The sequence below is a fragment of the Providencia alcalifaciens genome (genome assembly GCF_020271745.1).
Lineage (GTDB): Bacteria > Pseudomonadota > Gammaproteobacteria > Enterobacterales > Enterobacteriaceae > Providencia > Providencia alcalifaciens_B.
Map to the genome: position 1 here is coordinate 2,766,691 of NZ_CP084296.1, position 115,343 is coordinate 2,882,033.

At 41.7% G+C, this 115,343-nt stretch carries 82 protein-coding genes (2 of these 82 only partly in view); 49 read left to right on the top strand and 33 right to left on the bottom strand.

Annotated elements, in window-relative coordinates:
- The 4 genes from artJ to LDO51_RS12745 all read right to left on the bottom strand — a co-directional run.
- A protein-coding gene (gene artJ / locus LDO51_RS12730) for an arginine ABC transporter substrate-binding protein (RefSeq protein ID WP_036951873.1) crosses the window boundary here: on the bottom strand, positions 1 to 638 show its 5' portion. The gene continues 106 nt to the left of window position 1, outside the view; 638 of the gene's 744 nt are visible here — the first part of the coding sequence; it begins with the start codon at positions 636 to 638; its stop codon lies beyond the left edge, outside the window.
- 36 nt (positions 639 to 674) lie between these two features.
- Entirely contained in the window at positions 675 to 1,403 is a 729-nt protein-coding gene (artP, locus tag LDO51_RS12735) for an arginine ABC transporter ATP-binding protein ArtP (RefSeq protein WP_225574851.1), read from the bottom strand.
- Positions 1,404 to 1,502: 99 nt separating this feature from the next.
- Positions 1,503 to 2,984, bottom strand: coding sequence for a DUF2867 domain-containing protein (locus LDO51_RS12740; RefSeq protein ID WP_225574852.1), 1,482 nt, complete (start codon positions 2,982 to 2,984; stop codon positions 1,503 to 1,505).
- Between the two features lie 51 nt (positions 2,985 to 3,035).
- On the bottom strand, positions 3,036 to 3,935 hold the full coding sequence (locus tag LDO51_RS12745) for a lysine exporter LysO family protein (protein WP_225574853.1): 900 nt from the start codon (positions 3,933 to 3,935) through the stop codon (positions 3,036 to 3,038).
- Between the two features lie 412 nt (positions 3,936 to 4,347).
- Here LDO51_RS12745 and LDO51_RS12750 point away from each other — a divergent pair, with 412 nt between their 5' ends.
- From LDO51_RS12750 to LDO51_RS12780, 7 genes are all read left to right on the top strand, one after another.
- Entirely contained in the window at positions 4,348 to 6,012 is a 1,665-nt protein-coding gene (locus LDO51_RS12750) for an ATP-dependent nuclease (RefSeq protein WP_225574854.1), read from the top strand.
- Positions 6,013 to 6,119: 107 nt separating this feature from the next.
- Complete coding sequence (macA, locus tag LDO51_RS12755) at positions 6,120 to 7,229, top strand: macrolide transporter subunit MacA (protein ID WP_225574855.1); 1,110 nt, start codon at positions 6,120 to 6,122, stop codon at positions 7,227 to 7,229.
- Between the two features lie 2 nt (positions 7,230 to 7,231).
- On the top strand, positions 7,232 to 9,175 hold the full coding sequence (gene macB, locus LDO51_RS12760; RefSeq protein ID WP_225577272.1) for a macrolide ABC transporter ATP-binding protein/permease MacB: 1,944 nt from the start codon (positions 7,232 to 7,234) through the stop codon (positions 9,173 to 9,175).
- Between the two features lie 469 nt (positions 9,176 to 9,644).
- A complete protein-coding gene (locus LDO51_RS12765) occupies positions 9,645 to 10,991 on the top strand; it encodes a purine-cytosine permease family protein (RefSeq protein WP_225574856.1) in 1,347 nt (448 codons plus the stop codon).
- A gap of 10 nt (positions 10,992 to 11,001) precedes the next feature.
- The gene (locus LDO51_RS12770; protein ID WP_225574857.1) at positions 11,002 to 11,835 is read left to right on the top strand and encodes a nitrilase-related carbon-nitrogen hydrolase; all 834 of its coding nucleotides are present in this window, start codon (positions 11,002 to 11,004) and stop codon (positions 11,833 to 11,835) included.
- A complete protein-coding gene (locus LDO51_RS12775; protein ID WP_225574858.1) occupies positions 11,832 to 12,578 on the top strand; it encodes an IclR family transcriptional regulator in 747 nt (248 codons plus the stop codon). Before LDO51_RS12770 ends, LDO51_RS12775 begins: the two co-directional genes overlap by 4 nt.
- Before the next feature lie 219 nt (positions 12,579 to 12,797).
- Entirely contained in the window at positions 12,798 to 13,733 is a 936-nt protein-coding gene (locus LDO51_RS12780) for a DUF1177 domain-containing protein (protein WP_225574859.1), read from the top strand.
- 118 nt (positions 13,734 to 13,851) lie between these two features.
- On the opposite strand, the gene cspD is transcribed toward LDO51_RS12780, so the two are convergent.
- Positions 13,852 to 14,085 (bottom strand): cold shock domain-containing protein CspD, encoded by a 234-nt coding sequence (gene cspD, locus LDO51_RS12785; protein WP_225574860.1) that lies wholly within the window; start codon positions 14,083 to 14,085, stop codon positions 13,852 to 13,854.
- A 409-nt stretch (positions 14,086 to 14,494) separates the two neighbouring features.
- Between cspD and clpS the strand changes: the two genes are divergently transcribed.
- Entirely contained in the window at positions 14,495 to 14,815 is a 321-nt protein-coding gene (gene clpS / locus LDO51_RS12790; protein ID WP_036951847.1) for an ATP-dependent Clp protease adapter ClpS, read from the top strand.
- A 31-nt stretch (positions 14,816 to 14,846) separates the two neighbouring features.
- Positions 14,847 to 17,132, top strand: coding sequence for an ATP-dependent Clp protease ATP-binding subunit ClpA (clpA, locus tag LDO51_RS12795; RefSeq protein WP_225574861.1), 2,286 nt, complete (start codon positions 14,847 to 14,849; stop codon positions 17,130 to 17,132).
- 67 nt (positions 17,133 to 17,199) lie between these two features.
- On the opposite strand, the gene infA is transcribed toward clpA, so the two are convergent.
- The 6 genes from infA to trxB form a co-directional block, all read right to left on the bottom strand.
- Entirely contained in the window at positions 17,200 to 17,418 is a 219-nt protein-coding gene (gene infA / locus LDO51_RS12800) for a translation initiation factor IF-1 (protein ID WP_004244560.1), read from the bottom strand.
- 139 nt (positions 17,419 to 17,557) lie between these two features.
- Positions 17,558 to 18,280, bottom strand: coding sequence for a leucyl/phenylalanyl-tRNA--protein transferase (gene aat, locus LDO51_RS12805; RefSeq protein ID WP_225574862.1), 723 nt, complete (start codon positions 18,278 to 18,280; stop codon positions 17,558 to 17,560).
- 8 nt (positions 18,281 to 18,288) lie between these two features.
- Positions 18,289 to 20,031, bottom strand: coding sequence for a heme ABC transporter ATP-binding protein/permease CydC (cydC, locus tag LDO51_RS12810; RefSeq protein ID WP_225574863.1), 1,743 nt, complete (start codon positions 20,029 to 20,031; stop codon positions 18,289 to 18,291).
- A gap of 2 nt (positions 20,032 to 20,033) precedes the next feature.
- Positions 20,034 to 21,800: a heme ABC transporter permease/ATP-binding protein CydD gene (gene cydD, locus LDO51_RS12815; RefSeq protein ID WP_225574864.1), complete on the bottom strand. Its 1,767-nt coding sequence runs from the start codon at positions 21,798 to 21,800 to the stop codon at positions 20,034 to 20,036.
- A gap of 321 nt (positions 21,801 to 22,121) precedes the next feature.
- Positions 22,122 to 23,810, bottom strand: coding sequence for a DUF7057 domain-containing protein (locus tag LDO51_RS12820; protein ID WP_225574865.1), 1,689 nt, complete (start codon positions 23,808 to 23,810; stop codon positions 22,122 to 22,124).
- 207 nt (positions 23,811 to 24,017) lie between these two features.
- Positions 24,018 to 24,980: a thioredoxin-disulfide reductase gene (gene trxB / locus LDO51_RS12825; RefSeq protein ID WP_225574866.1), complete on the bottom strand. Its 963-nt coding sequence runs from the start codon at positions 24,978 to 24,980 to the stop codon at positions 24,018 to 24,020.
- Between the two features lie 552 nt (positions 24,981 to 25,532).
- Here trxB and lrp point away from each other — a divergent pair.
- The 5 genes from lrp (at position 25,533) to serS (ending at position 33,593) form a co-directional block, all read left to right on the top strand.
- Complete coding sequence (gene lrp / locus LDO51_RS12830; RefSeq protein ID WP_004918089.1) at positions 25,533 to 26,027, top strand: leucine-responsive transcriptional regulator Lrp; 495 nt, start codon at positions 25,533 to 25,535, stop codon at positions 26,025 to 26,027.
- 412 nt (positions 26,028 to 26,439) lie between these two features.
- Complete coding sequence (locus LDO51_RS12835; RefSeq protein ID WP_225574867.1) at positions 26,440 to 30,120, top strand: DNA translocase FtsK 4TM domain-containing protein; 3,681 nt, start codon at positions 26,440 to 26,442, stop codon at positions 30,118 to 30,120.
- Positions 30,121 to 30,206: 86 nt separating this feature from the next.
- Positions 30,207 to 30,827 carry an outer membrane lipoprotein chaperone LolA gene (gene lolA, locus LDO51_RS12840; protein WP_225574868.1) on the top strand — a complete coding sequence of 207 codons (621 nt, stop codon included), beginning with the start codon at positions 30,207 to 30,209 and terminating at the stop codon, positions 30,825 to 30,827.
- Positions 30,828 to 30,851: 24 nt separating this feature from the next.
- Positions 30,852 to 32,195, top strand: a complete 1,344-nt coding sequence (locus tag LDO51_RS12845; RefSeq protein WP_225574869.1) for a replication-associated recombination protein A — start codon at positions 30,852 to 30,854, stop codon at positions 32,193 to 32,195.
- Between the two features lie 105 nt (positions 32,196 to 32,300).
- Positions 32,301 to 33,593 (top strand): serine--tRNA ligase, encoded by a 1,293-nt coding sequence (gene serS, locus LDO51_RS12850; RefSeq protein ID WP_225574870.1) that lies wholly within the window; start codon positions 32,301 to 32,303, stop codon positions 33,591 to 33,593.
- 137 nt (positions 33,594 to 33,730) lie between these two features.
- On the opposite strand, the gene LDO51_RS12855 is transcribed toward serS, so the two are convergent.
- From LDO51_RS12855 to ycaO, 5 genes are all read right to left on the bottom strand, one after another.
- Positions 33,731 to 34,567, bottom strand: a complete 837-nt coding sequence (locus LDO51_RS12855; RefSeq protein WP_225574871.1) for a BPSS1780 family membrane protein — start codon at positions 34,565 to 34,567, stop codon at positions 33,731 to 33,733.
- A 224-nt stretch (positions 34,568 to 34,791) separates the two neighbouring features.
- A complete protein-coding gene (pflA, locus tag LDO51_RS12860) occupies positions 34,792 to 35,559 on the bottom strand; it encodes a pyruvate formate lyase 1-activating protein (protein WP_224061141.1) in 768 nt (255 codons plus the stop codon).
- A gap of 139 nt (positions 35,560 to 35,698) precedes the next feature.
- Positions 35,699 to 37,981 (bottom strand): formate C-acetyltransferase, encoded by a 2,283-nt coding sequence (pflB, locus tag LDO51_RS12865; protein ID WP_225574872.1) that lies wholly within the window; start codon positions 37,979 to 37,981, stop codon positions 35,699 to 35,701.
- A gap of 88 nt (positions 37,982 to 38,069) precedes the next feature.
- Complete coding sequence (gene focA / locus LDO51_RS12870) at positions 38,070 to 38,927, bottom strand: formate transporter FocA (protein WP_225574873.1); 858 nt, start codon at positions 38,925 to 38,927, stop codon at positions 38,070 to 38,072.
- A gap of 364 nt (positions 38,928 to 39,291) precedes the next feature.
- Entirely contained in the window at positions 39,292 to 41,046 is a 1,755-nt protein-coding gene (ycaO, locus tag LDO51_RS12875) for a 30S ribosomal protein S12 methylthiotransferase accessory factor YcaO (RefSeq protein WP_225574874.1), read from the bottom strand.
- Between the two features lie 235 nt (positions 41,047 to 41,281).
- On the opposite strand from ycaO, the gene ansB reads away from it, so the two are divergent.
- Positions 41,282 to 42,325 carry an L-asparaginase 2 gene (ansB, locus tag LDO51_RS12880; protein WP_108478916.1) on the top strand — a complete coding sequence of 348 codons (1,044 nt, stop codon included), beginning with the start codon at positions 41,282 to 41,284 and terminating at the stop codon, positions 42,323 to 42,325.
- Positions 42,326 to 42,499: 174 nt separating this feature from the next.
- Here the strand turns inward: ansB and LDO51_RS12885 are convergent, their stop codons facing one another.
- The 8 genes from LDO51_RS12885 to LDO51_RS12920 all read right to left on the bottom strand — a co-directional run bounded on the left by LDO51_RS12885 (position 42,500) and on the right by LDO51_RS12920 (position 51,816).
- Complete coding sequence (locus tag LDO51_RS12885) at positions 42,500 to 43,021, bottom strand: bactofilin family protein (protein ID WP_225574875.1); 522 nt, start codon at positions 43,019 to 43,021, stop codon at positions 42,500 to 42,502.
- A gap of 444 nt (positions 43,022 to 43,465) precedes the next feature.
- A complete protein-coding gene (gene fur / locus LDO51_RS12890; RefSeq protein WP_036951797.1) occupies positions 43,466 to 43,912 on the bottom strand; it encodes a ferric iron uptake transcriptional regulator in 447 nt (148 codons plus the stop codon).
- A 229-nt stretch (positions 43,913 to 44,141) separates the two neighbouring features.
- Positions 44,142 to 44,669, bottom strand: a complete 528-nt coding sequence (gene fldA / locus LDO51_RS12895; RefSeq protein ID WP_036951795.1) for a flavodoxin FldA — start codon at positions 44,667 to 44,669, stop codon at positions 44,142 to 44,144.
- A gap of 154 nt (positions 44,670 to 44,823) precedes the next feature.
- The gene (ybfE, locus tag LDO51_RS12900; RefSeq protein WP_036951793.1) at positions 44,824 to 45,117 is read right to left on the bottom strand and encodes a LexA regulated protein; all 294 of its coding nucleotides are present in this window, start codon (positions 45,115 to 45,117) and stop codon (positions 44,824 to 44,826) included.
- A 173-nt stretch (positions 45,118 to 45,290) separates the two neighbouring features.
- Positions 45,291 to 47,381, bottom strand: a complete 2,091-nt coding sequence (locus tag LDO51_RS12905) for a type I secretion system permease/ATPase (protein ID WP_225574876.1) — start codon at positions 47,379 to 47,381, stop codon at positions 45,291 to 45,293.
- A gap of 3 nt (positions 47,382 to 47,384) precedes the next feature.
- The gene (locus LDO51_RS12910; RefSeq protein WP_225574877.1) at positions 47,385 to 48,713 is read right to left on the bottom strand and encodes an HlyD family type I secretion periplasmic adaptor subunit; all 1,329 of its coding nucleotides are present in this window, start codon (positions 48,711 to 48,713) and stop codon (positions 47,385 to 47,387) included.
- A 17-nt stretch (positions 48,714 to 48,730) separates the two neighbouring features.
- Positions 48,731 to 50,818 (bottom strand): peptidase domain-containing ABC transporter, encoded by a 2,088-nt coding sequence (locus tag LDO51_RS12915; RefSeq protein ID WP_225574878.1) that lies wholly within the window; start codon positions 50,816 to 50,818, stop codon positions 48,731 to 48,733.
- A 221-nt stretch (positions 50,819 to 51,039) separates the two neighbouring features.
- Entirely contained in the window at positions 51,040 to 51,816 is a 777-nt protein-coding gene (locus LDO51_RS12920) for an alpha/beta fold hydrolase (protein ID WP_225574879.1), read from the bottom strand.
- 241 nt (positions 51,817 to 52,057) lie between these two features.
- Here LDO51_RS12920 and seqA point away from each other — a divergent pair, with 241 nt between their 5' ends.
- The 13 genes from seqA to kdsB all read left to right on the top strand — a co-directional run bounded on the left by seqA (position 52,058) and on the right by kdsB (position 67,268).
- A complete protein-coding gene (gene seqA, locus LDO51_RS12925) occupies positions 52,058 to 52,606 on the top strand; it encodes a replication initiation negative regulator SeqA (RefSeq protein WP_225574880.1) in 549 nt (182 codons plus the stop codon).
- A 93-nt stretch (positions 52,607 to 52,699) separates the two neighbouring features.
- Positions 52,700 to 54,334 (top strand): phosphoglucomutase (alpha-D-glucose-1,6-bisphosphate-dependent), encoded by a 1,635-nt coding sequence (pgm, locus tag LDO51_RS12930; RefSeq protein ID WP_225574881.1) that lies wholly within the window; start codon positions 52,700 to 52,702, stop codon positions 54,332 to 54,334.
- Between the two features lie 293 nt (positions 54,335 to 54,627).
- A complete protein-coding gene (gene serC / locus LDO51_RS12935) occupies positions 54,628 to 55,716 on the top strand; it encodes a 3-phosphoserine/phosphohydroxythreonine transaminase (protein WP_225574882.1) in 1,089 nt (362 codons plus the stop codon).
- A 108-nt stretch (positions 55,717 to 55,824) separates the two neighbouring features.
- Positions 55,825 to 57,102 carry a 3-phosphoshikimate 1-carboxyvinyltransferase gene (gene aroA, locus LDO51_RS12940; RefSeq protein ID WP_225574883.1) on the top strand — a complete coding sequence of 426 codons (1,278 nt, stop codon included), beginning with the start codon at positions 55,825 to 55,827 and terminating at the stop codon, positions 57,100 to 57,102.
- A 190-nt stretch (positions 57,103 to 57,292) separates the two neighbouring features.
- Entirely contained in the window at positions 57,293 to 57,976 is a 684-nt protein-coding gene (gene cmk, locus LDO51_RS12945) for a (d)CMP kinase (RefSeq protein WP_225574884.1), read from the top strand.
- A gap of 173 nt (positions 57,977 to 58,149) precedes the next feature.
- Positions 58,150 to 59,823 carry a 30S ribosomal protein S1 gene (gene rpsA, locus LDO51_RS12950; RefSeq protein ID WP_006662163.1) on the top strand — a complete coding sequence of 558 codons (1,674 nt, stop codon included), beginning with the start codon at positions 58,150 to 58,152 and terminating at the stop codon, positions 59,821 to 59,823.
- A gap of 54 nt (positions 59,824 to 59,877) precedes the next feature.
- Entirely contained in the window at positions 59,878 to 60,165 is a 288-nt protein-coding gene (gene ihfB / locus LDO51_RS12955; protein ID WP_006657810.1) for an integration host factor subunit beta, read from the top strand.
- A 294-nt stretch (positions 60,166 to 60,459) separates the two neighbouring features.
- Entirely contained in the window at positions 60,460 to 62,772 is a 2,313-nt protein-coding gene (locus tag LDO51_RS12960; RefSeq protein ID WP_225574885.1) for a DNA internalization-related competence protein ComEC/Rec2, read from the top strand.
- Positions 62,773 to 62,807: 35 nt separating this feature from the next.
- Positions 62,808 to 64,556 (top strand): lipid A ABC transporter ATP-binding protein/permease MsbA, encoded by a 1,749-nt coding sequence (msbA, locus tag LDO51_RS12965; RefSeq protein WP_225574886.1) that lies wholly within the window; start codon positions 62,808 to 62,810, stop codon positions 64,554 to 64,556.
- Positions 64,549 to 65,523 carry a tetraacyldisaccharide 4'-kinase gene (gene lpxK / locus LDO51_RS12970; protein WP_225574887.1) on the top strand — a complete coding sequence of 325 codons (975 nt, stop codon included), beginning with the start codon at positions 64,549 to 64,551 and terminating at the stop codon, positions 65,521 to 65,523. Before msbA ends, lpxK begins: the two co-directional genes overlap by 8 nt.
- A gap of 456 nt (positions 65,524 to 65,979) precedes the next feature.
- Positions 65,980 to 66,195, top strand: coding sequence for a cold-shock protein (locus tag LDO51_RS12975; protein WP_036951758.1), 216 nt, complete (start codon positions 65,980 to 65,982; stop codon positions 66,193 to 66,195).
- 142 nt (positions 66,196 to 66,337) lie between these two features.
- On the top strand, positions 66,338 to 66,517 hold the full coding sequence (locus LDO51_RS12980; protein ID WP_036951756.1) for a Trm112 family protein: 180 nt from the start codon (positions 66,338 to 66,340) through the stop codon (positions 66,515 to 66,517).
- Positions 66,518 to 66,521: 4 nt separating this feature from the next.
- Positions 66,522 to 67,268 carry a 3-deoxy-manno-octulosonate cytidylyltransferase gene (kdsB, locus tag LDO51_RS12985; RefSeq protein ID WP_225574888.1) on the top strand — a complete coding sequence of 249 codons (747 nt, stop codon included), beginning with the start codon at positions 66,522 to 66,524 and terminating at the stop codon, positions 67,266 to 67,268.
- Between the two features lie 62 nt (positions 67,269 to 67,330).
- On the opposite strand, the gene elyC is transcribed toward kdsB, so the two are convergent.
- Positions 67,331 to 68,137, bottom strand: a complete 807-nt coding sequence (elyC, locus tag LDO51_RS12990; RefSeq protein ID WP_225574889.1) for an envelope biogenesis factor ElyC — start codon at positions 68,135 to 68,137, stop codon at positions 67,331 to 67,333.
- Positions 68,138 to 68,320: 183 nt separating this feature from the next.
- On the opposite strand from elyC, the gene cmoM reads away from it, so the two are divergent.
- The 12 genes from cmoM to LDO51_RS13050 all read left to right on the top strand — a co-directional run bounded on the left by cmoM (position 68,321) and on the right by LDO51_RS13050 (position 91,774).
- Positions 68,321 to 69,109: a tRNA uridine 5-oxyacetic acid(34) methyltransferase CmoM gene (cmoM, locus tag LDO51_RS12995; protein WP_225574890.1), complete on the top strand. Its 789-nt coding sequence runs from the start codon at positions 68,321 to 68,323 to the stop codon at positions 69,107 to 69,109.
- Entirely contained in the window at positions 69,106 to 70,431 is a 1,326-nt protein-coding gene (gene mukF / locus LDO51_RS13000; protein WP_225574891.1) for a chromosome partition protein MukF, read from the top strand. The genes cmoM and mukF overlap by 4 nt, the downstream gene beginning before the upstream one ends.
- Positions 70,412 to 71,140, top strand: coding sequence for a chromosome partition protein MukE (mukE, locus tag LDO51_RS13005; protein WP_225574892.1), 729 nt, complete (start codon positions 70,412 to 70,414; stop codon positions 71,138 to 71,140). The genes mukF and mukE overlap by 20 nt, the downstream gene beginning before the upstream one ends.
- Entirely contained in the window at positions 71,137 to 75,576 is a 4,440-nt protein-coding gene (gene mukB, locus LDO51_RS13010; RefSeq protein ID WP_225574893.1) for a chromosome partition protein MukB, read from the top strand. The genes mukE and mukB overlap by 4 nt, the downstream gene beginning before the upstream one ends.
- A gap of 198 nt (positions 75,577 to 75,774) precedes the next feature.
- Positions 75,775 to 75,918, top strand: coding sequence for a hypothetical protein (locus tag LDO51_RS13015; protein ID WP_225574894.1), 144 nt, complete (start codon positions 75,775 to 75,777; stop codon positions 75,916 to 75,918).
- A 103-nt stretch (positions 75,919 to 76,021) separates the two neighbouring features.
- Positions 76,022 to 76,381, top strand: a complete 360-nt coding sequence (locus tag LDO51_RS13020) for an immunity 8 family protein (protein ID WP_225574895.1) — start codon at positions 76,022 to 76,024, stop codon at positions 76,379 to 76,381.
- Positions 76,382 to 76,458: 77 nt separating this feature from the next.
- Positions 76,459 to 76,740, top strand: a complete 282-nt coding sequence (locus LDO51_RS13025) for a hypothetical protein (protein WP_225574896.1) — start codon at positions 76,459 to 76,461, stop codon at positions 76,738 to 76,740.
- A gap of 267 nt (positions 76,741 to 77,007) precedes the next feature.
- Complete coding sequence (gene aphA, locus LDO51_RS13030; RefSeq protein WP_154604241.1) at positions 77,008 to 77,721, top strand: acid phosphatase AphA; 714 nt, start codon at positions 77,008 to 77,010, stop codon at positions 77,719 to 77,721.
- Between the two features lie 366 nt (positions 77,722 to 78,087).
- Positions 78,088 to 79,815 carry a L,D-transpeptidase gene (gene ldtD, locus LDO51_RS13035; RefSeq protein ID WP_225574897.1) on the top strand — a complete coding sequence of 576 codons (1,728 nt, stop codon included), beginning with the start codon at positions 78,088 to 78,090 and terminating at the stop codon, positions 79,813 to 79,815.
- Positions 79,816 to 80,137: 322 nt separating this feature from the next.
- Positions 80,138 to 80,686: a YcbK family protein gene (locus tag LDO51_RS13040; RefSeq protein WP_225574898.1), complete on the top strand. Its 549-nt coding sequence runs from the start codon at positions 80,138 to 80,140 to the stop codon at positions 80,684 to 80,686.
- 39 nt (positions 80,687 to 80,725) lie between these two features.
- Entirely contained in the window at positions 80,726 to 81,373 is a 648-nt protein-coding gene (locus tag LDO51_RS13045) for an MBL fold metallo-hydrolase (RefSeq protein WP_225574899.1), read from the top strand.
- A 189-nt stretch (positions 81,374 to 81,562) separates the two neighbouring features.
- Positions 81,563 to 91,774 carry a C80 family cysteine peptidase gene (locus LDO51_RS13050; protein WP_225574900.1) on the top strand — a complete coding sequence of 3,404 codons (10,212 nt, stop codon included), beginning with the start codon at positions 81,563 to 81,565 and terminating at the stop codon, positions 91,772 to 91,774.
- A 73-nt stretch (positions 91,775 to 91,847) separates the two neighbouring features.
- On the opposite strand, the gene LDO51_RS13055 is transcribed toward LDO51_RS13050, so the two are convergent.
- The 4 genes from LDO51_RS13055 to pncB form a co-directional block, all read right to left on the bottom strand.
- Positions 91,848 to 93,038, bottom strand: a complete 1,191-nt coding sequence (locus LDO51_RS13055) for an amino acid aminotransferase (RefSeq protein ID WP_225574901.1) — start codon at positions 93,036 to 93,038, stop codon at positions 91,848 to 91,850.
- A 393-nt stretch (positions 93,039 to 93,431) separates the two neighbouring features.
- Positions 93,432 to 94,523 (bottom strand): porin, encoded by a 1,092-nt coding sequence (locus LDO51_RS13060; protein WP_282560244.1) that lies wholly within the window; start codon positions 94,521 to 94,523, stop codon positions 93,432 to 93,434.
- Positions 94,524 to 95,139: 616 nt separating this feature from the next.
- On the bottom strand, positions 95,140 to 96,540 hold the full coding sequence (asnS, locus tag LDO51_RS13065; protein WP_225574902.1) for an asparagine--tRNA ligase: 1,401 nt from the start codon (positions 96,538 to 96,540) through the stop codon (positions 95,140 to 95,142).
- Between the two features lie 234 nt (positions 96,541 to 96,774).
- Complete coding sequence (gene pncB / locus LDO51_RS13070; protein WP_225574903.1) at positions 96,775 to 97,989, bottom strand: nicotinate phosphoribosyltransferase; 1,215 nt, start codon at positions 97,987 to 97,989, stop codon at positions 96,775 to 96,777.
- Positions 97,990 to 98,445: 456 nt separating this feature from the next.
- Between pncB and pepN the strand changes: the two genes are divergently transcribed.
- The 3 genes from pepN (at position 98,446) to LDO51_RS13085 (ending at position 103,210) form a co-directional block, all read left to right on the top strand.
- A complete protein-coding gene (pepN, locus tag LDO51_RS13075) occupies positions 98,446 to 101,064 on the top strand; it encodes an aminopeptidase N (protein WP_225574904.1) in 2,619 nt (872 codons plus the stop codon).
- 305 nt (positions 101,065 to 101,369) lie between these two features.
- Positions 101,370 to 102,380: a quinone-dependent dihydroorotate dehydrogenase gene (gene pyrD, locus LDO51_RS13080; RefSeq protein ID WP_225574905.1), complete on the top strand. Its 1,011-nt coding sequence runs from the start codon at positions 101,370 to 101,372 to the stop codon at positions 102,378 to 102,380.
- Positions 102,381 to 102,664: 284 nt separating this feature from the next.
- Positions 102,665 to 103,210 carry a cell division protein ZapC gene (locus LDO51_RS13085; RefSeq protein WP_225574906.1) on the top strand — a complete coding sequence of 182 codons (546 nt, stop codon included), beginning with the start codon at positions 102,665 to 102,667 and terminating at the stop codon, positions 103,208 to 103,210.
- Positions 103,211 to 103,406: 196 nt separating this feature from the next.
- Here the strand turns inward: LDO51_RS13085 and LDO51_RS13090 are convergent, their stop codons facing one another.
- Positions 103,407 to 104,528, bottom strand: coding sequence for a YcbX family protein (locus LDO51_RS13090; RefSeq protein ID WP_225574907.1), 1,122 nt, complete (start codon positions 104,526 to 104,528; stop codon positions 103,407 to 103,409).
- A 98-nt stretch (positions 104,529 to 104,626) separates the two neighbouring features.
- On the opposite strand from LDO51_RS13090, the gene rlmKL reads away from it, so the two are divergent.
- From rlmKL to rmf, 6 genes are all read left to right on the top strand, one after another.
- The gene (gene rlmKL / locus LDO51_RS13095) at positions 104,627 to 106,735 is read left to right on the top strand and encodes a bifunctional 23S rRNA (guanine(2069)-N(7))-methyltransferase RlmK/23S rRNA (guanine(2445)-N(2))-methyltransferase RlmL (protein ID WP_225574908.1); all 2,109 of its coding nucleotides are present in this window, start codon (positions 104,627 to 104,629) and stop codon (positions 106,733 to 106,735) included.
- A gap of 12 nt (positions 106,736 to 106,747) precedes the next feature.
- Entirely contained in the window at positions 106,748 to 108,655 is a 1,908-nt protein-coding gene (locus LDO51_RS13100) for an ABC transporter ATP-binding protein (protein WP_225574909.1), read from the top strand.
- Between the two features lie 34 nt (positions 108,656 to 108,689).
- On the top strand, positions 108,690 to 109,964 hold the full coding sequence (gene pqiA, locus LDO51_RS13105) for a membrane integrity-associated transporter subunit PqiA (protein WP_225574910.1): 1,275 nt from the start codon (positions 108,690 to 108,692) through the stop codon (positions 109,962 to 109,964).
- The gene (pqiB, locus tag LDO51_RS13110; RefSeq protein WP_225574911.1) at positions 109,961 to 111,610 is read left to right on the top strand and encodes an intermembrane transport protein PqiB; all 1,650 of its coding nucleotides are present in this window, start codon (positions 109,961 to 109,963) and stop codon (positions 111,608 to 111,610) included. The genes pqiA and pqiB overlap by 4 nt, the downstream gene beginning before the upstream one ends.
- Complete coding sequence (gene pqiC, locus LDO51_RS13115; protein WP_225574912.1) at positions 111,610 to 112,164, top strand: membrane integrity-associated transporter subunit PqiC; 555 nt, start codon at positions 111,610 to 111,612, stop codon at positions 112,162 to 112,164. The genes pqiB and pqiC overlap by 1 nt, the downstream gene beginning before the upstream one ends.
- 311 nt (positions 112,165 to 112,475) lie before the next feature.
- The gene (gene rmf / locus LDO51_RS13120; RefSeq protein ID WP_036951696.1) at positions 112,476 to 112,646 is read left to right on the top strand and encodes a ribosome modulation factor; all 171 of its coding nucleotides are present in this window, start codon (positions 112,476 to 112,478) and stop codon (positions 112,644 to 112,646) included.
- Positions 112,647 to 112,772: 126 nt separating this feature from the next.
- On the opposite strand, the gene fabA is transcribed toward rmf, so the two are convergent.
- The 3 genes from fabA to LDO51_RS13135 all read right to left on the bottom strand — a co-directional run.
- Positions 112,773 to 113,291 (bottom strand): bifunctional 3-hydroxydecanoyl-ACP dehydratase/trans-2-decenoyl-ACP isomerase, encoded by a 519-nt coding sequence (gene fabA, locus LDO51_RS13125; RefSeq protein ID WP_036951692.1) that lies wholly within the window; start codon positions 113,289 to 113,291, stop codon positions 112,773 to 112,775.
- Positions 113,292 to 113,387: 96 nt separating this feature from the next.
- Positions 113,388 to 115,124, bottom strand: coding sequence for an AAA family ATPase (locus tag LDO51_RS13130; protein ID WP_225574913.1), 1,737 nt, complete (start codon positions 115,122 to 115,124; stop codon positions 113,388 to 113,390).
- A 197-nt stretch (positions 115,125 to 115,321) separates the two neighbouring features.
- Positions 115,322 to 115,343, bottom strand: the 3' portion of a protein-coding gene (locus LDO51_RS13135; RefSeq protein ID WP_071992149.1) for a GhoT/OrtT family toxin. It continues 155 nt past the right edge of the window; the window shows 22 of its 177 coding nt (coding positions 156-177); its start codon lies beyond the right edge, outside the window — the gene reads right to left on this strand; the stop codon is at positions 115,322 to 115,324.

Below are 115,343 nucleotides of genomic sequence, written 5' to 3' on the forward strand. Positions count from 1 at the left end.
ACAGCGATACCTAAACCAATTCCAAAGTATTGTGGGTCGGTCACTTTGTCGCCTACAGCAGCTAAGTTTTCATTACCTTTTGCTTTTAGCCACTCATCAGCAACTGCAGTGTCACCGAAGACCGCATTAATACGACCATTTTGCAGATCCAAAATTGCAGATTGGTAGTTATCATAAGGGACAACAGTCATATCTTTATGTTGTTCCAGGATGTATTTCTGGTGTGTAGTACCGTTTTGTACTCCGATTTTTTTACCTTTTAACTGGTCAACGGCAGTAATCTTATCTTTTACTGCAATAAACTCAGCGGAGTTAGGATAATAAGTTTCGGTGAAATCTACTTGTTGTTGACGCTCAGGGGTAATATCAATACCCGCCATTAACGCTTCAAAGCGACGGAATTTCAGGCTTGGGATTAAGCTATCAAAAGATTGGTGTGTGAATGTGCAGGTTGCATTCATTTTTTCACACATTGCATTTGCCAGATCCACGTCAAAACCTACGATTTGGTTGTTTTTATCAAACATTTCAAACGGGGCGTAAGTTGCTTCAGTTGCAAAACGGATTGTCTCTTTTTCAGCCGCCGCCGCAGATAGGGTTACAGCGCCTAATAATGTAGCTAATAATAATTTTTTCATTGCTTAATCCTATATCTATTAGTGGGACAGAATCTATTAATGGGATAGATAATTTGCAAATGCTTCGGTTTGAGGTGCAGCGAAGTGGCTAGCATCTCCTTGCTCTACAATATGACCGTTTTCCATATAGACCACACGGCTTGCGGTTTTACGAGCAATTTCAACTTCATGGGTCACGATAACTTGGGTGATCCCTGTTGCTGAAAGTTCACGAATAATGTCCACCACTTGTGCTGTAATTTCAGGGTCAAGTGCGGCTGTTGGTTCATCAAATAACAGAACTTGAGGTTCCATCATCAAGGCGCGAGCAATTGCGACACGTTGTTGCTGTCCACCGGATAAATGCAGGGGATAACGCTCAGCAAACTGAGATAAACGTAAGCGCTCTAACAGCTTAGCGGCTTTTTCTTGAGCTTGCTGTTTGGATAGCTTCAAAACGCGACATGGCGCTTCAATCAGGTTATCCATCACACTTAAGTGAGGCCAAAGATTATATTGTTGGAAAACCATGCCTACGTTTTGGCGCAGATCGCGAATGGCTTTTGCATCTGGTGCTTTAGCAAAATCAAAAGTATGGTTGGCAACATTGAGTTGACCTGAACGTGGCATTTCTAGCAGGTTCAGTACACGCAGTAAGGAGCTTTTACCTGCGCCGCTTGGCCCGAGTAATACCATGGTTTCACCAGCAGAGCACTCTAAGTTGATATCAAAGAGTGCTTGATGGTTACCGTAGAAACAGTTTATGTTTTTTAATTGAATGCTCATGCTTACCAATAATATCTAAATTAACTACCCGCGATATTAATCCTGTAAGCATATTTATGCAATGTTTTCTGCATAAAAATTTGGCTTTTTACGCTAAATTTATTCTGGTTTATTGGAGCTATCCTCCGCTATCGGCGCAGCTACAAGCTTTTTGTCCCGTTGAATAGCCAATTCACTAATACGCTTAGCCATGCCTTTAAAAATAAACAGATGCGCTGGCATCATTGCAAACCAATAGAGTAATCCGCTGAAACCAGCAGGGTGCCACCATGCACGAACATCAATTGAGCGTAGATTTCCACTATCATGAATGGTGAAAGTTAATCGGCCTAAACCTGGCGCTTTCATGCCAAAAAGCAAGCTAAGTTGCTTATTTGGCTCCATATTAATGACTCGCCAACCATCAACTTCATCACCAACCTGTAAGGTGTCACGATCCGGTCTGCCATATTTGACTTTATTCAACATCATATCGTCCATAATGGCGCGTGTTTTCCAAAGGATATTGGCGTAAAAATAACCTTCTTTTCCACCGATTTGCTGTACGGTATGCCAGAGCGATTCCGTGGATGCGGTGGTGCTAAAGGTAAAACCTGCTTGTTTAGGGTAGTAGCCGTAACCCGGTCGCCAGCGTTTTCTTACCTCAGGATCGTAACCCCAATCAGAGTTATCAATGGCACTGGCTTCTTCCGCTAATGTGGTTCTGACTGCATCATCAAATGAAATCAGTGTTTGCGGGATAAGCTCACGAATGAGTTTATCGTCCGCAGGTAGATCGTGTTGTAAGCCTTGGATCAACTCTTTGGCAATAGTGGGCGGCACCGAGGTTATTAAACTAATAAAGTGCACGGAGATCATGCTGATAGGGATCGGAATTGGAATTAACACGCGGCGCTTTCCAGAGACTTTAATAAAGCGCTTGAAGAGCTCTTGGTAGCTTATATATTCAGGGCCACCTGCATCTAATTCTCGACTTTCCGTAACAGGAAGTTGGGCTAATTGCGTGAGGTAATACAGGATATTTTCAAGGGCAATCGGGGATGATTTTGAGCGTACCCAACGAGGCGGTGTCAAAATGGCGAGGTTATACACCATATCACGCATAATTTCGAAGGCCGCAGAGCCTGAACCAACGATAATGGATGCCCGGATTTCAGTAACCGGAATACCACTTTCGCGTAGAATTTCCCCTGTTAAGCGTCTGGCAATTAAATGCGGAGAATAAGTATGCCCATGTTGCAGTGCGCTGAGGTAAATTACCTGCTTGACATTGGAGCCTTGCAGCGCATTTTGTACATTGCGTGCCGCTTCACGTTCACGTTCAATAAGATTGGCTTGATCCGCCATGCTATGAACGAGAAAGTAAACAATATCCACCTCGTCCATAATATTTTTCAAGGTCTCAGGCTGGTGTAAATCCACATAGATACAGCGAGTATCCGACCAACCTTGGGATAGCATCCAGTCTACACGTCGGGCGGCAGCAGTGACTTTATGACCTTCTTCTAATAACTTAGGAATTAAATTTTGCCCAATATAGCCACTGGCGCCTAGCACTAAAACTCGTTGTTTACCCGTCATGTTAATTTCCTGTGATGCTTAAATTAACGGCTATTGTGACTGAAATTCTACTTATGTAAAGAAGGCCATAAGAATTGGCGTAATGAGACTTAAAACGAAGCCGTGAACGATAGCGGCGGGAACAATCGATACACCACCACTGCGCTGCAATACAGGTAAAGTAAAGTCCATAGACGTAGAGCCACAAATTCCCAATGCAGTAGAACGATAGCGATTAATAATTAACGGGATCAACATGATAGCGGTTAATTCGCGCAATAGGTCATTAAAAAATGCGGCGCTGCCCATTACGGGGCCATAGGCATCGGTAATTAAGATACCGGTAAGTGAATACCAACCAAATCCAGAGGCGATAGCTAACCCCATCTTGATAGGAAGCCCAAGGAAAAAGGCCGCTGCTGCACCACCAATAAGGGCGCTAACCCCCATAACTAAGGCAATAGTCGTTCCTCGGCGGTTAATTAAAATCTGTCGAATATGCATTCCACTATTACGCAGTTGCACTCCAACTAGTAACAACAGCAACATTAGCGCTACTTGGCTGCCTTTATCCGCATAATGTAAGAATTTAAACCCGGTTAATCCGACCAAAAAGCCAAGGAGTAAAACACCACACAGTTGTAAGGACTCAAATACCATTTTGATACGAGAAGGGGGTTTTTCTTGCTTGTGCTGTGGGACTTTCCATGGATCGAGTTTATCCAGAAGAATTAAAGAAAGCGCATTGAAACCAAAAATGCACGCAAAGAAGGTCAGGGCATAAATTAAGATGGATACTAAATGTGCGCTGAGGTTTTCAAGCAAAGCAAGGGTAATACCCATTAAAAATAAAATGACGTACACCATCGAATTTAAAGACTGATGAACTCGATGAAGAACATTTTTATTTTTTATAGGTATCAAGTAACCAAGAAACAGAGGTAGAAGAATAATCAGCAAGCCAGAATACATGTTAGTGCCCTTTTATTTCATTTTGTTTTACTTCATTAACTACACTAATTTATGCCAATATAAACAACAAATTATATTTAAACTTTCATGAATATTGCTATCGAAACATGAATAAATTTAGCCTGTGATGCTAAATATCACGTAGGTGATAAATATTTTTCAATGGCTGATTAACTAAAAATAGGAGAAAAATGCTGGAAAATAAAGCATAAACATCCTATATCACCAATTAAATAAGCTCAATACAGGAACATGTATCGTAACGTGTTTTTTTTGTACTATGTTGACTCGTATAGCAATTAATCGGCTTAATGAGTAAGCTTTTATTTGCGATAGTTCAGGTTATTTCACGGATCCTTGAGTGGTCAAGATGTTACAATTAAACTCAGTTTTCGATAGCAAGGAGAGAGATATGTATCTGGAACGTGTGGAAATATACGGGTTTAGAGGGATCAACCGACTTTCTTTAGAACTCAATAATAATACCGTTCTCATCGGAGAAAACTCATGGGGTAAATCAAGTTTACTCGATGCCTTAGATATTTTGCTCTCTCCTGAACATCGCGAATACCAATTCACTGCTAATGATTTTCACCATCCTACCGGGGATGATGAAACGCGTTTTCGTACTTTGCAGATTGTCTTAAAGTTCTGCGAGAGTCGTCCTGGTCGTCATCAATCTTATCGTTTCCAGAATCTTGCTTCTGTTTGGATCGATAATGGGGATGATCTAAAACATATTCTATTCCGAGTAAGTGCGGAGCTAAAAGACGATAACAGCGTTGCGGTAGATAAATGCTTCTTAAATTCTGGGGGAAATAAATTATCCCTAGATAATGTCGGTAAGTATATTAAAGAGATTATCCGTTTATATCCCGTGATCCGCTTACGAGATGCGCGTTTTTTGAGTAGAATTAATTCCGAAACGATTGTCAGTGGAAGCAACCATTTCCGTGAAAACTTTAATCATCAGATTAAAGAATTGACGATGGCACTGGTAAATAATCCTGAACGCTTAAGTGATAATGATCTTGAAGATGGGGTGGATGCGATGCAGCAATTGCTGAGCCACTATTTTTCAGGGAAAAGCGGTCATATGGTGAGAACGGATAATTCAATGATCAGCATAGAGCCTCGTAAGCGAGGTTGGCAGGCGTTGGATAATATTAACCGATTCATTGCGAAACCGAATCAACGTAATATTCGCCTAATTATCCTAGGGATGTTTTCGTCATTACTACAATCTAAAGGGAATATTGAGCTGGATAAACATGCTCGCCCAATTATTATTGTGGAAGACCCAGAAACACGGTTACATCCTATTATGTTGTCTATTGCGTGGGGGCTGTTTAGTTTGTTCTCCTTGCAGCGGATCACCACAACTAATTCTGGCGATTTACTTTCCCAAGCGCCAATTGACAGCTTATGCCGCCTCGTTCGCGATACGAATAAAGTGTCTGCATATCGTTTAAATCCACAGGATTTAAGTGCCGAAGAGTTACGTAAAATCTCTTTCCATATTCGTTTTAATCGACCTTCCGCATTATTTGCTCGTTGTTGGTTACTGGTTGAAGGTGAAACGGAAATTTGGCTAATGAGTGAATTTGCGAGGCAGTGTAATTATTTCTTCGAAACAGAAGGAATTAAAGTGATTGCCTTTGCACAAAGTGGCTTAAAACCGTTATTAAAATTTGCCAATAAAATGGGTATTGAATGGCATGTATTAACCGATGGGGATGAAGCAGGGCGAAAATATGCTGCAACGGCGACGCATTACGCCAACAAAATTAATTCAGCAGATAGAGACCGGTTAACGATGTTACCTGCACCGGATATGGAACATTTTCTGTATCGCGAAGGGTTTCAAGGTTTGTACCATGAAATTGCAGAAATTCCTGAAAATGCCCGAGTATCAACTCGCCGTGTGATTTTAAAAGCAATTGCACGGACGTCAAAGCCAGACTTAGCACTGGCGACAGTAAATCGTGCCGCTGAATTAGGCCCTGAAGCAGTACCATTGGCCCTGAGAAATATGTTCTCAAGAGTTGCATGGTTGGCGCGTGGTAAGGCGTATTAATATAAATTGCAGTTAATCTTAAATCTGTTTAGTGAAGAGTGATAATTATTCAGCTATCTTATTTTTAAGAGCGGGGCCCCCTCAGATTAGAAATAGGAGCAGGTTTAATGAAGGCAGCATCAAGAAAAAAATGGATTTATGGCATATTTGTCCTACTCGCAGCACTGGTAAGCGCATGGTTTTTTCTTGGTAACCAGCAGCCAGAGAGCTACCAAACTGTTGATGTGACTCGTGGTGACCTCGATAAGCGGGTTATGGCGACGGGTAAGTTAGACGCTGTTCGTAAAGTGGATGTGGGGGCGCAGGTTAGTGGTCAACTGCAAACACTGTATGTCAAAGAAGGTGATACCGTTAAAAAAGGCGATCTACTCGCTGTTATTGATCCGCAAAAAGCGCAAAACGAAGTCACTGAATCTCAAGAAACTATCCATGAGTTAGAATCCAATTTGGCATTGGCTCAGGCTGAATTAAAGCTTGCGCAAGTGACTTATCAGCGTCATTTAAGCCTATCAAAAGTACAAGCGGTGGCTCAGCAAGAGCTAGATAAAGCCAGAACCGATGTGGAAGTAAATAAAGCGAAAGTGGCTACGTATCAGTCGCAGATTAAACGTAATCGCGCCTCTTTAGATACCGCGAAAACTAATCTGAAATACACCCAAATTACTGCGCCAATGGATGGTATTGTTACGTTTATCAAAACATTACAAGGGCAAACAGTGATTGCCGCCCAAGAGGCGCCAACGATTTTGACGTTAGCTGATTTGGATACGATGTTGGTCAAAGCTGAAGTTTCCGAAGCAGATGTTATCTACCTTGAACCAGGGCAAAGTGCGTCTTTTACAGTATTAGGCGCTCCGGATAAAAAATTCGCAGGAAAACTGAAAGATATCCTACCGACCCCTGAAAAAATTAACGATGCAATTTTCTACTATGCCCGTTTTGAAGTGCCAAACCCTCAACATCTTTTAAAGCTACAAATGACCGCACAAGTGGTGATTGAGCTTGAATCCCATAAAAATGTGCTGCTCCTTCCGTTACTCGCTTTAGGAAACGAAGTCACTCCACAAGTCTATGAAGTGGAGGTTTTGAATGATGGGATCCCACAAAAGAGAAACATTGAAATTGGCAGCCGTAACGATGTTTCAGTGGAAGTGATTAAAGGGTTGCAAGAAGGGGATAAGGTCATCGTCGGTCGCAGCAGCGATACGGAATTGTAATGATGACGACTTTATTGGAGCTGCATAATATTACGCGGCGCTACCCTGCGGGTGAGCAGGAGATCACCGTACTCAAAGATGTTTCGTTGAAAATAAATGCCGGTGAAATGGTGGCGATTATCGGGGCATCGGGGTCGGGAAAATCGACGTTGATGAATATTTTGGGATGCTTGGATAAACCCTCATCAGGGGAGTATTTCGTTGCAGGTCAAAATATTGCGACATTGGATAATGACCAATTAGCACAATTACGACGTGAACATTTTGGGTTTATCTTCCAGCGTTACCACTTACTGACCCATTTGAGTGCGGAGCAAAATGTTGAGATCCCCGCTATTTATGCTGGAGCAGGCAAGTCTCAGCGACAGGAACGGGCGGAGCAATTACTTCAACGTTTAGGCTTAGGTGAACGAGTCCATTATCGCCCAAGCCAATTATCAGGTGGACAGCAACAAAGGGTCAGTATTGCTCGTGCTCTGATGAATGGCGGACAGGTTATTTTGGCGGATGAGCCGACAGGCGCTCTGGATAGCCATTCGGGGAAAGAGGTCATGAAGATCTTAAAAGATCTTTGTGCCCAAGGGCATACGGTGATCATCGTTACCCATGACCCGAAAGTCGCGCAACAAGCGGAGCGGATCGTTGAAATCAAAGATGGCGAAATCATCAATGATTCAGGTGTGTTAGCAACAAAGAAAGTTGAGTTTCCGGCAAAAGTAGCAATGAAGAAAAGCCCATTAGGGCAATGGGTTAGCCGATTTAGTGAAGCCTTATTAATGGCGTGGCGCGCGATGGTAGTGAATAAAATGCGCACCTTGCTGACGATGCTGGGAATTGTGATTGGGATTGCCTCTGTGGTATCCATCATGGTGATTGGTGATGCGGCCAAAGGGATGGTATTGAATGATATTAAATCGATTGGTACCAATACAATTTCGGTGTATCCCGGAAAAGATTTTGGCAGCGATGACCCAGAAAATCGCCAAGCATTGAAAGCCTCTGATATTTCTGCAATTGCTCAGCAGCCTTATGTTCAGTCGGTAACTGGCTCTATTGATACCTCTGCTCGATTACGTAAAGGTAATTTAGATGCGGTGGCTCGAGTCGCAGGAGTGGGGGTAGGTTATTTCCAAGTTTATGGTAATAAATTTGCTGAAGGAATGGGATTTACTCAGGATATGCTTGAGCGGCGAGCGCCTGTCGTGGTGATTGACGGTAATACGAAACGACGCTTTTTTCCGAATAAACAGAATGTCGTGGGTGAGACATTGCTCATCGGAAATATGCCTGCCACTGTGATTGGTGTATTGGGAGAGCAAAAGTCAATTTTTGGTTCCAGTAAAAGCCTTGAAGTGTTTTTACCCGACACGACAATTAACAGTAAGCTGATTAACCGTTCTTACTATGACAGTATTGTCGTGAGAGTGAAGGATGGCATTGATGCGAAAGTGGCTGAACAGCAACTGGTCCGTTTGCTCACATTACGTCACGGTAAGAAAGATATTTTTACTTATAATATTGATACACTGGTCAAAACAGCGGAAAAAACCACCCAAACCATGCAGCTCTTTTTGACTTTAGTCGCTGTCATTTCCCTTGTGGTTGGGGGAATTGGTGTGATGAATATTATGCTGGTGTCTGTCACGGAAAGAACGCGTGAAATTGGTATTCGTATGGCAGTTGGTGCTCGTACGATGGATGTGATGCAGCAATTTCTCATTGAAGCGGTGTTAGTGTGTCTAATTGGTGGATTAATGGGTATCGGCTTATCGTATGGGGTTAGTTTGATTGCTCAAATGGCGCTGCCGGGCTGGACATTTGCATTTGATCCAATTGCACTCGTCAGTGCATTTGCGTGTTCAACGGCGATTGGGATTATTTTTGGTTTCCTACCAGCAAGAAATGCGGCGAGATTAAATCCGATTGATGCATTAGCAAGAGAATAATTTATCAATTAGTGATTATTTGAAAAGTTGTAGGGGGGGATTTCTACAACTTTTTTCTCACGATATAAGTAATTTATTTATTAAATAAAATAATCGGTGAATGGCTGTTTAGGTCGAATATTTTGTGAGAATAACTGAAATGAAAAGATGGTTTGCTCCATATTGGTGTGTCTAAATTAGAATTATCTATTGGTGGTAATTCATTTTATGAAATTTCTCTAAACAAATGCAGAGTTTTTAACCTATTAATTTATAGCTTATTTTGTTTTTACCCCCTCCTATTTCTCCTCTTATTTAAATAACCGATAATAAAAAAGCTATCAAAAAGGTAAATTCTACTTGCGATTTGGTACCGATCGTGGATATTATTCGTGTTGTAGAATAAATGAAACCTAGTTCCACTGAATGGAACTTTTAGCGAAAAAGCCAAAAATCATAAGTAAAGACTCATACACAGCAGGCATAAAAAATGGCAAATAAAGCAGGTGAAGATTATTCTCTGGCGCGGGTACCGCAAAGTGCTCGTCGACCATTTTATGAAGTGTTGATCCTCCGTATCGGTTCACTCGCTTGCGTTTCGCAAGTGATGCTAGGTGCAGCGCTTGGTTATGGATTAACGTTTTGGCAGGCGTTTTGGGCAACAATGCTCGGCTCTGTAATATTACAGGTCGTCAGTTGGGGGCTCGGAGCGGCAGCTTGCCGTGAAGGAATGTCAATCAGTCTACTGTCTCGGTGGTCTGGTTTTGGAAAACTAGGATCGGCATTAATTGGAGGAGCTATTGCTATCTCCTTAATGGGTTGGTTTGGTGTCCAAAATGGTTTCTTCGCGGATGGAATGTATAAAGCGACTAACGTGCTAACACCAGGGACCTGGTCGCTTATTACAGGTATTGCGGTGACAGTTATTACGGTATATGGGTATCGCTTTTTATCTATTACCGCGAATATTTCAACACCGCTATTTTTATTCGCATTAGGTTGGGCAACTTATAATTTATTATCGGGACAGGACATTAGTTCATTAATTAATGCCACTGAACCTGCCGGGCCTTTAATGACAATGCCAGCTGCAATTACGATGGTTGCGGGTGGCTTTATCATCTCTGCTGTAACAACACCAGACATCAGTCGCTTTATGCATAAACCGAAAGATGTATTCTGGATGACTTTGATTGGTACATTTTGTGGCGAACTTTTCGTCAACATGATTGCGGTATTAATGGCTTTAGCATTACGCACAAGCCAAGTTTTTGATTTGATGATGGCGTTAACTGGGTTGCTAGGTGCATCGATTGTTATCTTCTCAACAATTAAAATGAATGATATCAATCTCTACTCTTCATCACTTGGCTTCTCCACACTGTTGAACGCTATTTTTAATCAGCGTTTTGACCGCCGTTATTTAACATGGGTCATTGGTATTTTCGGTACCGTGGCTTCCATGTTAGGCATCTTAGATAATTTTATTAGTTTCTTAATTTATCTTGGTATTTCGATTCCACCTGTCGCGGGTATTATGGTTGTCGATTATTACTTGTTAAAACGTGACAGAAAAGAGCTGGATATCACCCGAGAACAAGGCATTTTACCCACTCGCTGTGAAGCGTATAACCCAGTGACTTTAGTTGTATGGTGTTGTGCGGTTGTCGTGGGTTGGGGTACCTCTGCTCTGGGGCCATTTGGGGCAGATATTGGCGTTCCAGCGTTGAACTCTTTACTGGTTGGTGCGGTAGCTTATTGGATAAGTATGCGCTTATTAGCGGCATTCCGAGGCGAAAAAGGCACTCACTTCCGCCAAGTTTCTCATTTAAATTGAGGACAGATAGATGACCGATAACCAAGTGAAAGTGGCTCTGGCTCAGTTTGATTCTGAACTAGGTAATAAAATAGGTAACTTGCAGCGTATGACGCAACTGTGCGAGCAGGCGGCATCTCAAGGCGCTAAGTTAATCTGTTTCCCTGAGCTGTCAACAACGGGCTATCGGGGTGATCTACTCTCTACTCAGTTATGGGATCTTAGTGATTTTGATGGCAGCGAAACATACCGCCTATTTAGCCAATTAGCTTCTCGTCTAAATATCACGATTGTGGCGGGATTTGTTGAACGCGGCAGCCGTCTTGGTGAAGTGTATAACGCCGTTGGCATCTGGAATCCGGGCTGTGAAAATATCAGCGGCGTATTTCGTAAAGTGCATGCGTTTGGTATTGAAAAGCAGTGGTTCAAAAACGGAGATACTTTCCCCGTGTTTGATACGCCAATTGGCAAAATTGGTGTGATGATTTGCTACGACATGGGCTTCCCTGAAGTCGCGTGGATCCTCACTCTGCAAGGTGCAGAGTTGCTAATTGCGCCTTCTGCGTGGTGTATTCAAGACCGCGATATGTGGGACATTAATACAGCGTGTCGTGCTTTAGAGAATGGCACGCATCTTCTAGCAGTAAATCGCTGGGGGCATGAAGCAGATTTACACCTATTTGGTGGTAGTAAAATTATGGGCCCGCGAGGGCAAGTTTTGTGTGAGGCATCTTGCGAACAAGAACAGTTGTTACTTGGTGAAATTGATTTTCGTCTTCAAGCACATACGCGATTAAATGTGCCTTATTTAAGAGATAGAAAACCTCTAAATTATGGCTTGCTAGTGCAGGAAATTCAGGTATGAGTATTTTAACCAGTGTTGTCGATGTGTTTCGCCTATTTTTACGCTCAGGTGATGAGCTAACAGTAAGCACATTGGTAAATGAGCTGTCTATGCCTAAAAGTTCTGCTTCGCGTCTGTTAAAACAGATGGCAGAACTTGGGTTGCTCGAAAAGAAAAATAACGCGCCGATTTATCGTCCTGGTTTGTTAATTATGGAGATTGCTCACCGAGCTCGAGGCATGAACCATTTAATTGATATGGCGTTAGAAGCGTTAGACAGTTTGACGAAAGATACTGGGTTTACCAGTTATGTATCTGCGTTAGATGAAGACAAAGTCCGTGTTGTTCATGCACGAATTGGTAACAGTATGCTGCAAGTGATTACGCAGCCTGGAACGCGTTTACCTATTGGTGGTACATCGACGGGGCGCGCATTATTAGCACGTTTGCCGATAAGTGAGCGCATAAACTTAATTAATTTAGAGCCAGAAGAGTCTCGAGCTAGTTTAAATGAGCGCATTAGCGTGATCACTGAACGAGGTTGGGAGTTTTCAGTCAATGAGTCAGTTGCCGGTGTCGCTTCTGTATCCAGTACAGTATATGACCCTTCACAAAATACGTTGTATGCGTTGTGTTTGAGTCTCCCAGCGTCGCAAATGACCGATGAGATTATCGTACAGTTGTCCCAAGATCTTTACCGTAAGGCTTCTTACCTAGGATGTATGGTTGGGGATCCTTACTGGTTAGAGCGTAGTACTAAGTAGTCAAAAAACCTTGTGATATAAAGCAGTATCAGCAGTAAAAGTTCAGTAATGAGTAGTTGCAGTAAATAATAATTAAATACCATTCAAAGTGCGTGAATACGCCTTCATCAGGAAATATACCCTTTGTCTTTAGCTAAGGGTATTCAGAGTGAACGGGTGCCTCTTTGGTGCTCGTTCACTCTAAAACACAAAAAAATAATTAGAATTAAAGGAAGTGCAATGACTCTAAAGCAAACTTTGTGCGTTTATGAGCTGCTCGATTGTGCGAATGTTAGTGGGCATGATGTTGTTCAGTTGTTCCAGGATTTCCCCTCAGTTCAAGCCATTTCAACGACGGTTGTCGATCAAAAAGGCCAAAGCGATTTTGTCAGAATCACCATTCCGGGTTTACAAGGCAAGTCCCAAGGTAAGAATGCACCAACCCTAGGTATTATCGGGCGTTTAGGTGGATTGGGTGCAAGACCTTCACGTATAGGGGTTGTTTCTGATGCGGATGGTGCAATTGCTGCTATCACAACGGGATTAAAGTTGGCTCAAATGCAGCAAAGAGGGGATGTATTACAAGGGGATGTGGTCATTACGACGCATATCTGCCCAAATGCGCCAACTCGTCCGCATACGCCAGTTGATTTTATGGATTCCCCCCTTGAAGATGCCACGATGAATCTTCATGAAGGGATCCCTGAAGCCGATGCCATTTTATCGGTGGATACCACCAAAGGAAATCGCTTAATTAACCATAAAGGCTATGCGCTATCACCGACGGTTAAATCGGGATATATCCTGCCTGTTTCTGAGGATTTATTGCGTTTAATGGAGTGGAGCAGCGGACAAAATGCGGTGACTTTCCCGCTATCTATCCAAGATATCACGCCATATGGCAATGGGCTTCATCACCTCAATAGTATTATGCAACCCGCAGTTTCAACGACGGTTCCTGTTGTTGGTGTCGCAATTTGTGCCGAAACTGTTGTGCCGGGTTGCTCAACGGGAGCCAGTCATGAAGTAGACATTGCTGCGACTGTGAAATTCATGATCGAAGTAGCGAAAGCTTTCGGCGAAGGTCAATGTGCGTTTTATGATGAAGAGCAATATCAGTTATTAACTGAATTGTATGGTGATATGCGTCATTTGCAGGCAACGGATGAACAATAATATTTGTTGCAGACTGTCTTAATTTAGAACGTTGTTAATTAAAATATCGTTAATTTAAAATAGCCACAGTTAATTATTTACCCCTTAAAAATAATTAACTGTGCTCTATTATCCTAATTTATTCTGCATTTCCTTCACTACTTTCGATAATTGGGATAATGGCGGTAGCATGCGCGCCTTTGGGTCCATCAATCATAAGTGTGTAGCTGACCTTTTGACCCGCTTTGAGTGTTCGGTAGCCATCCATTTGGATTGTGGAATAATGTGCAAATACATCATCTCCACCATCTTCTGGGCAAATAAAGCCAAAACCTTTGGCATTATTGAACCATTTAACCGTACCTATATTCATATTTCTGTCCTTCAAGTTTGCTACTGACTGTTTATATACATGCATAAAATACACATGCAAACTAGGTATAAATACGAAGTTAATCGCTCGCATTTCATACTGTATTGAATAGGGACATTTGGTCAAGAGTCGGATTTTGGCTTTTTGAATAAACTGAAAATAATCTGATGAGCGTTTTTCGTGAATTTTTAAATTTTTTGATATTGATCACAAAATTTAGATGCTATAAGTTTGTTATCAGCCCATGGTACACTGGGATAAATTGAGAATTCAGCACCAAAATGAAGGCAAAATATTTTTAATGACTTAGCTTTATTAAATTGCTATTTAGTGAATAGATATCATTGATAATAAAGGCTATGCTTAAATTGAATTTCCACACTGAGCAACACGACTGAGCAAGAAAGTAATGAGTGATTTTCTGGGCACATTTAAAACTGACACAATTTTTAAAGATGAAGTTGAAAAGACGCTGCAACCACCATCGATGTATAAAGTACTGTTAAATAATGATGATTATACTCCGATGGATTTTGTTGTTGAAGTGTTACAAAAATACTTTTCTTTTGATGAAGAACGCGCTACACAGATAATGTTAGATGTGCATTTTCAAGGTAAAGGTATTTGCGGTGTTTATACTGCTGAAGTCGCAGAAACAAAAGCGGCTCAAGTTAATGCTTTTGCAAGGGAACATGAATATCCTTTATTGTGTACTATAGAGAAAGTCTGAAGAGTCTTAATATCAATTTTGGGAGGTGCTTATGCTCAATCAAGAATTGGAGCTTAGTCTAAATGTTGCTTTTACCAGAGCGAAAGACAATCGCCATGAATTTATGACTGTGGAGCACCTATTGCTGGCATTATTGAGCAATATCTCTGCGCGTGAAGCTTTAGAGGCTTGTAAGGTCGACTTGGTTGCCCTGAGACAAGAACTCGAACATTTTATTGCCCAAACCACGCCGTTATTGCCTGAGAATGATACGCGAGATACTCAACCGACTTTGAGTTTCCAGCGCGTACTGCAACGTGCTGTTTTTCATGTTCAATCATCAGGACGCAATGAAGTGACTGGTGCGAATGTGCTAGTGGCGATTTTTAGTGAACAAGAATCCCAAGCGGCTTATTTATTACGTAAGCATGATGTTAGCCGGCTAGATGTGGTTAATTACATTTCTCACGGTACCATTAAAGGTGAAGATCCTTCCTCATCGGAGGATGATGCCATAAACAATACACCACCAAGTGAAGAGCAACCTGTCTCAGAAGACCATATGGACAACTTCACCACCAATCTGAACCAACAGGCTAAGAAAGGGAATATCGACCCGCTGGTGGGGCGTCAGGCTGAATTAGAGCGTACTATTCAAGTGTTGTGCCGTCGCCGTAAGAATAACCCATTATTGGTTGGAGAATCCGGCGTCGGTAAAACGGCGATCGCTGAGGGTTTAGCGTGGCGTATTGAGCAAAATGATGTGCCTGAAGTGATGAAAGATTGCACAATCTACTCACTGGATATCGGCTCATTGTTGGCAGGCACTAAATATCGTGGTGATTTTGAAAAACGTTTCAAAGCACTGCTGAAAATGCTGGAAAAAGATCCAAAAAGCATTCTGTTTATCGATGAGATTCACACGATTATCGGTGCGGGTGCGGCATCGGGTGGGCAAGTAGATGCCGCTAACTTAATCAAACCGCTGTTATCAAGCGGGCGCATCCGTGTGATTGGCTCTACGACTTATCAAGAATTTAGCAATATCTTTGAGAAAGATAGAGCGCTGGCTCGCCGTTTCCAAAAAATTGATATTGTGGAACCAACTCCTGAAGAAACAGTACGTATCATTAATGGATTGAAACCGAAATATGAGTCTCACCATGATGTGCGCTACACCGCGAAAGCTATTCAGGCGGCGGTGGATTTATCGGTGAAATACATTACCGACCGCCATTTGCCAGATAAAGCGATTGATGTTATCGATGAAGCGGGAGCTAGAACCCGTTTAGTGGCGCCAAGCAAGCGCAAGAAAACCATCGGCGTACCTGAAATCGAAACCGTGGTGGCGCGTATTGCGCGTATTCCAGAAAAAACCGTTTCCTCTAGCGATAAAGATCGTTTGAGAACCTTAGACTCACGCCTGAAGATGTTAGTCTTTGGACAAGATAAAGCGATTGAGGCGCTGTCTGAGGCGATTAAAATGAATCGAGCAGGTTTAGGGTTAGAGCATAAGCCCGTCGGCTCATTCTTGTTTGCAGGGCCAACGGGTGTGGGTAAAACCGAAGTCACCGTACAACTGGCAAAAGCGTTGGATGTGAAACTGCTACGCTTTGATATGTCCGAATATATGGAACGCCATACGGTTAGCCGACTGATTGGTGCTCCTCCGGGGTATGTGGGCTTTGACCAAGGTGGTTTGCTGACCGATGCCGTCATTAAGCATCCGCATTCTGTCGTGTTATTGGACGAAATTGAAAAAGCGCACCCGGATGTGTTTAACATTCTTCTGCAAGTCATGGATCACGGAACATTGACGGATAATAACGGCCGTAAAGCGGATTTCCGTAATGTGATTGTGGTAATGACCACCAACGCAGGGGTGCAAGAAACTCAGCGCCGTTCGATTGGTTTTGCGGAGCAAGATAATAGTACGGATGCGATGTCTGAAATTAAAAAGGCATTTTCACCGGAATTTCGTAACCGTCTTGATGGCATTATTTGGTTTAATGCGCTGTCGATGGATATCATCACGCAAGTGGTTGATAAATTCATTGTTGAACTGCAAGCACAGTTGGATGAGAAGGGCGTCTCGATTGAGGTAAGCCAAGCGGCTCGTCGTTGGTTGTGTGAGAAAGGGTATGACAAAGCAATGGGAGCCCGACCTATGGCGCGTGTCATTCAGGATAACCTGAAGAAACCATTAGCGAATGAACTATTATTTGGTTCGCTAACAAATGGCGGCTCGGTAAGTATCGGGCTTGATGAAAAGAATCACACACTGACATACAGCTTCAGTAGCGTACACAAGGCCTCTCCAGAGGATGCTGTAATCTGACAATGGCTAGTACCACAGGTGTCTTAGGCACCTGTGGACTTGTCAGGCCTTGCCTGAAAATCGAAAATCAGCGGCTACGGAAAATGATGCGGCCTTTGCTCAGGTCATAAGGAGTTAACTCTACAGTTACCTTGTCGCCTGTCAGAATGCGGATGTAGTTTTTACGCATTTTACCAGAGATGTGCGCAGTCACGACGTGACCGTTTTCCAGTTCAACGCGGAACATTGTATTTGGCAGGGTATCCAAAACCGTTCCCTGCATTTCAATATTATCTTCTTTGGCCATCTAATCCTCTAAGTCTAATAACCGTGATTTTTTACGGGCAAGATAATGCCCAAAAACCCACACTAAGTAAAGAAGTGTCGCATTTTAAAGCGATCTTTCTTTAAAATAGTTGGGGATAAAATTACTGTATTGCCACTTTCTATCGCTTAAAAAGTGGTGATTTTTCAAATGATTGAGGTAAATCAATTGACTGTGGTAACCAGCATGCTGGGTCAATCCGCAGGTCACGCCACCGATAAAGAATATGCAGAAAATCCCTGCGGGAGATCTCCGTCGCGCCAAGTGAAGCGGTGTGGTGGTTAAGTACCTGACAATCAAAAAGTTGCCCATTATAGCGCAAAAAATGAAAATAGAATGTAATAAAAGCACATTTGGACGCATCATTCATTTTACTGAACATCGACTCCCCACAAAATAGGTGTCCCATGTTCACGCCATACAAACCGCCTACCAGCTGATCACCATGCCACGCCTCAATAGAGTGGGCGAGTCCTTCTTGGTGTAAAGCAAGATAGCCAGCTTGTACGGAAGGTAGGATCCAAGTACCTTCCTTGCGAACCGCACAAGCCGCTATCACCGCTTTGAACGCATGATTTATGGTAATGCGGTAAGGGGATTTTTTTAACGTTTTGATCATGGAACGGCTGATATGCAGGTCGCCCACTCTCAAAACAGCTCGTGGATCAGGAGACCACCATAATGGGACTTCACCGGGGTTAAACCAAGGGAAAATGCCATCATAGTAAGCCGCTTGTAAGCGGCGAGATGATAAATCACCGCCGATCGCCAGTAACCCATTAGGTTCCCGCATCGCTTCAGACACGGGGGGAAACAGGTAAGAATCATCGTCTAATTGGTACATGGTGCACCTCAGCCAGTTTGCTGAACCAAATGACGTTGACGGAACTGATAATAACGACCTTGCTCAGCTAACAGTTGCGGGTGTGAGCCTTGCTCGATAATTTCGCCATTATCCATCACACAAATGGTGTCCATCTGTTCTAAACCTTGCATACGATGGGTGATCACCAGCAGTGTTTTGTCAGCACATTTTTGTTTGAGTAGGCTAAGAATTTGCTGCTCAGTATGGGCATCTAACCCTTCGGTTGGCTCATCCATTAAGACGAGTGGCGTATTGTGCAGAAGGGCACGAGCGATCCCTAAGCGTCGCTGCTCCCCTCCGGATAATTGACGACCGCCTTCACCCATCCATGCGTTTAATTTTAACTGATTATCTAACAAGTTATCTAAACCCACTTGGGTTAAAACATCACAAAGTTGTTCATCAGTGGCTTGTTCGTTGGCTAATAATAAGTTATTGCGCAGGGTATCACTGAAGACATGAACACGCTGTGGAACCACGGACATCACGCCACGTAGCGCTTCTTCGCTGTAAGTTTGAATTGGCTGGCCATTAATCGATATCACGCCACTGTCCACATCCCAAGCGCGGGTGAGCAGTTGAAGCAGCGTTGATTTACCGCAGCCTGTTTTGCCTAATAACGCAATGTGTTGGCCTTGTTTAACCGATAAGGAGACATTTTTCAATACGGCGAAAGGCTGTTCTGGATAAGTGAATGTGACGTTATCGATGGTCAGGTTTTCAAGTGAGTCGAGCGTATTGCCTTGGCTGACAAAGTTCACTTCCGGTTTTGCATGCATTAACTGAGAGACGCGGGTGGCTGATGCAATCACTTGCCCCATATGTTGGAATGCAACGGCAACAGGTCCTAAGGCTTCAAATGCGGCTAAGGCACAGAAAACAAATAAGGCAATCAGTGCGCCAGGTTGTGTGTTCCCGCCAACATGTTCAGCGGCCATCCATAAAAGTAAGGTTGCGGTAAGCCCTGATGCACACAGAATAATGGCTTGAGATAAACCTGTCAGTGCAGCTTGTTGCTGCTGGCGAGCTTGCCATGAATTTTCGATGCTTGATAAGTGTTGACGAAAACGCGCAGTCGCGCCAAACAAGGCTAATTCGGCTTGGCCTTGTAATGCGGAAGTTAATACGGTGCGGTAATTTCCACGTAACTCAGTAAGCTCATGTCCAATCGGTTTACCAGCACGATAAAATACAAATGGCATCGTAAACAGCAGGAACAGCATAATGCCGCCTAATGTCCAGGCTAGGCGAGGATCAAGGAAGCTTAAACCAATGATCAGGACAAACGTGACAAAGAAAGCACTGACAATTGGGGAGAGAACGCGCAAGTAAAGGTGGTCTAGGGTTTCGACATCCGCAACCAGTCGGTTTAATAAGTCCCCTTGACGGAAACGGCTGATCCCACCGGGAGAGAGCGGTAAAACCTTACTGAAGGCGAACACACGCAGGTGGGCTAAGACTTTAAACGTCGCATCGTGGCTAACTAAGCGCTCGGCGTAACGCCCTGCGGTACGGAAAATAGCCGCACCACGAACCCCAGCCGCAGGGAGCATATAATTAAAGAAAAAGATCCCCGGCGCACCGACGATAGCGGCTCCTGCCAAGAACCATCCTGATAACGTGAGCAGGCCAATACTGGAAAGCAGCGTGATAATCGCCAGAATAATCCCTAGGGAAATCAAAAACCAATGACGGCGATAGAGGGCTAAGAAGGGGAGTAACACTTTCATTTTCAAAGCTCCTCTTGGCGATGAGCGAGTAATTGGGCAAAAGCACCTTCAGACTGGCTCAGTTGTTGGTAGTCACCACGCTGGATAATTTTCCCGTTAGACATGACCCAAATTTGGTCATAACCCATGGTTTCTTCAAGTAAATGGGTCACTAATAACGTAGTTTGCTGCTCAGATAATTGATTCAATGTTTCCATCACGCGTTGTTCGCTGTGAGCATCTAAGCTGGCTGCAGGCTCATCTAATAGCAATAAGCGAGAGGGTTTTAAGAGCACACGAGCGACAGCGACACGCTGGGCTTGTCCAACAGAAAGGCGTGCGGCGAAATCACCTAAGCGAGTATTTAACCCATCCGGTAAGTTTGGCAAAAATTCCGCGACATAGGCTTTTTCGATCGCAGACTGAATTTCTGACTCAGTTGCATTGGGTTTCCCTAGGCAAATATTTTCCTGCAACGTTTGTTCAGGTAAATGCGGGTTTTGCCCAACCCAGCCGACCAAAGCACGCCATTGTTCAGGGCATAATTGATTGAGCTCATTGCCATTAATGGTGATGGAGCCACGGTAAGGCAGAAAGCCAAGTAATAAGTTTAATAGGGAGCTTTTACCTGCGCCACTTTGACCCACTAAGGCGATGCGTTGCTGTGGCTCAATGGTGAAATTGAGAGGACCCGCGAGGAGAGTGCCATCATGGGAGAGAATTTCCAGCTGTTTGGCTTCAATGCGAATAGGTTGTTCATCAATCACCTTGTCGCCTTGTGGTAATTGTTCGTCACCTTGGCTTTCGAGTAAGGTCACTAGCGATTCCGCGGCGCCCACAGCTTGGGCTTTTGCGTGATAGTAAGTACCTAGGTCGCGCAAAGGTTGGAAAAATTCAGGGGATAAAATCAGCGCAAGGAAACCTGCAAATAATGTAACAGGCAGGCCATAGCTACCGAAATTTAACTCTCCAAGATAAGAGAATCCGAAATAAACGGCGACCACCGCAATGGAGATCGACGCGAAAAATTCCAAGACCCCCGACGATAAAAATGCCATGCGCAGTACTTCCATGGTGCGGGAACGGAAGTCTTCGGTGGATTCACGAATTTGGGTGACTTCCGCTTTGCCACGGAAGAATAGGCGTAGGGTATCTAACCCACGTAAACGATCGAGGAAACTGCCACTCAAACGGCTTAAAGCAAGGAAGTTACGGCGGTTAGCATCGGCAGCTCCGAGCCCTACCAGCGCCATGAAAATCGGAATTAAAGGTGCAGTTGCAAATAAAATCAGCGCTGCCGCCCAGTTAAATGGGAAGATGGCAATCAAGATCATGATTGGGATTATGGTGGCTAAATACATCTGCGGAAGATAGCGCGAATAGTAATCCTGCATGTCTTCAATCTGCTCCAGAATAATCGTCGCCCAGCTTCCTGCGGGCTTACCTTTGACCCAGACAGGGCCTAACTCTTGCAGTTTATCTAACACCATGCCGCGGACTTGCTGCCTAACGACTTGTCCGCAGCGGTAGCCAGCGCGTTCACGAAGATAATGAACAACACCGCGTAAAATAAAGACACTAATTAATAACGCAAAGTCAGTGAGGAGTTGCTCTCGTGGAATATGGTCCATCATGAGCGCTTGTAGGATCACGGCGAGGAACCAAGCCTGTGCAATAATTAATAAACCGCTGACTATGCCTAATAGCATAGAAATTCGGAGCCAACGCTTAGCAGGAGCGCTGTGTTGCTTTAACCAACGCACCAATTCAGTCTGTCTTGATTTATCCATAATGATTTAGTTAGCAGGTGTAGTTTTCATGTTATTGAGTGCAGTTAAGATAGTTGACTTTGTCATCAAATCTAACCGAATTTTTGTCTATCATAGCAGCTTCCATTCGATATGTTACATAATAAAAGCCAGTTATTTAAATAGAACAATTTTTGTTATCAATATGTTTTGTAAAGGTAAATTATATTAAGCGCAATATAATTAAATTTGAGCGAGCAGAGGATGTTACCGTTATTACGAAGAAAAAATAAGGTGGCTTAATTTATAATTGTTAAGCCACCTGCATTTTAGGTTGAAATAGTTTCTGAGAAATTTTGTGCGCTATTCAGGAACAATTTGCAACCATGTTTTTGGTTTCAATATAAACTGGTTGTTGAGCAGCTTATCCCAAGCTGCTTTTTTGTACGCAATATCGTCGAATATCTCTCTTTGCGTATCGACTAATTTCCATGTGTTATCCACGAACTGCCAAATAGTACATTCATAATCAAGGGACTCGGGTATGGAGTAGCACATCACCACATCGTCGGTTCCATCGCTGTTTGCATCGGTCATAAATCCAAGGCATTCATAATTGCTGTAATAATTAGTGCAATTCCATGCGTCTCGGATCTCATCTTCTATATCAAACCAACTTTGTGGCAATGGTTGGCTGCCTTTGGCGATAATAAGAACGTCTTTAAGAGGTTTAGGGGCATCAGAGTAAGCGCCAACTTTGAGTTGTGCTTTTGTATCAGGATCTTGTTCCAGTTTCGTTAACGCCTCTTTTCCTCGTACTCCTAACTTCTCTAAGTCATAAGACAAATCGTAGTTAATTTTAATTTTGCCTTTCTCAACGGCAGCCATAATGCTGTTGACCGCGATGCGTTGGAAATCACCAATAGGGCTATTAATAACTAAGATAGTGGCGATTAAACCAAGAATAGCGACCTTATTTATCGCACCGAGGGAGAATGCCCAGCGGTGTCGTTTGACAATGATAGTGATGCTGTAAGCTAAAATAATTAGGGCTAAGAATAGCGCAATAGTAAATGCATATAGCCTACTCACGCTCCAGCTATATTGACTAACGCGAACGAAAATACCGTACAGAGAAAGTGCAGAAAATGCATTTAATAGAACGATGCTGATTAGCACAAAGCCATTGATAATAGATTTAAATTGGAATTGGGTTTTGCCATCGCCATAAAGGGCATTAATAAAAATAATATTTAAAATCACAAAACAGAGCATGGTACCAGAACCTAGCTCTGAAGCTGTGTAATGTACGCCAGTTAATATGGAAACAACCAAGCCGGCTAAGAAAATTACGGCGATTAAACTGAGTAAAGGGAGGAAAAATTGCGAAAAATATTTGGCAATGTTGTTTAGTTGCATCACTAATTTGGAACGCAAAAAGAGCAAGCTGGTATTAAAACCAACTAAAAATGCCACCCAAAGGACAATGTAGTGACCAAGAAATTGGCTGAGTGTTGACAGATTGACAATGCCGAATAAAAAGCTAGCTTGTTTGACGATCAGCGCTAATAAGCCCCCAATGGCACAGGCGAAGAGTCCGAATAAGGTGTTACGGAAATAGTGCCCAACTAAGCAGCTGTAATCAGCTTTCCAGGTTCCTGTAGCTTGGCGGTTTTGCATCCAAGGCAATATGAAAAAAATCAGGACAGTGAGTGTCGAAATAGAAAGGAATGCATCATTGTTGTCAGAAATACCAATATCAAGGCTTTGCCAAGTATTGATCCAAAAAACAAGCACAATCGTTAGGATAATATTGAGATAAAACACCGCTTGTTTGGCATTGGTAATAAGAAAACTGATAACCGAAGGAACAAAAATAGCCAACATCATGGGTAAATAAGCCCATGTAGGGCTTAATGGAATTTCGATGGAATAATCAAGCGTGGCGGTGATGACAATTCCTTGAATAACCGATAGCAAGATAACAATGAAATACGCCAGCTTATTAAGTGAACCCATAAAGTTGGGCTCTTTTTGCGATTGAGGCTCCATATCACTTCCTTATTTGAATGAAGAAGACAATAAAATGGAGTATAGGCATGGGGTAAAAAGAGGAAAATAAACTTGCTCCTAATTCAGGATGGAATAGAGCTTTATTTTTTGAGGCCAGAATAAATAAAAAGCCCCATTCTATTTCGCTGCGAACTTTAACGAATCACAGCGCAAAAATGGGGCTTCAAGGTATTTCAGATAAGGAAATTATTTTTTGTCTGCTAACCCATCTAGGTAACGTTCTGCATCTAATGCTGCCATACAGCCAGTACCTGCTGAAGTAATTGCTTGGCGGTAGATGTGATCCATGACATCGCCAGCAGCAAAAATCCCTTCAACGGATGTTTGAGTTGCGTTACCGTTGGTGCCGGATTGCACTTTGATATAGCCATTATTTAAGTCTAGCTGACCGTCAAAAATGGCGGTGTTAGGACTATGACCGATAGCGATAAAGGCGCCCATGACAGCAACATCTTGCGTTTGATCAGTTTTGGTGCAACGTAAACGAACGCCAGTAACGCCCATATCATCGCCCAGAACTTCGTCTAATGTGTTGTCGGTATGCAGAACGATATTCCCATTTTCAACTTTATCCATCAGGCGATTAACCAGAATTTTTTCTGCTCTAAAGCTATCGCGACGGTGAATCAAATGCACTTCAGACGCGATATTCGAAAGATACAGTGCTTCTTCAACGGCAGTATTACCACCACCGACGACTGCAACTTTTTGGTTACGATAGAAGAAACCGTCACACGTTGCACAAGCGGACACTCCTCGACCTTTAAATGCTTCTTCTGACGGTAGACCGATGTAACGAGCGGATGCGCCTGTCGCAATGATCAATGCGTCACACGTATATTCCGTATCATCACCAAACAGACGGAAAGGGCGCTGCTGAAAATCCACTTTTGTTATATGGTCGTTGATGATTTCAGTTTCGAATTTTTCTGCATGGGCATGCATGCGTTCCATGAGTCCCGGGCCTGTTAAGCCTTCAGCATCACCCGGCCAGTTTTCAACTTCCGTGGTTGTGGTTAATTGACCGCCTTTTTCCACCCCAGTAATCAGTGCAGGGTGTAAATTTGCGCGAGCTGCGTAAACGGCTGCGGTATAACCTGCAGGGCCTGAACCTAAAATGATTAACTTGCGATGTGTGGTTGTGCTCATGAATTCCTCTTTTTAGTCTCAAAAAAGCATAAGGACGATTGTAGGAGAAATAGGGGGGTAACAAAAGTGATTTAACCATTCATTGATGTGGAGGGGACAAATTTTTCTGATAGGCAATACCAATTAAGAGTTAAAAAATGAGAGGGAAAGTGCTTTAATCACGAAACGGTAATTTTAGGAATTATCTTGAATTGCGCCTGCGAAACGTTTTACTGAAAAAAAAACCGAAATCTTGTACTGATTTTTATTCATTTACTTTGACAATCGGCTGCGCATTTGCGAAAACATCTATCTAAGAGTTAATTATCTAGCAGGTCAATGGAAATGGCGCATTTTTGTTCTTACTGGAAAATTAACTTTACGTCACACATTCTGCAATGTCGCGACGATTATAAGCCGCTCTAAAGGTAAATATGTTTCGGTTTATGAGAACTTCAGTTATTACGAATAAAATAGGTTCCACGCCCGCTAGTCCGCTTAGGAAGACTGACGAATAGATGGTGCCGTTTTATAAGATGTGGAAAATAACAATTAAAGAAAGAGAGATAAGAGATGATTGACAATAAAAAGCGTCCTGGCAAAGACCTTGACCGTATTGACAGGAATATACTGAACGAATTACAAAAAGATGGGCGTATCTCTAACGTTGAGCTATCTAAGCGTGTTGGTTTATCTCCAACGCCATGTTTAGAGCGTGTTCGTCGTCTTGAAAGACAGGGTTTCATTTCTGGCTATACTGCACTGTTAAATCCACACTATTTAGATGCATCGCTGCTGGTTTTCGTTGAAATTACCTTAAACCGTGGCGCGCCAGATGTGTTCGAACAATTCAACACAGCAGTTCAAAAACTTGAAGAAATTCAAGAATGTCATCTCGTTTCCGGTGACTTTGACTATCTGTTGAAAACGCGTGTGCCAGATATGTCCGCATATCGTAAACTGCTAGGTGAAACTTTATTGCGCCTTCCGGGTGTAAACGATACTCGTACCTACGTAGTTATGGAAGAAGTGAAACAAAGCAACCGTTTAGTGATTAAAACTCGCTAATTGCACTTTGTGTTCATCATTCCTGCACAGCAATCTGCATTGTTGTCGCACTGCTGTTTCAACGCTGGGTTTACTCAGCGTTGTTCCGTTTTTAAGCGCTATAATCTTTCACTTCAATTATCCCAATGATTCTTTTTCGAATATTCTCTGGTCACTGTCCGAGATAGACTCAAAATTAGTCAGAAATTTTCATTTCAATGTATTGATTTTAAAACTATAAACAATTAAGAATTTTGACCCTAAATAGAGTTTGAAACCCTATTCGTAAGATGAAATACTGAGTCTTATGGTCTCTATGGTGTGATAATTTGTCTTAATCTCCTTAAAGCAGGCGCGTTTAGGGGATTAGTGTTAGAATAATCATAGGATAATCACGTATTAAGCAAGAACATCAGTCAGTAAAGAAACAATAATGAGCCAAGAATATACCGAAGATAAGTACATCAAATTTAAAAAACTCAGTAGCGGCAGACGGCTATTAGAGGTGATTTTGTTGGCAATCTGCCTCTGTGCGATTTTTCTTATGGTCGCGCTATGGAGTTTTAATCCTTCAGACCCGAGTTGGTCGCAAACTAACTGGGATGCCCCCGTCAAAAATTTAGGGGGAAGTATTGGCTCATGGAGTGCGGATATCCTGTTTTCTGCATTTGGTATTCTCGCGTTTGCGATCCCGCCATTATTGTTACTCGGGTGTTGGGCAATTTATCACTATGAAAGCCAGCGCCGCTATATTGACTTTTTCTCACTTTCTTTACGCCTTATTGGCGGGTTAGCGCTGATCCTTTCATCTTGTGGCTTAGCGGCGCTTAACTTTGATGATTTACCTAATTTCGCTTCTGGCGGGGTCATTGGTAGCGTATTCAGTAATGCAATTATGCCGTGGTTTAACTCATTGGGCGCTACCTTGGCGCTGTTATTCCTCTGGGCAATCAGTTTCACCCTATTCACGGGTTGGTCTTGGCTGACTATTGCAGAAAAAATTGGAGCAGGGATATTACTCCCTATCACATTGCTAACAAACCGTGCCCGTGGTGATGAACTTGATGACTACGATTATGATGTTGAAGAAACGGAAGAGGCGCTACAGCGTGCTCAAATCGCTGAACATCAAGCAAATGATGAAAACCACCAATTTGATGCGGATGATGTACTGTTTTCTGCGCCAACAGTCTCTGAGCTCGTTTCTGAGGATGTGCAGCCTGCGGCTGAGTCACAGGTTATGGTTGATCCTCTATTAACGGCTGCACCGCAATCCGTTATTGAGTCAGTCCAGCCAAGCGCTTCTTTGGCAGAGCAGCCTACTTTTACTGCTCAGCCAACAGAAAGTACAACCTTACCGACATTCTCGGCGACGGAAGAACCGCAAACTTACCATTTTGAAGTGCCTGATGACTATCCGCCTCAAGTGGCACCGACCCAGGCATTTTCTCCTGCGCCTGCTATGCCTCAAGAACCGACATTTACGCCTGAGCCCATTTTTGCGCCAGAACCTGTTTTTGAGCCTAAACCGGCAGCTCCAGTATTGACATCGCCACAGTTTGCACCAGTAGAGCCCACTATTGATATGGGAAGTCCTGACGTGAGTGAATCATCGGTAACTAACCGTGTTGCCGATCCTGCGGCGCTAGCCGCTGCGGGTATTTCGATTGCAGCGATGGAACGCCACGCACAAGTGAAAAAGAATCTGGAGCCAGAATTACCTCGCCCAAATCCGGTTCGCTTACCGACTCGCCGTGAGCTGTATGGTATTCGTATTCCATCTCAGCGTGATGCGGAGCTTCAGCGTCGTCAAGAAGAGGCATCTCAGCGTGAACAGGCTTATCAGCAATGGTCTGTTACTGAACAACCTGAAAATGAAGTAAAAACTGACGATGAGTTAGAGCAAGAAAGGTTACTGCGCGTTCAGTTCTTAGAGCAGCAACGTCAACGCTACGGTGAGCCAGAAACAAATGTGCAGAGTTTTGACGCTGCATTCCAGGTTAACCAGCCCGCAGCTGATTTTGTTCCAGATTCAGGTATGGCACCAGAGGCAGAAACTCATCAGAATGATATACCCGCGAGTACGTTTACTCAGCCAGAAATTGAACATCGTTGGGCGTCTGCCCCAGCATTTACGCCAGCTTTTGAGCCTACAGAACAAATAGCGCCAACAGAGCCAGCTTCACCTTCAGATATCCATCGTTTTACTGCCCATGCAGATGATGAGCATGAGCTTGATAATGATGTGGATGATTTTGAACCTAAGATTGATTTAAGTACGTCATTATCGGCATTTGAGCGTTTCTCGCCGGTGGATGATTTAGTGGATGATGAGCCAGCAGCGCCGCTATTTATGCCATCATTTACCGAACCGCCAGTGCAAGCTCGTTCGATAACACAAGAACAGCCGATAATACCTGTGCATAATGGAAATGAATTTGTTGCTCATCCTGCGGGGCAACCTCAAACTGCAGCACAGCAGCCACAGCAGCCACAGCAGCCACAGCAGCCACAGCAGCCACAGCAGCCACAGCAGCCACAGCAGCCACAGCAGCCACAGCAGCCACAGCAAGATAGCTTATTCCACCCATTCTTAGTGCGTAACGACCAGCCGTTACCGAAACCAACCACGCCGATGCCATCTCTTGACCTGCTAGCGAGTCCACCTGAGCAAGAAGAGCCAGTGGATATGTTCAAATTAGAGCAAACCGCAAGGTTAATTGAAGCACGTTTGAATGATTATCGGGTTAAAGCTGAAGTCGTTGGTTTCTCTCCAGGTCCGGTAATCACCCGTTTTGAGTTGGATCTTGCGCCGGGAGTGAAAGCGGCTCGAATTTCCACGTTATCCCGAGATCTTGCACGCTCATTGTCGACGACAGCGGTTCGTGTTGTTGAGGTGATCCCGGGTAAACCCTATGTTGGTCTAGAATTACCGAACGAAAAACGTCAAACCGTTTATTTGAGTGAAGTTTTAGATTGTGATGATTTTAGAAAAAATCCATCGCCACTGACGATTGTATTAGGGAAAGATATTGAAGGTGACCCAGTTGTTGCTGACTTGGCAAAAATGCCTCACTTATTAGTAGCTGGTACGACAGGTTCAGGTAAATCTGTTGGGGTCAACGCGATGATCCTCAGTATCTTATATAAAGCGAAGCCTGAAGATGTGCGCTTTATTATGATAGACCCGAAAATGCTGGAACTTTCTATCTATGAAGGGATCCCTCACCTGTTAACTGAAGTAGTCACTGACATGAAAGATGCGGCAAATGCGCTGCGTTGGTGTGTCAATGAAATGGAACGCCGTTATAAACTGATGTCAGCTTTAGGTGTACGTAATCTTGCAGGTTACAACGATAAGATTAAAGCGGCGGCGGAGATGAATCGCCCAATCCCTGACCCATTCTGGAAACCGGGCGACAGTATGGATATGGAGCATCCAATGCTGAAAAAAGAGCCTTATATCGTGGTGATGGTGGATGAATTTGCTGACTTAATGATGACCGCAGGGAAAAAAGTGGAAGAGCTGATTGCACGCTTGGCACAAAAAGCACGTGCAGCAGGTATCCACCTCGTTTTAGCTACCCAACGTCCATCGGTTGATATCATTACAGGGTTAATTAAAGCTAATATTCCAACGCGTATCGCCTTTACAGTATCGAGTAAAATTGACTCGCGCACTATTCTTGACCAAGGCGGCGCTGAATCACTATTGGGTATGGGAGATATGTTATATCTGCCACCAAACTCATCTATTCCAGTGCGTGTTCATGGGGCATTTGTCCGTGATCAAGAAGTTCACGCTGTCGTAAATGATTGGAAAGCGCGTGGAAAACCACAATATATTGATAGCATCATAACGTGTAGCGATGATAGTGAAGGTGGTGGCAGTTCAGATAATGGTGATGAAGATCTCGACCCATTATTTGACCAAGCTGTCGAATTTGTTGTTGAAAAACAAAGGGTATCTATCTCCGGTGTACAACGTCAATTCCGCATCGGTTACAACCGTGCAGCTCGGATTGTTGAGCAAATGGAAGACCAAGGGATTGTCAGTGAACCGGGGCATAATGGCAACCGAGAAGTATTAGCTCCGCCATCAATGGGATATTAATATTTCATGTGCTAATTGCTGGTTTAATTCAAGGGGTGTATAAAGACATACGCCCCTTGTGGTATTAATTTTAAGGTCTTTTCTCGATGAAAAAAATGATGTTGTTAGGTGCATTAGCCCTGAGTTTAAACGTAGGTCAAGTATTGGCAGATGCGAGTCAAGACCTTCAAGATCGTCTGAGTAAAGTAAATAGCTTCCAAGCGAGCTTCTCTCAGAAAGTGACTAGCCCAGAAGGTGATCTTATCCAAGAGGGAGTCGGTGATTTGTGGATTGAACGCCCTAACTTATTTAACTGGAATATGACTTCACCGGATGAAAGTGTTTTGGTATCAGACGGTAAAAATCTGTGGTTTTACAACCCATTTGTTGAGCAAGTGACGGTGACAAACTTAGCCGATGCTACCCAAGATACGCCATTCCTGCTATTAACACGCAACAATCCGCAGGATTGGAAACAGTATTCTATTGTCCAACAGGGTAATACGTTTGATCTGAAACCAAAACAATCGAATGGGACATTAAAAAGTTTCTCTATTACGGTTAACCCGCAAGGGACGATTGAGAAATTTGCGGCTGTTGAACAAGACGGACAAACCAGCGCGTATCAATTAAAACAGCAAAAAAATGGCCCAGTTGACCCAGGTAAATTCAAATTTACGGTACCAAAAGGGGTCACTTTGGATGACCAGCGTTCTCGCGCTCACTAATCTCTAGGGGGTAAAGAGAGTCTCGTGGGTAACTTATCTCTTGATTTTTCACAAAATGAATTTCAACCTCTGGCTGCGCGTATGCGGCCAGAAACCCTTGAACAATATATCGGTCAAACGCATTTACTTGCCGAAGGTAAACCATTACCACGTGCGATTAAGGCGGGTCATTTACACTCAATGATCTTGTGGGGACCTCCGGGAACGGGGAAAACTACCTTGGCTGAAATTATTGGCCACTACGCACAAGCGGATATCGAGCGTATTTCTGCGGTAACGTCGGGGATCAAAGAGATCCGTGAATCTATCGAAAAAGCGCGCCAAAACCGTAGTGCGGGACGAAGAACCATTTTGTTTGTGGATGAAGTTCACCGCTTTAATAAAAGCCAGCAAGATGCTTTTTTACCTCATATTGAAGACGGTACCATCACTTTTATTGGTGCGACTACCGAAAACCCATCATTCGAACTCAACTCGGCACTGCTTTCTCGCGCAAGAGTCTATCTATTAAAATCTTTAGAAAGTAGTGAAATTGAAGAGGTGCTATTGCAGGCATTAGGCGATAGCAGTCGGGGTTTGGGAGGGCAAAATATCGTTCTCCCAGATAGTACCCGAAAAATGATTGCCGACTTGGTGAATGGGGATGCAAGGCGCTCATTGAATTTGCTGGAAATGATGTCGGATATGGCGGAGGCGGATAATCAAGGTCAACGAGTGCTAACCGCCGAGTTACTCAAAGAAGTGAGTGGCGAACGCGCGGCGCGTTTCGACAATAAGGGTGATCGGTACTATGACTTAATTTCTGCTCTGCATAAATCAGTTCGTGGTTCAGCCCCCGATGCGGCGCTTTATTGGTATGCGCGGATTATTACCGCGGGCGGTGATCCTCTATATGTGGCTCGCCGTTTGTTAGCAATTGCCTCTGAAGATGTGGGAAATGCGGATCCTCGAGCCATGCAAGTGGCGATTTCAGCATGGGACTGTTTTACTCGTGTAGGTCCGGCGGAAGGGGAGCGCGCGATTGCTCAAGCCATTGTTTACCTTGCGTGTGCACCGAAAAGCAATGCAGTTTACACCGCGTATAAAGCCGCAATTAAAGATGCTCAAATGCAGCCAGATTATGATGTTCCTGAACATTTAAGAAATGCCCCTACCAAATTAATGAAAGAGTTAGGTGTCGGTAAAGAGTATCGTTATGCTCATGATGAACCTAATGCTTACGCGGCGGGTGAAAACTATTTCCCTGAGCCAATGAAAGCGACACAATACTATTACCCAACGGCACGTGGGTTAGAAGGCAAAATTGCTGAAAAACTCGACTGGTTAGCCCAACAAGATCAAATTAGCGCAACAAAACGCTATCGCTAATCGGGTCAATGCGGTAAGGTTATAAAGCATTAAAATAATCTAAATATAACGCCGGAGCGCGTTATATTCGCTCTCACAATTGACTAACAAAATCACAGGATAAGCATGCTCGATCCAAATTTACTGCGTACGGAGCTAGACGCGGTTGCTACAAAACTGGCTCGCAGGGGTTTTACCCTTGATGTGGAAAAGCTGCGTGAATTAGAAGAACGCCGCAAAGTTTTACAAGTTGAAACTGAAACCCTGCAAGCAGACCGTAACTCGCGATCGAAAACTATTGGTGCAGCGAAAGCGCGTGGTGAAGACATTGAGCCATTACGCCTGGAAGTGAACCAATTAGGCGAAAAATTGGATGCTGCTAAAGCAGAGTTAGATAAACTGCAACAAGAAATCCGTGATATTGCATTAAGTATCCCGAATATTCCTGATGATGAAGTGCCTGACGGTAAAGATGACTCTGAAAACTTAGAAGTCGCTCGTTGGGGTAAACCTCGCCAATATGATTTTGAAGTCAAAGATCATGTGAGTTTAGGTGAGCTGGCAGGTGGTTTAGATTTTCCTGCGGCAGTGAAATTGACAGGTGCTCGTTTTGTTGTAATGAAAGGCCAAATCGCGCGTATGCACCGTGCATTAGCACAATTTATGCTGGATTTACACACTGAACAACATGGCTATCAAGAGCTATATGTTCCTTATTTAGTCAACCATGACACGCTGTATGGTACTGGTCAACTGCCGAAGTTTGGTGAGGATTTATTCCACACTAAACCGTTGGAAGAAGAAGCGGATAGCAGTACTTATGCACTGATCCCAACCGCAGAAGTGCCAGTGACTAACTTAGTGCGAGATGAAATTTTAGATGAAGATTCACTTCCTCTGAAAATGACGGCTCATACACCATGTTTCCGTTCAGAAGCGGGCTCTTATGGTCGTGATACTCGTGGTCTGATCCGTATGCACCAATTTGATAAAGTTGAATTAGTGCAAATCGTGCACCCTGAGAAATCAATGGCAGCACTGGAAGAGTTAACGGGTCACGCGGAAAAAGTTTTGCAATTACTGGAACTGCCATACCGTAAAGTGCTGCTATGTACTGGGGATATCGGCTTTGGTTCACGCAAAACTTACGATTTAGAAGTTTGGTTACCAGCGCAAAATACATACCGTGAGATTTCTTCTTGCTCAAATATGTGGGACTTCCAAGCTCGCCGCATGCAAGCGCGTTTCCGTGGTAAGAGCGACAAGAAAACCCAACTGGTTCATACATTGAATGGTTCTGGTTTAGCGGTCGGTCGTACTCTGGTTGCTGTGTTAGAAAACTATCAGCAAGCGGATGGACGCATTGAAGTGCCAGCGGTCTTACGTCCATATATGAAAGGCTTAGAATATATCGGCTAATTGATATATTTGATGTTGAAGGCTGAGCTTGGTTTTAGACTGAGCTCAGCCTTTTTTATGAGTTTAACGGTATTGGCTATAATACAAATATTTGGCGCCAAATTTTCAAAGAAAAAATGGCGCCAAATCTGTCTTACTTACATAATCAATGAACTGGTCTGGGACTGTTTAGTATCGGTAAAAAAGATACTGCGGTATGTGCTGTAGTAAGTTGCGTACATAATTGGCATCGAGATAAATAATCCTAAACCGAATGGGATAATGGAGACAAACATTAGCACCATGGCAATCAGGAAGAATAAGAAGCCGGGTAATAGGTTTTTCTTCACTGCCTGTAAGCTGGCGGAGATAGACGTGCCAATTTTGAAATCATGATTCATGATAAGCGCAGGGGCAAACCACGTTAATGCTGTGCCAAATAAGCTGGCTAATGCCATGACAATGCCTGCAAATACAAATGTTCCAGTTGATGCAAACAAGACTGCATCTGAAATACCATCGTATTGGTCAGCTTGCATCACTAAGCTAAAAATGGCCGAGCCAGCAATAAGAAATGCAATTAACATTCCGACCATATTGGCAGCAAAGTTTATGGCGCCGATGGCAAATAGCTCACCAAATTTCTTTTGGAATCCTGAGAAAAGTAAGCCGATATCGACTTCGCCAGTTTTGCGTTGATTTTCACAAATCGCAATGATCCCCCCGACGAAAACTGGGGTAACAAAACTCACAAACATGCTGATAAGTGGCAGAAAAGCCATAGCAAAGATAATCAGGAAAAAGACAACGTTAATCAGGATCCACATGCCTAATTTTTCTTTGACCAGCGCCCACGCTTGGCTGATCCATTCAACACCTTCTCCTGCTTGAACGGCGCGAGGTTCAGGCGTAAATACAAAACTATCTACGGGCTCTTGAGGTGATGGCGTTACAGGTGATATGCCGTTATCGACATTATCGTGTTCATTATTCATGGTAAATGACCTATTCGTAGTGATGAATTAGCAATGTTTATTATAGTGTTATGTTGCTATTGATTTATAAATTAAATTTAGCTTGGGAATTATGCCTAAAAACTCAATATTATCAAAGCAGAGTAATCTGGTTACGTGAGAGTCGGTAGGATTATGAGAGCAGGTAGCGTGGAGAGAAGAAGGGGATAATGAACCAGGCTCCCCGAAGGAAGCCTAGTTTTAAATTAGTACATGACTTTTTTGCCGTAGCTTTCGAGGATACTTTTTACTCTTTCCATCACCTCTTTTGACGGTGGTCTCACGCCATCAAGTTTGTATTCTTCACCCATAGTTTCCCATTTGTGTTTACCCAGCTCATGGTAAGGGAGCAACTCAATTTTTTCGATATTATCCATATCTTTGACAAACTCACCGAGCATATGGACTGAGTGGTCATCGTCACTCCAGCCTGGGACAACGACGTAACGGATCCACGTCTTTTGATTGCGCTTAGCAAGGTAGCGAGCAAATTCTAAGGTGCGATGATTGGAAACGCCCACGAGTTTTTGGTGGATCTCATCATCAAGCTGTTTTAAGTCAAGCATGACAAGATCAGTGACTTCCATCAGCTCATCAATGACTGGATCATAACGGCGAACAAATCCATTAGTGTCTAAGCAGGTATGGATGTTTTCTTTCTTACAAGCGCGGAACCAATCACGGACAAAATCAGCCTGTAAAATAGCTTCACCACCGGATGCCGTTACTCCGCCGCCTGTTGCGTTCATAAAGTGGCGGTAAGTGACGGCTTCTTTCATTAACTCATCAACGGTGACCATGTTACCAGTATGGGTATCCCACGTATCACGGTTATGGCAATACAGGCAGCGCATTAGGCAGCCTTGGAAGAAGACAATAAAGCGGATCCCTGGCCCATCGACGGTACCGCAGGATTCGAAGGAGTGAATTCGTCCAAACATCGCAGGTGGCGAGGTAGTCGAAATTTCTGTCATTGGAATAGTATTTTGCGTTGTTGACATAGCAGGAACTCACAGAATGTAGAATTATAATTTATTATCTTTGACTAAGATAGAAAGGCCCCAATGGGAGGGGCCTTTTATTTATTTTACGTTATAGAATCTTAGCAAAGTCTTACAGAGTACTGGTGAAAGTACGAGTAATAACGTCTTGCTGTTGTTCTTTAGTCAGAGAGTTAAAGCGCACTGCGTATCCTGATACACGGATAGTCAGCTGCGGATATTTCTCTGGGTTTTCCATCGCGTCTAACAGCATTTCGCGGTTCATGACGTTCACGTTTAAGTGCTGGCCACCTTCGATAGAAGATTCATGGTGGAAGTAACCATCCATCAGACCCGCTAAGTTAGTTTTACGTACTTCGTCGTCTTTACCTAATGCATTTGGTACGATAGAGAAGGTATAAGAAATACCATCTTTCGCGTAAGCAAACGGCAGTTTAGCCACTGAAGTCAGTGATGCAACCGCACCTTTTTGGTCACGACCGTGCATCGGGTTAGCACCTGGTCCGAATGGAGCGCCAGCGCGACGACCATCTGGGGTGTTACCTGTTTTCTTACCATACACAACGTTAGAAGTGATAGTCAGAACGGATTGAGTTGGAACCGCGTTACGGTAAGTAGGCAGTTTCTGGATTTTCTTCATGAAACGTTCTACTAAGTCACAAGCGATGTCATCAACACGTGGGTCGTTGTTACCGAATTGTGGGTATTCACCTTCGATTTCGAAGTCGATAGCGATGCCATCTTCGTCACGAATAGGTTTAACTTTTGCGTATTTGATTGCAGACAGTGAGTCAGCCGCAACAGACAGACCTGCGATACCGCATGCCATTGTACGGTAAACATCACGGTCATGAAGTGCCATCAGCGCTGCTTCATAGCTGTATTTATCGTGCATGAAGTGGATGCAGTTCAGCGCAGTGACGTACTGAGTTGCTAACCAATCCATGAAGTGGTCCATTTTGTTCATCACGGTATCGAAATCAAGAACTTCGTCCATGATTGGTGCATGTTTAGGACCGACTTGCATTTTCAGTTTTTCGTCCACACCACCATTGATGGTGTACAGCATAGTTTTCGCTAAGTTTGCACGAGCACCGAAGAACTGCATTTGCTTACCAACAATCATTGGGCTCACGCAACATGCGATTGCGTAGTCATCATTGTTGAAGTCAGGACGCATTAAGTCATCGTTTTCATACTGTACAGATGAAGTATCGATAGACACTTTTGCTGCGAACTTTTTGAAGTTCATTGGCAGTTTTTCTGACCACAGGATAGTCATGTTAGGCTCTGGAGATGGGCCCATGGTATACAGTGTGTTCAGGAAACGGAAGGTGTTTTTAGTCACCATAGTACGGCCATCAAGACCCATACCAGCCAGTGATTCTGTAGCCCAGATTGGGTCACCAGAGAACAGCTCATCGTATTCAGGTGTACGTAAGAAACGAACCATACGCAGTTTCATGACTAAATGGTCAATCAGTTCTTGCGCTTGTTCTTCTGTAATTTTACCTGCTTCTAAGTCACGTTGGATGTACACGTCTAAGAACGTAGATACACGACCAAATGACATCGCTGCACCGTTTTGAGATTTAACAGCGGCTAAGTAACCGAAGTAAGTCCATTGAACCGCTTCTTGCGCGTTAGTTGCAGGACCTGAGATGTCGTAGCCATATTTAGCCGCCATCTCTTTGATTTGGCCGAGAGCACGGTGCTGTTCAGCAATTTCTTCGCGCAGTTGGATAGTCATTTGCAGGTCTTCACCTTTCTCTAATCTTTCTTGCAGAGAGGTGAATTGGTTGAACTTGTCTTTCATCAGGAAATCAATACCGTACAGCGCAACGCGACGGTAGTCACCGATGATACGACCACGACCATAAGCATCAGGTAAACCAGTTAAGATACCTGATTTACGGCATTTTAAGATGTCTGGCGTATAAACATCGAAAACACCTTGGTTATGGGTTTTACGGTAGTCAGTGAAGATTTTTTTCAGGCTAGGATCTAAAGTACGATCGTAAGCTTTACATGAACCTTCAACCATTTTGATACCACCGAACGGGATAAGACCACGTTTCAGAGGTGCATCAGTTTGTAAACCAACGATAGTTTCTAAGTCTTTGCTAATGTAACCAGCATCATGGGAAGTGATTGTTGAAGCAACGTCTGTATCAAAATCAACTGGCGCATGAGTGCGGTTTTCGATTTTGATCCCTTCCATAACTTTTTCCCACAGCTTATCAGTCGCTGGAGTAGAGCCTGCTAAGAAAGATTCATCACCTTCATACGGAGTATAGTTTTTCTGAATAAAGTCACGGACGTTGACGTTATTCTGCCAGTCACCTTGGCTAAAACCTTGCCATGCTAAAGCGAATTTTTCATTTAATTCGGACATGATACTTTTACCTTTTAACAATGGATCTTTGAGGGATCTTAATAAATCTTTGTGTACTTGTAATATCGATCATATTAACCAATTTCGATTAATGTTTTTCGCTATTACGTAGATGCATTAACCAGTAAATCAGGCCGACTAACACTGCGCCGCCAATAACATTCCCGATAGTTACTGGTATTAAATTTTCGGTAATAAAGTTTCCAACGGTTAAGTTAGAAAATTGTTCTGGTGCCATGTTGATATTTGTCCAAAACTCAACAGGGGCGAATTCTTTAATCATGATAGCGAGAGGGATCATAAACATATTTGCAATACTATGTTCAAAGCCACTTGCGACAAACATTGCGATTGGCAGAACTAATACTACCAGTTTGTCAGTTAGGCTACGACCGGCATAGCTCATCCAAACTGCTAAACAAACCATTAAGTTAGCTAAAATACCTAAAAAGACGGCTTCAACAAAAGTATGGTGCAATTTGTAGTTAGCCGTTTGGAGAACGTTTAATCCCCATTGCCCATTCGCCGCAGCATATTGGCCTGCAAACCAAATAATAGCGACAAAAAACAGTGCGCCAATTAAGTTGCCAATATAAACGTTGAACCAATTGAGGAACATTTTTCCCCAAGTGATTTTACCCGTTGCTTTAGATACGATGGTAAGAACTGTGGATGTAAATAAGTCAGCACCGCATACAACAACTAACATTAGTCCAAGGGAGAAGCAGATACCGCCAATCAGTTTAGTAAAACCGTAAGGAGCACTTGCTGCGCCTGTCGTCGCAGTAATATAGAAAACGAAAGCGATAGAGATAAAGATACCAGCGGTGAATGCTGACAAGTAGGTAATAGCTGGGTGTTTGTTCGTTTTATAAACACCCACATCATCAGCGACTTGAGCCATTACAGCAGGGGATAATAAATTAAAAGGATTGTCAGCTTTCATACTAACACTCTCTTACAAAGTTGATTAATTATAGCACGCAATTATAGTAACAAACGGGTGTGATGATAAATTTGATGTGGATCATGAAGTGTCGAGAGAATAGGGCGAAAACAGCATAAAAAACGTCAAAATTAAGCCTAATCAATTGATTTTTATGTAAAAAATATTTTTTAAATTTTATAAATAATTTTTATAAAACAGCTCAAAACGGTCTCGAGAAGTAAAATGTTACAGACGATTGTTAACTAATTTCGATAATTATTATGTGATTGAAATTAAATATTGCTTAAGTAAAGATAAAAGCCCAGAGGCTTTTATCTTGTTCCCCCACGAAACTCATGTGTTTAGTGGGGGGGGATTCTAATTACGCATTAGCGCGCTTAGCTTTTTGCAGCTTTTCATAGGCTGCTAAAAGTCCTTGATGAGCAGGTAATGCTTTGAGCTCTTCATCAATAGACCATAATCCGTAGAAGCTCGACTCACCCGCAATTGCTGCCGACGCCGCATCTACCGCTTCTTGTCCATACATACGAACAAATGCTTGATAATACTGAGCAGGCTCTCTCTCTTTTTCTTGGGAAAGCAGCAGCAGGGTATGCAAGCAGCGATAGTAATTAGCGCGTTCTGGCGTGAAGACGGAGCTGTTGAAGTCCTGTGTCCATTCAACCCAAGCCAGTGCTTGTTCAAGGTCGCCACCCGCTAAGGCTAACATTGATTTCAATTCGCCAATACGTAGGTTGCTCCAGCCATTATCTTTACCAACAGCCAGGCCTAACAGTTCGCGAACACGGGTAAAGTCATCTAATCCGTCGTCATCTAACTGTTCAATGAGAGCAAGATAATCTTCTTTTTCCCACTGGCTATCAGGGAGGGACATAATGGTGTCGCGCAGGTAAGCGCCCATTGCATTGTTGGCAATATGCAAATCTTCTACAGGATAGATATCTGACATACCTGGCACCAAGATACGGCAAGCATACACACCTAAATGGCTGTAATCTGCGATATACACTTGCGCGTCAAGTTTGTTGAAGATTGCCATTAACGTTGCAAATTCTTCAGTCGTGGTGCCTTTAAAGCTCCAATCTGCAAATGGATAATCCGCATCGTCTTTAAACATATCCCAGCTAATTAAACCGCTCGAATCGATAAAGTGAGTTTCTAAATTTGTGTGCTCACCGACTTCTTCATCGTCAAAAGTTGGGGCGTTAAATACGTCCAAATCTTTCAGTCCACGACCTTGCAGTAACTCAGTGACTGTACGCTCTAAGGCAACACCAAAATCAGGGTGCGCACCGAAAGAGGCAAAACAAGTCCCGTTCTGTGGATTAAACAGCACAACACAGATGACTGGGAATTGCCCACCCAAAGAGGCGTCGTAACAGAAGATAGGGAAGCCTTCGTTTTCCAGCGTTTCAATCGCTGCAACGACACCAGGGTAGCGTGCCATTACGTCTGTTGGAATCGTTGGCAGACTGATACTTTCGGCAATGATTTTATTTTTCACAAAGCGTTCGAATACTTCGGATAACCCTTGTACACGGGCTTCGTTTGCGGTGTTTCCTGCGGACATACCATTAGACACATACAAGTTGCCGACGATATTCATTGGAATATAGACGGTGCTGTTATCCGATTGACGTGTAAATGGCAGGGCACAAATACCGCGTTCTTCATTACCTGATTGCAGGTCAATCAGTTGGCTTCCAGCGAGTGCATTGTCGGGATCATAAAAAGCAATTAAGCGCTCATCCAGCAAACCGGTTGGCAGGCTATCATCTTCAGTTAATGGGAACCATTTCTCATTAGGATAATGAACGAAATCCCCCTCAGCGATGGATTTACCTAAATAGAAATCCGCGAAGAAATAGTTGGTGGATAAACGCTCAAAATATTCACCGAGAGCAGAGGCTAAAGCTGCTTTTTTACTTGCGCCTTTACCGTTGGTGAAGCACAGCGGACACTCTTTGTCACGAATATGAACGGACCAAACATTTGGAACCGGATTCAGCCAAGAGGCTTCTTCGATATTAAACCCTAAATTTTTCAGTTTGGTTTGGAATGCATCAATGGAGTCTTCGAGTGCGGCATCTTTGCCGGGAATAAATGTTTGGCTCATTGTCAGTCACTTGTAAATGGCTTGTTTCAGATGGCGGCTATGATACGGATTTTTTGCTTAGTGCTCACGCTTTTTATGCTGAGCTCACGCTTTTTATTCAAGACAGGAAAATAGCGAAAAATTAAAATTTACTAAAATGACAAAGTCGATCACAAAACTCTCAGATTAAATCCACATAATAACGTGAGTTTATTTTTAATATCATGCTAGTTAATTTTAGTTAAAGGAAAATAGGATGAAAAACCGAAATAAAGCGCTGCTAGCCACATTAGTTTCACTGTTTGCTGCATCCGCATTCGCACAACCGAATATTACGGTGTTGGCAACGGGTGGTACCATTGCGGGTGGTGGAGAATCAGCAACAGGTTCAAGCTACCAAGCTGGGAAAGTAGGAATTGACTCTTTACTTAATGCGGTACCAGAGACTAAAAAAATTGCTAACCTAAGCGGTGAGCAGCTGGTAAATATCGGCTCTCAAGATATGAATGACCAAGTTTGGTTAACTCTCGCTAAAAAAATCAATCAAGATTGTAATAAAACCGATGGCTTCGTTATCACTCATGGTACTGACACCATGGAAGAAACAGCTTTCTTTCTTGATTTAACCACTGCTTGTAAAAAACCGATTGTGATGGTGGGTGCAATGCGTCCTTCTACAGCATTGGGCGCTGACGGTCCATTGAACTTATACAATGCCGTAGTATTAGCATCTGATAAATCTGCAGGGGAGCGTGGTGTGCTGATGGCGATGAATGACAAAGTGATCCAAGGTCGCAATGTGATGAAAATGAGCACAACAGAAGTTCAAGCCTTTGATGCCGTGAATGCGGGGGCAGAAGGCTATATTCATGATGGTAAAGTCACTTATTATCAAGCACCTCAGCCTCGTGGAGATAAACCTGTTTTTGATGTGAGCAAATTAGATAAATTACCGGAAGTGGGCATTGTTTATAACTATGCGAATGCATCTTCAGCACCAGTAAAAGCACTACGCGAAGAAGGTGTTAAAGGCATTGTAAGTGCTGGTGTAGGTAACGGGAATATGTATAAAACGATTTTTGATGCACTCGCCAATGCAGCAAAAGAGGATGTTGTCGTGGTGCGTTCTAGTCGCGTACCGACTGGTTATACAACGCGAAATGCGGAAGTGAATGATAATGAATATGGGTTTGTGGCATCTGAAAGATTGAATCCACAAAAATCTCGTGTATTACTGCAATTAGCTTTAACACAAACGAAAGACCCGAAAAAAATCCAAGAAATGTTTGAACAATATTAATATTGAATAATAGGCGGCTGAAATGCCGCCTTTATTCTATTTCTATTACACATAATAAATGTATTTTTAGTATGAATTAAATTAAGAACATAAGAATAACTCGATAATAAACTCTTATAGAGTGGCTAATTACGTTTATTATCGAAGGTTTTGAATGCTAAGCAACAAATTTAATTATAAAGAACCCTCATCAGCTATTTGAGTCTCTGATTTTCCTTGTTTGAATTTTTCTTTAAATGCGGAGATATTACCTTCTGATTTGGCCACAGATTTGACTTCTGCTAGACCAGAAAAAATACCGCCTTTTTTGATGGATAAATTTGAATAGCGAATCGTGCCGTAAATTTCACCATTAGTATCAATACTAATGGTTTCTGAAATGCACTCCCCTTCCACTTTACCGTTTACCCACAACTCGTTACTGGTGATATTGCCGGTAACTTGGCCATTTTGCATGATTTTAACGGTATTATTTTTACCAATAATATTGCCAATGACAGTGCCATAGATATGAACTTGTTCATTAGAGGTGATATTACCTTCAAAAACAACATCTTTGGCGATGATAGTATTGGTTTTTTCTTCGCTGATCACCGGTGACGATACTTGTATTTTTTCCTCAGCAATTTGCTGCATGATTTCTTCTTTATTGATAGTGGGAGTGGGCTCTGGTTTGCTTTGTTTTTTATTGAACATGGGACTAACCTTTTTGTAATTGAAGTATAAAACTAAACAAATGATTGAAGATATAAAGGCAACAGATGCCACGATGGTATATCTAAAAAACCACGCTATCAAAGTAAGAAACCAGAAGAAAAAACTTATGTTCAAAAACAGATATGTTTTCTTCATTCCTTAATCTCTTACACACAAATTTGATAATTAGTATAAATTAAAATAGCACATAACAAATTAAAGAATAGAGGAAGATTTTGGTTTTATCTGAAGAAATAACGCTATGTATTTTTAAAAAATAGTCGCTAATTTTCAGGGAAAGAGTAGAAATAAAGAGTAGAAGTAGAGAAATGTTAAGTATATTTAAACAAAAATACCCATTAATGAACATTAAGTGGGTATTTTTAACATTAACTGACTCGTTAAATAAAGCGCATTTTTAGTTATCAGCGCTTGATTAAGTCATTATTTAGCTTCGTGTGCAGCACTATTTTCACGACAGTCGCCTTCAGCGCAATGACCGTACAAATATAAACTGTGGTTAGAGAGTTTGATGCCGTGACGAGCAGCGATATCATGCTGACGTTTTTCGATTGATTCGTCAGTGAATTCGATAACCTTGCCACAATCTAAACAGATTAAGTGGTCATGGTGGTGTTGCTGAGTTAATTCAAATACGGATTTTCCACCTTCGAAATTGTGGCGAGTTACAATACCCGCATCATCAAATTGGTTTAATACGCGGTAAACAGTGGCTAACCCAATTTCTTCACCAATATCAATCAGCTTTTTGTAGAGATCTTCCGCACTGACGTGATGGCACTCAGGCTCCTGAAGTACTTCCAAAATCTTCAATCTTGGAAGAGTGACTTTGAGTCCTGCATTTTTCAATGCTTTATTATTGTCTGTCATGCGGGCTTGTCCTGTATTTTAAATCATAAATTTAACAATAATGAGACGTTTTTAACAAAAATCCAGTTGTCTTCTAAACTGATTTACAATTATAGGCATGGAAAATAAAAATAGAAACCATGCATTGTCTCATTATTTTGATTCGTTCTTAAAAGCGAGTCCATTAGATGGAAGGAATAACCCATCATATCGAATGGCTCCCGCTTTTAATTGACAATCTATGTCATTATTAGCCAAGGATTTCAGCCAGAGACATCTCTTCAGAGATCTGTTTAACCCAAGCGTCAACACGTTCTTCGGTCAGTTCTGGTTGACGATCTTCATCGATAGCAAGGCCGATAAAGTGATTATCGTCCGCCATACCTTTAGAAACTTCAAAGTGGTAGCCTTCAGTTGGCCAATGGCCCACGATCACTGCTCCACGCGGCTCAATGATGTCACGGATAGTTCCCATCGCATCACAAAAATACTCTGCGTAGTCTTCTTGGTCTCCACAACCAAACAGTGCGACAAGCTTGCCGTCAAAATCAATTTCTTCCAATGTCGGGAAAAAATCATCCCAATCACACTGAGCTTCACCGTAATACCAGGTAGGGATGCCAAGAAGTAGGATATCAAACGCTTCGATATCTTCTTTGCTGCATTTAGCAATATCGTGAACTTCTGCAACATCTTTGCCTAATCTTTCTTGGATCATTTTGGCAATATTTTCTGTGTTACCTGTGTCACTTCCGAAGAAAATGCCTATAACTGCCATAAAGTGATTAACCTCTTGTTTTTCTAGTAGAGAGTATAAATTACCGATTCTGCTAGAACTAAAAATAGAACGAAAATAGGTAAAATTTTGCGCCTTATTTTGGCGAAAAAAACAGTGTTAGTCTGTCAAATTTGTGTGATTTACCCAGATACGATTAGCGATCAATTGTCTCACTAACCTGCTCAAGTTGAGCCATCAAAATTTCTTCAATTAGCTCACTTCGGCTTATGTTTTTCTCTTCAGCTAATTGGTTTAAGACCGCGACAGCGTCTTCATTTAATTTCAGCTCAACTCGACGTAGCCCTTTGACTTTGTCTCGTTTTAGCTGATTTCGCTTATTGATTCGTAATTGTTCATCCCGCGACAACGGGCTAGTTTTTGGTCGCCCAGGCCTGCGTTCTTCTGCGAACAAATCCAGTGTGGTGCGGTCAGTTTGTTCTTTTGCCATATCTACTATTGCTAACGGAAGGGGTGTGCCAGTAATTCAGCGGGCAATGATACCCTAGCTGAACCCCTAGTACCATAGGTGCATACCCCGCTAATTCATCTAATAGATTAAAAAAAAAGCACTTTTAAGAAAAAAGCATCGCTCAAAGGGTAAGTGATGCTTTTTTATTCAGATTAACGGGTCTGTTGTTGCCATAAATTGGCATAAAGACCGTTCAGTTTTAGAAGATTCTGATGAGTTTCCGCTTCGGCGACTTCACCATTTCGTATCACGTAAATTTTATCGGCGTTCATAATGGTATTGAGGCGATGGGCAATGCTAATCACCGTTCTGCCTTGAGTGATTAACGGCATGTTTTTCATGATGGCAGATTCTGACTCGTAATCCAGCGCAGAGGTGGCCTCATCGAGAATTAAAATATCAGGTTCAGTAATTAAGGCTCTAGCAAGGGCAATACGCTGGCGTTGACCGCCAGAGAGATTTAATCCTTTTTCAGATAAATGATAATTAAAGTTTTCAGGCAGAGACATAATAAATTCATAGGCTCCGGCCAGTTTTGCGGCATGGATTAATTGCTGTTCACTCGCTTGTGGGTAACTTAATCGGATATTTTCTGCAATTGTTCCTACAAAAAGAGTGCTCTCTTGAAGGACGACACTCATTCGACGACGTAGCGCGACGGTATCGGTCACCGCTAAATCCATCCCATCGACAATAACTTGCCCATGTTGAGGAATGTATAGACGCTGCAACAATTTGGTGAGGGTGCTTTTCCCAGAGCCGGATGGTCCTGTGACACCAATAAATTCCCCCGCTTTGATGGATAACGTCAGGTTACTTAGCACCTCAGGGGTTTCAGGTTGATAACGAAAGCGGATATTTTGAAACTCAATTTCTCCTTGAATGCGACTTGAGCTGGCAATGCCTTGGCGTTCATTTTCAATGGGTTTATCAAGAATGTCGCCGACGCGACGCAAAGAAATAATGGTATGTTGGAAGTCCTGCCAGATTTGAGCAAATCGCAGAACAGGCTGAGTAACGTGGGCGCTTAGCATATTGAAAGCGACAAGTTCTCCCGGTGTGATATTTCCTGTCAAAACCTCATTAACGCCAATCCAGAGTAGAATAGCGGTAGTCACTTTACTGACTAACGTCATTAACTGTGTTGCCACCACACTACGCATGGAAACTTTGAAGCCTTGAGTCAATTGTTGACTGAGTAATTTTTGCCAGCGTCGAAAAAAATATTTCTCTGTGGCGGTGGTTTTTAAGGTTTCAATACCTGTAATAGATTCAGTTAAAAATGTGAGCCCATTTTCATCGGCTTGGTATGACTTTTCAGTTTGCTGGCGAATGATAGGGCCTAAAATCATCCAGAGAATAAAAAACACCCCCATAGAGCCTACCAGTGTCCATGTCATTAGGCTGCTATACGAAAATAAGACAGCGATAAAGAGGATCACAAAGATAAAATCAATAAACAGCATCAGTGTTGAGCCAGTCAAAAACTGGCGAATATGAGCTAATTCACGGACACGCGCAATGATTTTCCCCGTGGGTCTTAATTTAAAGTAATTCAGCGGTAGTGCCATTAAATGACGATAAATTTTTCCCGAAAGTTCAGCGCTAATTTGTGTGCTGGTATGACTGAAGATTTTATTACGAATAAAGCTGTAAACAGGCTCTGCAATAGCAATGGCTAATATTCCTAAGGCAATAACATGTAAATTAGGCAAGCTGCGCCCGACAAGCACTTTGTCGATTAAGTTTTGAAATAATAGAGGGCTTACGAGTGCAAAAAGTTGCACAATCGCAGCAAGGATAAAGACATTTTTGAGTTTAAAACGTTGGCGAATAATAGATGGAATAAACCAACTGATGCCAAACGCTCTTTTTTGTGCTTTCTCCAACTGCTCCTTAATTAAAATGACGGAGTAATTATATTCGGAGGATTCATTCCATTGTTCCTCATCGTCCCCTTTTGGTGATAGCACGGTGAGCGGTGAATTTTGGGTGATAATATGCCAGCGTTGATTAATCAACACCAAAGCAGGTAATGGGATATCCTGCATTTGTTGTCGAGTGAGAGAAATGAGCTCTGTTTCATAACCAATAATCTGTGCACATTGTCTGATTTCAAAATCTGTGGGGGAATCATTCTGCATACCAATGGCATGCATTAATTGCCCTTGAGTAACATTTTTTTGAAAATGATTAGCAATCCACATTAAGGCTTCCAAGCCATTATTATTTTGCTGTTCCATCGATTACTTCTCTCTCATGGCTGTGGCGGTATACTCGTTAATTGGGCTTAATAGGTAATCAATTAATCGTCGTTTATCTGTTTTTATTTCAGCAACAATGGACAAACCTGGAGTCAGTTCAATCTGCTGGCCTTCGACTAATAGCTGTTTACTGTTTAAGCCAATTTGCGCTAAATAAACGAGACCTAGATTGTCATCTTGTGTGCTATCGCGGGAAATGGACAATACCTCACCTTCGATAGTCCCGTAGCGGGTATAAGGGAATGCATCAATTTTGACATCTGCTTTTAAACCTTCTTGGATAAAGCCGATATCTTTATTGAGTATTTTGACTTCAGCTAATTGCACATGATTATTGGGTACAATAACCATCAATTGCTGTGCTGGCTGTAATACAGCCCCAAGGGTATAAACCGCAATTTGTTGTACGGTTCCATCCACTGGCGCGCGAATGACTTCAAGCTGATTTCTTTCTTGGTTTTTAATCAATTCCTGTTCAAGAGAAACAAATTTGAATTTAGCTTGCTGATATTTCTCATGCCATTCTTGGTGTTTTTGCGCATTAATCCTATCTTGCTTTTCGAGCAAAGCATGATGTTGGCTATTTAATATAGAGAGTTCGGATTGCTTGGTGGTTTTTTCTTTTCTTGCGAGTAGTAGTTCACGTTCCTGTTCTAAAAATTCTTTTTGACTGATTAACTGCTTTTGACTCAGTGTGGTATGCGCATCGAGCCGTTTTTTAATGTTATTCATCAAGATGTTGATGTCTTTTAACTCCCGCTCTCTTGCAAGGAAGTTAACGCGATTAAGCTGGATCTCATTGGTTATTTCGTTGAGTAAGGTTTCATACTCTTTTTTAATGGTTTGATAGCTGAGTTGAGCTTGAGCTTGTTCCGTAGATGATAGTTGGCTGTAATAGGCAGAAATTTCAATAGATTGCTGATTGAGTAGGGCATAGTGGATCATTTCTTCACTAGCGTGAAAGTTTTTTTGGTAGTGTTGGCTAAGGATATCTTGGTCTACGCCTAATACTTTAACACTGAGCAATGGATCCCCTTGCTTTACCTGTTGCCCATCTTCAACGTGAATTTGCTGTAAGCGGCTTAACTCAAAAGCTTGAATGGTTTGGGTGCGCCCCGAAACAATAAGTTTTCCTTGAGTGGTCGCTTGAACATCTAATTTTCCAAAATAAGACCAAGCAATAGCGATAAAAATACCAACACTAATACTGATAGCCATGGTAAATGCTAAATAAGAAGGCGGCGTTTTTAAAATAGCTAAATGAGCAGGTAAAAAACTGTTATAGCGAGGGAGCGCTGATTTTTTTTTCATGGTTAACATCCGTGTCATTATTTAAGAGACTGCTGAAGCGTCCATAAATGTGTATAAAATTGATTATTCTCGATTAATTGTTGATGACTACCTTGTTCAACAATTTGCCCTTGCTGCATCACGATAATTTTCTGATGGTTACGGATAGTCGAAAGGCGGTGAGCAATGGTAATTACAGTGCGTCCTTTGGCTATTTCTTGCATATTTTCTTGAATGATAGCTTGAGATTCATCATCCAAGGCGCTGGTGGCCTCATCGAAGATAATGATCTTCGGATCCGACAAAAGTGTTCTAGCAATGGCGATGCGTTGGCGTTGACCTCCAGAAAGAGAGGCGCCGCCTTCGGCTAAAATCGTGTCATAGCCCATTGGCAATTTAAGTATAAAATCGTGGGCACCTGCCATTTTTGCAGCATTCACAACCTCGTCCATCGAGGCGTTAGGGCGAGTTTGAGCGATGTTATCGAAAACAGATTGATGAAATAAAAAATTCTCTTGCAAAACAATACCAACCTGCTGCCTTAAGGAAGAAAGACTCAACTCTGTAATCGGTGTTCCATCAAGATAGATCCCCCCTTGTTCTGGGGTGTATAAACGCAAAATTAGCCGAGCTAGAGTACTTTTTCCTGAGCCCGATGTGCCTACAATACCAATGGTTTCCCCAGCTTTTATTGAAAGATTAAAGTTATTGAGGACGGCTGGCATATTAGGTTGATAACGGAAGCTAATGTTATGTAATTGAATATTGCCACTAAGCTGAGCTTCGTTTCCTTTCTTGCTCTGCTCTTGCGGAAGATTAATAATTTGTGACAGCTTTTCTACTGCCACTTTGGTTCGAATATAATCTCCCCATAATTTGACTAGTTTTACGAGAGGCTGGTTTGCATGATTGACCATCATATGAAAGGCAATGAATTGCCCAATAGTCAATTGCAGTGCAAGAACTTCAGACGCGCCAACCCATAGAATAATAGCGCTCGTTACCTTTTCAATGACCATGACAATATGTTCAGAGCGTGAACTGATTTGCCCAGACACAAAATTGGTTTGGCTCATATCTGCTGTTTGTTTATCCCAACGACGGGTAAAGCTTGGTTCAATGGATAAACTCTTGGCGGTTTCAATCCCATTCACGCTTTCAGTCAAGAATGAGGTATTCACTGCAATATTGGCAAACTGTTGCTGGGCGGCAGCTTCAATTTTTGGTGTTAGCCACCATGCGACCAATAAATAACAGGGAATAGAACAGAGGAAAAGTAAGGTGAGGAGGGGGGAAAGTAAGTTCATCACATAGATGAAGACGAACAAGAATAGAACATCGACACACAGAGTGAAAAAGCTGCTGGTTAAGAATTCTCGGATAGTTTCCAATTCTTTAACTCGAGTAACAATGGCACCAATTTGTCGATTTTTAAAAAATGAAATAGGCAGGCGAAATAAGTGATTAACTAACTTTAATCCTAACGTCATATCAATTCGATTGATGGTATGATTATAAATATATTCTCGTAGTCCTTTTAATATAACTTCAACAATCGCTGCGACGATTAAACCGAAAATTAAAACATCCAAGGTCGATAAACTATTATGAATAAGCACTTTATCCATAATAACTTGCATCACAATGGGGGAGGCTAGTGCTAGTATTTGTAAAATAAAAGAGAAAACCAATACCCAAGTGATGATTCTACGGTACTTCATAAACTCCACTTGGAACCATGAAATATCGAACTTTCCTTGCTTAACGTTGACGTAAAGCCAATCCCCACTCCAATTTTTTTGTAGCTCTTCATGGCTCCATATTTCAGGTGTAGGGTGGCCAAAACGCTGAATGAGCACTTGTTCTTGATTATGATTCGCCAACAGAAAAGCATGACCATCGTTATCATAAAGAATGGTGGGTGACGGTAGTTTTGCGATGCTTTTATCGCGCTGATGCTTATTTTTGCATTTAATCTGATAATTATCTTTTATTGTTTTAATATAATATTGAAGCTGATTTATATTTTTTGTTTTCTGTTTGAAATCATCATAATCAATTTCGCCAGAAAGTTTTGCAATAACGCCAATAAAATATAATGTTGATTGTGTTTTGACACTTTCCATTGTGTATATTCATCACCCTGTATATTTAATAATGTCTGTTTATATATCGATTTGAAAAATATAATTATTTAATCTGGGTAGATAATACAGTCATCATAATTACAAGTGTATTGAAGTTCGTCTTATTATTTGAATGTGAATATGTTTAATGAATGTGTTTCATCCTGATATTGAAAATTTGAATTTCCAATATCAGGATTGCGGGAGTTAAAACGGTTAGATCAGTCAGAAATAGCTAAAAAGCGGTGAATCGCTCGTAGTACATGCTCTGGCTTTTCGGCATGAACCCAATGTCCAGCATCGGCAACCACCCAAGCTTTGGCTTGAGGAAACTGTGCAGCAATGCCGTCGCGGTATTCTGCTTGCACATATGGGGAGTTTCCGCCGGGGATCAGTAACACCGGCTTATCCCATGCAGGCACTGTTTTCCAACCGATGATCTTTTCATAGTTAGCTTTGATTGCCGAAAGATTGAATTTCCACTCACCTTGTTTAAAGGATTTAAGTAAAAATTGAATGACACCTTCTTCGGGAATAAATTCGCGCATAATACCGCTAGCCTCTTTGCGGGTTTTAGCGTGCGCTTGCGTTGTTGCTTCTAACGCTGCAATAATTTCGTCATGGCGGCGAACGTTGTAAGCGACAGGTGCGATATCGATGGCTACAATTTTTTCGATGAAATCAGGTGCTATCTCACTGGCTGCCATGGCAATTTTACCCCCCATGGAGTGCCCAATAAGAATCGCGCTGTGGTAACCAAGGGATTTTACGAGTGAAATCACATCTTCGGCCATCTGTAGGTATTCCATTTCATCAGAACGAAATGAGTCACCATGATTGCGTACATCGACTTGAATAGTATCGAAATAATTTTGTAAGTCGCGACCTAAAACGCCTAAATTATTCAGGTCACCAAAGAGTCCGTGGATCAAAACGACAGGGGTGACGGTGATCGGATTTTCAGGTTTATGGATTGTATAATTGAGTAATTCGGTCATATTTGGACTAGGATTGATGTTGTTTGTCAGATTGGTGACTTATCATGGCATGGTGATGCAAAAAAACCAAATCTGTACAATTGCAAGAATTACAAACACCACAAACAAGATAACCCACTGAAATCTCATAAAACTTAACTCGTTGTTTGTTTTAAGTTATTGAAATTTTAATTGTTTTGTTTTTTTTAAATCTGGCTTATAATCTGGCGCGAATTTTAGATTAAGAAAGTACTGGGAAAAAATGAAAACGATAGAAGTTGATGAAGAGCTTTACCGCTATATTGCAAGTCACACACAGCATATCGGTGAAAGTGCATCGGATATTTTACGCCGTATGCTAAATTTCAAATCCGCGCAGCAGCCAGTACCCGCAAAAGAAGTGAGTGTAGCATCGTTAGCGCCACAAGATGCGCCGGTGATGAATTCCAAGGTGGTTGCTCAAAACCCTGTGAGAGTGATCAGAGAATTATTATTATCTGATGCTTACGCAGAAAAAAATAAGGCGATTGATCGCTTTATGCTAATTCTTTCAACGTTATATAGCTTAGATGCGAAAAGCTTTGAGAGTGCAACAGAATCCATGCATGGCCGTACCCGTGTTTATTTTGCTGGTGATGAGCAAACACTATTGGCTGCGGGCAAGCAATCAAAACCTCGCCATATACCGGGCACACCGTATTGGGTGATAACCAACACCAACACCAATCGTAAGCGCAGTATGATTGATGCGATTATGCAAGAGATGAACTTCCCTGCGAATGTCATCGAAAAAGTCGGCAATACGATTTAACTTTGGTAAATACTATCTAACCTTGATAGTCATCTAAACATTGTGAAGTCACTGGTGTTTCACGCTAAGCATCAGTGCTTTGGGAGATAACAAGTGGCAATTCATGAACGAGCAGGGCAGCTTCCATTTCAAAATGATTTGATTAACGTTGCTCAGTTAACGGCTCAATATTATACCCAACAGCCAGATCCCGATGTGTCTTCTCAGGCCGTCAAGTTTGGGACTTCTGGGCATCGTGGTAGTTCGCTGCGTAAAAACTTTAATGAAAATCACATTCTGGCAATCGCTCAAGCGATAGCGGATCTGCGTAAGCAGCAAGGGGTAACAGGACCTTGTTATGTGGGTAAAGATACCCATGCGCTGTCGGAAGCAGCCTTTATGTCGGTGATTGAGGTATTAGCGGCTAACCAAGTTCATGTTATTGTTCAAGAAGATAATGGTTTTACCCCAACGCCAGCTATCTCCCACGCGATTTTAAGTTATAACAAAGCACATCAAGATGTTGCTGACGGCATCGTCATCACACCATCTCATAATCCACCGGAAGATGGTGGAATTAAATATAATCCAGCTAATGGTGGTCCTGCAGATACAGATTTAACATCGGTTATTGAACAAAATGCTAATCAGTTACTTGCAGCAGATCTTGATGGTGTGAAGTGCTTAGATTTTGCCGATGCAATGGCGAGTGGTTTTGTGGTAGAGCAAGACCTTGTGATGCCATATGTTTGCGCCCTCGGCGAAGTTGTCGATATGCACGCTATCCAAAAATCAGGATTAAAAATCGGTGTCGACCCTCTGGGTGGTTCAGGTATTGAATACTGGAAAAAAATTGCTGAGTATTATCAATTAGATATTGAAATTGTTAATGACCAGCTTGACCAAACATTCCGCTTTATGCCATTAGACCACGATGGAGTGATCCGTATGGACTGTTCATCTCGTTGGGCGATGGCTGGCTTGCTGGGAATGAAAGAAAAGTTTGATTTAGCGTTTGCGAACGATCCGGATTATGACCGCCATGGTATTGTTACTCCAAGTGGGTTAATGAATCCTAACCACTATCTTGCTGTTGCGATTGACTATCTCTTCCAACATCGCCCTCAATGGAGCAAAGAAGTTGCAGTAGGTAAAACATTAGTTTCCAGCGCCATGATTGACCGTGTTGTTAATGATATGGGTCGTGAACTCATTGAAGTGCCTGTTGGCTTTAAATGGTTTGTGGAAGGCTTATTTAATGGCAGCCTTGGTTTTGGTGGCGAAGAGAGTGCCGGCGCTTCATTTTTGAAATTTGATGGCACGCCATGGTCGACGGATAAAGACGGAATTATTTTATGCCTGCTCGCTGCAGAAATTACAGCAGTAACAGGGGAAAACCCTCAGCAGCGTTATAATAAACTCGCTGAAAAATTTGGTGCACCAATCTACAGTCGTATCCAAGCGAAAGCGACTCACGAGCAAAAAGCTAAGTTAAGTAAGTTATCACCAGAAATGGTATCAGCGGACACATTAGCGGGTGATAAAATTACTCAGCGTTTAACCGCAGCTCCGGGCAATGGCGCATCAATTGGTGGGTTAAAAATCATGACTGACTATGGTTGGTTTGCTGCTCGCCCGTCAGGTACTGAAGAAGCTTACAAAATTTACTGTGAAAGTTTCCGTGGTGAAGAGCATCTTCACTTGATTGAGAAAGAAGCGATTGAAATCGTCAGTAAAGTGATTAGCTAGTTATTGTCTTTAAAGCGGGTGATTAGCGCCCGCTTTTTATCATTAAATCCCCCGACTGAAAAATAAAGCAGATTCGAGATTTTATCCCCTTTTTAGCGCTCATTACTTCATAAAATTGTGATAGCTGATTCTGTGACGCTATTAACAAAATTGTTTTCTTTTTTTACCCTTCGAATCTGACCTTTTGTTTTTGCCATCAATATGTAATAACCGTTGCAGCTAGTGGCACGGAATGATACAACTTTAAGTATCTGAGTGATGTTAACTAACAATATTTAAGGTAGGTAAGGTCCATGAGTCAGGTTTATAATTTCAGCGCAGGTCCAGCAATGTTACCTGTTGAAGTCATGCGCCGTGCAGAGCAAGAATTTTGTAACTGGAAAGGTTTAGGGGTTTCTGTGATGGAAGTGAGTCATCGCGGGAAAGATTTTATTGAAGTTGCGAAAGAAGCAGAACAAGATTTACGCGACTTATTGAATATCCCTGATAACTATAAAGTTTTATTCTGTCATGGTGGTGCTCGTGCTCATTTTGCCACACTGCCCATGAACCTATTAGGCGATAAAACGACAGCAGACTACATTGTTAGTGGCTATTGGTCTGAATCAGCAGCTAAAGAAGCTCAAAAATATTGTACCCCGAACGTGATTGATGTCGTTCAAGAAAATAACGGCGTTATCAGCATCAAGCCAATGAGTGAGTGGCCATTAAGCAAAGATGCTGCCTATGTTCATTATTGCCCGAATGAAACCATTGGTGGCTTAGCTATCCATGAAGAGCCTGATTTCCCTGCGGACAAAATTATTGTAGCTGATTATTCATCTGCGATTTTATCCAAGCCTATTGATGTTAGCCGTTATGGGGTGATTTATGCTGGTGCACAGAAAAATATTGGTCCAGCAGGCTTAACGCTGGTTATCATTCGTGAAGACCTACTAGGCAAAGCTTCACCTCAAACGCCATCTGTTTTTGATTACACGGTGCTAGCGCAATATGAGTCTATGTTCAATACTCCGCCAACTTTTGCTTGGTATTTAGCGGGTATGGTTTTCAAATGGTTAAAAGAGCAAGGCGGATTGCAGGAAATCGCAAAACGTAACTATGAAAAATCGCAGTTGCTGTATAACGCAATCGATGACAGTGAATTTTATATTAACCGCGTCGCGGTGGAAAACCGCTCTTGGATGAACGTGCCATTCCAAATGCAAAACCCTGCATTGGATGCAACATTTATCGAAGATGCTAAAAACCAAGGGTTATTATCACTAAAAGGCCACAAGGTTTCTGGCGGAATGCGCGCATCTATTTACAATGCGATGCCGCTAGCGGGTGTTCAGGCATTAGTCGACTTTATGGCTGATTTTGAACGTCATCATGCATAATTTATGATGTACTTGTTGTCAGGCCGATCTGCTCAGGAAGAGCGAGTCGGCTCATTCATTTAAATAACGATAAAAAAGTAGCAACTCACATCGGAGAAATCACTTTTCATGCAATCCCTGACATTACAACCAATTTCTTCAATTAATGGCACCATTAATCTGCCGGGGTCAAAAAGTGTCTCCAACCGCGCACTTCTATTAGCCGCTATGGCAAAAGGCACTACGGTACTGACTAACTTATTAGACAGCGATGATATTCGCCATATGCTGAATGCATTAAGCCAGCTAGGTGTTAAATATCAATTATCTGAAGATAAAACTCGTTGCCAAGTTGAAGGGATAAATGGTTGTTTATCTCATCAAGATGAGATTGAGATCTTTTTAGGTAACGCGGGTACCGCGATGCGGCCATTAACAGCAGCACTGTCATTATGTGCAAATAATATTGTGCTGACAGGCGAGCCACGAATGAAAGAGCGTCCAATTGGCCACTTGGTTGATGCCTTAAGAGAAGGCGGCGCTGAGATTGATTATCTTGAACAAGAAAATTACCCTCCAATGCGCTTAAATGGCGGCTTTGTTGGTGGGAATATTTCCGTAGATGGTTCGGTTTCTAGCCAATTTTTAACCGCATTATTAATGGCTGCTCCTTTGGCTTCTGAGGACACAGTGATTGCTATTACAGGCGATCTGGTTTCCAAACCGTATATCGATATTACGCTGGCATTAATGAAAACTTTCGGTGTGGATGTTGAAAATCATCAATACCAAAAATTTGTGGTTAAAGGCCAGCAGCAGTACGTATCCCCGGGTGAATATCTTGTCGAGGGAGATGCGTCTTCTGCTTCCTATTTCCTTGCAGCAGCAGCGATTAAAGGAGGCGTAGTCCGAGTCACTGGGATAGGCCGCAATAGTTTACAGGGTGATACTAAGTTCGCTAACGTTTTGGAAAAAATGGGCGCAATTATCCGCTGGGGGGATGATTATGTTGAATGTGAACGAGGGGTACTGAACGGCATTGATATGGATATGAACGCTATTCCCGATGCCGCGATGACTATCGGAACAGTCGCTCTGTTTGCAAAGGGCGAGACCGTCATTCGTAATATCTATAACTGGCGAGTGAAAGAAACCGACCGCTTATTTGCGATGGCAACCGAGCTACGTAAAGTGGGTGCGGAAGTAGAAGAAGGGTACGACTTTATCCGTGTCGTACCGCCAGCCCAGTTAAAACATGCTGAAATCGAAACCTATAATGACCACCGTATTGCGATGTGTTTCTCGCTGGTGGCACTCTCAGATACCCCTGTAACGATTTTAGATCCGGGTTGTACAGCAAAAACTTTCCCAGATTACTTCCAACAACTCGCACGATTAAGCCACTAATCGAATTGGATTGGTTGATTAACATCAAAGTGTTATCAACCAATCTTTTCCTTTCATTTTCCTTATTTTTACCTATTTTTATTTCTGACAAACCCACCTGTGTATTTCACAAAATCGATGAGTAGGTATAATACTCCCACAGATTTTAATTGCGGGTAGCTGAGGCTATTTGCAGAAAAGGAGATTTTTTATGGTGGCTATCGCCCCTGTAATCACCGTTGATGGACCAAGCGGAGCGGGTAAAGGTACTCTTTGCCAAGCATTAGCAAATGAATTTGGATGGCAATTATTGGACTCAGGTGCGATTTACCGCGTATTAGCATTAGCGGCTTTGCATCACCACGTCGATATTCAATCTGAAGATGCTTTAGTGCCTTTAGCTGCAAATTTAGATGTGCGTTTTGTGCCTGAAGAAAATCGTTTGAAAGTTATTCTCGAAGGTGAAGATGTGTCTAATGAAATTAGGCAAGAAACTGTCGGGAACACAGCATCTCAAACAGCCACATTCCCCCGTGTGAGAGAAGCCCTGTTAAGACGCCAGCGCGCATTTAGAATGATGCCCGGCTTAATTGCAGATGGTCGTGATATGGGGACGGTGGTTTTTCCTGATGCGCCAGTGAAAATTTTTCTGGATGCTTCTGCCGAAGAGCGAGCTCATCGCCGGATGAAGCAGTTGCAGGAGAAAGGGTTTGATGTTAACTTTGAGCGACTTTTGACCGAAATTCAAGAGCGCGATTATCGGGATCGTAACCGTTCGGTTGCTCCTCTTATTGCCGCTAAAGATGCGTTAGTGCTGGATTCCACAAGTATGTCTATTGAGGAAGTTATTGAAAAAGCACGCACCTACGCGAAAAAAATTCTACAATTATCGTGATAATAGGCTTTATTTTAGCTTATAATTAGATAATATACGCAATTACCTCCATGCTGGTTGTTTTCTAGCATGGTTAAAACCTTGCGACAAGGAATGTTGTAGGGTATGTGAAACAACCCCATTTGGCGGGATGCTAGATGGACGTTAATATAAGACACTTGAAGATCATTAATATGACTGAATCTTTTGCTCAACTCTTTGAAGAATCCCTGCAGAATATTGAAACTCGTCCAGGTTCTATTGTACGCGGTACAGTAGTTGCTATCGATAAAGACGTAGTACTGGTAGACGCAGGTCTTAAATCAGAATCTGCTATCCCAGTAGAACAGTTCAAAAATGCTCAGGGTGAGCTGGAAATCCAAGTTGGCGACGAAATCGATGTAGCTCTGGATGCAGTAGAAGATGGTTTCGGTGAAACTATTCTGTCTCGTGAGAAAGCTAAACGCCATGAAGCATGGCTGATGCTGGAAAAAGCTTACGAAGAAGCTGAAACTGTAACTGGTGTTATCAACGGTAAAGTTAAAGGTGGTTTCACTGTAGAACTGAACGGCATTCGTGCGTTCTTACCAGGTTCACTGGTAGATGTACGCCCAGTTCGTGATACTACTCACTTGGAAGGCAAAGAGCTTGAGTTCAAAGTAATCAAGCTGGATCAGAAACGCAACAACGTTGTTGTTTCTCGTCGTGCTGTAATTGAATCTGAAAGCAGCGCTGAGCGCGATCAACTGCTGGAAAATCTGCAAGAAGGCATGGAAGTTAAAGGTATCGTTAAGAACCTTACTGACTACGGTGCATTCGTTGATCTGGGCGGTGTTGACGGCCTGCTGCACATCACTGACATGGCTTGGAAACGTGTTAAACATCCAAGCGAAATCGTCAACGTTGGTGATGAAATCAATGTTAAAGTTCTGAAATTCGACCGTGAGCGCACTCGTGTTTCTCTGGGTCTGAAACAACTGGGCGAAGATCCTTGGGTCGCAATCGCTAAACGTTACCCAGAAGGTACTAAACTGACTGGTCGCGTTACTAACCTGACTGACTACGGTTGCTTCGTAGAAATCGAAGAAGGCGTTGAAGGTCTGGTTCACGTTTCAGAAATGGATTGGACTAACAAAAACATCCACCCATCTAAAGTTGTTAACGTTGGTGATGTTGTTGAAGTTATGGTTCTGGATATCGATGAAGAACGTCGTCGTATCTCCTTAGGCCTGAAACAGTGCAAATCTAACCCATGGCAGCAATTTGCTGAGACTCACAACAAAGGCGACCGTGTTGAAGGTAAGATCAAGTCAATCACTGACTTCGGTATCTTCATTGGTCTGGACGGCGGCATCGATGGCCTGGTTCACCTGTCTGACATCTCCTGGAACGTTGCAGGCGAAGAAGCAGTTCGTGACTACAAAAAAGGCGATGAAATCGCAGCTGTTGTTCTGCAAGTCGACGCAGAGCGTGAGCGTATCTCTCTGGGCGTTAAACAGTTAGCTGAAGATCCATTCAACAACTACCTGGCAGCAACCAAGAAAGGCGCAATCGTTACTGGTAAAGTAATCGCAGTTGATGCTAAAGGTGCAACTGTAGAGCTGACTCTGGGCGTTGAAGGTTACCTGCGTGCATCAGAAGCTTCACGTGATCGTGTTGAAGATGCAACTCTGGTTCTGAACGTTGGTGATGATGTTGAAGCTAAATACACTGGTGTTGACCGTAAAAACCGTGTAATCAACCTGTCTGTTCGCGCTAAAGACGAAGCTGATGAGAAAGACGCTGTCGCAGCTGTGAACAAGCAAGAAGATACTGCATTCGGCAACAATGCAATGGCTGAAGCTTTCAAAGCAGCTAAAGGCGAATAATTAAGTGGGGGTAACTTCGGTTACCCCTTTGTATCGGTAGTTTAGGGAGGTACTATGACCAAGTCTGAATTAATTGAAAGACTGGCTAGCCAGCAGTCTCATCTTTCAGCGAAAACCGTTGAGGAAGCTGTAAAGGAAATACTTGAGCATATGGCTGATACGTTAGCTGAAGGCGAGCGTATTGAAGTCCGTGGATTCGGCAGTTTTTCTCTTCACTACCGTGCCCCACGCGTTGGCCGTAACCCAAAAACAGGTGATAAAGTGGAACTGGAAGGTAAATACGTTCCCCACTTCAAACCAGGTAAAGAGTTACGCGACCGTGTAAATATTTATGGTCAATAATCGACTGTAAATCTTAATTATTACTATAAAACAGCGTTTATATTGATATAGCGCTGTTTTTTTTATGTCTGCAATTTATCCTTCAGATTTTCCTAAATTACCTTCGAATATCACATTAAATACATCACTTGAGACTATTTTTGCGAAGCGCTTCGCAGCTCAATTTTTAATTCTTTTGCATTACATTTAGTTATTGGAATAACGCTTTCAATTTTTTAATTACAAGGTTATTGAATCACTTTGGATACCTTTAACTTATCTGCACAGGAATAATTGTAGGTAGGTTTAAGCGCGATGGGAAAATTTAGCCGTCACTATCAAGATAGACTCTCTTATACAGAAGCCGCTATTGCGCTGATTATCGGTACACTTCCGCTAATTTTCTTGTCAAATCTTCCTAGTTCTAGTCACTATTTAGTGGCAGGTATTATTCTGCTAGTCACTCAGGTTGTTATTTGGCGCAATAAGCGTATTCGATTTTTGGCATTAATGGGAATGGGGTTTCTTTGGGCTTGCTGGCATGGCGTTGAAGTACGGGAAAAAATCGATTTTCTAAGTAGTATTCATCGGCAATGGGATATTACGATTGTTAGCATTCCACTCAATCAGGATGATGCTAAAAAGAGAGTGAGAATAGACAAAATCGATGGAAAACGAATTTTTCCTCCGCTCTATGCATCATGGAATTTAAAACAAAATAAGCATGAAAACGTGTGTGCAGGGCAGCAATGGAAGGTCGTTGGAAAGCTAAATCCAGTTCATGCTTCTTTGAATGAGGGCGGATTTGACCAGCAAAGGCATTTTATTGCTCAACGAGTTGTCGGTACACTAAAAGCCAAGCAAGCAGCACTAGTGGCTAAGCCGTGCTCTCTACGGCAAAAAATTATCAACCAGTTCAGCGAAACACTTTCGGCACGACAAAATCATGGAATTATTTATGCGTTAATGTTTGGGGAAAGAGGATGGCTTTCTAGCGAACATACACAGTTATTGCAATCAACAGGACTGACACACTTGATAGCAATTTCTGGATTACACATTGGTATTGCCTATTTAATGGGTTACTTATGCGCTCGTTTATTGCAATTTTTCCTACCTGTTAAATGGATAAGCGAGAATTTACCATTATTTTCAGGCGTTATATTTGCCTTGCTATATGCTTGGTTGTCGAATTTTGCCATCCCCGCAACTCGCGCTGTATTTGCATTGCTACTCTGGATTTATGTTCGTAAGCAGCCATTTTTCTGTTTCCCTTGGCAATGGGCGTTATGGAGTATTGCTGGGATTTTATTGTTTGACCCGCTTGCCATCCTTTCCGATAGCTTTTGGTTATCAAGCTTTGCTGTATTAGCGATTCTGTATTGGTTTCGTGTTTTTCCCATTTCATCTACGTTGAGTTGCCATCCAATTATGGGAAAAATAGCGCCACTAATTCATCTGCAAATTGGTTTATTGATTTTACTAATACCTATTCAAGTATTGCTATTTAACGGTATTAATTTAATGAGCTTATTTGCCAATTTATGGTTTGTACCGCTTATTACTTGGGGAGTGGTGCCCGTTATTTTTAGTACGTTATTGTTGCCTCTAAGCACTTGGCATAATGTCGCTTTCGGGTTAATTGATAGTATTCTTGAGTTTGGGCTAAGACCACTGACATATTTAAGCGGGTTTTGGACTGAAATTAACACAATGTCTATTTATAGCGTATTTTTTTGTTGGGCATTTGCTTTTATTATCTTATTTGGTTGGTATAAAAATTATCTTGGTTTATTAAGTTGCATTGGTATTTTATTATTTTTTACTAAGAGTCAAAGCCATCACGAAGAGCATGACTGGTGCTTAACCATGTTGGATATTGGACATGGGCTTGCTGTGGTTATGGTGCAAAATAAACAAGGGGTTTTATATGACACGGGGAACCGCTGGAGTAGTGGAAATAACGCAAAACGGCAAATTATTCCTTTCTTAAAGCATCATCAAATCACGCCTATCAACGCAATTTTAAGTCATAATCACCTTGACCATACTGGTGGTATCTCTGATTTAATTGAAGCATATCCATGGTTAAGTCTACGTAGCAGCTTTGGTCAACCTAATCATCTTCCTTGTTATCAAGGACAACATTGGCAATGGGGAATGCTAAGGTTCGAAGTATTGTGGCCAGAGAAACTCACTGAGATATCGCACAATAATGATTCTTGTGTAATTCAGATCAGTGATGGGTATCGGCGACTATTACTTACGGGTGATTTGGAAAAGCACGGTGAAAAAAAGTTAGCATTACAAAATGATGGGCAGCTCAAAGCGGATATTTTATTTGTTCCTCATCACGGGAGTAATACATCTTCAACACCGTTATTTATACGAAATGTACAGCCAACGTTCGCATTAGTTTCCTCTGCGAGATACAGCCCATGGAAAATTCCATCAGAAAAAGTCTATTTACGCTATGCTAAAAAGAATATTCAGTGGTTAAATACGGCAGAGGAAGGTCAGGTAACAATATGTTTTAAAAAAGAAAAAATGGAAATTTTTCGTTACAGAAAAGAAATTAATCCACGTTGGTATCATCTGTGGTTTGGTGATCGCCAATTTCCCTTGTAGAATAGTGCGCTTACATTAAGTCTGGTAATAAAAGCATGAATGATCAAGACCTATCGACAAAGCAAACATTTAAGCGCCTATGGCCAACCATTGCGCCTTTTAAAATTGGGTTAATTGTTGCAGCAATTGCTCTTATCATCAACGCCGCAGGTGATGCGTTTATGATTTCTTTACTGAAACCATTATTAGATGATGGTTTTGGTAAAGCGGATAATGACACATTGAAGTGGTTACCGCTGGCAATTTTGGGCTTGATGGTCGTGCGTGGATCTTCAAGTTTTGTCTCTACATACTGCGTTTCTTGGGTGTCAGGAAAAGTAGTGATGAGCATGCGTCGCAAATTATTTGGACATATGATGGGAATGCCGGTGAGCTATTTTGACCAGCAATCCACAGGGACTTTATTATCGCGTATTACCTATGATTCAGAGCAGGTTGCATCTTCGGCTTCCGGTGCTCTCATTACCATTATTCGCGAAGGCACTTATATCATCGCATTATTTGGTATTATGTTTTATAACAGCTGGCAATTGTCGTTGATTTTGATTGCCATTGCGCCCGTTGTCTCTATCACCATCCGCGTAGTTTCTAAGCGTTTTCGTAAAATTAGCAAAAACATGCAAACGGGTATGGGGCATGTGACAACCAGTGCGGAGCAGATGCTTAAAGGGCATAAAGAAGTACTCATTTTTGGTGGGCAGAAAGTCGAAACTGAACGCTTTGATAAAGTCAGTAATAATATGCGCCGCCAAAATATGAAGATGGTTAGCGCCTCAGCTATTTCTGACCCTATTGTTCAGATGATCGCCTCTTTTGCATTAGCGTTTGTCTTGTACGCTGCAAGTTTCCCTGAGATCAAAGAACAATTATCACCAGGTACAATAGGTGTTGTTTTCTCGTCCATGTTTGCGTTAATGCGTCCACTTAAGTCGCTAACTAACGTGAATGCGCAATTCCAGCGCGGAATGGCAGCATGCCAAACGTTATTTGCGATTTTAGATACTGAAAAAGAAAAAGATGAAGGAACAAAAGTTCTGACTCAAGTAAAGGGTGATATTGAGTTCGATTCAGTCACGTTTACTTATCAAACCAAAGAACACCCTGCACTAGAAAATGTCTCTTTTACACTGCCTGCAGGCAAATCAGTGGCTTTAGTGGGGCGCTCGGGGTCGGGTAAATCCACCATCGCTAACCTCATTACCCGCTTCTATGATATTGATAAGGGTAGTATTCGTATTGATGGGTATGATATTCGCGATTACACCCTAGAATCTTTACGTAGCCAAGTTGCTCTCGTATCTCAGCATGTTTATTTATTCAATGATACTGTTGCAAATAATATTGCCTATGCTACTGATGGGCGATATAGCCGAGCAGAAATTGAAAAAGCAGCAGAAATGGCATATGCCATGGACTTTATTCAAAAGCTGGACAATGGCTTAGATACGATGATAGGTGAAAATGGCGTGATGCTTTCAGGTGGTCAGCGCCAGCGTATTGCGATTGCTCGTGCGTTATTGCGTGATGCACCAATCTTGATTTTAGATGAAGCGACATCAGCATTAGATACCGAATCTGAGCGTGCAATTCAAGCTGCGTTAGATGAGTTACAGAAGAACAGAACTTCGCTTGTGATTGCTCATCGCTTATCCACTATTGAAAATGCGGATCAAATCTTGGTTGTGCAAGATGGGCATATCATTGAACGTGGTGACCATGCAACGTTATTAGCCCAAAATGGGGCATACGCGCAATTACACAGGATCCAATTTAAGAATGATTGAGCGAATTTGGTCTGGTAAATCATGGCTTTATATTTTATTGCTTCCGTTATCTTTTCTGTACGGATTGATAACGTTAGTACGTCATATTGGCTATAAAACCGGATTACTTCGCTCATGGAAAGCCCCTGTACCTGTCGTGGTCGTGGGGAATTTAACTGCAGGGGGAAATGGAAAGACCCCTGTGGTTATTTGGTTAGTTGAATCGCTCATTAAACAAGGTGTTCGTGTTGGGGTTGTATCTCGAGGATATGGTGGTCAATCTGACCAGTATCCGCTAGTTCTCGATCAAAACACAACCACGGCTGTTGCTGGCGATGAGCCTGTTTTGATTTATCATCGTACTCATGCGCCTGTTGCAGTGGCACCAAAACGTAGTGATGCAATTAAAGCATTACTCGATGATTTTCAATTAGATATTATTGTTACAGACGATGGTTTACAGCATTATGCATTGCAACGTGACTATGAAATTGTTGTCATTGATGGGCAGCGTCGTTTTGGTAATGGCTGGTGGTTACCTGCGGGGCCAATGCGTGAACGTGCAGGGCGATTAAAAACAGTGAATGCCTTGATTGTAAATGGTGGTGTTCCTTACTCAAATGAAACACTGATGTCCCTAGAAGGGGATATGGCAGTGAATCTCGTTACAGGCGAAAAATGCTCAGTCACGGAGCTTAATAATGTAGTAGCGATGGCGGGAATTGGTCATCCACCTCGTTTTTTTTCTTCTTTAGAAAGTAAAGGATTAACGCTCATTAACACCCATGCGTTTTCCGATCATCAAGCCTATAGCCAACAGCAACTTGCTCCTTTAGCAGAGAAAAACCAAAATTTACTGATGACTGAAAAGGATGCGGTCAAATGCCACTCCTTCGCACAGACCAATTGGTGGTATCTTCCTGTGGAAGCGCATTTTGATAAAATAGGCGAAAAACGAATCTTAAGCCAAATAGAATCACTTATCTGAAATAAAACAGCTTGCTTTTAGGATTAATTTCAGATAATAATACCCACAATGTGATGCAGATCTACTTATTATGTACCAAGTTGCAATACATTAATAAGTGGATTATTTACTAGCTTTAATTTTACGACCCGTTCTTGAGTTAGTCACTTATCCTCGCAAGACACTACTTACTCTACTATTTCGTGTTGTCATCATAATGTCAAAATAGACTGTTAAGTTCACGGTAAATGTGTGGTGCCTGAAACCTACACTTGGGTCGTTATAAGATATGCATAAACATTTGATGCATAAATTGGTTAAGTTAATTACTCTTAATTATGTTAATAGATTGGCTTGAATAGATAGTTCAGAATGAACTGATCGAAATAAATAGTTCAGCAAAATAAATGGAATAACGTGTAGAGAGTAATGATACAAATATAAAAAATTGTTCTCGGAACAAGAAGGAGTTTTAATATGAATTTTCAATTACATATGGGCCAAGTTAAATGGTTTGACGCAAAAGAAGGTTACGGCTTTATTTCACCTCGTAATGGTGGCGATGATATCTTCGTAACAACTAAATCAATTGCGAATAAAAAAATCAAATCGTTATCTGAAGGCCAAAACGTCGAGTTTTCTGTTACTCGTAATTCAGATGGCATAACGGCAAGAGACGTTATCGCTTACTAATTGAATTCTTAACAGAAATATTTCTCCTGCACTATCCTCTCATTCTTCGCAGGAGATCTTAATAAGCAAGAATAGAGTTAACGGTGATACCTGCATGTGATATCCTGACGCCAAGTGAGTTTAAATCCATTTGGGAGAAAACATGGATCACCGTTTACTTGAAATTGTTGCTTGCCCATCCTGTCACGGCAAACTAAGTTACAACAAAGAAAACCTCGAATTAATCTGCAAGTTTGATCATCTCGCCTTTCCTGTTCGTGATGGTATCCCCGTTTTACTTGAGAACGAAGCGCGTAAAGTTGCTTTAGACGAAGGACTGTAATCCTATGTTTACCGTCATTATTCCTGCGCGTTATGCTTCAACACGATTACCGGGTAAGCCTTTAGCAGATATTCACGGTAAACCGATGGTTGTTCGTGTTATGGAGCAAGCGATTAAATCAGGCGCTAGCCGAGTTATTATTGCAACTGACCATCCCGATGTTGCGGCAGCGGTAATCGCAGCGGGTGGGGAAGCTTGCATGACTAACCCTGATCATCAATCTGGCACGGAACGTTTGGCTGAAGTGATTGACACTTACGGCTTCTCGGATGATGAAATCATTGTCAATGTACAGGGTGATGAGCCGCTGATCCCACCTGAAATCATCCGCCAAGTCGCTCATAATTTGCAAGGTAGTCAAGCAAATATGGGAACACTCGCCGTCCCCATTCATAGTGCACAAGAAGCATTTAATCCGAATGCGGTGAAAGTCGTGATGGATAAAGATGGTTACGCGCTCTATTTTTCTCGAGCGACAATTCCGTGGGATAGAGACCAATTTGCAAAGAGCAAAGAGACCATCGGTGATACTTTCTTGCGTCACATTGGTATCTACGCTTATCGTGCTGGTTTTATTCGTCGTTATATCGCTTGGGATGCTAGCCCACTAGAGAAAATCGAGATGCTAGAGCAGCTTCGTGTACTCTGGTACGGTGAAAAAATTCATGTGGCGGTTGCAGAAAAAGCACCGGGAGCAGGGGTAGATACACCTGAAGATCTCGAGCTGGTTAGACAAGTGTTTCAGCCATAATTTCCAGAGTGAATAGGGCCAGCTAGGTGAAGGGGAAACTGAATAAGTTTCCCCTTTGTATTTTACTCTGCCTGATTATCTTCGATTGGCTGGGTATTATCGGGCTTTAAGTGCCACCAAATTGAACCAATGAGCTCATACCATGCTCGTTCACTGTGGCTAAAATAAAATGCGGAAGGGATGTAACGCTCCCAAGGATTCAGGTCGCTGGTGATAACCAACTGATTAGCCGGGGCAGGATAAGGCTGCATTCCACGACTCGTAAACATTTTCAACGCGCGAGGCAAATGGTTCGCTGAGGTCACTAACAAGAACGGCTGCTTGCCAATAATTTTTTCCACTTCATAGGCTTCTTCTTGCGTATCTTTCGGTTCGGTTAGCGGGATTGTATCTGTCGCTGGAACCCCTAAAGATTGAGCGACCATCGATGCGACTTCGGCGCTACTGATTGGGCTACTGGCTTTACCACCAGTAAAAATTAATTTGCTACCCGGATGTTGCAGGTAAAGACGTACCCCTTCAGTGACTCGAGGCAAGCTGTTACTGAGCAAGTTCGAGCTAGGACTCCAATTTGGGTTATAGGTAAATCCGCCTCCCAAAACCACAATATACTTTATCTCTTTAGGTGGATTCGTAGTGATGAGCTCATAACGTTTATCATACGGGCCTTCAACGGGAGCCAGTAACCGATCAGAAATGGGTTGTAGCCCTAATAGCGCGATGATAACAAGGCTTAATGTCACCAAGGATTTTCCACTTTTTTGCCAGCGGGTAAACCATAATAAAATTAGCCCAATACCTCCAATAATCAATAACAAGGGCAGAGGCATTAACAGTGAGCCAAGGTATTTTTTTAGCAGAAATAACATAAAAAGCCTGTCATGAAGATAATGTGAGCGAATAGGGTCAAATGTAGCTGCATCAGCAATAAAATACCATGTAAAATAAATCGGATACAAAATAAAGTACTATGCAAAAACAGCTAGATTATCTGTTATAATTCTTGGTTTTGATATGCTGTAAATAACTCATGATAGGTAACTGGAACGCAGATGGCAGACCGCAACTTTGATGATATTGTCGATAAATTTGCAAAAAATATTTATGGAACGACAAAAGGAAAAATTCGCGAAGCGGTAGTTTGGCAAGATCTTACCCAGTTACTAGAAACGCATTTTCAAGGTCAAACATTACGTATATTAGATGCGGGCGGCGGAGAAGGTCATTTTTCTCGCCAATTAGCCGCAATGGGTCATCAGGTCATTCTTTGCGATTTATCCGAAGAAATGTTAGAACGGGCATCGGTGCTTGCTGATGAACAAGGAATTAGCGAGAATATCAGCTTTGTTCACTGCGCCGTTCAAGATATATCTCAACACCTTGATGAACCAGTTGATTTTGTTTTATTTCATGCGGTACTTGAATGGATTAGCGACCAAAAATATGCATTAGAGCAACTGGCCGAGATCATCAGACCAAAAGGCATATTTTCTGTCATGTTCTATAATGCAAATGGCTTGGTGATGCGTAATGCAATTTTAGGTAATTTTCATCTCGCAACTCCTCATATCCAGCGTCGTCGCAAACGTTCATTATCGCCACAGAACCCGCTTTTCCCTCAACAGGTTGATGAGTCGCTGATTGGTTGTGGTATGGATATTTTAGGCAAAAGTGGCGTCAGAGTGTTCCATGATTATTTGCAAAGTAGACAATTACAACAAAAAGACTTTCCAGCGTTATTGGCGCTTGAACAACAATATTGTCGTGATGAACCCTATATTAGTATGGGGCGATATATTCATGTCATGGCACGCAAACAAACCCAAAAGGACGATTTATGAGTGATTTTTCCCAGACCGTCCCTGAACTCGTGTCTTGGGCACGAAAAAATGATTTTGCGATTTCCCTACCCGCTGAGCGCTTAGCATTTTTGCTGGCAGTCGCAGTGCTTAACAGTGAACGGGTTAATGGTGAAATGAGTGAAGGGGAGCTGGTGGATGCGTTTCGAGAAGTGTGCAAAGGCTTCGAGCAAACCACCGAATCACTGGCAGTCAGAGCGAACAACGCTATCAACGACATGGTTCGCCAAAAAATATTTAACCGCTTTGCCAGCGACATTGTCGAAGGAAATGCGATTTATCGCCTAACGCCACTTGGTATTGGCATTAGTGATTACTATATTCGTCAACGCGAATTTTCGACATTAAGATTGTCAATGCAGTTATCGATTGTAGCGGGAGAGCTACAACGTGCAGCGGAATCAGCCGAAGAAGGTGGTGATGATTTTTATTGGCACCGCCATGTTTTTGCGCCATTAAAATATTCAGTCGCTGAAATTTTTGACAGTATTGATTTGTCACAGCGAATTATGGACGAGCAACAAAACAGCGTTAAAGATGATATTGCCGCATTGTTAAACCAAGACTGGCAGGCAGCGATTGCCAACTGTGAGCAGCTACTTTCTGAAACGTCCGGCACATTAAGAGAATTGCAAGATACTTTAGAAGCCGCTGGCGATAAGCTACAGGCAAACTTACTGCGTATTCAAGAAGCGAACATGAATGCGCCGCAGTTCTCGGAAATGGTCGACCGACTCATCTTTGATTTGCAAAACAAGCTAGACCGTATTGTGAGTTGGGGGCAGCAGTCCATTGATTTATGGATTGGTTACGACCGACATGTTCACAAATTTATCCGTACAGCGATTGATATGGATAAAAACCGTATATTTTCTCAACGTTTACGTCAATCTGTACAGCAGTACCTCGATAGCCCTTGGGCACTCACCTATGCCAATGCGGATAGGCTTTTTGATATGCGTGATGAGGAGCTAACACTTCATGATCAAGAGGTGATGGGGGAACTCCCACCTGATCTGGAATTTGAAGAGTTCAGTGAACTTAATGACCAATTAGCGGCGTTAATCGAAGCGCAACTTGCGTTCTATAAAACGGATAACAAACCGCTGGATGTCGGTCACGTATTACAGAGTTATCTGACGCAATACCCGCAGAAACGCCATTTTGACGTTGCGCGTATTATTATCGATCAGGCTGTAAAACTAGGTATCGCAGAGGCTGATCTGGCGGGATTACCGGCAGAATGGCGCGCTATTAATGATCACGGAGCCAAGGTACAGGCACATGTCATCGACAAATATTGAACAATTTATGCCAGTTAAACTGGCTCAAGCACTAGCTAACCCTATTTTTCCTGAGCTCGACAGCCAACTGCGTGCAGGTCGCCATATCAGTATTGATGACCTCGATAATCATGCATTTTTAATGGATTTTCAGGAATCGTTAGAGCAATTTTATGCTCGTTATAATGTTGAACTGATCCGGGCACCAGAAGGCTTCTTCTATTTACGTCCCCGTTCTAGCACCTTAATTCCCCGTTCTGTTTTGTCTGAATTGGACATGATGGTGGGTAAAATTCTGTGCTATCTCTATTTGAGTCCTGAGCGTCTAACCAACCAAGGGGTCTTTACCTCTCAAGAGCTGTTTGAAGAATTATTGTCGCTGGCCGACGAAAGCAAATTACTGAAATTTGTTAACCAACGCTCCACAGGTTCAGACCTCGATAAGCAAAAATTACAGGATAAACTGAGAACCTCCTTAAACCGTTTACGTCGTTTAGGTATGGTCTATTTCCTGCAAAATGACTCCAGTAAATTTATTATTAATGAGTCTGTATTCCGCTTTGGTGCGGATGTACGTAGTGGCGATAATCCACAAGAAGCACAATTACGCATGATCCGTGATGGTGAGGCGGTCTCTCTTGAAGGGGAATTATCGCTAAGAGACAGCGATGAAGACGAAACGGATGAGAGTCAAGATCTGGCTGACAGTGAAGAGGATGAACAAGAATGATTGAACGCGGAAAATTTCGCTCACTGACGCTGGTGAACTGGAACGGCTTTTTTGCTCGTACTTTTGACCTTGATGAATTAGTCACCACCCTGTCTGGGGGAAATGGTGCGGGTAAATCCACCACCATGGCGGCCTTTATTACCGCGATGATCCCTGACTTAACGTTACTGCATTTCCGTAATACCACAGAAGCAGGGGCCACTTCGGGGTCCCGTGATAAAGGTCTACACGGAAAGCTGCGTCCAGGTGTCTGTTATGCCGTACTGGATGTATTAAACTCTAAACATCAACGAGTTATGGTCGGCGTTCGCTTACAGCAAGTGGCTGGACGCGATAAAAAAGTCGATATCAAACCGTTTATGATCCAAGGCGTGCCATTAGCCACTGTGCCAACGGAAGTATTAACGGAAGTGTTTGAAGGGCGCCAAGCTAAGGTTATTCCGTTGAATGACCTGAAAGAGCGCGTAGAAAAACAAGAAGGCATCCAATTTAAGCAATTTAACTCGATCACAGACTACCATTCAGTATTATTCGAATTGGGTGTGCTGCCAAAACGTCTGCGTTCAGCAGGCGACCGTAGTAAATATTACCGTTTGATTGAAGCCTCCTTATATGGTGGTATTTCCAGCGCGATCACGCGTTCACTACGTGATTATTTATTACCGGAAAACAGCGGCGTACGTAAAGCATTCCAAGATATGGAAGCGGCATTACGGGAAAACCGTTTAACACTGGAAGCCATCCGCGTAACACAATCTGACCGTGATTTATTTAAACATTTGATCAGCGAAGCCACAGACTATGTATCTGCGGACTATATGCGCCACTCGAATGAACGTCGAATTCACTTAGATGCGGCATTGGCCGCCCGTAACGAACTGTACAGTAACCGCAAACAACTGCGCGTTGAACAAGTTCGTAGTGTGGAAATGGCCCGTGAATTAAATGAGCAAAATGAAGCGTCGACGGAAATCGAAGCAGACTACCAAGCGGCAAGTGACCACTTAAATCTGGTGCAAGCTGCGTTACGTCATCAAGAAAAAATTGACCGCTACCAAGCCGATATTGAAGAGCTCACTTACCGTCTTGAAGAACAGAGCGAAGTCGTCGCTGAAGCGACAGAAAAGCATGAAGAACTTGATGCCCGTGCGCAAGCCGCTGAAATTGAAGTTGATGAACTGAAAAACCAGCTGGCAGATTACCAGCAAGCACTTGATGTACAGCAAACTCGTGCGATTCAGTATCAACAAGCACTTCATGCCTTAAACCGTGCTCGCGAACTCTGCCAACTGCCTGATCTTACCATTGAAAACATCGATGAATGGCTGGAAACTTTTGAAGCCAAAGAGCAGCAAGCCACAGAAGCCTTACTCGCATTAGAGCAAAAAATGAGCGTGGCGGATGCGGCGCATAGCCAGTTTGAGCAAGCGTATCAACTGGTGAAAACCATGTTAGGCGATGTGAGCCGTGGGGATGCATACACACAAGCGCGTTCATTACTGCGTGACTGGTCATCGCAACAGCATTTAGCAGAGCGTGTTCAGCCACTGCGTATGCAATTATCTGAATTGCAACAGCGTTTAGACAGCCAGCGTAATGCCGAAAAATTGCTGAGTGAATTCTGTAAGCGTTATGGCCAAAGTGTCGAGCCGGATGAGCTTGATGCCTTGATGGCTGAGTTGGAAATTCTGCAAGAAGAGTTAAGTACTGGCGTTAATGAAAGCGGCGAAAAACGCATGCAAATGCGCCAAGAGCTGGAGCAAATTCGCCAGCGTATCAGCCAGCTTTCCGCTAAAGCGCCTGCGTGGATTATGGCGCAAGAAGCACTGACTCAACTCAATGAACAATCGGGTGAAACTTTCGAAAATAGCACTGAAGTGACTGAATTTATGCAGCAACTTCTTGAGCAAGAAAGGGAAATTACGGTTGAACGTGATGAAGTCGCAGCCCAACGTCGAGATCTTGATAAGCAAATCGAACGTTTAAGCCAGCCAAGTGGTGCCGAAGATGGGCGCATGCTGGCACTGGCAGAGCGCTTTAATGGCGTGCTGTTATCTGAAATCTACGACGATATTACTATTGAAGATGCGGCGTATTTCTCTGCGTTGTACGGTCCAGCGCGTCACGGTATTGTGGTACAAGATTTGGCTGTGGTTCGTGAGCAGCTAGAAAATCTACAAGATTGCCCTGATGATGTGTATTTTATCGAGGGGGATCCATCCTCATTTGATGACAGCGTTTTTGATGCTCAAGAGTTTGAAAATGCTGTATTAGTGCGCTCATCAGAGCGTCAGTGGCGTTATTCCCGCTACCCAGAATTACCGTTATTTGGTCGAGCTGCCCGCGAGAGTCATTTAGAGTCACTGAGTGCTGAGCGTGATGAACTGGCGGAGCGTTATGCGACCTTGTCATTTGACGTACAAAAAATTCAGCGTGCTCACCAAGCATTTAGCCGTTTTATCGGTCAGCATATTTCAGTGGCGTTTGAAGCGGATCCTGAAGCTGAAATTCGTACATTAAATCAAAAACGTACTGAATTAGAACGTGGACTGAACCAATTTGAAGAGCAGACCCAGCAACAACGCCAACAGTTCGCTCAAGGTAAAGAAAACTTACTGGCATTAAACCGTTTATTGCCGCAAGTGAATTTGTTGATGGATGAAACGCTGGTGGATCGCGTTGAAGAAATCCGCGAAGAGCTTTCAGAAGCTGAAGAAGCGGCACATTTCATCAATAAACACGGTAACAATCTGGCGAAGTTAGAGCCGATTGTGACGGTGTTACTCAGCGATCCTGAGCAACATGATCAACTGCGTAAAGATTATGAATTGGCGAAACATACCCAGCAAAATGCGAAGCAACAAGCCTTTGCCTTGGTTGAAGTGGCTCAACGTCGCGCACACTTTAGTTACAGTGATTCGACGGGTATGGTCAATGAAAATGCGGACTTGAATGAAAAACTGCGCCAGCGTTTAGAGCATGCGGAAGCCGATAGAACTCGTGCCCGTGAGCTATTACGTCAGCAACAAGCACAAAGCACGCAATATCATCAAGTTCTGGCATCGCTGCGCAGTTCATTCGACACCAAGCAAGAGATGTTGAAAGAACTTGAAGCAGAAATGCAGGAAATGGGTGTGAAAGCGGATCCTGATGCGCAAGAGCGAGCCAGCATTCGCCGTGATGAATTACATCAATCTGTTATGGCAAACCGTAGCCGCATTAACCAGTTAGAAAAACAACTGACGTTATGCGAAGCGGAAATGGATAACCTGCAAAAACGCCTGCGTAAGCTGGAAAAAGATTATTACCAAATCCGTGAGCAAGTCGTGATGGCGAAAGCGGGCTGGTGTGCGGTGATGCGCTTGGTGAAAGATAATGGCGTTGAGCGTCGTCTGCATCGTCGCGAATTGGCTTATACCGATGGCGATAGTTTACGTTCGATGTCGGATAAGGCGTTAGGAGCGCTGCGTTTAGCGGTGGCGGATAACGAACATCTGCGTGATGTGCTGCGCATGTCCGAAGATCCTAAGCATCCTGAGCGTAAAATTCAGTTCTTTATCGCAGTTTACCAACATCTGCGTGAGCGCATTCGCCAAGATATTATTCGTACCGATGACCCAATCGATGCGATTGAGCAGATGGAAATTGAGTTAGCGCGTCTGACCGAAGAGTTAACTGCCCGTGAGCAAAAACTGGCAATTAGCTCGAAGAGTGTGGCGAACATCATTCGTAAAACTATCCAGCGTGAGCAAAACCGTATTCGTATGCTGAACCAAGGCTTACAGGCGGTGGCATTTGGTCAGGTTAAAGGGGTTAGACTGAATGTGAATATTCGCGAAAGCCACGCCTTGTTGTTGAGCGTGTTGTCAGAAGAGAGCGAATTGCACCAAGACTTGTTTACTAGCCAACGTTTAACCTTCTCTGAAGCCATGGCGAAACTGTATCAACGCCTGAACCCGCAGATGGATATGGGGCAGCGTTTGCCGCAAACTATTGGTGAAGAACTGTTAGATTATCGTAACTACTTAGAGTTAGATGTTGAGGTTAACCGTGGTTCTGATGGTTGGTTAAAAGCGGAAAGCGGTGCGTTATCAACCGGTGAAGCGATCGGTACGGGGATGTCTATCTTAGTGATGGTCGTTCAGAGCTGGGAAGAAGAAGCCCGCAGACTGCGTGCGAAAGATATCATTCCATGTCGTTTACTGTTCTTGGATGAAGCGGCGCGTTTGGATGCCAAATCTATCGCGACTCTGTTCGAATTATGTGACCGACTGGAAATGCAGCTAATCATTGCAGCGCCGGAAAACATTAGCCCAGAGAAAGGAACGACATATAAACTGGTGCGTAAAGTGACCGGTAATACAGAACATGTTCACGTCGTTGGGTTGAAAGGTTTTGGTCAGGATAATCCTGCTCCGCAAGCATTACCTCAATAATTGATTTTTGTTTTTAGATAAAAAAACCGACATAGGAAACTGTGTCGGTTTTTTTATTGACTACGACAATAACTTTAATTTTTATTAATTCTATAAAGAAGTTAGTCATTATAATTTCAATATTCATTCTTAGTTGACTATAAAAATTTTAAAATTTAATTTCTTTGCTGTTTTTAAATAACAACAAGGATGTTAATTATGCTTTATACAGATACGATGATTGTTACAGCTTCACCTTTACCTCCTAGAGATAATTATGGTTGGGATGAATGGAACAGTAGTTTTGGTTGGAGCAGTATGGATAATCGCGGTGACTTAGAATTTATCGCCCACCTTCATTAAAGCCTAATAGTCAGTATTCAACTACAGGTGTTCAAGCTAATTTTGAGCAAAAGTTAACACCAACGGGTAGACCTATTAGTAATGGACACTTGGATATCATAAAATGAATATAAAACTAAAATCACTTAGATCTCTTGAATTAGAAGATAATCTAGTTTTCTATTGGCCAGACAATCCTAAAAACTTTGGTAGTTGGATACGTACGATGATTGGACCTGAGAATCATGAAGGTGCGGAATCATTTGATTGGTTTATATGCACTCCAGATTGGCTTCAACAAGAGTTAATCAAGGATAATGTAATATTTGGAAAAGGAATGATTATTGTCGCGGAATACGACTATGACAAAATATTAACTCAGTTAGAACAACAAATTAGGTTATGTGACGATTCTGATTGGTCAAAAGCATCACTAAAATTAAGTCGACTTAGCTTTTGGGAATATGAGGACTACCAAGGATAGAATATTTTAGATATTAGAGTGCAAGTGGCACATTCAAACTTTATTATATCGAACGATATTTCTAATAGATGTTTTTTATGAACATAAATCTCAATGTACTTGAAGATGCAATTTATTCAATTTTCGATGAAATGAAAAAGAATGACATCGAGAGTGTTAAACTGGATTCAGATTTCTATTGGAATGTTCCTTCAGATGCTCTTTATGATGTTTATAATGAACCTAAGTTAGATGTAGGACAGTTGGAAGATGACTATGATGCCTTGCTTAAAGCCAAAGAAAACGAAATTTTAGTGCGCTATAACTTAAAAAATATTTCAGCGATTCTTCGTTATTTAGCAGAGAAAGAACCTAAATAATTATATTTATCCATATATTAGCGAGAGCCTAGATTTTAATGGGCTCTTTTTTATTGTGGTTATCAAGCAGTTGGATGCTCCGGATAAGGGGGGAGTGGATAATATTACCTCTTACTCGACTCTTTATTTTTATTATCTTCATTTCCCTTTAAATCATTAATAGATGACCGCAATGAGATTTGAATCTCATTTTTATGTAATGAAAACTTTTACTATTACACTCTGTGAGTCGTGAATCACGAAATAAAGCTATTATAAGGGTCGAACATGAAGAAAATTACATTAACGTTAAGTGCAATTGCATTAGCGCTGAGCTTTACGGCAACATCTCAAGCCAAAATCCCAATGCCAGAGACAGTCAGTACTGGGGTAACAGTTGCGGAATTAGCCGCACAACAACCGGTTCATTGGGTCTCTGTTGAACAAATTAAACAGAGTTTAGAAGGTAAAGCACCAATGGCGGTGGGTTTTGATATTGATGACACCGTTTTATTCTCAAGCCCAGGCTTTTACCGTGGAAAACTTGAATTCTCTCCAAATGATTTTAGTTATCTGAAAAACCCTCAATTCTGGGAAAAAATGAATAATGAGTGGGATAAATTCAGTATGCCAAAACAAGTGGGCATCGATTTGGTTAAAATGCATTTAGAGCGTGGTGATAAAGTTTACTTTATTACAGGTCGTACACAGACCAAAACTGAAACTGTGACTCAATATGTGCAAGAAGGCTTGAGAATTCCTGCAGATAAAATGAATCCAGTCATTTTTGCTGGCGATGAACCCGGCAAAAATAATAAAGTAAGCTGGATGCGTGACCATAAATTAACTATCTATTATGGTGATGCAGATGCGGATATTGCTGCGGCCCATGAGTTAGATATTCGTGGGATTCGTATTCTCCGTGCTTCAAATTCCTCTTATCAACCGTTGCCAAAAGCGGGTCGCTTTGGTGAGGAAGTTGTTATCAATTCCGAGTATTAATATTCGATAAAAAGTTAGTTAAAGGTGATTATTCGCCTTTAACTAACAAAATAGTGTTTATTTATTGATGACGTATTCCGGTGATTTAATATAACTTATATTAAATTAACTCTATTGAGGGAATAAATGACGTCAATATTTGATATGTTATATCATTTAGTTTTGGTGGAGAACGTAAACAATTCTATTTTTCATGCTGTTTTATAAATCACGTTTATTTCGGATAGCCTACCTCAATAACTTTTTTCATCAATAAAGACAAAATTAGTCAATTCCTATAACATTCTTCTCAGAGTTAAATATAATCAAATAGTGTCACTATAATAAAAAATAATGTTATCCATGTAGTAACTTTAAGGTGGATGTATGGCAAAGAGAAGAGTGAAAGCTCTGCAGATCTCAGTATTATGTGGGCTGATGGCGATGCAGTTCCCTGCATTTTCCGCAGCAGAAAATACGCAGCAAAGCAGTATGGAAATTCAACAGCCTCAATCAGTTGTTGCTGAAGAGGTGAGTAAAGTTACGGCAAAAGAGAGCTTGGAAAAGCTTAACGCATCTTTGCCAGCTGAGACTAAATTGGTGTTTGCGAACCAGTTGGCAAAAATTTATGCTGACAGGCAAATGCAATTGTTATGGCAAGATGAAACGGCAATTAGCCAGTTTCAACAGCAATTAGCTGAGCTTGCCTTAGCAGGTTTCCAACCTCAATTTAGCGAATGGTTAGTTTCATTGGAAAATAGCCAGCTGAGCGAAATGGGGCGAGATGCTATTTTATCTGACGCGATGTTGGGTTATTTACACTATCTGTCTTCCGTTGAATCGACGGGGCAATATTGGTTATACACCAGCCGCCCTTATAAAATTATCGCACCGACTGCGGCACAAATGAAACCGTGGTTAGAGGCTGAATCTGAACACCGTTTGGGTGAGTGGGTTAAGGCTCAAACACCGAAACACGCGATGTATCAACCGATGCGCAAAGAGATGCTAAAACAGCTCGCATTACCGGAAGATACGTTAGAAATTACGGGTACAAAGGCATTAAAACCGGGTCAAGCTAGCGATGATGTGATTACGCTCCGTGAAATTTTAGTGCGAGATGGATTATTGGAAGCCGCTGCGGAAGGTGAGGTCGTTGATGCATCTGCACCGCCAGAAGAGACTAATAAAGTCACTGCGAATGCTCGTGTGTATAGTGATGACTTAGTGGACGCAGTGAAAAAATTTCAGCTCCAATATGGTTTAGAAGCAGATGGTGTGATTGGTAAAGGCACACGCGTTTGGCTCAATATGCAGCCAAGACAAAAAGCGGGGCTGATGGCACTGAATATTCAGCGTTTGCGGATTGTACCTGAAAGTAGTGGTACAGGAATTTTAGTGAATATCCCTGCGTACACATTAAATTTTTATCTGAATAACGACATCATTTTGGACTCGAAAGTGATTGTGGGGCGTGCAGACCGTAAAACGCCAATTATGAGTAGTGCACTGAATAATGTGGTGATAAATCCACCTTGGAGTGTGCCAACAAGTTTGGCGCGCAAGGATATTGCCCCGAAAGGGAAAATGGATCCAAGCTACTTTAGCCGCAAAGGTTATACAGTCTATTCAGACTGGGGACAAGATGCTTATGAAATCGACCCTTATACAATAGACTGGGAAAATATTACACCGGCGAATTTCCCTTATCGTATTCGTCAAGCACCAGGCTCAAGTAACTCTTTAGGGCGTTATAAGTTTAATATGCCAAGCTCAGATGCAATTTATTTGCATGATACGCCGAACCATAGCTTGTTTAAGAAGAATGCCAGAGCAATTAGTTCAGGCTGCGTTCGCGTAAATAAGGCAAGTGAGCTAGCGACGATATTATTAGGTGATGCAGGTTGGGCTCAGACTCGTATTGATGGGGCATTAAAAGAAGGCTCAACGCGCTATGTGAATATTCCAGACCGTATTCCAGTGTATCTTTACTATCAGACAGCATGGGTCGATAAAGATGACCAGCCACAGTATCGAGCAGACATTTATCAATATGATGGCAGTATTGATAATGCGGAAAAATATCTACCCGCAATTAAAACAATTTTGAAATAGTCATTATTCATCGGAGAGCTTAGGCTCTTCGATGCTATTTTCTACATTAATTCCTAAATTTTCCTAACAATTCCGTTTTAATATATTTATATATTTATATATTGAATATATTGCGCTTACATATCACTCACGGTAAGGAATTAAAGTCGTCTTAATCGACGTGTTATAAGTGATTTCACTCACCTTTTTGCATAAAGGTGATGGATTTTCCTTAATTTACGCGATTCTTTACATAATTATACATTAAAGCCAAATATCCTTTGCTAGACTGATGAAGTTGAAATGTATATTTACTGAATAATTAACACCCGAGTTATCACCTATGGATATGATTGATCAAAACCGCAGAAAGTGGTTGGGAATTGGTGCCGCCGCAATCGGTCTGGGACTATTACCTAATCATGTACTTGCTGCAATGAGTACGCCTCGCCCAAGAATTTTACGTTTTCAAAATTTAAATACCGGTGAGTTTTTGAAGACCGAGTTTTTCGATGGTCGCCGTTATAATAAATCTGAATTGGCTCGATTAAATCACCTTTTCCGTGATTATCGCTGCGATAAAGTAAAAACGATTGACCCTAAGTTATTTGACCAAATTTATTTACTGCAAATGATGATGGGAACCAATAAGCCAGTTCAGCTGATTTCGGGCTACCGTTCATTAGAAACGAATAATGCATTGCGTCGTAAGGGCTCTGGTGTGGCTAAACAAAGCTACCATACCCGTGGGCAAGCGATGGATTTCCATATTGAAGGCTTGCAGCTAAGTAACATCCGTAAAGCGGCATTAAAAATGAGTGCTGGTGGTGTGGGCTATTATCCGAAAAGCAATTTCATTCATATCGATACAGGTCCAGTGAGAACATGGTAATCTGTGCATAGGTGACACAGATTATGGAGTGATTGTTCGATGAAATATACTATTATCCCAGTAACCCCGTTTATGCAAAACTGTCAGGTTATCTGGGATGAAACCTCAATGAATGCCGTTATTGTTGATCCCGGTGGTGAGGCTGAAAAGCTGATTGCTGCCATTGAAAGCCGTGGATTAACATTAACGAAAATCCTGCTTACCCACGGCCATTCTGACCATATTGGCGCCTCAGCTCCCCTTGCAAAACATTTTGGTGTACCGATTTATGGTCCACAAAAAGAAGATGCATTCTGGATTGAAAATCTCGCAGAACAAAATGCGATGTTTTATATCGGTGATTGCCCTGATTTCACGCCAGATCATTGGCTAGAAGAAGGGGATAGCATTACGTGTGGGAACATTAAATTTGATGTGCTGCATTGTCCTGGCCATACACCGGGTCACATTGTTTTTGTGAATCATGCTGACAAACTCATTTCCATGGGCGATGTGTTGTTTAAAGGTGGCGTCGGACGCAGCGACTTCCCTCGAGGCAACCATCAAGATCTTATCGCATCGATTAAAAATAAGTTGCTGCCTCTTGGTGATGATTACCATTTTATTCCGGGGCACGGTCCGATGTCCACATTAGGGCATGAACGGATAAGTAATCCTTTCTTGCAGGATGAATTACCGGTTTGGTAATTTTCAGTAAAAATAAGTCATAGCTATATAATAAAGCCCCATATATGGGGCTTTATTATTGTTATTTTAAACTATCTCCTAATTAATGGTTAGTCATCTAGCTATATTTCCCATCTTTGATATTTTAAATTATTAATAATTAGATTATTTAATTATTAAATAACATTCATGTATATATCAGAGGTGCAAATGCCAAAGCCAAATATTGAATTGCATTTTTCTCAAAATGATTTTTTGAAATATTCCAATCAGTACGACAAAAAGGGTGGGGTATTTTCCATAAATAATGCCAAAACTAGCGATCTCAAAAAAATGGTCACATGGAATGGTATAGATTATTCTATATCGGATGGATACTGTTATGGATTCTCAAATGCTTTTTTATCTTATAGTTCAATAGGTAAAGGGGATGATTATTTAAATACGATGAAGTCATTAATTAATATTGTTAATGATGAAAGTGTATATGAAAATAAATACGATGAAATAAGGATTCAAGCTTTAAAAAAACATGCTAAATTTTTACTTAATGAGTACATGCAGGATGTGATTTTTTCTCATAGACTAGAAACTAATTCATCAACTATATATTCTAATTTGTTTTATAATTATACCTCTGAAATTAAAGGTCGAAGTTTTATAGAATATATGAATGATTCAATTATGGAGGGAGCAAGTTCATATAAAAAGTATAAAGAAAAGGATAAAAACAAACATAAATATATTGATTATTTGAGTGAGCTGCAAAAGGCTAAGATTAAATATTTTTTAGATACCTTGAATGATGAATTTAATCAATTTGAAAAGAAACGGGATAAGTTATTTAGAGACCCATGGTTTAGAGAGTTTCATAATGCTTTCTATTCTCGTAAAGATACCTTAGGGGAGCATTTTACGATTAAAGATGCAAATTTCGCTAAAGAAATGGTATTAAAAAGTATTGAGTATGATGAGTACTATTATCAGAAGGAGATAAATAAGATAAATGGTATTGATTTAAATCCCAAACTTCATAGTTATAATGGTAGGGTGAGTTATCGTAATGAAATAAATCTCAATAAATTTATTGAAAAAATTTCAAATCACACAAAATCAAGTAAAGAAACACAACTTTTCGAATTTAAAGCTCCAGCTCATTCAATGGCGTTATCAATAAATTATAATGAGAGAACTAAATCATGGGACTATGCATTTTTTGATCCTAATTATGGAGTCTTAAAATATTACAATGAGAGTGATTTTAATGTGTTTCTTGTCGATTTTGTAGAAAAGCATGTTGATTATTATGGTTTCTCAAAAGATAAAGATGGAAAATATGTCATCGCATTTTCGGAGTTTCAGGTTAGTGAAAATCGACGATTACCATTGAATGAGCTTAATCTAGAGAATGTAAAAATCACTGAAAATATCTTGTTAGCTAATAATAAAACAACAGTTTATTTAAGTGAGAGTAAAGAAAATAAAATAATATATCAAGATTTTAATTCAGATAATAATGTTTCTAAGGTTGAGTTGCAATTAAATGGTGCTAAAAAAATAGTATATACAGATATACTGAATGTGGCTGAGCTCACATCCTTGATAAATGAAAATATACAAAGTATCTCTAATGTTTCTGGAGATATTTTTATTTCTCATCATGAGAATAGAATTTATAAAGTGAACAAGGGATTTGATATTAGTAATATAACGGGTTTTTCTAAAGGAATAGATTATGATGATATTAATTTACATATAAAACCAATATTTAAAAATAGCAGGGGAATTATTACAGGAATTCCTGATCTTCATCAGCAAGCTATTATGCAAGTTGCAAATGAGGAAAATATCATCATTGGTATTCGCCCTGTTGATGAAAAATCAACGAGTTTAATCTTATCAGGAGAGTACAGTAGTAAAGGATTAAGTATTAAGAGTAAAAGTGCCGATTGGGGACCACACTGTGGCTTTATTCCTGTATTACAGGAATATGCTAAACGATCAGGTCGTGAAAATAAAAATAAATATAATCTATATACACAACAGGCGATTGATAATGGATATGCAAAATCGACTATTCTTGAGTTAACACCAGAGAGAGTTAATGAATTAACTGTATATAATGAAATTACTCCATTAGAGAAAATTAATGGTAGTGAATATAGTAAAACAATATCTATTCTCGATGGACAAGAAAAAAAGTTTTTATTAAAGAAAGTAAATCGAGATGAAAAATATTTTTGGCATGTATACCATGAAGATGAAGGTAATATTAAGCCATTCCATGTTATTGCTGATCCTATAACAGGAAAAACACTCACGGCTGATTATGATCTTTTTACAGTTATTTTTCCATTCTCTGAATTAGAGCATTATGTCAAAGTAACAGAAATGCCAAGTTGGTCAGAATGGAAATCAAATGTTATCTATGAAGAGTTAACAGCAGAACAGAAAAAACTATATAATAATAAGTCTGAGTATAATAAAAAAGAAGGAAAGGATAATGGTATTACAAATAAACGAGTGAAAGAAATTAATAAAAAATTAAATAATAAAATTGGTCGTCAAGATGGTTTTGAGCTTATTCATCATGGGGCTGATGATGCAAACCCTGCAAGTGTTATGAACGATAATTTTCCGATTACATTCTTTTTGCCTGAAAAATTAAAAGGGAAAAATAAGTTATCAGGTTCTCCTGAATCTATAGATACTTATTTTAAGATGAATGCTCAAGGTGCCATTATTATTAATGATGTTGAACAACTATCAAACTTGCAACAATTATTAATTAATCAAGGGTATCGTGTGCCACTGAATAAAAAGTGGAGTGAGGGGGATTTAGCTAAATATTTTGATAAAAAAAGGAAAATATCAGCAACGCATATTGAAAAAACGGTGGAAATACAAAGGAGAATGAATATTTCTCCGGATACTGTCAGTGGGCAAGAAAATAATATAGAAAAAAGCCTTGGAAAACCGGTTGTTCAATTAGACTCAGGTTTTGATGATGTCTATTTAGAGTATGAAAAACAACATAATATGGAGATTGTCGCGGGAGAACATTCACCTAATACAAATTATATTGATCTTTGGTCAGATCCTATGGCTCATTATTGGGATTTGAAATCTCGTGATGCAGAAACAAACAGAATAATTAAGCCGACTGAATATGATTATAACGTTATTATTCAACTCGAAAATGATGCTGTGATAAAACGGGTGGTTGCGAATGCATTTTCTAAACACCCTGATGATAGTATGGTTATCCAATATGATATACAAACGAAACAGTGGAAAGTTTTGCATGGTGATTTGGATAGAGTTAAGCAGGGTAAGGTTCGCTATATTACTGCAGGGCATGGTGACTATAAGGGGCATAATCAATCAACACTGTATGCAGGATATACTGCCAATCAGTATGCGGATGGTATTAACCACTTAAGAAAAAAATTATTAAATAATAAAGCTCCGGATAAATTGGTTTTAATTGGTTGTAATTTAGGTAGAGGTGGCGCTAGCGAAAACTTTGCTTTCAAGGCGACAAATGCGTTAGCTGAGCATGGCATGCATATGCCAATTACCGCTTATAATCGGCCGTTAATGAATATGTATCTGGGTAATAAGCTTATCGTTCCTGATCCGACGATTAGAGAGAGTGTCAGTACCAAAGGTCATAAATTTATTTATCAGTACCTCCCCGATGCACAGCAAATTCGCATTAACAAAAGCTCATCAATACTCTATTTCATCAATGAATTTCGCCGTGGTGAGCTAAAATTAAATCAGCTTAATAGCTATTCAGAACCTGATGTATTCGCTGTATTTAGGCATCCAGAAACGAGAAACTTAAATTTCGATTTGCTTAAAACGGTGGCTTATAATCCAGAGATTTATCAACTATTTGTAAGTAAATTAAAACATCATAATGGCGTGCTGCCAGAGAGTTTCTATCATGATTTTTCTCAGAAAATGGGAGGACTGGATGGGGGCGCTGTACCTATATGGAAAATGGTTGATGCACGACATATTCTGCATTATTCCTTATCTAATCTCATCCCTAATGATGCTTCACTGACCGTTATAGTACGGCTCGCTAATGATCCTAAAGGGTTAGTACAAGCAGAAAAACTCGCAGCAAGAAATCCTCAAAATACATTGATTTTTCAGATGGATGTAGATGCTAAAAATTGGATGTTGGAATATGGTAGCGCAGAGCTTTCTTATTTGCTTGAAAGCCCAAAAAAGGCCCAATGGGTAATTATTGGCGATGCTGCTACGGTGAGAAAACCAACCGATGATTTGGCATCAACGCTGTTAAGTATTAAACAAGCTTATCCTTTCACGACACCTGAGCAGGTATTATTTCACTCGATAAGCCCTACGATGATAACTGATTCTGGTGAACAACAATTATTCACATCAAATTTATCCACAAAACTTAAGCAACTTGGAATTGATGCCACAGTATCATCAAAATTCACACAGACAGACTTATCTCGTCAAATACACTCAGCGATGCCAATAAGGGGTGTTTCATTAATTACAGATAGCGGATTGGCTCGCAAAATAGTGCATTCCCAGATCCAATCTTTATTTGAAAAACTGGCATTAAATAAACTGAGTATAGAAGATATCCGTTTAGTGGATCATCCCTATTTAGCGGAGTACTTTACAGATGGAACTGGAAATCTGGATATAAAAAAAATGGGTGTTGCTCTATATGACCCATTAATTAACCAAAAAGTTAACCAGTTTTTGAATCAGGATAATAATAATGATCTATTGTCTTGGAATGGGGTATTTGAATCGACATTACCGAAAAACTACCAGCAACAAGCCGCGGATATTCATACATTGCTATTCGCCATTAAAAATGACTTGTCGGTATTAAATAACGTAGGAGACCATTCAATTGGGCTGCTCAAAACATTATTCCCTACAGATGATGGTTTTGATAAAGGGAAAGTTTTAGATTTAGTTACTGACCATAATAAATTTACGCTTTTTAGTGATAAGTTAGATAGATTTAGCCAAATTAGTGATAGTCATTTTGATGGAGAAAATGCGCCCCTGAAAGGACTTTCATTTTTTGATGCGATGAATGTTTATGAGAATAGCCAAGCTCAGCGTTTGAAACAATATAATCAGCTATTGAGTTATCAAAATAGGACGGAGGCGGGATATCATAGTAGTTTAATTAATCATGAAATAATTCGTTCAAATAAATCTGCTCAATCGGTCGACCAAACTCTAGGGGCTGTGTATGCCATTGAATATCACCTGACAGATAGATATAAGGCGCGAGATATCCTAGAGCAAAAAGCACAACTTGAACGTGCTAAACAACAAGGTATTTTAACGGACTCTGGTCATGCATTGTTGGATAAAATGCAGCAATACGAGCAGGATATTAATACGCGAGTTAAACATAGTGGGATCATGATTGCTGATCAATCAATCTCAGCACTATTTTCCAGTGAGGCTGACTCGGTAAATGGGATTGTATTCTTGAAAGGGAAATTGGTGAGTTATACTGTTATTCAAGTGAAACGCAATGGTGTTTATGAATTCAGTTTATTTGACCCTCAAGGTATCCAATTTACCAGTGAAAATACCTCTCTTCAGGCCGCAAAGCATCAATTCAAACAACATTTAAAGAACTATTTTAATCAAACAATAGAACTTGCTGATGGAAAATCCATTTCTCGGGGATCTGCGGCAGGCTTTCAATTAACCAGTAATGGCGACTTTAGAACGGATATTCAATGTATCAATCTTGAAGATCATGAATTGAAAGCAGCGCTATCGGAACCGTTAAATCAACGAACGTTAATTAGAGAACAGGCGGAGTTTAATTCGATCCCAAATCGTTGGATTGAATTAAATGGAGAAAAAATAGCCTTTTCTAAATTACAGCATCTTGGTGCGACGATAGATGGAAAGCCTATTTCGCTTAGGGATATGGCATTACCTAATCAACATAAGAATATACGCTTTTCACCTGAAAAATTGGCGATGTATTTTACGTTAATGGATGGGAGTAAAGATGATATTGCGTTTATGAAAATATTTAATGAGCAATTAAGTTCTGCGGATATTTATCAATTGGTGGAACGAGATGCAAATTTTGCTGAGTCTGGCGTGCTTAAAAAACAATTTAAATATTTAGCAAACGGTGTAGATATTCAACACGAGTCTATTTCATCATCCACATTACAAAAGATGAGGCAGGCTGGTACTCGACTTCCATTATTTCACCGAATGGCTAATCGCTTTGGGCAGAGCATGGGCGGTGCGGGGGCTATCCAGAGCCTCATTGGGGCCTATTCAATTTTAAATAGATTGGATAACCCTGATATTAGCGCTGAGGAAGCTAAAGAATTAGAAAAACAATTTTATTTACTTTGTGCTTCTGCCTTTTTTAATTACGGTGACATGATAATACAGCCGATGTTGCTTAATATCGCCTCAAATAAAAGTGCTACCTCACTTGTTAGAGCAAGGATATCGACAGGTGTTGTGGTTATCTTTAATTTAGTTGGGATGGGCATTGATATTTACCAAGCCTACGATAGCCTTTCTAAGTTAGATAGTGTGACAGACCCAAAACAGCGCCAAGATTTAATTGTTAATGCGTCATTTTCGATTATTAGCGCAGTCGTTAATGGAGTCACTGTTATTGCGGTACTGGTAGGGGCTTCCTCAATTCCCGTTGCGGGATTGGTCATTGGCGGAATATTACTGGTTGGTGGTTGGGTCTATAACGGTGTTCGCGCTGTCGAAAATATTAAAACAGTGATTGATATTGATTGGGATCGTGAATTAGAGGAAGGGATCCGTGGGGCATTAGGGCTAGAGCCCACGTTGCGTAGCCAGCAAGAAATGAGTACTCAATTATATATTAACGCGTTTAAAGACCAAGATTGGCAAATGGATCTTGCTCAGTTTGAAAATAGTATCTTGCAAGCAGGTTTTGATCATCACTTATGTATTGTAGAGAAACCCACTTATCAAAATGAACCCCGATATTATTTAGTCGATGACGATGATAATCATTTTTATGGAACTTTAAAAAATGAATATTACGGTATGAATACTTGGGGAATGAGGTATACGGCAAAAGACGCACCATCGTTCACTGCGGAGGAGGTCGAGTTTATTTTGGCCAATAAAGTGATAAGAAAGACGGCATGGTATCGAAATTTAAATCATCTTTATGGCACAAAGGGGAAGAACCTACGAAAACATTTTCGTCCACATAAAAAAGCCAAAGAAGTGATTGATCTTAAACGCACTGGGAGTGAGTCAACTCACGAACGCTATTATTTAAATTCCACCTATGAAAATGCACTGTTAGATGAATTTCAAACTCGTCATCGTATATCAGATGCTGATGCGACATTATCGTTAGAAGATCAATTGGCTAGTTCGGATCCTGAGCAGATCAGTTTTTATTCAAAAAACAGGGAATTTGGGGTACTAGGGCAACAGATGTTGCAAGAAAACGAGCGCCGCTTGGGTGAGCATTTAGTTAACGATAGGCAACGTACTCACCTTTATCTTCAGAACCCACATAGTCGAGGAACCAGTTGGAATACAGCAAATGGCAATGATGTCCTTATCGGCCACCAAGAACAAAAAAATGCCTTCCAAGTTCTTTCTGGGGAGAAATATTTTGCGGGGGGGAATAAAGACGATCTGTTTTATATTCGGGACAGTAGTTTAACGTCACTTCGTTCCCGTGGTGATAATAAACCAACAAAATATTTAGATGGTCAGCAAGGGCAAGACACGGTAGTGGTTGATAATTTACCTGATGGTTATGATGTCCATGCCAATTTAGCGTTAAATAGCCTGCACTATAAACACCCGTTTACACATCAATTTATTTCGGTTGCCCATTTACAAAGTATCGAAAATATCCTTATCAAAGGAAATAGTAATGATAGGTTATGTGGTAATGATGAGGCTAATATTCTTGATGGTGGGTTGGGAAAAGATTTACTTATTGGGGAAGGTGGTAACGATAAACTGATTTTAACTCAAGGAACGGCGGTGGGCGGCCAGGGCGATGATAGTTACCATATCCGACGCTTTGATTGGCGGGTGAATGTTGGTGACCTTTATCTGGCAAACCGTTATTGGGACAAGAAACTAAAAGCAGTGAAAACAAAAATGACGCTTAATCCAATCTACCAACATAATAATCAACAATATCATGTAAAAGTGGTTATTGATGAGTCCAGCCAATCTCAAAGTATTGTTAGCCTAGAGTATTCGCTGAACGAAATAAAACAGGTCTATCTTCAAGACAATAACCTGTATCTCGTCATTTCACTGCCTAGCGCCAAGGTTGATGATTTCACTTACAGCAATGTCGATAGCTCGGTGACGGTTGTCTTGAATAATGTGACGGTACTGAGCCAAGGTCAACAAAAAGCCAACCATACTTATCGGTTACATATGAAAGATGGTTTTGTGATGACAAGTCAGATAAAAGCGTTAGATGAAGGAGAACCGACCCAATTCTTCAATATTAGCTATATTCAAGAAAATGACCCACTCACAAGCTCGGGTGGTAAATCAGTCAACATTGATGAAGCGTTAAACGCCATTACCATCAATCAAAACCGTCATCATATAGCCCCAAGTTGGGGATGGTTTACGCCAATTGGGCGAGCGGAGAATTTGGTGTATCAGGGGGATGGTAAAAACAATCTATTATCACTTGTCAGTTCAGGGAGTTACATTCATGTTAGCCGCGGAATAGACACCTATCAAATCATACATGCGGAAGATGAGCGTTCGACAATCACCTTTGATTTTGCATCGGTTAATGGGCAATTTACGGCAGATGATAAAGTCATTTTACTTCTACCTACCGATAATGGTTATGCATTGTCGATGGAGGGATTAACGCTATATAGCAAGGACAAATTCAGCCAGCGGCAATTAGCCATTAACTTTGTCAATGTTGATGATAAATTGGCCGATATTATTTTGATTCAGGATAGAAACAGCAATGTCTTTTCATTAGATTTGCAGACTCAGAGCATTACGCCACTGAAACCTATCTCTAAGGGCAGTGAAAGCAACGATGAAATTATCTTACCCATCGGTTATTTGTCTGATCAGCATGTCATTGATGGTAAAAGTGGTGATGACATTATTGTCAACAGAAGCCTCGCTAGCTACATACTGGTAGGTGGTGATGGGGATGATAGCATCAAAGCTATTGATGGTAATAATGTGTTATATGGTGGCTCAGGAGATAATTTTTTGAGTGGTGGTGAAGGCGATGATTTATTGTTGTCAAGCCAAGGAAATGACATCTTAATGGGGGAGGCAGGGAATGACCACTATATTATTGATGGAAATCATTCTGGCACTGTTTATTTGGAAGACAATCTCGGTGATAACCACATCCACTTAATTAATTTTAAACCACAAGTGATTGAGGATTCTTTCGGGGAAACACAGTATCACCTTTATGTATCTCAAGCGGGAAAAATCGTCAAAATCAAACAGCCAACCGAGGGCCGCAAAGCCAGTATTACGGTACATCACTATGAAAAATTAGAGGCGGAATATTTCTTGCCGACGAAAAATGGAATGACCCCATTAGTGGATTACTTATCTGTTCAACAGGATTTGGCAAAACAATCTGGTCGATTAGCAACCTGGAAGCCCGTGAATGAATTAGCTGAGACCTTAAAGGGGATCGCTAAGCCATTGAAACAAACCTCAGGTAATGATGGCATCTTGTTGAATAAAAATGCATCTAACGAACACTTATTGATAGACACTTTAGATGGCGATGATGAAATTGTTGACCATTCATCCCAAGGTCGCGTGATTAAAGGGGGGAATGGAAATGATAAACTGATAGCTTTTGGTGGTGAGAATGTCCTGTATGGTGGCGAAGGGAATGATATCTTACTTGCACAAGGTATGGGGCAGGATGTTTTGATTTCCTTAACCGGTAATGACATGCTTGCCGGTAATAAAGGCGATGACCTCTATATTGTGAGTGGTCATGGACAAGGAAATGTGGTCATTAATGATTTTGAAGGGCGTAATCAAGTGGCTCTGATTGACTTTAAGATAGATGCTATCCGTTATCAGGAAGTATCTCCTACCATTGCGGAGACAATCTATCAGTCTTACAGCGGAAGAACGGTCACGTTACGCCATAATAACCACCAAGGTTTGATGGCGCATGTGATGCAGGTGAGCCACATAAATTCTCATCAAAAACTCTCACAACAAAATGTGGATTTAACGATTGACCGTTTGATTCAACTGCTTGCAGAACAGCGTATTGAGCATGAGAGTAATGTAGAAAATCAATCTAAAAAGAATTCGTCAATACCTCATTGGGGCGCGGTTTCGACAACGGAGCATTTTCTTAACGTTTTGTAATCCTTATTTTGTAAAAACAAAAAAAACACCCCATCATGGGGTGTTTTACAATTCATCAGGCTTTAATTCAATGTTAAAGCACTTTTACTATGGCATCACACAGAGGAACCATGTTCTCTAATGTTAAACCTGCCACGTTGATACGACCAGAGCTCACGGCATAGATACCAAATTCGCTACGTAGACGCTCTACCTGCTCTTTAGTCAGCCCGCTGAAGGAGAACATCCCATTTTGGTTGATGATGAAGCTAAAGTCTTGTTTAGCGCCTTTCTCTTCCAATGTTTTAACCAGCAACTGACGCATACGTTTGATACGCTCGCGCATTGAAGTCAGTTCTTGGATCCACTCAGCTTTTAATGTTTCATCAGATAGGATAGTGGTAACCACTGCCGCACCGTGTGCTGGTGGGTTAGAGTAGTTCGCACGGATAACCGCTTTCGCTTGGCTAAATGCGCGCTCAGCGTTATCGCTATCTTTGGCGATGATGGTACAAGCACCCACACGCTCATTGTACAAACCGAAGTTTTTCGAGAATGAACTTGCCACAATCATTTCTGGGTTGTTTTTGGTGAAAATGCGTAAACCTTCTGCATCTTCATCTAAGCCTTTTGCAAAACCTTGGTAAGCGAAGTCGAATACAGGTAATAACTCTTTTTCAGCACACAGAGCAGCCAGTTGAGTCCATTGCTCTGGCGTTGGGTCAATACCGGTTGGGTTATGGCAGCAGCCATGAAGAACAATCACATCACCAGCGACCGCAGATGATAGGCTGCTGAGCATACCGTCAAAGTCCATACCGTGGTTAGCCGCATCGTAGTAATTGTAAGTCAGCACTTCTAAGCCAGCAGCTTCGAAAATATTCTTATGGTTAGGCCATGTTGGATTGCTTATCCAAACACGCTTTGCATTCGTTTGTTTCGCAATGAAATCCGCTGCGATACGCAGGGCGCCTGTACCACCTGGCGCTTGCGCCGTACGAGCACGTTGAGAGCTGATGATTTCATGGTTAGCACCAAACAGCAGCGCTTGAGTGACACGACCAAACTCCGGCATTCCACTAATCGCGAGGTAGTTTTTAGTGTTCTCGTTTTCTAGCAGGAATTTCTCTGCTTTTTTGACGGTGTCTAGAACAGGGGTTTTACCTGATTCGTCTTTGTAGACACCGATACCGAGGTTGATTTTGTTATCGCGAGGATCAGCACGGAAACTATCAGCAAGACCGAGGATAGGGTCAGCTGGGGCAGAAATGATTTTCTCAAACATATTGTCGATTCCAAAACTCTGTGGTTTAGCTGAAAAGAGGTACAACGGAAAATGTCGAGCCATCAGAGTAACTTGGAAGCGGGTTTTTGCCAATTGTTTTACTAAAAATTGGTGTGATCTTGTGAGCTAGATAGCCATTACATCAAATTTAACCAAAAATTGAGTATAGACCAGTGAGTTAATCTAATTAGTGGGATTATTAGCGAATAAGACAGCAGGCAGGTTCGATGATGGGGAGCGCTGAGAAGTTAGATTTTGGGGAATAAGGTAAGTTATCGATAAAGCTCAATCTATAAAACTTAATTTATAAAACATGAGCAATAAAAAAGCAGCGCCGAAGCGCTGCTTTCAAAAACATGATTTACTGTTTTCAGATTATCAGTTAACTGATAATTAGAATTGGTAAACTAAGCCCAGACCAACTACGTTGTCAGTCATCAGACCTTTAGCTTCAGTAAAGTCGTTGTCTTTCAGCAGGTTGATTTTGTAATCAACAACTGCAGACATGTTTTTGTTGAAGTAGTAGTAAGAACCTACAGAGATGTATTTAACCAGGTCTTCGTTACCGTAACCTTCGATGTCTTTACCTTTAGATTGGTTATAACCTAAAGATGGTTTCAGACCGAAATCGAACAGGTATTGAGCCACTAATTCAACGTTTTGAGTTTTGTTAGCAATCTCATTTTTATCACCGAAGTGAGTGGTGTTCAGTGTTTCACCGTACATAGCTGCTAAGTAAACGTTGTTAGCGTCGAATTTACCACCAACGTTCCATGCTTGAGCGCGGTCACCACGTGCAGCAGAGTTACCGTATTTTTGAGTTTCAGTACGAGCAGAGTTAGAGTAACCACCACCCAGAGTCACGCCCCAACCTAAGTCGTAAGCGGTAGAGAAACCGTAACCGTCACCGTTGTCTTTGCTAGCAGCTCCAGTACCTGATTTGTTGTCTTCAGTGTTTTTGCCTTGATATTGCAGAGCGAAGCTCAGGCCATCAGCATAACCGAACATGTTGTTGTTACGGTAAGTAGCCAGGTTACGGTTACGTGAAGTCATGAAAGTATCAGACTGAGCCATGGTGTCGCCGCCCCATAATGGGAAAACGTCGGTCCATGCGTTCGTGTCATAGATAACACCGTAGTTACGACCGTAGTCTACAGAACCGAAATCTTTGAATTTCAGACCAGCGTAAGCTAAACGGTTTTTGTTTTCGTTGTTGCCTTCACTTTTGTTAGTCTTAGTTTCCCACTCGAAACGACCAAAACCAGTTAATTGGTCATTGATCTGAGTGTCACCTTTGATGCCTAAACGAACGCGAGAATCGTCGCCTTCTTCGCCGCTCTTAGCGTCTGCGAAGTAGTGACGAACGTCAACTTTACCGTACAGGTCTAATTTGTTGCCGTCTTTGTTGTAGATTTCAGCTGCGTTTGCTGCACCAGCAGCTAACAGAGCTGGGATAACCATTGCAAGAATATTGCGTTTCATCATTATTATTACCCTCATTGGTGTTATTCGGACACCTGCCACTGCCAAAAATAATCCATAAATTTCTTTTGAACTATTTATGAGAGATTAGTGTCGTCTTTAGTCGGCGTCCAGTGTTCCATTGGTAAATAAATTTATCTACCCCCAAAATGCTACAAAAACGAAGATTCTGAAACAAATGGTAACAAGGTGTTTCTAAATGTAAAAAATTGAGTTAAAAATGACCACTCATCTTACCAGTTTAAAAAATTTTACAAAAAAGAGGGAACTTTTTTGAAAGACAAATTGAACTGTTTTCGAACGATATCATTCATTGATGAGGGAAAAATATACGGACAAATAAGAATGGCAACACGCCCAAAGCAGATTATTCTTAGTCGGAATAGGAATCGTTAATAAAAAAGCAAAAAATAGGGCAATAAAAGGAAAACTGTGACATTGCTCTCAAAATATTCAGTCAAGGGCAATGTTTAGAGAGGCATCAATATTAGCAACCCTCTGGATATAACGTTTTTGATAAAAAACGCGTAATAAATAACAAACAGTGGGGATAAAAATATCGGGCCACTCAGTGACCCGATATGAATAACCATTTAAGCCGTATGACAGGCAATTGGCATTAGAATGCTGCGTTTCTTGGGGTACGTGGGAATGGGATCACTTCACGTACGTTGCTGACGCCAGTGACGTACGCAATTAAACGCTCAAAACCAAGACCGAAACCGGAATGAGGCACAGTGCCGTAACGGCGCAGATCACGATACCACCAATAATCTTCTTTATTCATGCCCATTTCTTCTAAACGTGCATCCAGTCTATCTAAACGTTCTTCACGCTGAGAACCACCGATGATTTCGCCAATGCCAGGGGCTAAGACGTCCATCGCGGCAACGGTTTTACCGTCTTCGTTAAGGCGCATATAGAAAGCTTTGATATCTTTCGGGTAGTTTTTAACCACGACTGGTGCTTTAAAGTGTTGCTCTGCTAAGTAGCGCTCATGTTCAGAAGACATGTCGACACCCCAGTAAACTGGGTTTTCGAATTTCTGGCCGCAGGTTTCGAGAATTTTGATTGCATCGGTGTAGTCGACTTGTGCAAAATCAGAATTCACAAAACGTTCTAGACGGTTAATCACATCTTTATCAACACGCTCAGCAAAGAATTCAAGGTCATCACGGCGTTCAGTTAATGCCGCTTTGAATGCATATTTCAGCATTTTTTCAGCCAGACCCGCGATGTCATCTAAGTTAGCAAATGCCACTTCAGGCTCTAACATCCAGAATTCAGCCAAGTGGCGGCTGGTATTGGAGTTTTCAGCGCGGAAAGTTGGGCCAAAGGTGTAGATTTTGCTTAATGCTGTTGCATAAGCTTCACCGTTCAACTGACCAGAAACCGTTAAGAAGGCTTCACGACCGAAGAAATCTTCGCTGAAATCCACTTCACCTTTGTCATTACGTGGCAAGTTGTTGTAGTCCAATGTAGAAACACGGAACATTTCACCCGCGCCTTCTGTATCTGATGCCGTGATGAGTGGGGTCGATACCCAGAAGAAACCTTGCTCATCAAAGAAACGATGCAGAGCTTGCGCTAATGTGTGGCGAACACGTGCAACAGCACCGATTAAGTTGGTGCGTGGACGTAAGTGCGCGGCTTCACGTAAAAACTCGACGCTGTGGCGTTTTGCTGCCATTGGGTAAGTGTCAGGATCTTCAACCCAACCAACGACTTTTACTGCCGTTGCTTGCAATTCAAAAGATTGACCTTGACCTTGAGATTCGGCCACGACACCAGTGACTTCCACAGAGCAGCCTGTGGTTAAATGCAGGACTTCGTCATTATAATTAGATAAATTATTATTGATGATAGCCTGTAATGGGTTAAAGCATGAACCGTCATAAACGGCGAGGAAAGAAAAACCAGCTTTTGAATCTCTCCTTGTACGTACCCAGCCTTGAACGGTGACTTCTGAGCCCACCGCCACACGGCCTTGCAGTACATCGACTACAGGCGCAACGATCATAAAAATTACTCTCTTTTAAATAATATTAACGATATGAGATGACGAGTATGCATTATTGGGGTTGACTGCTTAAGAGTTTACGAAGAAACACTATATAAGAAGAAAACTCACGATAAGAAAAAGCGATAACCCGACATCTTTTCCGAAATCCCATATTTCAGGGTTAATCTGCTATGTTACTTGCCATTTGGCAGGAAACAAGTAAAAAATCGCTATCGGGTTATTAATTTGTTTTTAGCAAGCTTTTTCCATTTTAGGAAGGTCAAAGGCTTTACGTAGCTGATTCACAAATTCATCATCTTCACAGATAGTTTTTCCGGGGCTATCGGATAATTTAGCAACGGGCTTGCCATTACATTCCACCAGCTTGATAACGATATTCATCGGAACTACATTCGGAATGTTGCAAGTGAGTCTTGTACCAATACCAAACACTAAATTTATCCGTTTATGGAAATAGTGGTATAGCTCTAAGGCTTTTTGCAGGTCTAAATTGTCGGAGAACACCAGTGTTTTACTCAGTGGGTCAATGCCCAATTTCTGATAATGGGCGATGGCTTTTTCACCCCATTCAATAGGATCCCCAGAATCGTGGCGTAATCCTTGGTAACGATTAGCAAACTCGCGGTCAAAATCACGCAAGAAAGCATCCATCGTAATACAGTCGGTGAGGGCGATACCCAAATGATTTGGGTACTCATCTAGCCAGCTTTGTAAGGCTTCACGTTGGCTATTGGCGAGTTCAGGACTTATCTGTTGATGAGCTTGGAACCATTCATGGGCTTGGGTACCTACAGGCATTAAGTCCAATTCACGCGCCAATTTGTAGTTACTGGTACCCACTAAATAAGGGAATTCTTGTTTGAGCATGCTCACGATAGCTGCTTGCACTTCATAGGAAAAACGACGGCGAGTACCGAAATCCATCAACTTAAAACCAGATAGATTCAACTGGCGTTCGCTGGCTTCTTGATAAAACAGCCCCAGTAATTTGTGTAGTTGGTTAGCGGCATCATCAGCGGTAATGGTAGGGTGTCTGTCACGTTGGACAATTTCACTCACTAGCGCCAATAGAGGGACTTCCCACATAATCACTTCGCGCCATGGACCACTGATTCGCATTGCCAGTTGACCATTATCCGCGACGCTGACGACAACTTGCTCAGGATTAAAGCGGAATGTTTTTAGCCACGAGAGGTAGTCTTCGGTGAAAAAGGGCAGAGTACGCAGGTACTGATATTCATCATCCGAAAGAGAAAGCTGTGCCATCAATTGGATCTGTTGTTCAATCTCATTGGCATAGGCACCTAAAATATCACTGCTACGGCAACGAAATTCAGCGACAACGGGGACTTGGTTGTAGCGGTGAAAAACGGCTTGCTGCATATGAAGCTTATAAGCATCGGTATCCAGCAGTGATGTAATAATCGGTGTTACGTCTAAATTCATGCGCGCAGAGTTCCTCGCGGAGCTGACTAATTGCTAAATCGTTAAAGTTGAAAAAGTATACCCGCTTTAACAAAAGATAGAAATTTTATTCTATCTGTATGTTGTTGGAAGATAATTCAACTTTAATCCACCCAATTAACTGTTGAGCTAAACGTGTTCAATATTATTCTTTTATATAGGCATCTTTTATTTACTATTAGATAACATACTAAGAACAATAATCACCGAATGATACTAACATGTAAATTTAGATTTAATAGATCTATAGCACCAACAGGCAAACCGTACGCTCACAAAGTTGGATACTACTCTCATAAATTTGATGGGGAATAATAGAAAAACATCGTAATTTGTGATGAAAATGTTTCTCAAGTCCATTCACATTAGTTCATCTTATAGTATTGTATGCAGTAGAAAGAGACTATGACACGGATATAACGATTAAAAAGGTTACCTATGACTCAGTTAAGACAAGCGAAATATCGTCAAGATTATCAAGCACCTGATTATACAATTACAGAAATATCCCTTGATTTTGACCTTGATCCCGCCAAAACCAAAGTGACCGCGATCAGTAAGGTAAAACGCCTTAATCCGCAATCTTCCACCTTAGAATTATTTGGTGAAGATTTAACTCTTATTAGCCTTGAAGTCGATGGTAAAGCGTGGACAAACTATAAAGAAGAATCCGGCAAGCTTATCATTGAATCGCTACCAGACGCGTTTACACTGAGTATTGTTAATGAGATTAGCCCTGAAAAAAACAGTGCGTTAGAAGGTTTATATGTTTCTGGTGAAGCTTTATGTACTCAGTGTGAGGCAGAAGGTTTCCGCCACATTACTTATTACCAAGATCGCCCCGATGTTTTAGCGCGTTACACCACCAAAATTACAGCAGACAAATCCCGCTATCCTTATTTACTTTCTAACGGTAACCGCATCGCGGAAGGTGAATTGGACGATGGCCGCCACTGGGTAAAATGGGAAGACCCATTCCCGAAACCAAGCTATTTATTTGCATTGGTCGCGGGGGACTTTGATGTTTTACGCGATGAGTTTGTGACTCGTACGGGTCGCAAAGTCGCATTAGAGCTGTTTGTTGATAAAGGCAACTTAGACCGTGCGCCATGGGCCATGAAATCCCTGCAAAATGCAATGAAATGGGACGAAGAGCGTTTCGGTTTAGAATATGACCTTGATATTTATATGATTGTTGCCGTTGATTTCTTTAATATGGGCGCAATGGAAAATAAAGGTCTGAACGTATTTAACTCGAAGTACGTTTTAGCGAAAAGCGAAACTGCCACAGATAAAGATTATCTGAATATTGAATCTGTGATTGGTCACGAATATTTCCATAACTGGACAGGTAACCGTATTACTTGCCGTGACTGGTTCCAATTAAGCCTAAAAGAAGGACTGACAGTTTTCCGTGATCAGGAATTTAGTTCAGATTTAGGTTCGCGTTCAGTCAATCGTATTAATAATGTCAAAGTCATGCGTGCGGCGCAGTTTGCGGAAGATGCAAGCCCAATGGCTCACCCAATTCGCCCTGAAAAAGTGATTGAAATGAACAACTTTTATACACTGACAGTGTATGAAAAAGGATCTGAAGTCATCCGCATGATCCACACTTTGCTCGGAGAAGAAATGTTCCAAGCAGGGATCCAACTGTATGTTCATCGCCATGATGGCAGCGCTGCAACCTGTGATGATTTTGTGCAGGCAATGGAAGATGCATCGAACGTGGATTTATCCCTGTTCCGTCGCTGGTATAGCCAATCAGGAACGCCAGTGCTGACTGTTCGTGATGAATATTCCCCTGAGAAGCAACAATATACGCTGCATGTTAGCCAAATGACGCCACCAACTGCCGACCAAGCAGAAAAACAGCCTCTGCATATTCCATTGGATATCGAACTGTATGGGGAAGATGGTGCGGTGATCCCGCTTAAGCGTGATGGCAGTTTGGTGAACTCAGTCTTAAATGTCACTCAAGCATCACAAAGTTTTGTGTTTGACCATGTGACTTCTCGCCCGGTTCCTTCTTTATTACGTGAATTTTCTGCACCAGTAAAATTGGATTACCCATATACGGATGCACAACTGGCATTTTTAATGCAGCATGCGAGCAATGAATTTTCTCGCTGGGATGCGGCGCAGCAACTGATTAATAACTACGCCAAAATTAATGTGGAAAAACTGCATAAAGGGGAAGCGTTGATTTTGCCTGAGCATGTTGTGGATGCATTCCGCGCCGTGTTACTCAGTGACAATATTGACCCTGCATTAGCGGCTTTAATTTTGACTTTGCCTTCAGAAAATGAAATTGCGGAGCTGTTTACCGTTATTGATCCTGTGGCAATCCATAAAGCGATTGATTTTATCCATTCAACGCTAGCGAATGAAATGCACGATGAGTTCTTAACGGTGTATCGTTCGATTAATATTGATGGATATCGTGTTGATCACGGGGATATTGCTTTGCGTTCACTGCGTAATACTTGCTTGCAATATTTAGCAGCTGCGGACGACCGTGAGTTAGCAAATAAGCTAGTGGAAGCTCAATACCGCAGTGCGGATAATATGACAGATTCATTAGCCGCATTAACCGCTGCAAACGAAGCGGGCTTGCCATGTCACGCTGAGCTGATGACTGATTTTGACGATCGCTGGCACCATGATGGCTTGGTAATGGACAAATGGTTTACGCTGCAAGGTACCAATCCAGCTAAAAACACACTGGCAAAAGTCCGTGAATTATTAAATCATCGATCATTTAGCATGACTAACCCGAATCGTGTACGTGCATTAGTGGGTTCATTTACGGCGGGTAATCCAGTGAACTTCCACGCGGAAGATAGCAGCGGTTATCAATTCCTGTATGAGATCTTAGTGGATCTAAATACTCGTAACCCACAAGTGGCATCGCGATTAATTGAGCCATTAATCCGTTTTAAACGTTATGATGCGAAGCGCCAAGGTTTAATGCGCGAGGTTCTGGAAAAACTGAAAGGGTTAGAGAATCTCTCTGGGGATCTGTTTGAGAAGATAACCAAAGCGCTAGAAAGCTAATTCTTAGGATAGTAGGCAGTTAATTCTTAGAATAAATGCATGTAAGCCCTTAGATTTTCGAGTCTAAGGGCTTTTTTATGGTAGAAGATCAAAACAATTAGCACTTTTAGTGATATTTTCATGGATTATTACCCCACAGTTGGGGTAGCATATGTGCCGTTTTATCAAGCCAATCTCACTTGTATACTCACAAACCCTATTTGGTAAAACAGGTTTGGGGGTATTTTTGCACGCGCTGAGTTTGAGTGTGTCGTGTAGAGAAATGCATATTCAATCGTACTTAGACAGAAAGTAGGTTAATAGCTATGTTATATCACCTTGCCCGAAAGGCACTGTTTCAGCTCGACCCGGAAAAGGCCCATGAATTAACGTTTCGTCAGCTTCAGCGTTTAAATCACTCTCCTCTCCAATTCCTCCTTCGTCAATCTATTGCAACCAAACCCGTTACCTGTATGGGACTCTCCTTTAAAAATCCATTAGGCCTAGCCGCAGGACTCGACAAAAATGGCGAGTGCATTGATGCGTTTGGTGCTATGGGATTTGGTTTTTTAGAAATTGGGACCGTTACACCACGTCCTCAAGATGGAAATGACAAACCAAGATTATTCAGAGTTGTTGAAGCGGAAGGGATTATTAACCGCATGGGTTTCAACAATAAAGGGGTTGATAACCTTGTTGAGAACGTTAAAAAATCAACTTACGGCGGGATTATCGGGATTAATATTGGTAAGAATAAAGATACGCCCGTTGAGCATGGTAAAGACGATTATTTAATTTGTATGGATAAAGTGTATGCCCACGCTGGGTATATCGCGATTAATATTTCATCACCAAACACCCCTGGATTACGCACATTACAATATGGGGAAGCGCTGGATGATTTATTAAGTGGCATTAAAGAGAAGCAATTAGCACTGCAATCACTCCATCAAAAATATGTTCCTGTTGCGGTCAAAATCGCACCGGATTTAACTGAAGAAGAAATTGTGCAAGTTGCTGACAGTTTAGTGAGACATAATATCGACGGTGTTATTGCTACAAACACCACATTAGATCGTTCTTTAGTTCAAGGTTTAAATTACTGTAATGAAGCAGGTGGTTTAAGTGGGCGTCCGGTGCAATTAAAAAGTACCCAAGTCATTAAGCTTATTTCCCGTGAATTAAATGGACGGTTACCAATTATTGGTGTTGGTGGTATTGATTCATTAACTGCAGCCAGAGAAAAAATGGAAGCAGGAGCATCATTAGTCCAAATTTATTCTGGTTTTATTTATCATGGGCCAAAATTAATAAAGGATATTGTTAATCACATCTAAAAAATGGTGATTAATTATACAAGGGGGTTTATTTATTCCCCCTTTTATCCTATATTAAGGTTGAACATAATTTATATCCATTAAATGACAAGTTATACATGTAGTTTTTGCTCATCTGGTTAATTCGTTATTAAAAAGTCGACATTGAAGTTTGCTTATATTGATCAGTCTATCGTGTATCTTTTTTTTAAAGTTTTAGGATATAACAGAGGTATGTTTAAAGGGATCTTAATAAAGGATCCAAACAAAGCTTATTTGCTTGTAACATCGCTAAAGGATCGTTTATGAATATTAAACCTGATGATCATTGGCGTTGGTATTTTGATCGTGACCATGACAGAGTGATGTTAGATCTCGCCAACGGCATGATATTTCGGTCTTGTTTTCCAGCTAAAATGTTGACTGTTTCTGCACAAAATGAAATGCCTTTTAGTATTGAAGATGCAGCAGAGTTTTATGTGTTTGATGAGCAAGCCAAGAGATTAAATATTAGTTATGAAGAGAGAGCGGAATTAGTCTTAAATAGCCTAGTTGCTTACCGCTTTTTAAAGCCGCAAATGCCAAAAAGTTGGTATTTTTCCAGTTTCCATTTTATGAGCACGCCAGAACGCGGTCAGTTAATTCAGGTATGCTTAGAAAATACCAATGTATATTCAACATTTATTATTGCAGAAGCGGGTGACTCAGCAAGCTTGTGTTTATTGGCGGAACCTTTATTAGAATTACCAGATCGTACTTTACGATTCTGTGATCCAATTAAGATCATGAATGATCGTATGATGCATTATCAATCGAGAACCAAGCGCCTATTATATGGAAACGCCATATAATTGATCGTTGATGATCATACTCGTATTTTGATTGCGTTTATGCGGAATAAAGTTTCCCATGCAAAATAAATAAAATGAAAAAATAGGCATAAGAAAATTTATACGATAAATGCAGCTGAAGAATATGGGAAGAATTTATCTTTAATTAAGAGCCTCAACTAAAAAATTATTTTCTTAGTTGAGGCTTTATTTTTATTTAATCAGCTTGATTAAAAGCAAGTTTGATGGCAGTTTTTGGAATACAGCTACAAGCTAAAATATCCCCATTATCTTTGATAGCGCTTTGTTTCAGTGGGGTGACTTCCCCTTCAAGCAGTGAAATCCGGCAACGTCCACAAATTCCCGCACGGCATGAATAAGGAATTGAAAGCCCATGAGATTCAAGCTGTTCAAGGATCACATGCTCTGTGTTTCCACTATATTCTATCTCTTCAAAAACTAGGTTTACGGTGGTTGGAGTTGGCTTTGTAGCCTGAGCAATAGGCGCTTCTCTATCACGTAATGGATACTGTTTTGGCTGCTTAGTTTCTAATACGGTGAGGGTATCCCCTACGCGGATGATCCCCGTATTTTCGATTAATACATTTTGCCCAAAATCTACATCACCGGAGTCATCCATACGGAAGGTTTGTAGTGTGGCGAGCGGTTCTGCTTGTGGATGCTTGATCCCTTTTTCTGGGCTGACGGTGGTCAAAATACAGCGGCTACAAGGTTTATCTAAGGTGAAGATCACATCACCAATTTGAATACGTTTCCAGCTATCTTCTTCGAACGGCTTCGCGCCGGTAATAATTAAGTTACCGCGAAATTGTTCGAGTTTTACGCTGGCAGGGCAGCGGCGTTGCAGCTCTTGTACTGAGGCTTCATTGATAAGTAAAAATGGGTAGCCATCGGCGAAAGATAAGGGAATGTTTTGGTGCTTTTTGACTCGGCGAGATAATTCAGGACTTAACCATCTTAGTTGGACTGGTTCGTCAAAAAAGCTGCTTAACCAACTATTTATCTCATCAGGTGCAATAAGTGCATGAAAATGATTGCCCCAAACTTCTGTAGGACTCTGCTTCTCATTAAAGTCCTGATACAATACGGTGGCGCTTTCACCATTAGGTGCTTTTAGATAAAGCCCATTATTGAGCATAGCCGGGGTAAATAATAACATCTGCGGATATTTACGCGCAGTGATAAACTTACCTTCTAATGTGGTGACCATAAAGTTACGATCAAACGTCAATCCGCTGATATCAGCGTAACCATGAGATAGACGAATGCCCCTCATTGACTTGACTGGGTGTGTATACAGGCGCGAAAGCGTAATCATTTTTTAATCCTATAATTGTTGTGCAGCAACTTTATGACAAGTGCATGAGATTAGCTATAATGCGCAACAATTTTTCATCGAAATCGGTAATAAATACTATGAATTTTCTGTTTGCCAGCACAGCTCGAGGCCTGGAAGAACTACTGAAAACTGAATTGGAAGCGCTAGGCGCTAGCCAGTGCAAAGTGGCACAAGGGGGCGTCTATTTCCAGGCTGATGACCGTGTGATGTATCAAAGTCTGCTGTGGAGTCGACTGGCATCCCGTATTTTATTACCGCTGAATGATTTTGATGTCTATAGCGACCTTGATTTATATCTGGGTGTTCAAGCGATTGATTGGTCCGAAATCTTCGATGTGAATGACACATTTGTGGTGCATTTCACCGGAACCAACGAAGAGATCCGCAATAGCCAGTACGGGGCATTAAAAGTGAAAGATGCCATTGTTGACAGCTTTGTGCGTAAGTTAGACCAGCGCCCGAACGTTGCTCGCCAAGAAGCTGATATTCGCATTAACGTCTACCTGAATAAAGAACGCGCAAGCGTGGCACTCGACTTGAGCGGTGATTCACTGCACATTCGTGGTTATCGTGACCTTGCAGGGCAAGCGCCATTAAAAGAGACGTTAGCGGCAGCGATTATTAGCCGTTCAGGTTGGCAGAAAAATACTCCGATGGTCGACCCAATGTGTGGTTCTGGAACGCTATTAATTGAAGCGGCAATGATTGCAGCGGATAGAGCGCCGGGGTTATATCGCCAGCATTGGGGATTCAATGCATGGTTGAAACATAACCCTGAATTATGGCGTGAAGTTGTCACAGAAGCTCAGGTACGTTTCCGTCAAGGCTTAAAAGATACCACTTCCCGTTTCTATGGTTTTGATATTGATAAACGCGTGCTGGATATGGCACGTGCCAATGCTCGTCGTGCAGGATTGCAAGATTTAATTACCTTCAATCACGGTGATGCTGCGGCACTGGAAAATCCAGTTAAAACAGATATCAAGGGAACCATTATCAGTAACCCGCCATACGGTGAGCGTCTGGAAAGTGAACCTGCATTAATCGCATTACATAGCCAATTTGGTCGTATTGTTAAAGCGCGCTTCCCTGGTTGGCGTTTATCGATTTTCAGTGCATCCCCTGAATTATTAAGCTGCTTACAGTTACGTTCTGAGCGAGAATTTAAAGCGAAAAATGGTCCATTAGATTGCGTACAGAAAAACTATCAATTAGCGGAAACGCCATCAGAAACTATTGCGGAAATTTCCCCAGATTTTGCTAACCGTTTACGTAAAAACCAGAAAAAACTGGCGAAATGGGCGAAGCAGCAAGGTATTGAATGTTATCGCCTGTATGATGCAGATTTACCTGAATACAATGTGGCTGTCGATGTTTATGGTGACAAAGTGGTGATTCAAGAATACGCCCCGCCAAAAACCGTTGATGAGCGTAAAGCACGTCAGCGTTTGTTCGATGTGATCACTGCAACGATGAACGTCCTTGAGTTAACCTCGAATCAGTTAGTATTGAAAACGCGTCAGCGTCAAAAAGGTAAACAACAGTACGAAAAATTAGCGCAGAAAGATGATTTCTTCTTAGTGAATGAATATAACGCTAAATTGTTAGTTAACTTGACTGACTATCTGGATACTGGGTTATTCCTCGACCACCGTATTGCTCGTCGTATGTTAGGTGAAATGAGCCGTGGTAAGGACTTCTTAAATCTCTTTTGCTACACCGGTACTGCCACCGTTCACGCGGGGCTAGGTGGTGCGAAGAGCACAACCTCTGTGGATATGTCTCGTACCTATTTAGAGTGGGCAGAGAAAAACTTGCAAGCTAACCAGCTTACAGGTCGCCAGCACCGTTTAATGCAAGCGGATTGTTTGAATTGGTTAGCCAACACCGACGAGCAATTTGACTTGATTTTCATCGATCCACCGACGTTCTCAAACTCGAAACGTATGGATGGAACCTTTGACGTTCAACGTGACCATGTGCAATTGATCACCCATTTGAAACGCATGCTGCGTCGCGGTGGAACTGTGATGTTCTCCAACAACAAACGCGGGTTCAAAATGGATCTCGAAGCACTGACTGAACTTGGCCTAAAAGCACAAGAAATCACCGCTAAGACACTGTCGGAAGACTTCGCGCGTAACCGTCAAATTCACAACTGCTGGTTAATTAGCCACGCAGAGTAAGGAACAGAATTAATGGCTTTAATTAATTTATCGGGCGCATACCTCGCGTTTAGTGATGCGCCTTTGTTAGACAATACTGAAATTCATATTGAAGATAATGAACGCGTCTGTTTAGTCGGTCGCAACGGGGCAGGGAAATCGACCCTGATGCGTGTCTTGACGAAAGAGCAGCCACTGGATGATGGTTCATTAACGTATGAACAAGATTTAATTGTTGCTCGTTTACAGCAAGATCCGCCGCGTAACGTGGAAGGCACTATTTTTGACTTTGTGGCAGAAGGTGTTGCTGAACAAGCTCAATATTTGAAAGATTATCACCATGTTGCCAAGTTGGTGGAGTCTGACCCAAGTGAGAAAAATTTAAATAAACTGGCGGATTTACAAGAGGTTCTGGATAACTTAAATCTCTGGTTATTAGACTCGCGTATTAATGATGTGCTTAAAAAGTTGGGTCTACCAGCGGATGCAGAGTTATCTTCATTATCCGGTGGTTGGTTGCGTAAAGCGGCATTAGGACGTGCGTTGGTCAGCAATCCTCGCGTGCTGTTCTTAGATGAGCCAACTAACCACTTAGATATTGAAACCATTTTATGGTTAGAAACTTTTTTGAAAGATTTCCAAGGTAGCATCGTCTTTATTTCCCATGACCGTTCTTTTATTCGTAATATGGCGACCCGTATTATCGATTTAGACCGTGGTCAGCTAGCCTCTTGGCCGGGTAACTATGACGATTATCTGATCAACAAAGAAGAAGCGCTGCGTGTTGAAGAGATGCAAAATGCGGAGTTTGATCGCAAATTAGCGCAGGAAGAAGCCTGGATCCGCCAAGGGATCAAAGCGCGCCGTACCCGTAATGAAGGGCGTGTTCGCGCGCTGAAAGCATTACGCGTAGAACGCTCGGAACGCCGCGAAGTGATGGGCACTGCGCGTATGCAAGTGGGCGAAGCAGCGCGTTCCGGTAAGATTGTATTTGAGTTAGAAAACGTTAATTATCAAGTTGATAATAAAGTTTTAGTAAAAGATTTCTCTGCGCAAGTGATGCGTGGCGATAAAATTGCATTGGTGGGACCTAACGGTTGTGGTAAAACCACTCTGTTACGTTTAATGCTCGGCGATTTGCAAGCAGACAGCGGGCGCGTTCACTGCGGGACTAAACTTGAAGTTGCGTATTTTGACCAACACCGTGCAGCACTCGACCCAGATAAAACCGTTATGGATAACCTTGCAGAAGGTAAACAAGAGGTCATGGTTAATGGTAAACCTCGTCATGTATTGGGTTACCTGCAAGACTTTATGTTCCCGCCAAAACGCGCGATGACGCCTGTAAGAGCATTATCCGGTGGTGAGCGTAACCGCTTATTATTAGCACGTTTGTTCTTAAAACCAAGTAACTTGCTGATCCTCGATGAGCCAACCAACGACCTTGATGTTGAAACATTGGAGTTACTGGAAGAGTTGGTGGATGGGTATCAAGGTACTGTTTTATTAGTTAGCCATGATAGAGAATTCGTGGATAACAGCGTAACAGAATGCTGGATTTTCGAAGGTAACGGCGAAATTAACCGCTTTGTGGGGGGCTATAATGATGCTCAACAACAAAGAGCACAAACCGTACGTCTGAAATCGGAGCAAACCAGTAAAGTAGCTGCGCCAGAAAAAGAGGCTAAGCCAAAAGAAGCCCCTAAACGTGCAAATAAGCTTAGCTATAATTTATTGCGTGAATTAGAGCAATTACCGGCGAAATTAGAGCAACTTGAAGGGGAAATCGAAACTCTTCAAGCACAAATTGGTGATGCAAATTTCTTTAATCAACCACATGATGTGACTGAGCAAGCGTTAACTGCACTTGCCGCTAAAGAACAAGAGTTAGAACAGGCGTTTGATCGTTGGCAGGAGCTAGAGCTGTTGAAAAACGGTTGATATGACGGCTTGAATCAAAAGGAGAGAAAACACCTTGTGTTCCCATGAGCCCCATGAACATGTGCTCTGTCCACAGTGCGACATGATGGTTGCTGTTCCTGAATTGGAACAAGGCAGTAAAGCCACATGTCCGCGTTGTGAAACAACACTCATATCCAAGTGGCGTTATCCTTACAGGCAACCCGCAGCATATGCATTTAGTGCGTTGATTATGCTGGTGATTGCCTGTCTTTTCCCATTTGTAAAAATGAGTGCAGCAGGCATTGAAAATGAAATCTCCATGTTTCAAATCATCGAGATTATTATGGGAACGCGTTACAGCGGTTTAGCGCTGTTTTTTCTCCTCTTTTCTTTGATTATTCCCTCGTTTTGCATGGTGACTATCATCTTGTTAGGGCTGCGGGTTCACCTCCCCAAATCAATAAAAGTGCTTATAACCCGAATTCTCTTTCAGATGAAATCGTGGTGTATGGCGGAGATTTTTTTGGCGGGGGTGTTAGTTAGTTTCGTTAAGCTAATTGCTTATGGTGATATTGGCATTGGGATGAGTTTTCTCCCTTATTGCGCATTTTGTATGATGCAAGTGCGAGCGTTTCAGTGCCTAGATAGGCATTGGTTATGGAACCGTATTGAAGACGCGCCCAAACTCCATAAACCGCTGATTGTTGGGCAAACCGGAATTAGCCAAAATGTACGTTTATGTTTAGTGTGTACGGCGATTTTACCGGCTGACCAACATGAATGTCCGCGTTGCCATGCTCGTGGTAGCGTACGCAAAAAGCAAAGTTTGCAGTGGACTTTGGCTTTATTGTTAACCTCTATTTTGCTTTATATTCCCGCAAACGTTCTGCCTGTGATGACAACAAATGCGATAGGCAGTGAGCTACCGTCAACAATTATGGATGGGGTTATTCTTCTCTGGGAAGATGGCTCGTTCCCTGTTGCTATGATTATTTTTATTGCCAGTATTATGGTGCCTTCCTTGAAAATGATTAGTATAGCGTGGCTATGCCTTGATTCTCAAGGATTTGGCAACCGTGATCCTCATCGAATGCATTTTATTTATGAGCTGGTGGAGTATGTTGGTCGCTGGTCAATGATCGACGTGTTTGTTATTACCATTTTGACTGCACTGGTTCAAATGGGGCAACTGATGAGCATCGTACCGGCGCAAGGGGTGATATTCTTTGGTGTCGTGGTGATTTTAACGATGTTTGCCGCAATGACATTTGATCCTCGCTTAACATGGGATCGTTGTGAAAAGAGAGATGCAGTTAAGACTGTTGAACAAGAAGGAGCCGCAGGGTGACAGATCAAGAAACACCACAGGCCAATGCTAAAGTGAGTAAGTTAAAGAGCTGGTCACCGGTTTGGGTGATCCCGATTGTGACTCTACTTATTGGTGCTTGGATCATGTTTTACCATTTCAGCCATCAAGGCCCAGAAGTGACGCTAATCACTTACAGTGCGGAAGGGGTTGAAGCAGGTAAAACCAAAATTAAAAGTCGTAGCGTGGATATTGGGGTGGTTGAAAGCGTCACTCTGGATGCTAATTTTAGTCGCGTGATTATTAAGGCACGCTTGAATCCTGAAATGGAAGATTTGCTACGCTCGGATTCTGCCTTTTGGATCGTGAAACCCACGATTGGTCGTGATGGGGTAACAGGGCTAGGTACTCTGTTATCAGGGGCTTATATTGAACTGCAGCCAGGTTTAGCGGCAAAAGAACATTTTGAGTTTACGTTATTAGATACGCCACCTTTGGCGTCTCCTGATGCTAAAGGTAAACGAATTATTTTAACTAGCGATAAAGCAGGGCAGCTAAATGCTGGCGATCCTGTGTTATTCCGTGGTTATCGTGTTGGGTCTGTTGAAACGAGCAATTTTGACATGGACCAACGTGATATGCGTTACCAGCTGTTTATTAATGCTCCGTATGACAAGCTAATTAGTAGCAATGTGCGTTTTTGGAAAGATAGTGGTATTGCCTTTGATATGTCTTCCCAAGGTGTGCATGTTTCGATGGGGTCGGTAGCGACATTATTGACTGGTGGCGTGAGTTTTGATGTGCCTGAAGGGTGGGTACCTGGCGAAACAGTTAAAGAGAATGCACAGTTCGAACTGTTTGATACTCAATCAAGCATTCAGGACTCGTTATACACCACGTACCAAGATTTTGTGCTGTTCTTCTCTGATTCTGTACGCGGGCTACAACCGGGAGCACCAGTAGAATTCCGCGGTATTCGCTTAGGTACAGTGGCACAAGTGCCATTCTATACTGCGGGTCTTGATCAATCACTGGATAATAATTTCCGTATTCCTGTTCTTATTCATATCGAACCAGAGCGTTTTTCTAAAGATGTCGGTAAAGACTTTAATTTGAAGAATGAATTAAATCTGGCGATGAAAAATGGGTTAAGGGCGTCATTAAAATCCGGTAATTTATTAACGGGCGCTCTGTATATTGACCTCGACTTTATTCCTGATGTACCAGAGTTCAAAGGCCCTTATGTTATTGCGGGTTATAAAATTATCCCAACACACAGTGGTGGATTAGCTCAGATCCAACAGAAAGTGATCGCCGTGCTGGATAAAATCAACAATATGCCAATTGAGCCTATGTTGAAACAGACAACGCAAACATTAGCTGAAGGTCAAAAATTGGTACAAGAAGCAAATGTGATGTTTACGCAGTTGAATAAATTAATGTCTAGCAAAGAGTTCCAAAGTTTACCTATGGATATGCAAAAATCATTGAAAGAGATAAACAAAACAATGCAAGGCTTCCAACCAGGCTCACCAGCGTATAATAAGATGGTTGATGATATGCAGCGTCTAGATCAAGTACTGCGTGAAGTACAACCGCTACTGCGCACGCTGAATAATAAGAGCAATGCGCTCGTGTTTGAAGCTGAGCCAAGTAAGGACGTTGTGCCGAAAGGAGTGAAAAAATAATGAGATATCTATTAACAATAGGTATTTTTCTACTGGCTGCTTGTAGTAGCAGCCCTGAGAAAATGTACTATCAATTACCAATGAAGGCCCCGGAAGCTCAATCAGTGGTCGTGATGGATAAAGGCCAAATCTGGCTGCAGCGTATTACACTGGCTGATGTGTTGACATCAAATGGGATCACTTACCAAACGTCCGATGTTGCGTATTCAAATGCGAGTGCGCATTTATGGGCAAGCCCATTAGAGCAGCAATTGGGGCAATCAATGGTGCGTGAGCTATCTTCAACGCTACCGGATAGATTTATCTCATTGCAACCTTTGCAGAACTCACCTGAGACGTTAGATATCACTCTAACGGCATTTAATGGTCGTTATGATGGGAAAGTTTTAGTGCAGGGATTTTGGACATTGATGCGTGGCGACAAAGTTGTACGCCGCAACTTTGATATTCAATTAGAGCAGCAAGAAGATGGTTATCCTGAATTAGTCAGAACATTATCGAGTGGTTGGCAAAAAGTGGCAGCAGATATTGCCCAAGAGATAAGTAAGCCATAACGTGATCATGATTTTGTTGTGAAATGAATGCATTACCGTAAAACGTAGTGCATTTTTTTGTTATTTTACAATTCAATAAATGGATATTAAAAACACTTAATTTATTGATAAGTAATGAATTTATTTTTAATTATTTGAATGTTAGCCGGTCGTGATTATCTCGAAATGTAGGTCACATTTATCATAATTATGACAATAATATGAAATTCTTTACTTGCATTTCTTATGGGTGGGCGCTATTTGTATAGTGTATCTATTAATAAAAATAGATGCTGTTTTCTTTTCCATTTAAATGATGAGGGAAGTAAGGCATGAAAAGACAGAAGCGAGACCGTTTAGAAAGAGCGTTATCAAGAGGTTATCAAGCAGGTTTAACCGGACGTTCCAAAGAATTATGTCCTTATCAGGCAGTAGATGCCCGTTCGCATTGGCTAGGTGGTTGGCGTAAAGCGATGGAGGATAGGGCGGCAGTAGCCGTTTAATTGGTCATTTAACGAGGAGCATTAAATTATTTTGCGGAAATTAATTGGACGCATAATTTAATATCATCCCCCCTGAAATTATAAACCTCCGCAAATGCGGAGGTTTGAGTTTAAGGCTAGTCACGATTAGAACGCGCTTGTATCCTTAAATAAGCCGACTTTCAGGTCTGTTGCAGCATAAATCAGTTTGCCGTCTACCAGCACTTCACCATCCGCTAACCCCATAATTAACTTACGGTTAATCACGCGTTTAAAATTGATACGGTAAGTGACTTTTTTTGCAGTCGGTAATACTTGTCCAGTGAATTTCACTTCACCAACACCTAACGCACGACCTTTACCTTCACCGCCTAACCAGCCGAGGTAAAAACCAACCAGCTGCCACATAGCATCAAGGCCTAAGCAACCTGGCATAACAGGATCATTCGTGAAGTGGCAACCAAAGAACCATAAATCTGGATTGATATCCAGTTCAGCTTCAACGTAGCCTTTATCAAATGTACCGCCATCTTCGGTCATTTTGATGATGCGATCCATCATCAACATATTACCTGATGGCAGTGGAGGACCATTTTCCCCAAATAATTCGCCTCTTCCAGAAGCCTCTAAATCTTCTTTTGTATAGGATTCGCGTTTATCAACCATGATCTTCAGATAGCCTTTATTATGTGTAGGTCAACAGAATAGCTTACACTTGTAAGCTGAACAACTCCGATCAGCTAGTATTTACTCAATCTTTACTTAGCCCATCCACTTTAAAAACCAAGGTAATCTAGACTTATCCGGTGAATTTGCTTGGTTTATGCGTTCTTGAATTAAAGCTAACAAGTGTACGTTATCACCTTCTACTTGTTGTTCAAAGTAAGGTTGTTTTGTTAAGAGAGAAATCGCTTGAGCAACGTGTTCGACAGGCCAAATATGGAATTTCTCTTCTTTGACTGCCTCGATAACTTCTTGTTTCAAACATAGATGGCGCACATTAGACATTGGGATGATGACACCTTGATTGCCTGTTAGCTCACGCTTATCGCAGATATCAAAAAATCCTTCAATCTTTTCGTTAACACCACCAATAGGTTGAACATAGCCAAATTGGTCAACAGCGCCAGTGACGGCAATTTGTTGGTCGATAGGCTGCAATGATAATGCGCTAATTAAGGCACATAGTTCAGCCAATGATGCACTATCACCGTCAACTTCACCATAAGACTGTTCAAATACAATAGAGGCAGAGAAGGGCTGTGGTTGCTCTAATTTTAATTCATAGTTTAGGTAGGCTTGCATAATCATCATGCCTTTTGCATGAATATTGCCGCCTAATTCTGCTTTGCGCTCGACATCGGTAAACTCGCCATCGCCCAGATGTGCCACGCAGGTGATCCGTGATGGTTCCCCAATTGTGTCAGGGTAGCCAGGATACTGTAAGACGGATAGCCCGTTAATTTGCCCAACAACTTCCCCTTCCGTTTTAATCAAAACTTGCTCTTGCAGAATATCGTCTTGATTACGCTCAACGAGGAAGGAATGACGCCATAAACGATTTTCTTCGGCTTGGGAGAATGATTCTGCTGTTAAATGACCTTCGTTAGCGTATTGGGCTGCATTGGTTAAGTTGCGAGTTAGCCAGTTTATATCAAGTGGTAAATTGTATTTGTCTTCGCAACAACGTGTTGCTTGCAAAATAAACTCAGGCCAGCCGTCAGCTGCAATTTCAGGCAGCTGATTACTGTTAACAATGAATTTAATGAAATTCATCCATAAGCTTAATTGTTCTTCGTCTTCGAAAAACATGAGAGGCTCATATTCTGCATATATTGAACAATCAAACAGCTCAGGAGCTGCAAATTCAAACTCTTCGAGTATAAGTCTATCACCGACAATAATCACTTTAAGTTCAAGCGGCTGAGGCTCAATTTCAATTGGCAGCGTTTGATTTTCACTGTGTGGCAACCACTCTAATTGGCGGCGGGTGACCATGTTTTTTAAGCGAGTCCACATTAATGGCTGAGTGACCAACGCGGTTGCAGAAATAACGAGGACTCCACCGTTAATTTGGTGTAGTAAACCAGGGACTAGGTTTTGATTTGGCGTGATGTAGCCAAACAGCTGCTCTGGCTCAATCCAGTGGCGGTAAGCGATTTTTTCATGTGAGGAAAAACGACCAGTAACATCGTTTTGCCACTGATATCGTTGTTTATCTTCAGATAATTGATAGTCCCCATTAATAAATTGGGTTTTAGCCAATAGCGGGGTGATAGAGTCAGTAAATAGTTTGAGGTACTCTTCACTTTCGTCAGACTTGATGAACATAAAGCGCGTTTGAGCATATTCACGAATGAAATGCTGAATCCCATCGAATAATCTTGGTTGAATATCCGCCAGTGTTGATGGAGTTAACGTCGCTGAAGAGACAAATTTTGTCTGAAAAGACGATAAGTTAGGAGTTAGGCCTTGCCATGTTAATTCTTGACTGATCACTATAATTATCTGCTATTAGTATGGTTATCAATAAATGCCTGCCAATCAGCAGGTCGCATGTGCCTGAGTTTATTTCTGTACCGTCTGTTTTATATACAATTTCAGGCTAATTTATTACCTTAAAATATCTTCGGCTTAAGATTGTTATATTAGCCTCTGAGCGCTAATCTTGCAGCAATATTTGTCGAAAAATCGAGTTAGAATAACGAAAACATGAGG

Bases quoted from the DNA above. Each gene is read 5' to 3' on its own strand.
- LDO51_RS13050 (WP_225574900.1), top strand. From the start codon at position 81,563: ATGCCAAAGCCAAATATTGAATTGCATTTTTCTCAAAATGATTTTTTG.
- cmk (WP_225574884.1), top strand. From the start codon at position 57,293: ATGGTGGCTATCGCCCCTGTAATCACCGTTGATGGACCAAGCGGAGCG.
- rpsA (WP_006662163.1), top strand. From the start codon at position 58,150: ATGACTGAATCTTTTGCTCAACTCTTTGAAGAATCCCTGCAGAATATT.
- LDO51_RS12885 (WP_225574875.1), bottom strand. From the start codon at position 43,021: ATGTTCAATAAAAAACAAAGCAAACCAGAGCCCACTCCCACTATCAAT.
- lolA (WP_225574868.1), top strand. From the start codon at position 30,207: ATGAAAAAAATGATGTTGTTAGGTGCATTAGCCCTGAGTTTAAACGTA.
- LDO51_RS12960 (WP_225574885.1), top strand. From the start codon at position 60,460: ATGGGAAAATTTAGCCGTCACTATCAAGATAGACTCTCTTATACAGAA.
- LDO51_RS13085 (WP_225574906.1), top strand. From the start codon at position 102,665: ATGAATATTAAACCTGATGATCATTGGCGTTGGTATTTTGATCGTGAC.
- ldtD (WP_225574897.1), top strand. From the start codon at position 78,088: ATGGCAAAGAGAAGAGTGAAAGCTCTGCAGATCTCAGTATTATGTGGG.
- LDO51_RS13015 (WP_225574894.1), top strand. From the start codon at position 75,775: ATGCTTTATACAGATACGATGATTGTTACAGCTTCACCTTTACCTCCT.
- rlmKL (WP_225574908.1), top strand. From the start codon at position 104,627: ATGAATTTTCTGTTTGCCAGCACAGCTCGAGGCCTGGAAGAACTACTG.
- ybfE (WP_036951793.1), bottom strand. From the start codon at position 45,117: ATGGCAAAAGAACAAACTGACCGCACCACACTGGATTTGTTCGCAGAA.
- LDO51_RS12775 (WP_225574858.1), top strand. From the start codon at position 11,832: ATGAGTATTTTAACCAGTGTTGTCGATGTGTTTCGCCTATTTTTACGC.
- LDO51_RS13020 (WP_225574895.1), top strand. From the start codon at position 76,022: ATGAATATAAAACTAAAATCACTTAGATCTCTTGAATTAGAAGATAAT.
- LDO51_RS13100 (WP_225574909.1), top strand. From the start codon at position 106,748: ATGGCTTTAATTAATTTATCGGGCGCATACCTCGCGTTTAGTGATGCG.
- msbA (WP_225574886.1), top strand. From the start codon at position 62,808: ATGAATGATCAAGACCTATCGACAAAGCAAACATTTAAGCGCCTATGG.
- pyrD (WP_225574905.1), top strand. From the start codon at position 101,370: ATGTTATATCACCTTGCCCGAAAGGCACTGTTTCAGCTCGACCCGGAA.
- elyC (WP_225574889.1), bottom strand. From the start codon at position 68,137: ATGTTATTTCTGCTAAAAAAATACCTTGGCTCACTGTTAATGCCTCTG.
- kdsB (WP_225574888.1), top strand. From the start codon at position 66,522: ATGTTTACCGTCATTATTCCTGCGCGTTATGCTTCAACACGATTACCG.
- fabA (WP_036951692.1), bottom strand. From the start codon at position 113,291: ATGGTTGATAAACGCGAATCCTATACAAAAGAAGATTTAGAGGCTTCT.
- ihfB (WP_006657810.1), top strand. From the start codon at position 59,878: ATGACCAAGTCTGAATTAATTGAAAGACTGGCTAGCCAGCAGTCTCAT.
- LDO51_RS12915 (WP_225574878.1), bottom strand. From the start codon at position 50,818: ATGGAAAGTGTCAAAACACAATCAACATTATATTTTATTGGCGTTATT.
- LDO51_RS12980 (WP_036951756.1), top strand. From the start codon at position 66,338: ATGGATCACCGTTTACTTGAAATTGTTGCTTGCCCATCCTGTCACGGC.
- cydC (WP_225574863.1), bottom strand. From the start codon at position 20,031: ATGAAAGTGTTACTCCCCTTCTTAGCCCTCTATCGCCGTCATTGGTTT.
- clpS (WP_036951847.1), top strand. From the start codon at position 14,495: ATGAGTGATTTTCTGGGCACATTTAAAACTGACACAATTTTTAAAGAT.
- clpA (WP_225574861.1), top strand. From the start codon at position 14,847: ATGCTCAATCAAGAATTGGAGCTTAGTCTAAATGTTGCTTTTACCAGA.
- serS (WP_225574870.1), top strand. From the start codon at position 32,301: ATGCTCGATCCAAATTTACTGCGTACGGAGCTAGACGCGGTTGCTACA.
- LDO51_RS12975 (WP_036951758.1), top strand. From the start codon at position 65,980: ATGAATTTTCAATTACATATGGGCCAAGTTAAATGGTTTGACGCAAAA.
- focA (WP_225574873.1), bottom strand. From the start codon at position 38,927: ATGAAAGCTGACAATCCTTTTAATTTATTATCCCCTGCTGTAATGGCT.
- cydD (WP_225574864.1), bottom strand. From the start codon at position 21,800: ATGGATAAATCAAGACAGACTGAATTGGTGCGTTGGTTAAAGCAACAC.
- LDO51_RS12820 (WP_225574865.1), bottom strand. From the start codon at position 23,810: ATGGAGCCTCAATCGCAAAAAGAGCCCAACTTTATGGGTTCACTTAAT.
- macA (WP_225574855.1), top strand. From the start codon at position 6,120: ATGAAGGCAGCATCAAGAAAAAAATGGATTTATGGCATATTTGTCCTA.
- LDO51_RS13040 (WP_225574898.1), top strand. From the start codon at position 80,138: ATGGATATGATTGATCAAAACCGCAGAAAGTGGTTGGGAATTGGTGCC.
- aroA (WP_225574883.1), top strand. From the start codon at position 55,825: ATGCAATCCCTGACATTACAACCAATTTCTTCAATTAATGGCACCATT.
- LDO51_RS12905 (WP_225574876.1), bottom strand. From the start codon at position 47,381: ATGGAACAGCAAAATAATAATGGCTTGGAAGCCTTAATGTGGATTGCT.
- cspD (WP_225574860.1), bottom strand. From the start codon at position 14,085: ATGAATATAGGTACGGTTAAATGGTTCAATAATGCCAAAGGTTTTGGC.
- LDO51_RS13090 (WP_225574907.1), bottom strand. From the start codon at position 104,528: ATGATTACGCTTTCGCGCCTGTATACACACCCAGTCAAGTCAATGAGG.
- artP (WP_225574851.1), bottom strand. From the start codon at position 1,403: ATGAGCATTCAATTAAAAAACATAAACTGTTTCTACGGTAACCATCAA.
- seqA (WP_225574880.1), top strand. From the start codon at position 52,058: ATGAAAACGATAGAAGTTGATGAAGAGCTTTACCGCTATATTGCAAGT.
- LDO51_RS12855 (WP_225574871.1), bottom strand. From the start codon at position 34,567: ATGAATAATGAACACGATAATGTCGATAACGGCATATCACCTGTAACG.
- ansB (WP_108478916.1), top strand. From the start codon at position 41,282: ATGAAAAACCGAAATAAAGCGCTGCTAGCCACATTAGTTTCACTGTTT.
- LDO51_RS13045 (WP_225574899.1), top strand. From the start codon at position 80,726: ATGAAATATACTATTATCCCAGTAACCCCGTTTATGCAAAACTGTCAG.
- LDO51_RS13060 (WP_282560244.1), bottom strand. From the start codon at position 94,523: ATGATGAAACGCAATATTCTTGCAATGGTTATCCCAGCTCTGTTAGCT.
- fldA (WP_036951795.1), bottom strand. From the start codon at position 44,669: ATGGCAGTTATAGGCATTTTCTTCGGAAGTGACACAGGTAACACAGAA.
- pqiC (WP_225574912.1), top strand. From the start codon at position 111,610: ATGAGATATCTATTAACAATAGGTATTTTTCTACTGGCTGCTTGTAGT.
- lpxK (WP_225574887.1), top strand. From the start codon at position 64,549: ATGATTGAGCGAATTTGGTCTGGTAAATCATGGCTTTATATTTTATTG.
- ycaO (WP_225574874.1), bottom strand. From the start codon at position 41,046: ATGAGCCAAACATTTATTCCCGGCAAAGATGCCGCACTCGAAGACTCC.
- mukB (WP_225574893.1), top strand. From the start codon at position 71,137: ATGATTGAACGCGGAAAATTTCGCTCACTGACGCTGGTGAACTGGAAC.
- LDO51_RS12745 (WP_225574853.1), bottom strand. From the start codon at position 3,935: ATGTATTCTGGCTTGCTGATTATTCTTCTACCTCTGTTTCTTGGTTAC.
- cmoM (WP_225574890.1), top strand. From the start codon at position 68,321: ATGGCAGACCGCAACTTTGATGATATTGTCGATAAATTTGCAAAAAAT.
- LDO51_RS12750 (WP_225574854.1), top strand. From the start codon at position 4,348: ATGTATCTGGAACGTGTGGAAATATACGGGTTTAGAGGGATCAACCGA.
- rmf (WP_036951696.1), top strand. From the start codon at position 112,476: ATGAAAAGACAGAAGCGAGACCGTTTAGAAAGAGCGTTATCAAGAGGT.
- infA (WP_004244560.1), bottom strand. From the start codon at position 17,418: ATGGCCAAAGAAGATAATATTGAAATGCAGGGAACGGTTTTGGATACC.
- pflB (WP_225574872.1), bottom strand. From the start codon at position 37,981: ATGTCCGAATTAAATGAAAAATTCGCTTTAGCATGGCAAGGTTTTAGC.
- LDO51_RS13025 (WP_225574896.1), top strand. From the start codon at position 76,459: ATGAACATAAATCTCAATGTACTTGAAGATGCAATTTATTCAATTTTC.
- pncB (WP_225574903.1), bottom strand. From the start codon at position 97,989: ATGAATTTAGACGTAACACCGATTATTACATCACTGCTGGATACCGAT.
- LDO51_RS12780 (WP_225574859.1), top strand. From the start codon at position 12,798: ATGACTCTAAAGCAAACTTTGTGCGTTTATGAGCTGCTCGATTGTGCG.
- mukE (WP_225574892.1), top strand. From the start codon at position 70,412: ATGTCATCGACAAATATTGAACAATTTATGCCAGTTAAACTGGCTCAA.
- pflA (WP_224061141.1), bottom strand. From the start codon at position 35,559: ATGACAGAAATTTCGACTACCTCGCCACCTGCGATGTTTGGACGAATT.
- serC (WP_225574882.1), top strand. From the start codon at position 54,628: ATGAGTCAGGTTTATAATTTCAGCGCAGGTCCAGCAATGTTACCTGTT.
- LDO51_RS12765 (WP_225574856.1), top strand. From the start codon at position 9,645: ATGGCAAATAAAGCAGGTGAAGATTATTCTCTGGCGCGGGTACCGCAA.
- LDO51_RS12835 (WP_225574867.1), top strand. From the start codon at position 26,440: ATGAGCCAAGAATATACCGAAGATAAGTACATCAAATTTAAAAAACTC.
- LDO51_RS12740 (WP_225574852.1), bottom strand. From the start codon at position 2,984: ATGACGGGTAAACAACGAGTTTTAGTGCTAGGCGCCAGTGGCTATATT.
- aat (WP_225574862.1), bottom strand. From the start codon at position 18,280: ATGTACCAATTAGACGATGATTCTTACCTGTTTCCCCCCGTGTCTGAA.
- LDO51_RS12770 (WP_225574857.1), top strand. From the start codon at position 11,002: ATGACCGATAACCAAGTGAAAGTGGCTCTGGCTCAGTTTGATTCTGAA.
- aphA (WP_154604241.1), top strand. From the start codon at position 77,008: ATGAAGAAAATTACATTAACGTTAAGTGCAATTGCATTAGCGCTGAGC.
- pepN (WP_225574904.1), top strand. From the start codon at position 98,446: ATGACTCAGTTAAGACAAGCGAAATATCGTCAAGATTATCAAGCACCT.
- trxB (WP_225574866.1), bottom strand. From the start codon at position 24,980: ATGAGCACAACCACACATCGCAAGTTAATCATTTTAGGTTCAGGCCCT.
- mukF (WP_225574891.1), top strand. From the start codon at position 69,106: ATGAGTGATTTTTCCCAGACCGTCCCTGAACTCGTGTCTTGGGCACGA.
- asnS (WP_225574902.1), bottom strand. From the start codon at position 96,540: ATGATCGTTGCGCCTGTAGTCGATGTACTGCAAGGCCGTGTGGCGGTG.
- LDO51_RS12920 (WP_225574879.1), bottom strand. From the start codon at position 51,816: ATGACCGAATTACTCAATTATACAATCCATAAACCTGAAAATCCGATC.
- fur (WP_036951797.1), bottom strand. From the start codon at position 43,912: ATGACAGACAATAATAAAGCATTGAAAAATGCAGGACTCAAAGTCACT.
- LDO51_RS13055 (WP_225574901.1), bottom strand. From the start codon at position 93,038: ATGTTTGAGAAAATCATTTCTGCCCCAGCTGACCCTATCCTCGGTCTT.
- LDO51_RS12910 (WP_225574877.1), bottom strand. From the start codon at position 48,713: ATGAAAAAAAAATCAGCGCTCCCTCGCTATAACAGTTTTTTACCTGCT.
- macB (WP_225577272.1), top strand. From the start codon at position 7,232: ATGACGACTTTATTGGAGCTGCATAATATTACGCGGCGCTACCCTGCG.
- lrp (WP_004918089.1), top strand. From the start codon at position 25,533: ATGATTGACAATAAAAAGCGTCCTGGCAAAGACCTTGACCGTATTGAC.